Origin of the sequence: Bradyrhizobium cytisi (assembly GCF_008123515.1) — a bacterium.
Classification (GTDB): Bacteria; Pseudomonadota; Alphaproteobacteria; order Rhizobiales; family Xanthobacteraceae; genus Bradyrhizobium; species Bradyrhizobium cytisi.
In genome coordinates, this window is sequence record NZ_VSSR01000021.1 from 1 (window position 1) to 115,343 (window position 115,343).

Here is a 115,343-nt window from a genome sequence, read left to right on the forward strand (position 1 = left end):
TTGGGTTCCAGATGACTAGGGTGTGAGCTGGCATGACGTCCAGTCGGCTTCTGCTCGCCGCCAGTTGCCTGCTTTCCGCGTCAGCGCTCGAATTCGCAGGACAATGATCGAGGTCGTTTACTCATTTCATCGGCCCTTGCCACAATCTAGTGTCCCGAGTCACAAGTTCGCAATGTAGGCAGAAGGTTCGCGTCGCTGTACCAGAATGGGAGCTGCAGCAGCGAAAGAGTTTCTGATGGCGGTCCAGCAACTTGTGTCCTGATATCGAGCGATGACGAGCTTGCCGGACTGAAGTCGCTGCGGCGGAAGGCGACGCAGGAGCTGGCTCTAAGAGCCCGGATCGTGCTGACCTGCGCGGAAGGCAGTCAGAACAAGGAAGTGGCGGCCAAGCAGGCCTGGACCGGACGACGGTCGGTAAGTGGCGGCAACCGTTTGTGGAGCGTCGGGTGAACTGGCTGTATCACGAGCCGCGCTCCGGAGCGCCGCGCACGATTGACGATGCTCGTATCGAAGCCCTGATCGTGAGGACAGTGGAGAGGTGCCCTGAGAACGCCACCCGTTGGAATTCCCGCGACATGGCGAAGGCCAGCGGCCTCTCGTGGCGACAGTGGAGCGCATCTGGCGGGCCTTCGGACTCCAGCCGCATCGGATGGAGATGTTTCAAGCTTTTGACCAACCTAAGTTTCGTGGCCAAAGTGTGCGACGTCGTGGGCCTGTACGTCTTGCCGCCTGAGCACGCTATTGCTCCGCGTGTGGACGAGAAGTCTCCAAATCGAGGCGCTGGACCGCAGTTAGCCCATGCTGCCGATGCGTTTTGGCCGGCCGGCACGAAGAAGTCATGATACGCGAGGGACGGCACCACAAGTCGTTCATCGAGCCGGCACGAAACCAATCCGAAGAACCAGACCTCCGATGACCTCCTTGCTTCCATCGAGCGCTTCTGCCGCTACAATGCCCAGCAGCAGAATGCGACGCGGTGTTGCAAACTTCCGGTTCAGGACTCAAGGTGCGCTCGCTCCATCTCCGGGCTAGCATCGCAACCGTCGGGTCCGCTGCCCGAGCGGACAAATGTGATCTCTGGTGAACCCACGCCATGCCGAGATCGGCAGAGTCGCGGCGGTGGGCAGCCTGGAGAAGCTGTCCTTCGTGCCTGAGCTCGTCGTCGTCACCGCGCCGGCGCGCGAGGTCCCTGATATCATTGACCAGACTGGCCGTCGCAGCTCGGCCGGCGCCCTGATCGTCTCGGCGGGGCTTGGTCACGGACCGGGATCGCTTCAGGAAGCGGTCACTGCTGTCGCCCGCAAATACGGTATGCGGCTGATCGGCCCCAACTGCCTCGGCATCATGATGCCCGGCGCAAGCCTCGACGCGAGTTTCGCGGCGCACATGCCGGGGGCGGGAAACCTCGCGCTGATCTCCCAGTCGGGCGCGATCGCGGCCGGCATGGTGGATTGGGCCGCCCAACGCGGCGTCGGCTTCTCAGGCATCGTTACGATCGGCGATCAGATCGACGTCGACATCGCGGACCTGCTCGACCATTTCGCAATGGATCACAAGTCCCGCGCGATCGTGCTCTATATCGAAGCCATCAAGGACGCGCGGAAGTTCATGTCGGTGGCGCGCGCTGCGGCGCGCGTGAAACCCGTCGTCGTGGTGAAGTCCGGCCGCATGGCGCAGGGCGCGAAGGCCGCCGCCACGCATACGGACGCGCTTGCAGGCGCCGACGCGGTCTTCCGCCGTGCGGGACCGTCGTGCTCAAGCGCTCTGCGATGAGCTCATGCAGCTGCTCCTGCTCCTCGCTGACGGTTTCACGACCTCGTTCTACAATCTGCTCGAGGGGTCATGCGACTGTACAAGCTGCTTCCTGACGGCAGGCGTCAGATCGTGGGCTTTGCACTGCCCGGCGATTTCCTGGGGATGAATATTTCGGGCCGTCACAATTTCTCGGCCGACGCGATCGGCACGGTGGCCGTGTGCCAGTTCGCCAAGGCGCCGTTCGGTCGCTTCATCGAGGACCGGCCGCATCTGCTCAAGCGAATCAACGAGATGGCGATCCGTGAGTTGAGCCAGGCGCGCGCCCACATGGTCCTGCTCGGCCGTCGCTCGGCGGATGAAAAGGTCGCGGACGTTTCTACTCGGCTGGCGCGAGCGGCTGTTCTCACTCAAGGGGTCGTCGAACACGGTCCCACGTCCGATGAGCCGGCAGGACATTGCGGATTATCTCGGCCTGACCATCGAAACCGTCAGCCGCACCTTCACCAAGCTGGACGGCATGGAGCGATCGAGATCCTCCATGGCGGAATCAGCCTGCGCGATCCCGCACGGGTCGAGGCCCTGGCTGCGGCCTGAATTTTGCCCGGCATGCGGACACCGGCCCGGCCGATTCGCGCCTTTCGGAAGTGCCGCAGTTCCGCTGAGGCTTGCTGTCTCTGCAACTCTGCATAGTCTGAAACGCATCCGCGCACCCTCCGGGTGAGATTTCGCCGACGCGACCGGGGCATTTTAACTACACTTGCCTAAAGCCGTGCCTGTGCTTTCCGGTTGAAAAGCCCGGCAACACTGACTACGCAGGAACTCCAATGCCTCGCAGTCTTAGGAGTCCCGGCGTGCCTCAGGACAAGACCGGCGACCCCCGACAGTCGTCGGGCAACAAACTCTCAGTCCTGCGCAAGCACCCGATCTTCGCGGATCTGGAACCGGACGCGCTTGATCAGCTCTGCCGCTATGCCAAGCACACCACGGTCAAGCGTGGCTCGACCATCGCCGCCAAGGGCGACCCCGGCAACAATCTGTTCGCGGTGATCTCCGGAACAGTAAAGATTTCCTCCTCGTCGCCCGACGGCCGGAACGCCATTCTCAATCTGATCGGTCCCGGAGAAATCTTCGGCGAGATCGCCGTGCTCGATGGTGCACCGCGGTCGGCGGACGCGACCGCCAATACCAATTGCGAACTCTACATCATCGACCGCCGCGACTTTCTGCCGTTCGTGAAGAGTCAGCCGGCGCTCGCGATGAAATTCATCGAACTGCTCTGTGCGCGGCTGCGCTGGACCAGCCAGCAGGTCGAGCAGGTGATCTTGCAGAATCTGCCGGGCCGGTTGGCAAGCGCGCTGCTCGGCCTCACCGAGGAGCGCAAGTTCGACTCGGGCAGCGGCACACTCGCGATTACCCAGCAGGAGATCAGCGAGATGGTGGGGATGACGCGCGAGAGCATCAACAAGCAATTGCGCGCATGGTCCGGACGCAACTGGGTGCGCCTCGAGCATGGCGCCATCGTCGTGCTTGATACCGATGCGCTGCGCGCGCTCGCCGAGAGTGGCCTCGAGGGCGAGTGAGCTTCTCGCGGTGGGGCGCTCTGCCCACGTAGCGCTCCCTCGTGTCTGTATTCGGAAAAATTGAACTTTCTGCCGATTGTCCGCGGGGGCACCGCGTGGTTGATCGATGCAACTCCAGCATCGATCAATGCCGCATTTGGCTTGGACTCAGAATGCCGCCCGCCCTAGGGACGACGCTGGCGATATCGCGCCGGTGCGGCGCGTTCGTACAGGATGAGGCGATCGTCTCGCCCGAACCTCAAGCCGCAATCAATAGCGGTCGAGCACAATACCAGAGGAATGTCCATGGATACGATGAGCATCGCTACCGCGCATCCGGCATTGGCCGGTGACGCGGCCCGATTGCCGGGGAGCCGGCACTTGCCGCGCAGGTCCCCCGTAGGAGCGGGCGCGATGAGCGTCGCACTGTCCCGGGCAGACACTACCAACGAGCCAAATCCCCTCGACTCCGCTACGCAACCCTACGAAGGTGGTGCAGTTGCAGCGCTTGACTTCACACCCGAAGTGGAGCGACCCAAGGCGGCCCGCAGCACGTGCCCAACGACGACATAATCAACTCAGGAGGAAACCCCAGATGAAGACATTAATCGGTATCATCGCAGCCGCTGCATTGGCGGTGTCGGCGCCGCTCGCAACCGCACGCGATTTCCGCTCCGCCGACGTCCATCCGGCCGACTATCCGACCGTCGAAGCCGTCAAGTTCTTGGGCAAGCAGCTTGCGACAGCGAGCGGCGGCAAGCTTGGCGTGAAGGTATTTCCGAACGGAGCTCTGGGCTCCGAGAAGGACACCATCGAGCAGCTCAAGATCGGCGCGCTCGACATGATGCGGATCAACTCATCGCCGCTCAACAATTTCGTGCCTGAGACCGTCGCGCTGTGCCTGCCCTTCGTGTTCCGCGACACCCAGCATATGCGCAACGTTCTCGACGGGCCGATTGGCGACGAGATCCTGGCCGCCATGGAGCCGGCCGGCCTGATCGGCCTCGCCTATTACGACAGCGGCGCCCGTTCGATTTACACCGTCAAGGCACCGATCAAGTCGCTTGCAGACGTCAAGGGCCTGAAGATCCGCGTCCAGCAGTCCGATCTGTGGGTCGGCATGATCGAGAGCCTCGGCGCCAACCCGACGCCGATGCCGTATGGCGAGGTCTACACCGCCCTCAAGACCGGCCTGGTGGACGCTGCCGAGAACAACTGGCCTTCCTACGAATCCTCGCGCCACTTCGAGGCCGCCAAGTTCTACAACGTCACCGAGCACTCGCTGGCGCCCGAAGTCCTGGTGATGTCGAAGAAGGTCTGGGACACGCTCAGCAAGGAGGATCAGGCGATGATCCGCAAGGCGGCCAAGGAATCGGTGCCCGTCATGCGCAAGCTCTGGGACGAGCGTGAGCAGGCTTCGCGCAAAACCGTCGAGGCAGCCGGCGTTCAGGTCGTCACGATCGCGAACAAGCAGGAGTTCGTCGATGCGATGAAGCCGGTCTACGCCAAGTTCGCCGGTGACGACAAGCTGCAGAGCCTCGTCAAGCGCATTCAGGCCACGAAGTAGCACCACAGCGCATTCGGTCCGGCGTCGCCGCGAGGCGGCACCGGGCCCTTGCTAGGAGACGATGATGACAGACCCTCACGTTGCAAGCCACGAGCAGGAGGTAGAAGGGCGACCGTCCACCGGCTTGCTGTCGCGGATCAATGCCGTCATCGCCCGGCTCGGCATGTATCTGTCCGTGACCGGCCTGCTCGTCATCGTCACCATCGTGTTCTACCAGGTGTTCGGGCGTTACGTGCTCAATTCCAGCCCGACCTGGACGGAGAATCTCGCACTGGTGCTGATCCTCTACGTCACGCTGATCGGCGCCGCCGTCGGCGTACGCGATGCCGGACATATCGGCATGGACAGCTTGCTGGTGATGCTTCCGGATCATGTACGCGAGAAGATCGAGTTCGTGATCCACGTCCTGGTGGCGATCTTCGGCGTTGCGATGGTCTACAACGGCTGGATCCTCGGCGCGTCGGTCGGAACCGTGAAGATCCCCAATCTCGGCCTTCCCGAGGTCGTCCGTTACGTGCCACTGATCGCCTCCGGCGTTCTGATCGTCTCCTTCTCAATCGAGCACATCATTGCTCTCCTGCGTGGCGAAGAGGTCGTCCCCTCATGGAACTGATTATTCTCGGCGCCACCTTCTTCGGCTTCCTTGTCCTCGGCGTACCGGTCGCCTTCGCGATCGGGCTGTCGGCGATTTGCACCATCCTTTACGAAGGCCTGCCGGTCGCCGTCATCTTCCAGCAGATGATGTCGGGGATGAACATCTTCTCGTTCCTGGCCATTCCGTTCTTCGTGTTCAGCGGTGAGCTGATGCTGCATGGCGGCGTCGCCGACAAGATCGTGCAGCTCGCCAAGAATCTCGTCGGACACATCCGCGGCGGCCTCGGCATGTCGAACGTGGTCGCCTGTACGCTGTTCGGCGGCGTCTCCGGCTCGCCCGTGGCCGACGTATCGGCGATGGGCGCGGTGATGATCCCGATGATGAAAAAGGAAGGGTTCGACACCGACTACGCCGTCAATGTCACCACCCATGCCTCGCTGGTCGGAGCGCTGATGCCGACCAGCCACAACATGATCATCTATGCGCTCGCCGCCGGCGGCAAGGTCTCGATCGGCGCACTGATCGCCGCCGGCCTCCTGCCGGCGATGGTGCTGATGGTGTGCATGCTGGCCGCCGCCTACGCGGTGGCGGTGAAGCGCGGCTATCCGGCCGGCAAGTTCCCGGGCTGGGCCGAGGTGTTTCGCTCGTTCACAGCCGCGCTGCCCGGCCTTCTGATCGTCGGCATCATCCTGTCCGGCATCCTGTCCGGTGTCTTTACGGCAACTGAGTCCGCTGCCGTCGCGGTTACATATACGATCCTGCTGACGTTCTTCATCTACCGCACCATGACCTTGTCGAACTTCCTGCGCGCCGCAGCGAAGGCGGTGAAGACGACGGGCGTGGTGTTGCTGCTGATCGGCGTCTCCACCATGTTCCAGTATCTGATGGGCCTCTATGAGGTCGCCGACTTCGCTGGCGACCTCATGAGCAAGGTCTCGTCGCAGCCCTGGATGATCTTCCTGCTCATCAACGTCATCCTGTTCTTGCTCGGCACGTTCATGGACATGGCGGCGACCATCCTGATCTGCACCCCGATCTTCCTGCCGATCGCGATGAAGGCGGGCATGGACCCGGTGCAGTTCGGCATGCTGATGCTGATCAACTGCGCCCTCGGGCTGAACACCCCGCCGGTCGGCACGACGCAGTTTGTCGGTTGCGCCATTGGCGGCATCTCGGTCGGCGCGGTGATGCGCACCATCATGCCGTTCTACGCGGCCCTAATCGCGGCGCTGATGTTCGTGACCTATGTCCCGGCCTTCTCGCTGTGGCTGCCCCGTCTGCTGATGGGATATAAGGGATAGCAGTCGTGCGTTCGCCGGCATTGGCCGGCGAACCGCGCTTGCGATAGTTTGCGTCACAGCAACAGGGAGAATCTGTCCGTGACTGACTATCGCAAGCTCTTCGATCTGACCGGCAAGACGGCCGTGGTGCTCGGCGCCGCATCGGGCATCGGCAAATCGTCGGCCGAGGCGCTGGCCGGGCTTGGCGCCCGCGTTGTCTGCGCCGATCGCGCGCTTGACGCGGCAGAGGCGACGGCCGCGGGCATTCGCGACAAGGGCGGTTGGGCCGAAGCGGCCGCATGCGATGCTGCGAGCGCTGCCGACGTCAACGCGCTCGCCAAAACCGTGATGCAGAAGTTTTCGCGGCTCGACATCGCCGTGACCACGCCCGGGCTCAACATCCGCAAGACCATCCTCGACTACACCGAGGAGGATCTCGACCGCGTCCTGAACCTCAACGTCAAGGGAACGGTCTGGTTCTTCCAGGCCTTTGGCCGCATCATGGTCGAGCAAAAGGGCGGCAGCATCATCGCCTGCTCCTCGGTGCGTGCGGTGACCATTGAGCCGGGCCTCGGCGTCTATGGATCGACGAAGGCCGCGATTGGTCTGCTGGTGAAGGGCTTTGCCTCCGAGGTCGGCCGCTCCGGCGTTCGCGTCAACGCGATCGCGCCGAGCATCGCCGAGACCGCGCTGACCAGCCCGTTCAAGCAGCGTCCCGACATCTACAATCTCTACGCCGGCCACACCGTGTTCAACCGCTGGAGCAGCGCCGACGAGGTCGCGACGGCGGTGGCCTATCTCGCCTCGGACGCCGCGAGCTATGTCACCGGCAGCACGCTGTTCGTCGATGGCGGCTGGACCGGGGTCGACGGTCCGCCGACCGGTCTCACCCAGCTGCACACATAAGGTACACATCTAGCCGGCAAAGCCCACGCGCCGGCGCAGGTCCCTGTGATCTGCGCCAGTCAGCAGTGCGATCAGCGCGGCGGCTTCGTTCGGATGCGCCGCTTGCGCGGTCACGCCGGCGGTATACATCGTCACCAGCTCGCAGCCCGGCGGCAGCGAACCTGATAGTGCGATGCCCTCGGTTGCGATGATCTCGGTCGCCTGCGTGCATCCGATCGGCCGCGTCGCGGTGGACGCCGCCAGCTCGCGCATCGCTGTTGCGCCGTTCGGAAAGATCTTCAGCCGCGATGTGACCTCATAGGCGATGCCGAGCTGATCCAGCACTTTTGCGACGTGCTGGCCCGCGGTCGAGGCCTTGGTGTCGGGAACGTAGATGGCGTCCGCGGAGCGCAGGACCTCGCGCAGATCGGCCTCCGTGTTCACGGTTACCCTGGGATCGCGGCTGCGGACCGCCAGCGCGGTCTCGACCCGGCCGACATCGGCTATCGAGGAGGCGACGACAAGCTTCTCCGCGGCAAGTTTTGCCAGCAGAGCCTGCGTCAGGATCACGAGATCCGCCGGCGTGGCCGCGCGCAGCTTGTCCGCCATCACACCGACCGCGCCGAATTCGCCGTCGATACCGAAACCGGTCTGCAACTTGAAGGCCTCGCTGAGGCCGCGCACCAGGCCTTGCGCCGCGCCGCCGCTCAAAATGTTCACTGTGGTCACGATGCAAGCTCCATGGCTGCGATGATTTTGTCGCGTGTGATCGGCAGGTCGCGTATGCGCACGCCAAGGCAATCATGGACCGCATTCGCGATGGCCGCCGTCACAGGGCCGTGCGCAGCCTCGCCGGCCCCGACCGGCTCGATCTCCGGCCGCTGGATGATCTCCACATCGACCATTGGCACCTCGCTGAATGTCAGGATCGGATAGTCCGTCCACGAGGTCGATGTGATGCGCAACGGATCGAAGCGGACGCGCTCCTTCAGCACCCAGCTCGTCGCCTGGATCGCGCCGCCCTCGATCTGGTTGATGACGCCGTCCGGATTGATGGCTTCGCCGACATCGACCGCAAGCGTCAGCCGTCTCACGCGGATCTCGTCGGTGCCTTCGATCTCGGCGATCCCTGCACAATAGGCGCCGGTGTTCTTGTAGCGGGCAAAGCCGACGCCGTAGCCGATGCCGGATCGCCGCTCGGGCTTCCAGGCCGCGCGTCGCGCCGCTGCGCGGATCACCTCGCGTGCCCGCTCGTCGCGGAGATGCTGCAGGCGAAACGCGATCGGGTCTTCGCCGCGCAAGGCGGCGATCTCGTCGACCAGAGATTCGATCGCGAACACATTGCCCTGCGCGCCGAGGGTCCGCAGCGCCGAGGTGCGCACCGGCATGGTCAGGAGGCGATGGCTCGTGATCGTCCAGGCCGGGAAGTCATAGAGCGGAACGGAGTTGCGGTCTCCTCCGCCGCCATTGGCAGCGGGCGGATTCGTCGAGATCATGCGCGGATAGGGATTTGCGATCTCGCTTGCCGCCAGTAGCGCGGGCTGCGCCGCACGCCCGGGCCGCGCCGCGTGGCCGTTGCTCCAGATCGCATGGCGCCAGCCAATGATCTCGTTATCCGCATCGAGATCGGCCTCGATCTCGATGGCCATCGCGGCACCAAACGGCGCGTGTGACATTTCGTCATGACGAGACCATTGCACCCGCACCGGGCGGCCGTCGGCCGCCTTCGCCAGCAGCACGGCATCGAGCGCGACATCGTCAGCCGCGTTGTGCCCGTAGCAGCCTGCGCCTTCCATATGCTCGACGACGATGTTCTCAGTCGGCAGCTTAAGCACGATCGCGAGATCGGCGCGCAGCAGATAGACGCCCTGGCTGTGCGTCCAGACATGGACCCGGTCGCCATCCCATCGCGCCATTGCGCAGGACGGCGCGATCGAGGCATGTGCGATGTAGGGCCGCGTGTATTGCCGGCGGAGCGTGCGTGCAGCTTGTTCTGTCGCGGCGGCTACCCGGGTGTCGATGACCGTGGTCTCGACTGGCTGGCTTCTCAGGAAGTCAGCCAGATCGTCTTCGTCAGGAAGCGGCTCGCCGGCCGACCAGGTCGCATCCTTGCGCAGGGCCTTCAGCGCGGCTTCCGCCGCGACCTCACTGTCGGCCACGACGCCTGCAAAACTGCCGTCGCGGACGATGCCGATGAGACCGGAAACGCCGCGTGCGGCCGCTTCGTCGAGCGCGATCAGCCTCGCGCCCGAGATGTCCGGCCGCAGCACGCGTCCATGCACCAGCCCCGGCAACGCGCAGTCATGGATGAACCGCGGCCGCGCGAACACCTTGTCGGGAATGTCGACGCGCTGGATCGCATGCCCGGCGACCGCGCGCTTGGCGGCAGTCTTCGCCGAAGCGCCTGCGGTCGCATCGCGATCCAGCGAGACGTCGCCAGCCAGTTCCCAGTAGCTGGTCCTGATATTGCCGGGACCTGAGATCGTGCCGTCCTCGACACCGAGCAGCGCCGCATCGACGCCAAGACGTTCGGATGCTGCCGCGAGGAAGCGCTGGCGCACCTCAGAGCAGACGTGGCGCAGTGCGCGGCCGGACTGCTGAATCGACAGGCTGCCGGAAGTGACACCCTCATTCGGGCTCGCAGCCGTCGAGGCGCGGATCATGTCGATGCGGCCGATCTCGATGTCGAGCTCGTCCGCCGCGATCTGTGCCAGCGCCGTGACGATACCCTGGCCGATCTCGACCTTGCCGGGCGAGATCGCCACGCGGCCTTCGCCGGTGAACTTCACCCAGGACGACAGTCTAGGATTGGCTGCGAGGCTAAGCGGCAGTTTCGGGGCAGGGGGCGACGCACTCATGATGTTGCGATCTCCGATGCCGCCCGGAGCACGGCGCGGACCATGCGGTTGTGCGATCCACAGCGGCACAGATTGCGGTCGAGCGCCGCCCTGACCTCGGCTTCCGATGGCGATGGATTGCGCTTCAGCAGCGCCGCCGCGCTGATCAGGATCCCCGAGACGCAATAGCCGCATTGCATCGCCTGTTCGGCGATGAAGGCGCGTTGCAGCGGATGCGGTTGCTCGGCGGTGCCGAGGCCCTCCAGTGTGACGATTTCCTTGTCCGCCACCGACCACATCGGCATGTCGCAGGACGCCATCGCGCGGTTGTCGACCATCACGTAACAGGCGCCGCATTCACCGGCCCCGCAGCCGAAATGGGGACTGGTGGTGCCGAGCTGGCCGCGCAGCACGTCGAGCAGCGTTTGATCGGGATCGGCATCCACCGCCACCGTCGCGCCGTTGAGCTGGAATCGAATGGTGGGCATGATCGGCGCGGCCTCAGGATTTATCGAACTTCTTGACGATTTCGGCCCATTTCGCGATGTCGCCCTGGAGGAACTTGTCGAACTCCTCCGGCGTCATCGACATGGGCACGGCACCCTGCTCAGTCCAGAGTTTTACGATGTCGGGCCGCTTCACCATCGCGTTCACGGCCGAATTGAGCTTGTCGATGACAAGTTTTGGCGTGCCCACTGGCGCCATCAGGCCGAGCCAGATCGTCGCCTCGTAGCCGGGAACGCCGGCCTCGCCGGCAGTCGGCACATTGGGCAGCACCGCGGACCGCTGCTGGCCGGTGGTCGCGAGGGCGCGGACCTGGTTTTCTCCGATGTTCGGCGCCATCGCCGGCACCGCGTCGATCATCATCTGCACCTGGCCGCCGATCACGCCGCTGCGCGCCTCGCCGCTGTTGCGGTAGGGGACGTGGACGATTTCGATGCCGGCCATCGCTTTGAACAGCTCGCCGGCCATGTGATAGGGCGTGCCCTGGCCGGAAGAGGCGTAGTTCAATTTGCCCGGCTGCGCCTTGGCGAGCGCGATGAACTCCTGCAGCGTCTTCGCCGGAACTTGCGGGTTCACCACGATCACGAGTTCGGAATAGTTCACGGGCGCAATCGGTGCGAGGTCACGCATCAGATCGTATTTGCGCTGCTCCGGCGTCAGCAGCGATTCATTTGCGGTCTGGGTGTTGGACATCATCAACAGGGTGTAGCCGTCGGCCGCCGACTTCGCAGCCTCGACCGTGCCGATGACGCCGCCCGCACCGGTGCGGTTCTCGACCACGAAGGGCTGGCCAAAGCGCTCCTGGAGCGCGTTGCCGATCAGCCGCGCCGCGACGTCGGCCGGCCCGCCGGCGCCGAAGGGGACGACAATGCGGACTGCGCGCGCAGGATAGCCTTGCGCCAGGGACGGAGTTGCGGAGCATGCGGTGAGCAGGCCGGCGGCGAGCGCCAGCATCAATTGTCGAGCCGTCACGCCCACCTCCCTGAACTCGTTTTTGTTGGCCGGCACTGTAGCGACAGGGCGCGCGGGCTGTCGACGCCTCATAAAGTCGATCTCGGCCGGAATATCGGACCGTTTTCGGTGTGGCGGCGGGGCCTTTCGCGGTCGCGGGAGGAACACGCCACGCGCATGGCTTGAGCATTTTGCATGGGCGTTGCCGGATAAATGCCCTCGGCTGCCCGGTATTTTGGTGTTACGAAATTGGTCATGAACCAGCACGCCAAGATCGAGATCCGTCACTCCACCTGTCCGCACGATTGCCCGTCGGCCTGTGCGCTCGATATCGAGGTGGTCGAGGGTCGCAGCATCGGCCGCGTCCGCGGCTCGAAAAAGCAGACCTACACGGCTGGCGTGGTCTGCGCCAAGGTCGCGCGCTACGCCGAGCGCATCCATCACCCGGAGCGGGTGATGTTTCCGATGCGCCGGACGGGTGCGAAAGGCTCCGGCCAGTTTGCGCGGATTTCCTGGGACGAGGCGCTCGACGAGATCGCCGATCGCTTCAACCGGGCAGAGCGCGAGTTCGGCGCGGAGTCGATCTGGCCGTATTACTACGCCGGCACGATGGGGCTGGTGATGCGCGACGGCCTCAACCGTCTCACGCATGTGAAAAAATATTCGCGCTTCTACCAGACCATCTGCGCCAATGTCGGGCGCATCGGCTTTGCGATCGGCACCGGCAAGATCGCGGGCGTCGATCCGCGCGAGATGGCGCTGTCCGATCTCGTGGTGATCTGGGGCACCAATCCGGTCAACACGCAGGTCAACGTGATGACGCACGCTGCGCGTGCCCGGAAGGAGCGCGGCGCCAAAATCGCTGCGGTCGACGTCTACGACAACGAGACCATGAAGCAGGCCGATATCAAGATCCTGCTGCGGCCCGGCACCGACGGCGCGTTCGCCTGCGGCGTGATGCATGTTCTCTTCCGCGACGGTTATGCCGATCACGCCTACATGGACAAGTACACCGACTGCCCGGCTGAACTCGAGGCGCATCTGAAGTCGCGCACGCCGGAATGGGCCTCCGCAATCTCTGGCGTGCCGGTGGCGGAGATCGAGGCCTTCGCCAAGGCGGTCGGCGAGACCAAACGGACCTTCTTCCGTCTCGGCTACGGCTTCACCCGTTCGCGCAACGGCGCGACGCAGATGCATGCGGCCAACTGCATTCCCGCGGTGACCGGCGCCTGGCAGTACGAGGGCGGCGGCGCCTTCTTCAACAATTACGCGCTGTGGCACTTCAACGAAGCCGTCATTGAAGGCCATGACGAGATCGACAAGGCCACCCGCGCGCTCGACCAGTCGCAGATCGGCCGCATCCTTACCGGCGACGCCGAGGCTCTGCTCGGCAAGGGCCCGGTCAAGGCGATGCTGATCCAGAATACCAATCCGATGACAGTGGCTCCGGAGCAGGCGCGGGTAGCCCAAGGCTTTGCGCGCGAGGATCTGTTCGTCGCGGTGCACGAGCAGTTCATGACCGAGACGGCGCAAATGGCCGACATCGTGCTGCCGGCAACCATGTTCATGGAGCATGACGATCTTTATTACGGCGGCGGCCATCAGCACATCTCGGTCGGCCCGAAGCTGATCGATCCGCCCGGCGAATGCCGCTCGAACCACCAGGTGCTGCAGGCGCTGGCGCCGCGGCTTGGCGCAAAGCATCGCGGCTTCGAGATGACGCCGCGCGAATTGATCGACGCGACGCTGAAGCTCAGCGACCACGGCGACATCGCCGGCCTCGAAGCCGACATCTGGCGCGATCTGCAGCCGGACTTCCGCACCTCGCACTATCTCGATGGCTTTGCTCATCCCGACAAAAAATTCCATTTCAAGGCCGACTGGGCGCATCCGCCGTTCGGCCAGACCATGGGCGATTTCGACAAGATGCCGTCGCTGCCGGACCATTGGGCCGTGATCGAGCACACCGACCAGGCCCATCCGTTCCGGCTCGCGACCAGCCCGTCGCGCAGCTTCCTCAACACCACCTTCAACGAGACCCCGTCCTCGCAGGCGCGCGAGGGCAAGGCGAGCGTGATGATCCATCCGCTGGATGCGGCTGCACTCGACATCGCCGACGGCGATGCAGTGACGCTCGGCAACACCCGCGGCGAGACCACGCTGACTGCCGTGCTGTTCGAGGGCGTGCGGCGCGGCGTGCTGATTGCGGAATCTGTGCATCCGAACAAGAATCATATCGGTGGCCGGGGCATCAACATGCTGACCGGTGCGGACACGATTGCCCCGATCGGCGGCGCAGCGTTTCACGACAACAAGGTCTGGATCAGGAAAGCGGCCGCGGCCTGAGCTGCGCTCGCGCTTTGATCGCGCGCAGATTTGCGTCGAGGCGCTAAAGCGGCGCCGCATGGCAGTTTGCCCTTGCACCTCACGCCGAGGCTGCCGCAGATGGCTGCAAAACGGGAGCAAGGATATAGCGTCATGACCGACACCGCAGGCGTCATCACCGAGAAGCGCGGGCAGGCGCTCTGGATCACCATCAACCGGCCGGAAAAGCGCAACGCGCTGAACGGCGATGTCATCGCCGGCATCGCACGCGGCTATCGCGACGCGCATGACGACAAGGACGTTCGCGTCATCGTGTTGACCGGTGCGGGCGACAAGGCGTTCTGCGCCGGCGCCGATTTGCAGAATTCCGGTGCGGCTTTCGCGATGGATCATTCCAGGCCGAACGTCGATTATGCCGATCTGCTGCGGCTGTCGCAGAACGCCACCAAGCCCGCGATCGCGCGCGTCGGCGGCGTCTGCATGGCCGGAGGTATGGGCCTTCTTTGCATGACCGACATGGCGGTCGCGGCGGATCATGTCATCTTCGGCCTGCCTGAGGTGAAGGTCGGCGTGTTTCCGATGCAGGTGCTGAGCCTGTTGCAGGAGATCGCACCGCGACGCCTCGTCAACGAATGGGCGCTCACCGGCGAGCCGTTCGATGCGAAGGCGGCGCAAGCGGCTGGCCTGCTCAACTACGTCGTGCCCACGGCCGAGCTTGATGCCAAGATCGACTGGCTGATCGGCCGCATCGTCGATAAATCCCCGACCGCGATCCGCCGCGGCAAATACGCGATGCGCGCCATCGCCTCGATGTCGTTCGACGAGAGCATCGCCTACACCGAAAGCCAGATCGCACTGCTCGCGATGACCGAGGACGCCAAGGAGGGGCTGAAAGCATTCGGCGAGAAGAGGAAGCCGGTCTGGACGGGACGGTAGGCGTAGATGTTCGGTAGTTTGGAATATCAGAAATCCAAGAAAAATACCTCAATTTGTTGGTGCCGCGAACTGATCTTCTGAAGAAGCTGTTCTAGAGCGCTGGAGCCGGCGCTTTTGAGAGGCAGCGATCAGCTGCTTCTGTGTACGCTTTGCATACGTTGGCAATTGATGTCTGGAGCGATGACGGCCGGCGGTCCGTAACTCAGCGTCCGTGAGGTCGCTGTCAGCACCTTCCGTGAACCCGCCGTGGCGAAATGATGTAAATGAAAGCTCGTTTCGGAGCCCGGCTGTGACGATAATTTTCTTTACGACCGATCGGAGGTAGCGCAGATCTTTGCGGGGTGTAATCCACGGAAGTGCAATGCATGATCTTCGATGAGGATGGTCACGCCGAAAGGCCAATCCGGAAACGAATCTCTCTTTGATCGAATCGAGTTCCGCCATCAACTCGGGGAAAAGAGGCGCGCCCGTTTCGTCGAAGAGAGGCCACCAAGCTTCTTCTCCATTCTTCGGGTGTACAATCCTCACGCTGTCTGGTCGCTCCTCTGGCCGATACCCTCGGAGGCCTCGGCTGCTCGGCCGCCAGTCCAAGATCCCAATGACGCGCCAAGCGCCGTTCTCCCTGGCTGCCGCCGCAACGAAATCGCAATGAATTGGACGAAACGAGCGTGAACAAAACGGGTCGAAAAGGCCATCCAGATCAAGAAAAATCAACGACTTAGAAGTTGTTCACTGCGTTCGGGACGCAGGCATCCCTCAGTCAGATCGCAACTTGGACCGAATGTCGGTATCGGTGGTTGCGCCTCCTGGATTTGAGCTACAATGCGAGCTGGGTGTAGTTCCGAAGAGACACTGTGCTGTGCCGACGAAAGCGGGCATCGAAAATGCGCGTCTTCGATTTTGGGCGGCGGAGGTCGCTTTCACCTGACCGGCAGCCCAGGGCTTCGATATTCGTCTAAGCGTAGAGCTGCGGTCGTCCTGAGGCTCACGCACCGCCCTATGGATAAGATTGGATGAGGTATCGTAGCTTGGGCTGGTATGGGAAAGGCGGTTAGCGCTCCAGGGATTCGAACCCCGACGATCCAGCGGCACACTATCTCTTGGCATCTTAGAATGCGCAACGCTCCAGTAGCATGGACAAGGCTACCCCGCGTTCGCCTTCCACCCCGCCGCCTGGATGCCCGCCACGGCACACGCCTCGTCATTGTCCGACGTGTCGCCGGAGACGCCGACGGCGCCGAGAAGGGTCGTGCCGTCCATGATCAGCACGCCGCCGGGGACCGGCACCAACGCGCCTTTTGCAATCGTGTTCACGGCGTCGATGAAATAGGCCTGCTCCTGTGCCCGCTGGTACAAAGCGCGCGAACCCATGCCCATGGCGAGCGCGCCAAAGGCTTTGCCGTGGGCGATCTCGGCGCGCATCAGGCTGGTGCCGTCCTGCGCGGCTGCGAGCTTGAGCACGCCGCGGGCGTCGAGGACGGTGACGACGAGCGGCTTGAGCTTCAGCTCGGCCGCCTTCGCCAATGCGGCGTCGAGTATCTTGCGGGCGGTGTCGAGCGTGAGGTCAGCCATAACTGGGTTCCTTTGCAATAGGAGTGGAATTGGTCTCGGCGCGATCGAGGCTCATCGCCAGCACGCGGGCGACGTGAAGCGCCTCGCGCTGCGCGCCGTCGTGGATCTGGTGGCGGCAGGAGGTGCCGTCGGCGACGACCAGCGTGCTCTGGTCTGCGCGGCGCACCGCCGGCAGCAGCGACAGCTCGGCCATCTCGATCGAGGCATCATAGGTGTCCGCGCCGTAGCCGAAGGCGCCCGCCATGCCGCAGCAGCTCGACTCGATGGTCTCGACCTCAAGGCCGGGGACGAGCCGCAGCACCTGCTCGACCGGCTTGAAGGCGCCGAAGGATTTTTGATGGCAATGGCCGTGGACGACGGCCTTATCAGTGACGGTGCCGAGCGGCAGTTGCAGCCGGCCGGCTTCCGCCTCGCGCACCAGAAACTCCTCGAAGGTCAGCGCGTGGGCGCCGACAGCCTTGGCGTCATCGTCCTTGCGCAGCGAGGCGAGCTCGTCGCGGAGCGTCAGCAGGCAGCTCGGCTCGAGGCCTATGATCGGCACCCCGCGCGTGGCAAAGGGCGCGAAGGCGGCGACGAGACGATCGAGCTCGGACCCGGCTTCATCGACCAGCCCGGCGGACAGGAACGTGCGACCGCAGCAGAGCGGGCGGCTGCCGCTGGCGGGCTTCGGCATATGCACGCGATAGCCGCCAGCGGCGAGCACGCGCAACGCGGCCTCGAGATTTTCGCGCTCGTAGATGCGATTAAAAGTGTCGGCGAACAGAACGACTTCGCGGCCGGCCTCCGGACCGACGCTGTCGGCCGGCGCCACGAACACATCGCTACGGAAGGCGGGCAGGCGCGGCGCGCGCTGATGCCGGCGAAGCGCTCGAACAGCTTTCGCAGCAGCGGGCTTCGGTTGCGCAAGTTCGCCAGCGGCGCAAAGCGCGACGCGAGGCCGGCGTAGCGCGGGAGATAGCCGACCAGCCGATCGCGCAGCGTCAGACCGTGCGAGGCCGCGCGCGCGGCCAGCACCTCGATCTTCATCTTGGCCATGTCGACCCCGGTCGGACATTCGTGGCGGCAGGCCTTGCAGGAGACGCAGAGTTTCAGGGTCTCCATCATTTCGTCGGAGGACAACGCGTCGGGGCCAAGTTGGCCGGAGATCGCGAGCCGCACGGTGTTGGCACGGCCTCGCGTGACATCCTTCTCGTTGCGTGTGGCGCGATAGGACGGGCACATCACGCCGCCCTCGAGCTTGCGGCAGGCCCCGTTGTTGTTGCACATCTCGACCGCGCCCTGGAAGCCGCCGCCGGCGCCGGGATAGGCGGACCAGTCGAGCTTTGTCCTGATGTCCGCGACGCGATAGTCCGGCTTGAAGCGGAACAGCGAGCGGTCGTCCATCCTGGGCGCATCGACGATCTTGCCGGGATTGAGCGTACCGTCGGGATCGAAGCGGTGCTTCACCTCCCTGAAGTCGGCGACGAGGCGCTCGCCGAACATGGTCTCGTGGAATTCGGAGCGGACCAGGCCGTCGCCATGCTCGCCGGAATGCGAGCCCTTGTATTCGCGCACCAGCGCAAAAGCCTCTTCGGCGATGGCGCGCATCGCCCTGACGTCCTTCTCCAGCTTCAAATTTAACACGGGCCGCACATGCAGGCAGCCTTCGGAGGCGTGCGCGTACATCGTGCCGCTGGTGCCGTGCCGGGCAAACACCTCGTTCAGCTGCGCCGTGTAGTCGGCGAGATGCGGCAGCGGCACGGCACAGTCCTCGACGAAGGAGACCGGCTTGCCCTCCTGCTTCATCGACATCATGACGTTGAGGCCGGCGGCGCGGAAATCGGCGATGCCGCTCTGCAGGGCGGGCTCGGTGATCTCGACCACGCCGCCCCATTTGCGCGTGTCCTTATTCCAGCCGAAGCCGAGATCGCCCATCAGCTCGCCGAGCTGCTTGAGGCGCAATAGATTGTCGGCCTGGTCCTCCTCGGCGAACTCGACCACCAGTACGGCGTCCGGATCGCCCTTGATCGCCGCATTGATGATCGGCTTGAACATCGCGATGTCGCGGCCGAGCGCGATCATGGTGCGGTCGACCAACTCAACCGCGATCGGCTTCAGCTTGACCAGGTGCTGGGCCGCGTCCATCGCCGCGTAAAAACTGCCGAAATGGCAGACGCCCAGCGCCTTGTTGCGGATGACAGGCCACAGCTTCAACTCGACCTTGGTGGTGAAGGCGAGCGTGCCTTCGGAGCCGACCAGGAGATGCGCCATGTTGTTGCGCGCATTGCGCGGGATGAGCGCATCGAGATTGTAGCCGCCGACGCGGCGCTGAACTTTTGGGAAGCGCGCCGCGATCTCGTCGGCCTCGCGCGAGCCCAGATCGAGCATGTCGCGGAACAGGGCGCGCATGCTGCCGCTGGCGTCGAGATCGGAGAGATCGCGCGAGACCTCGCCGAAGCGGCTCAGCGTGCCGTCGGCGAGCGAGGCCTCCAGCGACAGCGTGTTGTCGCGCATGGTACCGTAGCGAAGCGAGCGGCCGCCGCAGGAATTGTTGCCGGCCATGCCGCCGATGGTGGCGCGGGACGCCGTCGAGACGTCGACCGGAAACCACAGGCCATGCTTTTTGAGCTGCCGGTTGAGGTCGTCGAGCACGATGCCGGGCTCGACCACGCAGGTCCGGCCCTCGACGTCGAGCGACAGGATGCGGTTGAGGTGTTTTGAGAGATCGACGACGAGGCCATCGTTGACGGTCTGGCCGCATTGCGAGGTGCCGCCACCGCGCGGGGTGACCTTCACGCCCTCGTCGCGGGCGATCGCCAGGGCCCGCAGCGCCTCGTCCATGGTCTTGGGGACCACGACGCCGGACGGCACGATCTGATAGAACGAGGCGTCAGTAGCGTAGCGGCCGCGGCTGAAGCGATCGAACAGGACGTCGCCGGTCATGTCCGCGCGCAGGCGCCGTTCGAGCGAGGAGGCGTTGGTCATCCCTGGTCCCGGATTGATCCTACAAGGCCCCGGCCCCGTCGGATTATTCATTCTTGTTTCTGACCGATTATATTATGAATTCAAAATGAGCAAGCCGGCTACCCCTTAGGGTGCCGCCGGTGCGTCGTCTTCGGATTCGGCCAGGTGCTCGATCGCGGCCGTCCGCTTGTTGCGCAGGTGCTGGAACAGGATGTCGCTGAGCTCGCTCGCGGCGCGGCGGCGCAGTGCGTCCAGGATCGCCTCGTGCTCGCGCATCGCCTCCGCCCAGCGCTGCCGCTTGCGGGCGAAATTGGCGGAGTAACGGACCCGGCGGATTCGTCCGGCAAAGTTGGCGTAGGCGGTCTTCAGCGTCTCGTTGCGCGCGGCCGCGACGATGCTCTCGTGGATGCGCTGGTTGGCCTGGAAATAGCCGTGCATGTCGCGATGCAGATAGTGGCCGTACATCTCGTAATGCAGCTGCTCGATCGCGCTGATCTCTTCGTCCGTAATGGCCTCGCAGGCGAGGCGCCCGGCGAGGCTCTCCAGTCCCGCCATGACGTCGAACAGCTCTTCCAGGTCGCGCTGGCTGAGCTGGCGGATGCGGGCGCCGCGATTGGGTAGCAGCTCGATCAGGCCCTCGGCCGCGAGCACCTTTAATGCCTCGCGCAGGGGCGTGCGGGAGATGCCGAACATCTCGCAGAGCTGGCGCTCGGGAACGCGGGCACCGTCGGGAATGTTGCCTTCCACGACGTAGTCGCGCAGCCGCAGCAGGATCTCGCCATGGAGCGAGGCCTCGTGACGGTTTTCTTGGCGGTCGCCGCCATTTGTGGCGGGCGGGGTGATCGGAACCCCGGTGTCGGGAATCGTGGATTTCATTTGCAGCACAGTAGTTTGCCCGTTGGGTCGCGTCGACGGCCGCAATCGAATACCAAATTTCGATTGAAATGACAAAAAATGAATGCAAAATGGCCAACAGAGCCGGCCAGAATCCGCCGCCAGGGAGGTTTTCATGCATCAGGGACGCCATTTCCTTCAAATTCCGGGCCCGAGCCCGGTCCCCGAGCGCGTTCTTCGCGCCATGGACATGCCTGTCATCGACCACCGGAGCGCGGAATTCGGCGAGCTCGGCCGCACCGTGCTCGAAGGCAGCCAAAAGATTTTCCAAACCGCGGGCCCCGTCGTGATCTTCCCTTCCTCGGGGACCGGCGCCTGGGAGGCCGCGATCGTCAACACGCTGTCGCCGGGCGACAAGGTGCTGATGGTCGAGACCGGCCATTTCGCCACGCTGTGGCGGCAGATGGCGGGCCGCTTCGGCATCGAGGTCGATTTCGTGCCCGGCGACTGGCGCCGCGGCGCCGATCCGGCCGTGATCGAAGCCAAACTCACCGAGGACAAGGCGCGCGCGATCAAGGCAGTGATGGTCGTACACAACGAGACCTCGACCGGTGCGACCAGCCGCATCGCCGAGATCCGTGCCGCGATCGACCGCACGGGCCATCCGGCGCTGCTCATGGTCGACACCATCTCCTCGCTCGGCTCGGTCGACTACCGCCACGACGAGTGGAAGGTCGATGTCAGCGTCAGCTGCTCGCAGAAGGGGTTCATGCTGCCGCCCGGCCTTGGCTTCAACGCGATCTCGGAGAAGGCCCGTGCGGCTGCGAAGACCAACAAGATGCCGCGCTCCTATTTCGACTGGGAGGAGATGCTCAAGCCGAACGCCAACGGCTTCTTCCCCTACACGCCCGCGACCAACCTGCTTTACGGCCTGCGCGAGGCGATCGCGATGCTGCTCGAAGAGGGGCTCGACAACGTGTTCGCGCGTCATCAGCGGCTCGCCGCCGCAACGCGCGCCGCCGTCAATCATTGGGGGCTCGAAGTGCTGTGCCAGGAGCCAGCCGAATTCTCGCCGGTGCTGACCGCGGTGCTGATGCCGCCCGGCCATGACGCCGACCAGCTCCGCAAGATCGTGCTCGAGAGTTACAACATGTCGCTCGGCTCGGGCCTGTCGAAGGTTGCCGGAAAGGTCTTCCGCATCGGTCATCTCGGTGAATGCAATGCGCTGACGCTGCTCGGCGCGCTCACCGGCGTGGAGATGGGCCTGTCGGTTGCCGGCGTGCCGCACCGCTCCGGCGGCGTCGACGTCGCGATGAAGCTCCTGGAGCAGCGCCCGCAGGGCAATGCATCGCCGCATCTGAAAGTGGTCGGCACCTAATTGCGCAGGGACACGCAAAGCCAATCATAAAAAGCGATCAGGAGGGGTGGAGATGGGAATTCGGTTCAAGGCCACGCACGTCGTGCTGGCGATGCTCTGCGCGATGTATTTCATCACCTATGTCGACCGGGTGAACATCGGCACCGCGGCGAGCGAGATCCAGAAGGAGCTCGCTCTCTCCAATACGCAGCTCGGCCTGGTCTTCTCCGCCTTCGCCTATCCTTATCTCTTGTTTCAAGTGATCGGCGGCTGGGTCGGTGACCGTTTCGGGCCGCGCAAGACGCTGTTCTGGTGCGGCATGATCTGGGCGGTTGCCACCATCTCGACCGGCTTCGTCAACGGACTTGCCGCACTGTTCGTCGCGCGCTTCGCGCTCGGCTTCGGCGAGGGCGCGACGTTCCCGACCGCGACGCGCGCGATGCAGTACTGGACACCGGCAAACCGCCGTGGATTTGCGCAAGGCCTGACCCATTCCTTCGCCCGGCTCGGCAATGCCGTGACGCCGCCGGTGGTGGCGCTCCTGATCCTGTGGCTGACCTGGCGCGGCGCGTTCGTCGTGCTCGGCTTCGTCAGCCTCGTCTGGGGCGTGATCTGGGTCTGGTACTTCCGCAACGAGCCGAAAGACCACGCTGCCATCACGGAAGCAGAGCTCGCCGCACTGCCGCCGCGCCCGACCGGCGAGCGTCCGCGCGTGCCCTGGGGCCCGCTGTTGGGGCGGATGTGGCCGGTGACGCTGACCTATTTCTGCTACGGCTGGTGCCTGTGGCTCTATCTCAACTGGCTGCCGCTGTTCTTCAAGAACAACTACAATCTCGACATCAAGAACTCGGCGTTGTTCGCCTCCGGCGTCTTCTTCGCCGGTGTGATCGGCGACAGCGTCGGCGGCGTGATCTCGGACAAGATCCTCGACCGCACCGGCAATGTCCGGCTGGCGCGGCTCAGCGTCACCGTCACGGGATTTGCGGGGGCGCTGCTCTCGCTGTTCCCCATCCTGTTCGTCCACGACATCACGATCGTGGCGCTGTGCCTGTCGGCCGGCTTCTTCTGCGCCGAGCTCGTGATCGGCCCGATGTGGTCGATCCCGATGGACATTGCCCCAAAATATTCGGGGACCGCGTCGGGACTCATGAACACCGGCTCAGCCTTTGCAGCCATCGTCCCCCGCTGGTCGCCGGCTTCGTGATCGATGCGACCGGAAACTGGTACCTGCCGTTCCTGATGTCGATGGGGCTGCTGCTGCTCGGCGGCCTCTCGGCCTTCCTGATGCACCCGGAACGCCCGTTTACTGAGGCCGAGGGGCGCCTGCCGTCCGGCAAGGTGGTGGCCGCGGAGTAGGAGCGGCGGAGGGTCCCCGGTTACGCATGGGAGTCGCCCTTTGGAGAGGGGACAAGCCGGTCAAATGGTGCTATTCGGCGGCCATCAAAACAAGGCTAGACCGGGAAGGACGCCTATGACCGTGCATACTGGAAGGCATTTTCTCCAGATTCCAGGACCGACCAACGTGCCCGACCGCGTGCTGCGGGCGATGGACATGCCGACGCTGGACCATCGCGGTGCGGAGTTTGCCGAGCTTGGTTTTGCCGCGCTTGCGGCGATGCAGCGCGTGTTCCGCACCAAGCAGCCCGTGATCATCTTCCCCTCGTCCGGCACCGGCGCCTGGGAAGCGGCGATGGTGAACGTGCTCGCGCCCAGCGACAAGGTTTTGATGTGCGAGACCGGCCAGTTCGCCGTGTTGTGGCGCGGCATCGCCGACAAGTTCAAGCTCGACGTCGACTTCATCCCGAGCGACTGGCGCCGCGGCGCCGACCTCGCCGAGATCGAGAAGCGCCTCGTCGCCGACAAGCAGCACGCGATCAAGGCGGTCTGCGTCGTCCACAACGAGACCTCGACCGGCTGCGTGACGCCGCCGCTCGAAGTGCGCAAGCTGCTCGACCGCACAAAACATCCGGCGCTGCTGATGGTCGACACCATCTCCGGCCTCGGCTCGATGGAATACGAGCACGATGCCTGGGGCATCGACGTCTCGGTCGCCGGCTCGCAGAAGGGCCTGATGCTGCCGCCCGGTCTCGGCTTCAACGCCGTCTCGGAGAAGGCGCTCAACGTCGCCAAAGCCAATCCCGGCATGCGCTCCTATTGGGACTGGCAGGAAGTGATCTCCTTCAATAAGCTCGGCACCTTCCCCTACACGCCTGCGACCAATCTGCTCTATGGCCTGCGCGAAGCGGTCAAGATGCTGGAAGAGGAGGGGCTGGAGAACGTCTGGTCCCGCCACAAGCGTCACAGCGCGGCGACGCGCGCGGCGGCCAAGGTCTGGGGTCTCGAGACGCAGTGCGCCGATCCCGCCGCGCATTCGCCGGCGCTGACCGGCGTGCGCGTGCCTGACGGCCACGACGCTGACGCCTTCCGCAAGGTGGTGCTGGAAAACTTCGACATGTCGCTCGGCACCGGCCTGAACAAGGTCAAGGGCAAGGTGTTCCGCATCGGCCATATCGGCCATTTCAACGATCTGATGCTGATGGGCACGCTCGCCGGCGTCGAGATGGGCCTGGATCTTGCAAAGATTCCGCACCGGAGCGGCGGCGTGCTGGCGGCCATGGACGTCCTGAAGGGACGCGACGCGGTGCCGATGGCCAAAGCTCAGGTGGCCTGAACTAACTTGGAAAGTGAGCGCGCGATGAACGCACCGACGACTGCTAACGAAGACCTGCTCTACTCCGTCACGGACGGCATCGCGCGGATCACCTTCAACCGCCCGCAGGCGCGCAACGCCATGACCTTCGCCATGTATGACCGCATGGCGGAGATCTGCCAGGAGATCAAGGCCGACCGCTCGATCAAGGCGCTGATCCTCACCGGCGCCGGCGACAAGGCGTTTGCCTCCGGCACGGACATCTCGCAATTCCGCGCGTTCAAGACGGCGCAGGATGCGCTCGACTACGAGGCGCGGATCGACCGCGTGCTCGGGACGCTCGAGCAGTGCCGCGTGCCCGTGATCGCGGCCATTGCGGGGGCCTGCACCGGTGGCGGCGCCGGCATCGCCGCCTGCTGCGATCTCCGGATCGGCACCGAGACGACGCGCATGGGTTTCCCGATCGCGCGCACGCTCGGCAACTGCCTGTCGATGTCCAATATCAGCCGCGTCGTTTCGCTGGTGGGTCCCGCACGCACCAAGGATCTGATCTTCAGGGCGCGGCTGGTCGAGGCGCAGGAAGCGCTGTCGCTCGGGCTGCTCACCGAAATCGTCCCTGATGTCGAGACGCTGCAGCGCCGCGCCGACGAGACCGCAAAGCTCGTCGCGAGCCACGCTCCGCTGACCCTCGAAACGACCAAGGAAGCGGTGCGCCGCATCCGCCCCACGCTGTCGCGCGAACAGGGCGAGGACCTGATCCTCAAGGCCTATATGAGCGAAGATTTCCGCGAAGGCATGGACGCCTTCCTCAACAAGCGCACGCCGAACTGGAAGGGCAAGTAGGGGCAAGTAGCGCGCGCTTCGTCAGCCGAAAGTCATATGCGGCCGAATGTCCGCCTGCTTGAACTCGCGATCTTTAGTCCGCACAATGCATCGATAGATTTCCCGGCGTCACAAAGCCAATAAGAACCAGGGGACGAAACTCGTGCGAATTCCAGTGAAAGCCGTCGGAGCTGCGACGGCCTTGTTGTTGAGCGCGCCAGCCTTTGCCGGCTGGGAGCCCACCAAGCCGGTCGAGATCGTCGTGGCCGCGGGCGCGGGCGGCGCCTCCGACCAGATGGCGCGGATGATGCAGGCCGCGATCCAGAAGAACGATCTGATGAAGCAGCCGATGGTGGTCTCGCTCAAGGGCGGCGCGTCGGGTGCGGAAGCGCTGATGTACATGAAGTCCAGCGAGGGCGATCCGAACAAGGTGCTGATCGCCTATTCGCTGATCTACATGCTGCCGCTGTCGGCCAAGATCCCGTTCAACTGGCGCGAGCTGACCCCGGTCTCGGTGATCGCGCTCGACCAGTTCGTGCTGTGGGACAACAGCGCCGGCCCGAAGACGGTGAAGGAATTCGTCGACGCCGCGAAGGCGGCCGCCGTACCGTTCAAGATGGGCGGCACCGGCTCCAAGCGCGAGGATCACGTGCTGACCGTTTTCCTCGAGCAGAAGACCGGTGCGAAATTCTCCTACCTGCCCTACAAGTCCGGCGGCGAGGCCGCGACCCAGCTCGTCGGCAACCACACCGAATCCAACGTCAATAACCCTAGCGAAAATCTCGAAGTCTGGCGCGCCGGCCAGGTGCGACCGCTCTGCGTGTTCGACAAGGAGCGCATCGCCTACACCAGCAAGGTGACCGACACGCAGTCCTGGGCCGACATCCCGACCTGCAAGGAGGAGGGCATCGACGTCCAGTATCTGATGCTGCGCGCGATGTTCCTGCCCGGCAAGGTCACGCCGGAGCAGCAGGCGTTCTATGTCGAGCTGTTCCACAAGGTGACGCAGACCGTCGAATACAAGGACTACATGGAAAAGCAGGCATTGAAGCCGATCTTCCTCACCGGCAAGGACATGATGCAATTCCTCGAGGAGGACGACGCCACCAACAAGTCACTGATGATGGAAGCCGGATTCGTCGCGAAGTAACTTTCCCTTTTCTCCCTCTTCCCGTTCTTGCGGAGAGAGCGAGAATTGACCGCACTCCGTCCTTAAGAGAGCATGTCCCAAACCGATCTTGAAATCGTCGTCGACGATCCGACCGCGCCTGAGGAAAACTCGCCTTCCGTCACGAGCTCGGGCACGGTCGAAATTATCGTCTGCCTGCTGCTGCTCGCGCTGGCCGCAATCCTCGGCTACGACAATTGGCGGACCGGGGCATCCTGGGATTCGACCGGGCCTGAGCCCGGCTATTTCCCGTTCTATCTCTGCCTCGTCCTCGGCGGCGGCAGCCTCTATGGCCTGATCGCCGCGCTCCTCGCGCGCCGCGGGGCCGCCGAAACCTTCGTCACGCGCGCGCAGGCGCGCCGGGTGATGGCGGTGTTCGTGCCGACGCTGCTGTTCTGCCTGGTAACGCAGTTCCTCGGTCTCTACGTCGCGAGCTTCCTGCTGATCGCGGGCTTTATGCGGGCGATCGGCAAGATCGCGCTGTGGAAGTCGCTGGTCACCGCCTTCCTGTTCACGGCGATCATGTTCGTCACCTTCGACATCGCCTTCGACGTCATCATGCCGAAGGGCCCGCTCGAAGCGGCCTTCGGCTACTAGGCGGACCCGCGATGGAAGCTTTCGGTCTCCTGCTCCACGGCTTCGCCGTCCTGCTCACGTGGAAGACGCTCGTGCTGATGATGGTCGGGCTCGTGCTCGGCATCTTCGTCGGCGTGCTGCCGGGCCTCGGCGGCCCCAACGGCGTTGCGATCCTGCTGCCGCTCACCTTCACGATGGATCCGACCTCGGCGATCGTGATGCTGTCCTGCATCTACTGGGGCGCGCTGTTCGGCGGCGCGATCACCTCGATCCTGTTCAACATCCCTGGTGAAGCCTGGTCGGTCGCCACCACCTTCGACGGCTATCCGATGGCGCAGCAGGGCAGGGCGGCGGAGGCGCTGACCGCGGCGTTCACGTCGTCCTTCATCGGCTCGCTGGTCGCGGTGCTGCTCATCACCTTCCTCGCGCCGATGATCTCATCCTTTGCGCTGAAGTTCGGCCCGCCCGAGTTCTTCGCAGTGTATCTCTTGACCTTCTGCTCCTTCGTCGGCCTCGGGCGCGAGGCCAAGCACAAGACGCTCATCTCGATGTCGCTCGGGCTGTTGCTCGCAGGCATAGGCATGGACACGGTGTCGGGCCAGCTGCGCATGACCTTCGGCTCGTCCGAGCTCTTGCGCGGCATCAACTTTCTCGTGGCCGTCATCGGCCTGTTCGGCATCAGCGAGATCCTGCTGACGATGGAGGAGCGGTTGGCGCTGCGTGGCCACGCGGCCAGCATTTCGCTGCGCGTGGTGCTGAGCGTGTGGAAGGACCTGCCGAAATACTGGGTGACGCTGTTGCGCTCCTCCTTCATCGGTTGCTGGCTCGGCATCACCCCGGGCGGCGCGATTGCGGCGTCCTTCATGGGCTATAATCTCGCCAAGCGTTTCTCCAAGGATCCCGAGAGCTTTGGCAAGGGCCGCATCGAGGGCGTGTTCGCGCCGGAGACGGCAGCGCATGCCTCCGGCACCTCGGCGCTGCTGCCGATGCTGGCGCTTGGCATTCCCGGGTCCGGCACCGCTGCGATCCTGCTCGGCGGGTTGATGGTGTGGGGGCTCAATCCCGGACCGCTGCTGTTCGTCGAGCACAAGGATTTCGTCTGGGGCCTGATCGCCTCGATGTATCTCGGCAATGTCGTCGGTCTCGTGCTGGTTCTGACCACGGTGCCGATCTTCGCCTCGATCCTACGTGTGCCGTTCGCGGCGGTGGCGCCGATGATCGTGGCGTCCTGCGCGATCGGCGCCTATGCGATCCAGAATGCGATGTTCGACATCTGGCTGATGCTCGGCTTCGGTGTCGTCGGCTACGTCTTCAAGAAGATCGGCATTCCCTTGGCGCCGTTCACACTGGCACTCGTGCTCGGTAGCCGCGCCGAGGACGCCTTCCGCCTGTCGATGATCGGCTCGGGCGGCGAGCTCAAAGTGTTTTGGTCGAACGGATTGGTCGGCTCGATCACGACGCTGGCGATCGTGTTGCTGTTCTGGCCGGCGATCGATGGGCTGCTCGCCCGCATCGGATGGATGCAGCGGAGCAGGACGATATCGCGCTAGGCCTGCGGGACAATGTTCTTTGATATCAATTATATATCGTTCGACTTGAATGGCGCCGTCGCGGGCGGCCAGGCCGCTACAACTGGCAGAGTTCGCACTGGGTGTTCGATATCGCGCCGATCACCGCGTTGACTGACCATCAGCAAAAATCGATGCAGAATTCCGGCGCGGATTTTTGCAGTATAATTATACCCCTTCTTCGATTGACCCACGGTGAAATCTGCCCGCGGGGCAACGCAAGGAATTGTGTGTGGCGGGGCCGAATGTGGCCCCTACGACCGCGGCGTTTCAATGCCCATCGTAGGGCGTCGGGTCGTCGTGCATTTCCCTGATCATGGTTTGCCAGTCGGATGCACGGAATCCGGTTCGCTTGGCGAAGTTGCTGCCGTCAAGCCTGCGATCGCAGAAAAACTTTTCGTCGCGCTCGAGGGCCACGCCGAGCCCGTATTGAGCGTTCACGATCTGCAAAAGCTCGTATTTGCTGATCGGCTCCGAGGCAACATGCCAGACGCCATCGACGTCCGGATGCTCTGTAATCAATTTGCCGACCAGATCCGACATGGCGTTGGTCGTAAGACCGGTATAGCGAGCGCCGGCGAATCCCTTCGCGTGCCCGCCGCGTTGCGACAGGAACCATTCGATCAGACTGGAGCGTCCGCGCAGTTCCCTGCCGACGATGGACGACCGAATGGTCAGGCAGTCTGGCCCCGAAACTTCGCCCAGCAGCTTGCTGCGTCCGTACAGATCCTCGGCATCGGTAGGCGAGTTTTCCGCGAATGGACCCTTCCGGCCAGCGAACACGCAATCGGTGCTGAACTGGATCAGGCGGGCGCCTCGCTTCCTGCAAAGTGCTGCGGCTCTGTGCGGAAGCATCGCGTTGGTCGCGATCGATGTAATGGCGTCCTTGGCCAGATCAATCTGCTTGATGACGCCGACCGCATTGATCACGACATCAGGATTTGCCGCCTCGATCGCGGCCTGGAGCGCCGTGTCCTGCAGAACATCTACATTCGGCTGGATCTGGTGTGCGCCAGCCAGGGCCAATCGGGCCGCGGGCGTATCGGGAATCGAAGACGAACGGATCGTTCCGGAAACCTGCAAGCCCTGCGCCGCCAGCCTGTGGACAAGCTTGTGCCCAAGCATACCCGTCGCCCCGAGCACGAGCACGTGCGGGGCGCGGCGAGCCGTGCGTGGATCAGGCGGCAATTCCGACGACATTCTTCATTTCCACTCACGATTGACGTGGCCGAATATCTCAGCGGATGGCATCTATCTCACCGGTCTGTCAAGAAAATCCGGACTTCATGGCAAACGCAGGCAGGATTTTTCATGACCAATCACACCAGGTTTTCACCTCCTCATCCGCAACGGGCAGCTTCCGAGACACCAGTTCCCGCCGATTGCGCGCAGGCTCCGCGAGGGGCCCGCGCCTTTTTGCGGGTTGGCCGCGCAGACGCCTACACCACCTTGGCCTGTCTTAGCTTCGCGATTTCCTCGGCATTGAAGCCGAACTCGGTGAGCACCTCGTCAGTCTGCTCGCCGAATTCCGGCGGCCGCGCCGCCATCTTGCTCGGCGTGCGCGACAGCGTGACGGGCTGGCCGACCAGGCGGATCTGGCGGTCTTCTTCGTTCGGCACGTTCTGGGCGATGCCGAGATGCCTGACCTGGGCGTCCTCGAACACCTGGTCGATGGCGTAGATCGGCCCGCAGGGCACACCGGCCTCGTTGAATTCGCGTACCCAGGTCTCGGTCGACTTCGTCAATGTGCGCTTCTCGATCTCGGCGTTGAGCGCATCGCGGTTCTTGGAACGGGCGGGGGCCGTCGCATAATCGGGATGGCTGTAGAGTTCCGGCGCGCCGATCGCCTGCGCACAGCGCTCCCAGATCCGCCCGCCCGTCGTGGCGATGTTGATGTAGCCGTCCGTGGTCTTGAACACGCCGGTCGGGATGCTGGTCGGATGGTTGTTGCCGGCCTGCCTGGCAACTTCCTTCTCCATCAGCCAGCGCGCGGCTTGGAAGTCCAGCATAAAGATCTGGGCCTGGAGCAGCGACGTCTGCACCCACTGGCCCGTGCCGGAAACCTCGCGCTCGAGCAGCGCGGTGAGGATGCCCATGGCGCAGAACAGGCCGGCGGTGAGGTCGGCAACGGGAATGCCGACCCGCATCGGGCCTTCGCCCGGCGCGCCGGTGATCGACATCAGCCCGCCCATGCCCTGCGCGATCTGATCGAAGCCCGGCCGCTTGTGATAGGGGCCGTCCTGGCCGAAGCCGGAAATGCTGCCATAGACGATGCGCGGGTTGATCTCGCGCAGGCTCTCGTAATCGATGCCGAGCTTCTTCTTCACGTCGGGCCGGAAATTCTCGACCACGACGTCGGCCTTGGCGGCGAGACGCGTGAACACGGCGAGGCCGCGCTCGTCCTTCAGGTTCAGCGTCACCGCCCGCTTGTTGCGGTGCAAATTCTGGAAGTCGGCCCCTTGCCTCGGCCCGCCCGGCTGCTCGCCGCCGGCATCCTCGGTGAGCGCGTCGATCTTGATGACATTGGCGCCCCAGTCCGCCAGCTGTCGCACGCAGGTGGGGCCGGACCGCACGCGGGTCAGATCGAGCACGGTGAAACGCGACAGAGCCTGGGAGGCATGCGGGACTGGCATTTTCGGGAGTCTCCGGGGAGGGGCTGGCGGTACTGCAATCTTTTGATCGAGCAAATCTAGCAGAAGTTCAATGGCGTCCCCGCGGGAGACGCTGGCAAGGCTGCCCCGGCGCACAGCAATGAGGGTTTCCGCCGGGAACCCGCAACTCACGGCAGCTGTCCTCGATTTGGTGCATGGCACATGATAAATAAATTGTTTGCTCCGTCGGTCGCCTTTACCGGTTCCGTTGAAACCGGAATTTAACGCCGCCGGGGCAATCCTTTAGGCTCCAGGCACGATATTGTCGCTGTCGAGCGTGGCGATTCGTATCTGGCCAGGCTTTCGCGCCGCCTCTGAGGGCCACGAACCGAAGTCGAGATGAGACGATGAGAAGGGCATCTACCCAGGACAATCTGCTTTCCGACGATCCCTTCTACACGGTTGTCGGCAACAGCATTCAGGGGAGCTACATCCCCGCCGATGCGGGAGGCTCGACATCGGGCAACTCCACATCCGGCCCGGTCATGTCGGTCACCGCGGGTGGCATCACCATCAACCTGATCCTCGATGCGGCGGCACAGGCGGCGCCAGCCAGCTTCAAGAACGGCCTACAGCAGGCAGTTGCGATCCTGGCTGCCAATATCACCGACAAGATCACCGTCAACATCAACATTGACTATAGCGGCACGGGCGGCGGCGCCGCAGCCGGCCCCGACAGCGGCTATTATGAAACCTACGCGTGGACCCGCTCGGAGTTGATCAACAACGCGAGCGTCGGCGACACCACGTTCAACAAGTTGCCGACCGGCTCGACGATTCAGGGACAGTCGAACGTCGCGATCTGGAACGCGCAGCTCAAGCTCTGGGGCGTCATTGGCGCCAACGACACCACGACCGACGATGCCAGCGCGAACTTTTCCACCGACATCAATTCCAACCTGCTGGTGGGCGTTGCGCTGCACGAGCTGACCCACGCAATGGGCCGCGTGCCCTATGGTTCGGCGCCCGACGTCTTCGACTTCTATCGGTTCACGAGCCCCGGCGCACGTCTGTTCCAGGGCAGCGCGACCGCGCCTGCGGCATATTTCTCGCTGGACGGCGGCGTTACCAAGATCGCCGATTACGGCCAGAACTCCGACCCGAGCGACTTCCTCAACAGTGGCGTGCAGGGGCCCAACGATCCCTTCAACGAATACTACACCAGCACCACCATTCAGGGCTTGACGACGATCGACCTGAAGCAACTCGACGCGCTCGGATTTCATCTCGCGATCGACTCGCCGACGACGATCGAGGCGTATGGCTCGACGAGCCTGCTGCAGGCCGGCAGCAATTACTTTATGAACCCGGTCGCCGGTGGGGCTGGGCCTGAACTTAAATACAGCGGCTCGGGGGTGGTTGTTGGACAGTTCGGCGGCTATACGCCGATCGGCGTAGAAGCTGTCACGAACGGCTATGAGGTCGCTTGGAAGAACACTTCGACGGGCCAATATTCGGTCTGGAGCACGGACACGAGCGGCAACTACACCGGCAATTTCTACATGCCGGGTCCGGGCAACTCTGCTGCGTTCGAAACGCTGGAAACCAGCTTCCACCAGGATCTGAACGGTGATGGCATAATCGGGCTTGCCAGATCGGCGATGATCTCCTCGACCGAAGCGATTGGAACGACCGCGTTAGACCTTGTGGGAGGTAACTACTCCCTCGATCCGGTCGCCGGCGGCACAGGGCCAACAGTCAAATATCAGGGGGCCCCTGTTACGATAGGTCAGTTCGGCGCCTATGTGCCGCTTGGCGCCGAGCAGATTTCGAACGGCTACGAGGTCGCGTGGAAGAATGCGACCACCGGCCAATATTCGGTCTGGTCCACCGACAGCAATGGCAACTATACCGGCAATCTCTATATGCCCGGTCCGGGCAATGCGACGGCATTCGAGGCGCTGGAAACCAGCTTCCATCAGGACCTGAACGGCGATGGGACCATTGGAGTCCGTTCGTCTGTGATCGAAGCGATCGGTGCAACCGCGCTGGTCTCTTCGGCGAACAATTACCTTCTCAATCCCGTCGGCGGAGGCACTGGACCGGCACTGAAATATCAGGGCGCCGTGGTGAACGCCGGCCAGTTCGGCAGTTATGTTCCGATCGGCGCTGAGGCGGTTTCGAACGGCTACGAGGTGGCATGGAAAAACGCGGCCACGGGCCAGTATTCGGTCTGGAGTACAGATAGCGACGGCAACTACACGGGCAATTTCTACATGCCTGGGCCGGGTAATACCAACGCGTTCCAAAGTCTGGAGATCAGCTTCCAGCAGGACTTGAACGGCGATGGGACGATCGGCACTCCCCGCCTTTCGAACACCGTGGCGGCCGTTGCCCGCGATGGTTTTACTTTCGCGGTTGACGCCAGTGGGCCATCGAGCCCAGGTACCGTCGGCGCCTCGCAACTACAAATCCGGACGACTGATGCGGGGGACGTGATCGGCCAATTGGAAGCCGGCACTGGATCGGGTCTCGGCGAACCCATCGTCGGTGACGGTGGACACCACTTCACGTTCCATCAAGATCTGCTTGGCGCCTTTATCCTGTACCACTGAAGCGCCTGATGTTGCGTCGGCGCGCTGGCTCCGACCGACGGCTAGTCTCCCACGAAACGGATTGGACGCGGCGGATTGCTTCGGAGTAGGATGCCGACGCAAATTCCGCGGTGCCGACGCCGCTGTGGTCGGGCGTGGTAGCATCGATGATCAGGTGCTTCACGATTGAGATGTGCGGCAAATCGCGATGGGAAATTTCACTGGGAGTTGTCGTGCAGAAGCAGCCTATTGTCGTGTTCGGAACGGGTGAAATCGCCGAGTTGGCGGATTTCTATTTTACGCATGATTCGAACTACGAGGTCGCCGCATTCACGGTCGATGCTGCCTTCGTGAAGCAGCTTGAGTTTCGCGGGCGGCCGGTCGTCGCCTTTGAGGATATTGCCGAAAGGTTCCCGCCGGAGCGTTTTGACTGCTTTGTGGCCGTCAGCTACGCCAAGATCAACGCGGTACGGACCGAGAAGGTCGCAGCCGCGCGGGCAAAGGGCTATCGACTCGCGAGCTACCTGAGCAGCAATGCGACCGTCTTCCCCGGCTTCGAGCTCAAGGAAAACTGCTTCATCCTCGAAGACAACACGATCCAGCCGTTCGCGACGGTTGGTGCCAACGTGACCTTGTGGAGCGGCAACCATATCGGTCATCATTCGACGATCGAGGATGACGTGTTCATCGCTTCGCACATCGTGGTGTCCGGTGGCGTGCGGATCGGGCAGGGGAGTTTCGTGGGCGTCAACGTGACGATCCGCGATCATGTCACGATCGGCAACAAATGTGTCCTCGGCGCCGGCGCTCTGGTGCTGGAGAGTCAGCCGGACTTCTCGGTCGTTGCGCCGCGCGGATCCGAGCGCTCGCCGGTGCCGAGCAATCGCCTTAGAAACCTCTGAGATACGCGATGTCGTGGCGGCGCCTCGGTCTGGTCCATGCTTCGAGAGGAATGCTGCCTTGGGCGCGTAGCCATGCGGCGCTGCCTACGCCGGTCCATCTGGCGGGCGACACCTTTCGCTTCTTCTTCAGTTCACGGGATGCGGACAAGCGCTCGCATGTCGGATGGGCGGATGTAGAGATATGCGAGACACCTCGTGTCCACGAGGTGGCGCAAATGCCCGTCCTTGCACCGGGACCCGACGGCGCGTTCGACGATAGCGGGGTTGGCATCGGGAGCGTAGTTGTGACGGAAGACGGGGTTTCGCTCTACTATATGGGCTGGAATCTCGGAATTCGCTCACCTTGGCGAAATGCCATCGGGCTTGCACGGTCCTCATCGCCGAACGGCACATTCACGCGGTACTCGCCCGGTCCAATTCTGGACCGCTCGCCGGAAGATCCTTACACGCTGTCCTATCCTCATGTGCTGCTGTTCGGTCCCGATGACTGGCGGATGTGGTACGGTTCAAATGTCGCGCCTGCAGTCGGCAATGCCGACATGCAGCACGTGATCAAGCAGGCTCGATCGGCCGATGGGATCGACTGGACAAGGGACGGCAAGACGGTGATTGGGTTCGCCAACGAAGCCGAGTACGCGCTGGCGCGTCCGAGCGTGGCGAAGATCGGTGACAATCTCCTGATGTGCTTCGCTTGCCGCGGTGCGACCTACCGCATCGGCGCCGCCATATCCCGCGACGGCGGATTGAGTTGGAAGCGGTACGATGCCGAGATGGGACTTGGTGTTTCGGAGGGCGGATGGGATAGCGAGATGACCTGCTACCCCGCACTGTTCTGGCACAAGGCGCGCCTATGGCTGGCCCACAACGGCAATGGATACGGGGCGACCGGCTTTGGCCTGGCGGTATGGGAAGGTTCGTTGCCCCTCTGAGAATGTCAGGACTTTTGCGGGCGTGCGGCGAGGTACTCGGCGACAGATTCGGGCTGACGCACGTCGTAGCCGAGCAATCGGCGCAGCTTGCTGTCGCTGGTGAAATCATCTCCCAGCGCGCGCGGCAGGTCAATCTGCTGGCGGATCAACGGAATGGTGTAAACGTGATTGACGGCGCGCCGCGGTCTCACCGTCGTGTTGACGCCACCGCTATGGAATACCATGCAGTCGAGCACGATAAACGAGCCCGCAGGCGCGGCGACAGGCAGGGCTTGCGTGCTCACGAAATGATCCGACGGAAAGGCTTCCTGACGGTGCGAGGCCGGCAGCACCATCGTAGCCCCATTTTCCAACGTGAACGCGTCGAGGCAGAACAGCGCATTGATGGCCAGCGGGCGCGAAGCAACGAAATGCTGATACGGCAGATCCCTGTGCCATGCCCCCTGGTTGTATGGCTTTCCGTTCGGCGGATTGATGATGCCGTTCTGCTGGTTGAGCACCGCGTAACCGGAGATCAGGCGGCTGCATATCTCTAGGACTCTGGCGTTGGTTGCGAGTTCGAGAAAGACTGGATCGCGGGCCAGAGGCAACCTGATCGTGTTGTGCTCGTCGATCGATCTCAGCACATCGGCGCCGTGACGGATGGTATAATCCTTCTGCATCCGGTCAAAAGCATCGGCCAGCGCTGCCAACTGTTCGGGGCCATAGCTGCCATCGATCACGCCATATCCCAACTGGCGAATGGACTCGCACGTCCGCTCGACCTCGGTGGTCGATTGAGCTTGCTCGAGGACGCCGTAGCGCCTGGGGGCTTCGTCTTGGGAAGTATTCATCTGGGGATCAATTCGTTCCAGGTGACAGGGTGAAAGCCATCGCGTTTCAGACGCTTGGCGACAGCTTGCTGAACGTGAGGCGTGGTCGCGATCAGCGCGGTCCCGCCGGGATTCTGAACTGCATCCCGATAGGATGCAACAGGCCGCCCAAGATTCCAGGCCTCGGTCGGATCGTCGAGCACGAGCGAGGCGACCCGCGCCCAGGTTTGCGGCGCATAAGCCCGCAGCAGGGCCGCCGTCTGGCCGGCACCGAAGCTCAGCAGGTCCACAGCGGATCGCGACCTTTCGAGGAGAAACTGGTCTAGCATTCGCCAGCTCTCCAGATAGGACCGCCGCTCGGAACGAAGCCGTGCTGGATCGGTGTCATCCGCTGGAGGCGTGTCGCGATCATCGGTCTGCCCAGTGAAGACCAACATTTGGAAATCGCCGATGTTGCTCGGTGCCGACATCTGCCTTTCCGCTTGCAGCCCCGCGCGTCTGCCGCAGATCCGAAGACCCTCTCGCGTCAGGCTGTAGAGATGGTCGAAGAACAGCAACTCCACGTTCGGCGAATGTCCCTCCGGACATATGATGACGATGCGTCCGTTCGGGGCAAGATGATCACGGAGCGACCGAAGGAAGGCGCTCGGGTCGATTGTATGTTCGATAACATTGACTGCGACTATTAGATCGAAGGGACCGGCGCCGGAGGGGACATCATCGACAAAGCCGCGAACAAGCCTGATGCTCTGCTGTGATCCGGCCGTCGCCGGCAAGGCAGGATCCAAGCCGCAGGCATGCGCATCGGGCCAGATTCGTAGGAGCTCGGACAGCAGAGCTCCCGAGCCGCAGCCGATTTCTAGAACGGCCTTCGCTGGATTGAATTCAGTGCGGATCCAGTCGCCGTACGCCCGCGCCCGGGCGGCATCCGACTTCGGAGCAGTCGAGGCGAGCGTGTAGCCATCATCGTAAATGGCGCGAATGTCGGCTTCTGCCGTACTCGACGCGTGGAAAGTCGAGCCGCAGGTCAGGCAAGACATTTTGGCGAGTGCGCGGGGTATCACCCTTCCGTCGCTCAGCATCGATCGGCTCGGATGCGGGAGCGTTAGTGCGACAGCGCCGCCCGCGCAAAGCGGGCAGTCTGTCGATGAGGATGCGTCGATCAAGGCTTCACCTCCGGATGCCGCACCAGAACGGTGAATTCGTACAGTCCATAGTCCTGCAAGAGCGCGACAGACCGGCCATACCGTGAAAGGCAGTAGCCGAGCATCTCCGTCGGGTCGGCATAGTACAGGTTCGGTCTTCGCCGGTCAGGATCGCTCGACAGGCTCAGGACGTTGAAGCCAAACCCTTTGCGCCCGGCGTGGGCGAGCACGTCCAGAGTTTCGCAAATATAGCCTAGCCATACGTCGTCCCCGACCTCCCCCCGGACGTTGAATATCCCGCTGGCGATGGCGAAGTCGGCCGTTGCTTCCGGAGAAGCGCCGACATGCCAGCACCGGTCATCGCCGTCTCCGTGAAGCTTGCGAGCCGTCTCGATCATGCTGGGCGCGACATCATACCCACTGAAATGTCCGCGATGGCCCACGCTTCTGAGAAATCCTAGAAAATCTCCAAAACCGCAGCCGAGATCGATGACCGATCCGTCTAGTTCGTGCTCGATCAGCCGGAGAAACTGGCGGTGGCGAATCTGATGCGATTCGGCTCCGTTCCAATCGACGCCGCGCGACGTCGCGCCGTGCGCCTTGAGCCTTGCGGCATAGTACGCGGCGACCTCGGACAGGATTCGTTCTTGTCTCGCGTCTGTCACTCCGAGCCTTTGGCATCAAGGACGGAAACGGGCTGCATTCGCTTCCCGGCAGGCGGGTCGGATGAGCGGTGGACGGAGCGCACGATGGTGTAGGGCCTGCGCTTGGTTTCGGCCAGGATGCTAGCCATGTAGATACCCAAAATGCCGAGGATCAGTGTGATGAGTCCTCCGAGAAACCACAGAGAAATGATCTGCGAGGTAAATCCACTCACCCCGATTCCATTCGTGAGGTAACGCAACAGAAAGTAGATCACAACGCCTATCGAGGTGATGAAGATCGACAGCCCAGTATAAAAAACAAGATACAGCAGCCGGGTTGACGAGGTCGTCAGGTGCTTCACCGCAAGATCGATCCGCCGCCAGATCGAGTAGGTCGACGGCGAGCTCGAGAGCTTTGCGACGATCATCGGGATCTGGCGAAAACCGGTGATCTCCCAGAGATCGGACATGACGAATTCCCGGTCGCGATGGCGGACCAACGCCTTGACATAGGCGGCGGTCATCAATCGCGAGGTCACGAGGTTACGAGGCAGCGGGCGGTCGCCAAGCGCATCGACCAGTGCGAAAAACACCGCGCCTCCAGTGCGCTCCAGAAAACCGCCGCGTCGCGTCTGCTGTATACCGTACACGACGTCGCAATCGTCCCGGCGAAAACGTTCGTAGAACGAGGCAAGATCTTCCGGCTGCTCCTCGAGGTCGCTGTCGATCAGGAATACGAGCTCGCCCGAAGCGTGGGCTAGGCCAGTCATCATCGCCTTGTAGTGTCCGAAGTTGCGGGAAAGGTCGACGATGACGACGCGTGGGTCCGATCTCTGCACCTGCAATGCAATCTCCAGGCTATCGTCCGGGGACCCGTCATTCACCATGATCAGTTCGACGTCTTCGGTGATCTTGCGCGCCGTCTCAATCGCGCGCCGATGGAATTCCTTGACATAGGAGGCGGACCGATAGAGCGTGGTGACAATCGAGATCTTCATTTCCAGAGCTCCCGCTCAGGGAAATCCGTTGGACGCGAGCGATTCCTGCCCCCCCGGCGTTTCACCGCAGTAATTGCCATTTGCAACCCGGGCCGAGGCAGTCCGGTTGCGCGGAACGACGGTGTTGCGTCGCTGTATCCAGTCAACTCTGCAGTCTGCATCAGCTTCTCTATGGGAACCGCGACGGTTAGTAAACACCGTGGACTTGCAACACCTTACGGGCATGCGGAGTGACCGCGAGCCCTACCTTTCATACGGCAAGTGTGCCGGGGGCGCAAACGCGCCGTGATCGGAATCAACCCGAGGGTGGTGTGCGAAAAAAGTGCACGAGCATTGAACCGCTGTCGCATTTTGGGGACATAGCAGCAGGGTGCGGTGCCGTCATTCGGCGAAGACCTGCGACCTCGGCTTGATCTACTCCCGAAATTTTGTTGTTTGCTTAACCTTCCACCCCCATCGACCCGTCGGGCTGCAATCTGTGGAGCGATTGTCATGCCTGTTCCTTTCCCGAAAATGCCGAACTACACAATCCCGGGGGGCAGCTCCGGATTCGACGAATACTGCATTCATTTCAGCAGGCTGGAAGGAAGTTCCGGTCAACAAGGAGGGTTCATTATGCGCCGTTTAGCCTTTCTCGCATTCGCCATCGGTCTATTTCTACCATTGCTTGCGTCGGCTCCGGCCCATGCCCAGGCGTCACGCACTTGGGTGTCTGGCGTGGGCGACGACGCCAATCCTTGTAGCCGTACCGCTCCGTGCAAGACGTTCGCAGGCGCGATCTCCAAGACCGCAGCCTTCGGAGAGATCAATTGCCTCGATCCGGGCGGATTCGGCGCACTGACGATTACCAAGTCGATCACGCTGAACTGCAGCTCCACCATCGGATCGGTGCTGGTCGCAGGCACGAACGGCATCGTCATCAATGCGGCTACGACCGACAAGGTCACCCTCCGCAGCATCCAGGTTCAAGGTCTCGCGGGCACGGCTTCCCCCGGTCTCAACGGCGTCAGGATCCTCTCCGCGGCATCGGTCTCGATCGAGAATTGCGTGATCACCCAGTTCTCGCAAGCCGGCATCAGCGACGCGCGAACCGCGGGCAATACCCAGCTCTACATTCGCAATACCATCGTCAGCAACAATACCGGCAGCGGAATAGCTCTCGGCGCGACCGGCCCGAACAAGGCCATCGTTGATGGCACCGAGTCAGTTGGAAACCTATTCGGCATCGCGGCGGGTAGTGGCAACAGTGCGATGGTCACGCGCTCGGTATTTTCCGGCAACACCAATGGCGTGGAGGCGGACGCCGGCGGCGCGGTCAATGTCGACAGCAGTTCGATCACTGGCAACGGCACCGGTGTGCAGTCCGCCAGCAACATCCGTCTGTCGAACTCCGACGTGTCGTTCAACGCGACGGGATTCAGCGGTGTGTCCATCACCTACGGCAACAATCGGATGCAGGGGAATACGGCCCTTGGAACGTCGCCTTCGGCGGCCGGCGGCGCTGTCAGCAATCTCGGCGAGCAATAGACGCTGTGCCCGTCGATTGACCGTCAATGCGGTGAATCGCGGCGCCTGATGACAAATCCCGGGACCTGGTCCCGGGAGTTTTATTCACCGCAGGTCGGCGTCAGGCCGTGACCTCACGGCGAGCAAACAGAGGTGCTTCGGGACCGGTGTGGAATAACAAGTCGAGCACGCTGACGGCGTGCTCGAATCCGCCGTGAAGCTGCGGATATTGCGGATAGCCGTCGTAGCGCATCCACTCCGCGGTGACCCCGCCCGCGACGAGAAGCGGTTCGTCGAGATAGGCGCGTGCGGAAGGGCCGCTGAGATAGGAATTGGCGCCCGCGGCCTGCGCGATCGCGAGAAGCCGCGCAGTCTTTGCGCCGTCTGCCGGATAGGCGGTATCCCTGACGATCCGAGTCCTCAGGCTGAGCAGTCCTGCGATCTCACGCGTGAACAGCTCGTTGATGTCGGTTAGACGCCTCTCCTTGTCGGCCCTCTCGTACCAAGCTTGCACGCGGGGTGCCAGAGCGTCAAAGAACGGTGCGTGACGGTACGCAAGTTCCAGCGCCCGCCAGTGCTTTTCTGCCCAGGGCTTCTCGATCAAGACCTCGTCGATCGGCTGACTAAAGCGCCCCTTGGTGATGACGGGGATCGTGAGCCACTCGATGCCATTGGCGGTCTTGATCCGGTTCCGATTGTGCCAGTGACGCTTCACGAATTGCATACGATCGTAGATGACGTACTCGTCGCACTGCCCGATCAGGTCGAAAAAACCCTTCCACGGAATGTAGCAGGACTGGATGATCGAGATGCGCACTTTCGGTATCCTGTCAGAAGTCACGTTGTCAAACGTTCAAGAATGCGTCGGTTGGCTTCGCCGCTCGCACCGGTTCGGACGGCGAGGCCTCCCGAGCCAGCACCCCTCACGTCGGCTGCCGGCAGGGCCCGGTACACCTATTGAGCCGAACTTGCACAGCTTGCATTCTTTATCGTCCACAGTGGAGTTCGCGTTGCAACCGACGTCTTGAGCGGCGCCCCGTAGTGCTCCACACAATAGGTGTTTAGAAGAGATTCCTCGTAAGCGTTGGCGATCAGGGGAATGCCGGCCTGAGAGCGCAATCGTATGAGAAACCCTTGACCTCTCGCCTCGTCTGCGGTGGGTACGGAGTAGGGCGCGAGGGTCAGTACGCCCAGCCCGTAGATCCGGGTGGAATGAACGTCCCGCTCACGTGTAAACAAGGGAAACACCAATTCATAGGGCAGCGAGGCGCCCCAAACGAATATTGATTCCGGCGAGACAAATCTGTTTTGACGGGCCTGCGCGACGGCTCTATCGCTTGCCATGGCCTCGCCAACCAGATTCCAGGTATTGACGAGAGCGCCGGCGAGCAGCGTGACGAACAGGATGAGGCGTCTCCATCGCGGCACTCGAATATCCATCGTAACCGCGGCGATGGTTAGAAGAGCCAAGAGCGGGAGGCAGACGCGAACCGGGGGGCTGCGTCCGGCCGCCGTAAAGGCAAGAAAGGCTGCGAGGCAGATGAACCAGGCGACAAACAGGCGCGGTTGCAGCAAGATCATCAGCAGCGCGGCCCCGAGCAGCGTCAATGTTAGCAGCTGGGGCCCGAGCAGCAAGGAAAGGTCAGAAACGCTGGATGTGAGGTTCTTCTCAAGGGCCGTCCGCGGCGGGATCTCCCTCATGAGTGCCCACAGTAACTCCGGATTGGAGAGATGCGGGTCGACGAAGAACCAGCGGCTCACCAGCACAATGTCGTTTGGGGACAGGCCATGACGTTGCATCAGGTCCGGTCGCTCCAGAATGAACTTGGCAGCACCGAAATCGGTGAGCGGGGCCCGCGCGAGGTTCTGTTGGCGGAATGTCTGCCATTCAGGCGACGAGTATGCACGGACGTTGGCGACGGTCGCGGCGAGCATGCAAATCGCAAGCCCCGCTGCCGCAATGCGTGCGGCGCGGGACGCGGCCAGTTTCCGCCACGGCACCAGAGGCAGGGCCACGGCGACCACCAGAGCCAGCTCCTGGTCGCGGACGAGATAGGCGAGGAACGCCAGACAGCAGGCGAGCACGAGATCGAAAGCCGATCTGTGGCGATCATAGGCCAGCAGCCCTAGCACCCCCGCGATAGCCAGCAGTCCAGCTGTCTCCGTGAATTGCGGGAACAGGATCGGACGCGTGAAAGCGACCGTCAGGATCAAACCGGCGACGATCGGCCTGACGCTGACGCGGAGCAGGAAATAGACGACTGCGGATCCTGCCAACGTCAACGCCAGCAACGTTGCGATGGAATAGCCGAGTATATCATCGATCGAGGGAAGACTACGGACGATGAGACCCCACACTACATTAGAAAAGAGCAGGAGATCGGAGCCGTAGTCGACACTCCCGTAGCCGTGCGCAATCATCGACATCCCGACGTCGTCGTTGGTATCCCATTTCGGATCGAAGGTTGCGCAGAGCAGGACCACCCAGGCGATCGAGATCGCGGCAGCCATGAGCAGATGGCGGACCAACCGCGCGTCGCCATGTCGGCGCGCTGCCGCCGGCATCAATTGGCTGGTCGAAATGTTCGTATCCATTGATCGGATCGGAGCAATTTCCGCTGTCTCGGCCGCCCATCACGACCGATTGGCAGATCGCCGGTTCGTGCCGATGGATATCCGGGTCATAGTAGAATGAACAATCGTTGGCAATGCTGACTGGCGCGGATGACTCGAGCGAAGGCATGGATTCCGTTAAGGGACCAGAATAGTCTGCCGGGCGTTACCGACGAGAAGGCTGGATGATGAGCATGATTAGTCCCGATCAGAGCGGGCGCGGCCGCGTTCTGAGGCTTCGAGGTTCGCTTTTGGCGTTTGGCGTCGCTGGGCTGATGGTCGTATGCGTCGCTGGCGCAAAGGCCCAATCCCTCGGTCAGGGCATCTCGGCGTTCCATCGCCAGGACTATGTGACGGCTGTACGCGTCTTCATTCCGCTGGCTGAGCGCGGCAACGTGGCGGCGCAGTCCTATCTCGGCTTCCTGTTCGAGACCGGCCGCGGCGTGCCGCAGAACTACACGGAAGCTGCGATGTGGTACCGGCGGGCAGCGGAGCAGGGCGACAGCCGCGCGCAATACTCGCTGGGGCTGCTCTACGATCGCGGCCAGGGCGTGCCGCAGGACATCGTCGAAGCCTCCAAATGGCTGAACCTGTCGACCGCCGCGTCGCCGCCGCGGATGCGCGAGTCCCGGGCCCGGATCCGCGACGCCGTCACCACCAAGATGACGCGCGGGGAGATCGCCCAAGCCCGCCTGCGGGCGCTGCAATGGGCGCCGAGCCGCGAACCGTGACGCCGGGCGCCTGGGGTTCCACGACCCCTCCGACCAAAAAGTCGAAAACAACCCCATGCATAGTAGGCGATGGCAGCCGGCGGGATGTCCCGCGCCTGCGCCACGATGAGGATTCACCCTGAGAGCGCGTCAGGCTTTAGTTAGCCGAGCCAGCCGCCGAGCCAGTTCAGATACCAGGTCTCGCCCAGCCAGCCGATCCAGATGGACGGCGCCAGGAACAGGCCGAACGGGAGGAAGGCGGTCCCGCGCAGCGGTTTCCTGTGCAATGCAGCATTGGCGACATAGACACCGATCGCAAGGAGCGCCGCGAGCTCGATCACCGCAGCCACCGTTGCGAGGTCGAGCCAGGCCCCGCTGATGGCGGCGAGCTTGACGTCGCCGAGCCCGAGCCCGTCGCGGCCGCGCCAGTACCGGTAGGCCAGCATCAGCAGCAGCAGCGGAAGCGCCACGGCCAAGGCGCGCGCGACCGGCCAGAGCAGCGCCTCGGCACCGACATCGGGCACGAAGGCGGCAGCGCGGAGCAGGGCGAGCGCGAAGGCGGCCCCGGTCAGCTCGTTCGGGATCAGATAATGGCGGGCATCGTTCGCCGCGATGGCGAGCATGAGAGCGGCCAGGAACGCGCCATAGAGGCCTTCCGCGGCGGGGGCAGTGACGAGGCTTGCGAACACGGCGACGAGCAGCGCGAGGCTGACGACGAGCGGAGCGCGTATCCCGTCATGCGCATCTTCCCCGGTCACGCCGTCAGCGCGCGGCCTTGGGCGGGCTGACGGTGACCACGGGATTGCTGGTCCCGACCAGGCGGCTGTTCATTTTGCTGCGCATCTCCTCGGCGATGACATGCGCATCGACGCCGTCCTTGATGACGGTCGGGCGGATGAACAGGATCAGCTCGGTGCGGGCGCGCGCAGTGGTCTGGTGCGAGAAGGCGTCGCCCATGCCGGGAATGGAATCCAGGATCGGCAGGCCCTGGCGTTGCTTGTTTTCGGTCTCGCTGATCAGGCCGGCGAGCAGCACGGTCTGTCCGCTCGTCACCGCGATCGAGCTCTTGACACGGCGCTGCGAGATCGTCGGCGTCAGCGAGTTGGCACTGCCGGCGGCCACGCTCGAGATTTCCTGCTCGATATCGAGCACGACATTGCCGTTGGCATTGGCACGCGGCAGCACGCGCAGGATGATGCCCGTGTTCTTGTAGTCGATGGTGTTGACCACGGTGTTGTTGGCGGTCAGCACCGTTGCGGTGCCGGTCGAGAACGGCACCTGGTCGCCGACCTGCAACGTCGCCGGCTGGTTGTCGAGCACCACCAGCGACGGGTTCGACAACACCTTGACATTGGTGACGCCGTGCAGCGCGTCGAGAATGACACGCGGCGAGTTTTCCGAGCCGATCAGGAAGTTGAAGCCCGGCAAGACACGTCCGAGCAGCGCGCCGGACGCGGCGTTGACGGCGTTGGACGCCGCTTCGACGGCACCGCTGCCAACAGTCGCGGCATTGCTGACGCCGGAGATGGTGTTGGAGATCGAACCTTTCTGGCTCGCCAGGAAGAACTGCACGCCGTAATTCAACTGGTCGTTCAGCGTCACCTCGGCGATCGTCGCCTCGATCGCGATCTGGCGCTGCGGCCGGTCGATCTGGCGTATCGTCTGCTCGACGACGCGCTGTGCGTCCTGGTTGGCATAGACGAGAACGGCATTGTTGGTGACGTCGGCGGTGATCCGCACGTTCTGCAGGATGCCGTTGATGCCGGACTTCGCACCGTTGCCGTTGCCCGACAATCCACCGGCGCTGTTGTCCAGCGCAGGTGTTGCGGCCGCGGCAGGCGCGGGGCGGGCGCCGAATGATGATCCCGGAGCTCCGGTGACCGGGGTCGCGGCGCCGGACGCAGCCGTCGGCAGTGCGCTCAGTGAGGCGACAGGATTAGTTGAGGTCGACGTCGCGATGCCCACACCGGGCGCGACCTGGCTCGACCCGCTGTCGAGCGTCGAGCTGCTCGTCGCGCTCTGGTTGAACAGCATGTCGTTCAGCATCGCCACGACCAGCTTGGAATTGCCGTAGCGCAAAGGATAGGATTTCAGGTTCACGCCGTCGGTATCGGAACGGTCGAGTCGCGCAATCCAGGTCTGCGCGCGCTTCAGATATTCCGGCTTCTGGCTCACCACGAGGATCGAGTTGAGCCGTGCGATCGGCTGGAGCTTGATGACGTTCTGGCCCATGCCGCCTTCGCCGGAATCCATGATCTTCTCGATCTCGGCGATGACAGGCTCGGGCGAGGAATTGCGCACAGGGAAGATGCCGACCGATTGTCCACGCATCCAGTCGGCGTCGAATGACAGAATTGTGTCGACCGCAGTCGCCCGGTCCGTTCCGCTGCCGCTGACGATCAGGGTGTTGCGGGAATTGTCGGGGCGCATGGTCGAGGCTTTCACGCCGAAAGCATCGAGCAGCTTGAAGATGTTCTGTGCCGACGTATAGCGCAGCGGCACAACGGTGATGCCCTGGCCGGCTTCGGTGCTTGCCGAGCGGTCGATGCCGCCGGGCCCGGCCTCCGGCGCCGGTAGCAGGCGATAACCGGTGCGGTCGCGCACCAGCGCCACGCCGGACATGCGCAGCGCATTCTCCAGCACATAGACCGCATCCGCCTTGGGCACCGGACGCACCGAGGCGAGCGTCACGGTTCCCTGCACGCGGGGATCGATGGTGTAGCCAACGTTGAGTACGTCACCGAGGATGACCTTTGCGACGGTCGCCACTGGGGCGTTCTCGAAATTGAGATCGTAACCACTGCCGCCGCCATCGTCGCGCTCGACAAGCCCGCCGCCCTGCGGCGATGCACTATCGCTGAGATAGATCGCAGGTTTGGACGATTTCGCCTGACCGATGCCGCTTGCCCCTGCATCCGCAGGTTGCCGCGGCTGGAGATCGAGGGCGCGGATCTTGTCGACAAGATCCTGGGCGCGCGGATCCTTGGGGTCCGCTTCGACGGATTGGTCGGCTGTGACGATGCAGGCGGTGAGCAGGAACGCGGACGACAAAAGGACAAGCGTACCAGTCAACGCTGAGCGCAGGCGCAAAAGCGGCTGGACCACTTCAAACAAGATACGCCTACCAACGCTGCGAGAATAAAGCATCCGATCCCCCTTGGCTCGGACGCGCAATAATTTGCCGCACGATTATGTTTTTGCTAAGAAATAAGTCAAGGGCAAAGGACCTTCCGTGCTCCGCCAAAGCTGTTGTATTCAAGTAACAAGGTCAACGCCGTGAATGCGATGCGCGACCGTTCTGCCGATAGCTTCAGGCAGCACCTCCTGGAAAAATATTCGCTGCCGCCGCGAGCGCATGCCCGTGTGGAACGGTCGGCCAATCCGGCACTGACGCGTCCGCTGCGCGAATTTTGGGAGGCTACTGATCTGTCGGCGGCGGAATTCGCCGACGAGCTGTCCGATTATTTTGCTCTGCCGCGGATGAGCCTTCCACAACTGCTCACGACCACGCCCCGCCTCGAAGGTTTTTCGCGGCGATTCCTGCGAGAATCCACCATCTTTCCCTTTGGCGCGCCGGATGGTGGATTTCGCCTGGCTGTTGCCGATCCCTCCGACACGGCGGCCGTTCGTGCCGCCGAAATCGTGTTCGGAACGCCGGTCGATGTCGTGGTAGCGTCATATGAGGACATTACGACAGTCCTAGACCAACGAGCCGATGCCGACGATGCAAATGCAGACCAAAGCACTGGCCGCGCGGCGCAGTCCGACGACGACATCGAGAGCCTGCGCGATCTCGCCAGCGGTGCGCCGGTGGTGCGCGCGCTCAACGATCTCCTGGAGCGCGCGGTCGATCTGCGTGCCAGCGACATCCACGTCGAGCCGTTCCGCGCTGGTCTCGTAGTGCGCATGCGCGTCGACGGCTTGTTGCGCGCGCTACCGTCGCCGCACGGCATCCCGCCGCAGGCGCTGATCTCGCGCATCAAGATCCTCGCCAGCCTCAATATCGCTGAGCGGCGATTGCCGCAGGACGGCGCGGCGCGTGTCCGCGTCGGACGCAGCGAGCTCGACGTCCGTGTTGCCACCATGCCAACGCAGCATGGCGAGAGCGCCGTCATCCGCCTGTTGCCACGAGACCGCGGCCTGCTGGAGATGAGCAAGCTCGGGCTCGGCGCGCGCGACGAGAACGTGATGACCCGGCTGCTCGCGATGCCGCATGGCATGATCGTGATCACCGGGCCGACAGGCAGCGGCAAGACCACCACGCTTGCGACCATGCTGTCGATCCTCAACGAGCCGACCCGCAAGATCCTCACCATCGAGGATCCCGTCGAGTACGAGATCCCTGGCATCAACCAGTCCCAGGTCAAGCCGTCGATCGGCCTGACCTTCGCATCCGCCATGCGCGCCTTCGTGCGTCAGGACCCCGACGTGATCATGGTCGGCGAAGTCCGCGACGCGGAGACCGCGCATATCGCGATCCACGCCGCGCTCACCGGCCATCTCGTGCTGACGACGCTGCACACCGAGACAGCGGCTGCGGCCGTGCCGCGCCTGATCGATCTCGGCATCGAGGGTTTCCTGCTCAAGTCGACGCTGCGCGCGGTGGTCGCGCAGCGGCTGGTTCGAATGCTGTGCGACCGTTGCAAGGTGCCGCACGCGCTGACCGAGGCCGATCTCGCCAAGGACCCGCGCTTTGCCGTGATCGGCTTCAAGTGCGGCGAGGTCGTGCACGAGGCCGGCGGCTGCGAACGCTGCGGCGGCACCGGCTATCGCGGCCGTAACGGCGTGTTCGAAATCCTGGAAATGTCCGACGAGGTCCGTACGCTGATCGGGCCGCAGACTGACTCCCACTCCATCGACGCCGCCGCGATGCGGAGCGGCATGACGACGATGCTCGAGGATGCTGTCGCCAAATGCCGAGCCGGGTTGACGACGGTGCCTGAGGTCTTCCGCGTCACGACGGTGCGGTAGAACCATGCCGAACTATCGCTATCGCGCGCTCAATGCCAATGGCGAACTGGTCTCCGGGGCCATCGCCGCGCCTGCGCCTGGCGACGTGGCGCAGCGGATCGAGCGGCTCGGCCTGGTGCTGGTCGACAATGTCACGCCGGAAGAGGGCGGCGCGACGCGTGGCGCGCTCAGCCTCTTTAACAGGCCGAAGGCCGAGGACGTCACCATCTTCACCCGCGACCTCGCGCTGCTGCTGCGCGCCGGCGCCCGCATCAATGACGGGCTGGAGCTGCTCGCCGCCGATCCGGATTTCGGACGGCTGAGGTCCGTCGTCGCCGACATCCGCGCGCACGTCGTCTCCGGCGAGAGCTTTGGCGAGGCGCTGGCGCGACATGAGGGGCTGTTTCCACCGATGTACATCGCGCTGGTGCGGGTCGGCGAAGCATCGGGATCGTTGGACCAAGTGCTGGAGGTACTGGCCGGCGAACGCGCGCGCGGCGAGGCGCTGAAGCGGCGCCTGACGGATGCGATCCGCTATCCCATCTTCGTGCTCGGCGCGGCTGGCTGCGTGCTGCTGTTCTTCCTCACTTTCGTGCTGCCGCAATTTGCCAGCGTCTTGCAGGATTTCGGCGCCAAGGTCGATCCGATCGTCGGCGTGTTTCTGAACATCTCGACGTTTTTGCGCGGCAATTCAGAGGCGGTGCTGGCCGGGCTTGCTGCCACGATCCTCGCCGCTTGGTTGCTGTTGCGTCAGGAGCGCGTCCGCAGCGGCATGACCAATGCGATCACGCGGCTGCCGGCGATCCGCAACGTGATGCGCTCGTACCGCACGGCGCTGTTCTGCCGCAATCTCGGCTTGCTGCTCGGTAGCGGCGTCAACCTCACCACTACGCTGCGCATCCTGATCGACATGATGGCAACGACGGGCCCGTCCGCGGTCTGGAGCGATGCTGCCGACCGAGTCCGCCATGGCTCAAAGCTCTCCGACGCGCTCGCCGAAACGGACGCGCTGCCGACGATGGCGGTGCGCATGCTGAGGCTCGGCGACGAGACGGGGCAGTTGCCGATGCTGTCCGGCCGGGTCGCCGAGTTTTATGAGGTGAAGCTGCAGCGTACGCTCGACCGCGCGGTCGGCATTGCGGGGCCTGCGGCGATCATCGCGATCTCGCTCGTTGTCGGCGGCCTGATCACATCGGTGATGACGGCGCTGATGTCGGTGAGCCAGATTGTCGGCTAGACGGATGTAATGGGAGGGGCATGAAGTGACCAGATATCCATCGTCAAGGCGACGCCTGCGGCACGCCCCCTGCGGAGAGGCCGGCTTCACCCTGGTCGAGATGCTCGTCGTCATCACCATCATCGGCATGATCATGGCGCTGGTCGGCCCGCGGGTGCTGAACTATCTCAGCGAGTCCAAGGCCAAGGCGGCGAAAATCCAGATCGAGAGCTTCTCCAGCGCGCTCGACCTCTACTATCTCGATCTCGGCCGCTACCCGACGTCGAATGAGGGCCTCACCGGGCTGACGCGCAGCAACAACCAGACCGGCTGGAACGGGCCTTACTTGCGCGGCGGCGTGGTGCCTAACGATCCCTGGGGCCACCTCTATGTCTATCGGTCGCCGGGCGCCAGCGGTCCCTATGACATCATCTCGCTCGGATCAGACGGTCAGGAAGGCGGCAGTGGAACGGCAGCCGACATTGTCAGCGGTGCACGCTGAGCCAGTTCGCGATGTGCAAGCCTTCGATGCAGAAGGCTTCGCGCTGATCGAGATCCTGTGCGTGCTCGCGATCATCGGACTGCTTGCGGCGATCATTCTGCCGGCGATCCCACGCTCGACGACGCGGGCGAAGCTCGAGAGTTACGCGGTCGAGACCGCGGCTTTGCTGAAATCCGATCGCAACAGCGCGCTGCGCCGTCAGGTCAGGGTCGCAACCCAGGTCGATGCGGAGGCGCGCGCGATCCGCTCCGGTGTCACTGGGCAGACCATCCGCCTGCCGCGCGACGTGGTCATGGAGGCGACGCTGGCTTCGCGCTGCGCCGATCGCGCCACGGGGCGGTCGATCGATTTCTTTCCGTCGGGCATGTCGTGCGGCGGGACGATCGCGCTGGCGCGGCCCGGCATGGGTTATGAGGTGCGCGTCAACTGGCTGACCGGAGGCGTCGAGATTGTCCCGCAGAAGCTGCTCTGACGGCGCCGCCGGCTTCACGTTGATCGAGGCACTGGTCGCGCTCGCGATCATCGCCATCGTGCTCGGAACCATCGGCTCGGTCATATCAGTCACGACCAAGGGCACGCGCTCGATCGACCAGCACCTGGCGCTGGCCAGCACGGCCGAGACCTTGCTTGCGGATTTGCCGGCGCGTGGACTGCTGAAACTCGGCCGGCAGAGCGGGCAGCTCGCCGGCAGCCGCTGGCGCGTCGATATTGCGCCGATGAATGTTGCCGGCGGCAATCCCGCCACCGATCGCTTCGTGCCGCTCGCAGTCAGTTTGCGGCTCCAGCGCGCCGACGGTAGCGCGATCCAGGTTACGACGGTGAAGCTGGTGCCGAGGTCGACGCAATGATCCGCGCCAAGAAACGCGTCATGAAACGTGTCAGGAAACGCCTGCACCGCGCGTGCGCTTCCGAGGCGGGCTTCACTCTGCTCGAAGTGCTGCTGGCGACGCTGCTGATGACCGTGATCCTGGCCGCGCTCGCGACGGTGACAGCACAGTGGCTGCCGAACTGGAATCGCGGTATTGCGCGGGTGCAGCGCGCGGAGCGTCTCGCCACCGGGCTCGACCGCATCGTCGCCGATCTCTCCGTCGCGGAGCAGATGACCGTGAACGGCGACGCCAGGGTGCCGCTGTTCGACGGTGCCGAATTATCGGTGACCTTCCTGCGCACCGCGCTCGGCCCGAGTGCGCGCCCGGGCCTGGAATTCATCCGCCTGATCGAGAAGGCCGACGCGCGGGGGTTGGCATTGGTGCGTGAGCGGGCGCCGTTTCAGCCGATGCCGACCGACGGACGGATCCGTTTCGTCGACCAGGTGGTGCTGATCCGCGCGCCGTTCCGCGTCAGTTTTGCCTATGCCGGGCCCGATAGGCAGTGGCAGCCGACCTGGCAGGGGCAGTCGCAACTGCCGGATCGCATCCGCATCACGGTGCGCGACGGCGCCACTGGTCAGGTGCTGGCGGTCTCGGCCGCCGTGCTGCCGCATATTACGGCGCCGGCCGAATGCGCGCGGGCCAAGAATCCGACGACCTGTGTGGCGGGCACAAGGCCGCAACAGGCGGAGAAAAAAGAGGAGCAGCAGTTGTGAGCACCGCGGCGCATGATCGGGGCGCGCTTCGCCAGGAAATACTTGTCGATGACCGCGGCTTCATCGTCATCGCGGTGCTCTGGATGCTGGCTGCGCTCGCCACGCTCGCGCTGATCTATCTGACCTATGTCACCAACACCGCGGTCACGGTCGCCGTTAACACCGACCGCTTGCAGGCCGATGCATTGATGAATGCGGGCCTCGAGCTCGCGGCCTACCGGCTGACCGCGCAAGGCGAGGCAACGCGCCCGACCAGCGGCACCTTCAACGCCCGCGTCGGGGCGGGCCGGGTGGCCGTGACGTTCCGCTCGGAGGCCGCGCGCATCGATCTCAACATGGCGCCGAAAGCCGTCCTCGCAGGCCTGATGACGGGGCTCGGCGTCTCTGCGTCGGACGCGCCCGACTACGCCGACCGGATCCTGGCGTGGCGGTCGTCGACGGAGACCGGCCAGGACAATCCGGAGGATTCCTACTACCGCACGCTCGGCGCGCCCTACCTGCCGCGCCACGCGCCGTTTCCGCACAGCGACGAGCTGTGGTTGGTGCGCGGCATCCCGTCAGCGGTGATCGAGCGCGTGCTGCCCTTCGTCACCGTGTTCAGCAACATGCGCACCGTGAACGTGCTGGATGCCGCGCCGCAGGTGGTGGCGGCGCTGCCGACTATGACGCCGGAGACCCTGCAACGCCTGCTGCGCGACCGTGCCGATCCCAACCTAGACCCGCGGTCCCTGATTGGGCTCGCCGGCAGCGCCAGCGCGACGATCGAGGGCTCGAAGGCCTACCGCGTGACGGTTGCCGCCGAGGCGCCATCGCACCGGCAGAGCTCGGCCGAGATTGTCATCCTGCTTCTCGAAAGCGGCGATGAGCCTTATCGTGTATTGTCGTGGCACAATGCCTTCGACGGCTCCGCCGGAAAGCCTCTGTGAGATGAGCTCGCTCAGTTCTATCCGTACCATTGTCGACGCCTGGACGGGCACGGTGGCCGGTGCCATCGTCGCTGGACTGGAGCGGATGGTGTCGCCGCGCCTGGTGCGGCTGATCGAGGATGAGAGCGGCACCTTCGCGCTGGAGGCTGCGAAGCTGGAGAACGCGGCGAAGGAGATCGCGTTCGAGGACGGCAAGTTTGCGTCCGCCAATCTGGCGCAGATCGTCCGCGGCAGCCGCGTCGAGATCGTGCTGCGGCCGGCGCGCTTCCTGTTCCGTCCGCTGGAGCTGCCGGCGCGCGCGGCCGATTTCCTCGACGGCATCGTGCGCGCGCAGATCGATCGGCTGACGCCGTGGAGCGCGGGCGACGCCGTGTTCGGTTGCAGCGCGCCGGTGGCGCAGGGCAGCGAGGGCATCACCACGATGATCGCGGCCGCACCGCGCCGGCTGGCGATGGGCTATGTCGAGGCGGTGTCCGGATTTCATCCGTCCGCGATCGCGGTTCTGACCGAGCCGGCCGAGGGCGGGCGCATCAAGGTGTTCGAGCAGAAGTCGCGCGGCGCGATCGACCCGGTGCGGTTGAGCCGGACGCTGCAGGCGGTGCTGGCCATCGCCGCGATCGCCGCCGTACTCGGTTCGATCTTCGCGGGCTATCTGGCCGACAGTTTGAGCGCGCAGGAGAGCGAGCTCGAGCGACAGATCACCCAGCGCCGCGCCGCGATCCGCGGTGCCGACGGCGGCGAGCGATCGCCGCTGGCGCTGCTGGAGCGGCGCAAGTACGACACGCCGGCGAGCGTGATCGTGCTGGAATCGCTGAGCCGTCTGCTGCCGGACCACACCTACGTCACCGAAATGCATCTGGCCGGCAACAAGCTCCAGATTGCCGGCATCACCCGCGATGCGCCCTCGCTGATCCCGCTGATCGAGCAGTCCCAGCATTTCACCCGCGCGACCTTCTACGCCCCGACCACGCGCAGCTCCACCGATCCCGGCGAGCGCTTTCACATCGAGGCGCAGATCGAGCCGAGGAATGCGCCATGAAAAACGGCATGAAAAGCGGCATGAGCAGCGGCGGGATGGCAAGCGGAAACGCGGTCGCGCGGTGGCTCGCCGCCTCGCCGCTGATCGCGGTCACGCTCTATGTCGCGGTGACGGCCGGGCTGTTGCTGACGGCGGGCCTGTCGATCGCCGACGTCATCGCCCACCGCCAAGCCCTGGCGCAGACCTCCGACCTGCTCGACCAGCTGCGCGGCCGCAAGGGCGCCGCCAAGAATGCCGCGGCGATCTCGGCCGAACATCCCGGCACGCCGTTCCTGGAGGGACCGACGGTGACGGTCGCCGGCGCCAACCTGCTGCAGCGGGTTGCGGCCGCGGTCGCCAATGTCGGCGGCTCGGTGCAGTCCTCTCAGGTCGACGTCTCGGGCGCGCAACTGAAGGACGGCTTTGTCGGCCTCGTCGTCAGCTGTGAGCTGGAGCAGCCCGCGCTGCAGAAGGTGCTGTACGATCTCGAGGCCGGCATGCCGTTCCTGTTCGTCGATCAACTCGACGTCCAGGTGCCCCAAGCCACGGCCCTGAACGAGGCCAGCACCGGCCGCGTCAGGATGATTTTGGGTGTTTCCGGCCAGTGGCAGGCAGGGAAGTAGGACGCCGGCTCACCAGCTGTACTTGAGCACGCCCTTGCCGGAATAGCTGGTGACGTTGCCGGAGAACTCGCCGTCGAAGGTGCCGGCGATCGAGAAGCCGCTCAGCCATTTCATTTCCGCGCTGGCGCTGACAAGGGCGGAATCGGCGTCGACCCTGGTGCCGTTCACGACGAAGCTTGCGCCCGGCAAGGTCTGGAACAGCGCGGTGACGGCGCGGCTCGGATTGTAGTCGTGCGCCCAGGCGGCGCGGCCGCGCAGGGTCAGCACGCCGTTCTGCATCGCGTAAGATTTGTCGGTGCGCAGACCGAGCTCGGAGCGGGTGTCGGTCAGCGACTGCGCGGCATAGTTCAGCGCGAACAGCCCACCGCCATTGAGGCTGACTTCGGAATAGTTCGGCAGGCTGAAATTCGTCACCTGCGCGGCTGCGTAGGGCGTGATGCCGATCAGCGGTGTCGTGAAGCGATAGCCGCCCTCGAAGCGGGCCGAGAAGGTGTCGGCCTTGAACCGACCCTGGAGCTGGTCGGCGCCGGCCAGCGCTACGGTGCGAGTGGTGGTGACGTCGTGCCAGCCATAGGCCAGCGCGGCGGCGATATAGGCCGGGCCGAAATTGTGCCGGCCATAGACGCCGGCCTGGAACAGATCCGCGGAGCCTGCGCCCATCGCGTTGGCAAGCGCGTAGTTCAGCCCGCCGCCGCCGAGCGAGAAGCCAACGAGCGTGTCCAGCGAAATCCGGTAGTCGGCGCCAGCCGCGCCGCCCCAGACCCGCGCGGTGAGGTCCTGCGAGCCGACCGCGGCATTGCCGCCGACCTGCGCCGAGCCGCCATAGCCGGCCGCCCAGACGCTCCAGCGATTGATCGGCTGCGACGACAGCAGCGGCGCCTTGGTCGCCATCGCAAAGGCCTCGCGCTCGCGCGCGGTGGCCGGGCGCATCGACGCGTAGGCGGCCGCATCATCGCTGTCGGCGAACTGCGCGACGCTGCCGGCCTTCGTGAAGCCGCTCGAGCGTCCGACGACAGTCGGATCGAGCATCAGGTTGAGGAACTGGCCGTCGGCGTTGATCGCGGACTGGATGATGCCGGTGCCGAGCTCGCCCGAGGCGGTGGTCAGGCCCGCAGGCGTCAGCGCGGCGAAGGCGGCGGGAATGCCGCCGGTCGAATTGAAGAAATTGGTCAGCGTGTTGGCGACGTTCTGCTGGTTGACGGTAAGGCTGCCGCCGCTCGGGGTGAAGTTGACGCCGATATTGAGGAAGACGTTGTTGTTGTCGTAGCTCAGCGTCGCGTTGATCGACGGCATGTTGGAGACGACGGCCGAATTGAAGGCTGAGCCGCCGAAACCACTGGCCGCGGTCAGGATCGTGTACTGCTTCTTGACGGTGCCGGAGCCGAAGATCGCGCTCACCGTCGCGCCGCCGAGCGTGGCTGCGCTCGTGACATTAGCGAGGCTGGACGTGGTGGAGGAGACCTGCACCATATAGGTCGAGGCCGCCGTGAAGCTCAGCGATCCGTTGATCGTCAGCGTCCCGGTCGGGCTCGCCGCGCTGCCCGGCGCAAGCGTGCCGCCGTTGGCCGCGACGCTGCCGACGCTGCCGGCGCCCGCGAGCGTGCCGCCGGCATTGACGGTGGACGCGCTGACGATCGAGCCGTCGACGACAAGCTTGCCGCCGTTCACGATGGTCGCGCCGGTATAGGTATCGGCGCCGGAGAGCGTCTCAGTGCCGCCAGCCATGGTGAGGCCGCCACCGGCGCCGCCATCGCCGATGACACCGGCGAAAGTGCCGTTGCCGTTGGTGATGGTCAGCGTGTTGGCGCCGAGATTGACGTTGCCGGATCCCGACAGCGACTTGATCGAGGTGCCGCCGCTCAGGCCCGTGATGTCGAAGAAGCCGTTGGCGATGACGTTGCTCGAGGTCGCGATGCTGCCGTTGCCGCCGAAATTGATGAGATCCAGCTCGCCGCCGCTCGCTATCGTCGTGGTGCCGGTATAGGTGTTCGTGCCGTAAAGCTGTTGCGTGGCGCCGTTGGCGATTGCAAGGTTGCCGCCGGTGCCGCCGGCGATGCCGCCATCCTGGATCACGCCACCGAAGAAGCTGCCGTTGGTGATCGTCAGCGTCTTCGATCCCAGCGCGACGATGCCCTCACGCGCCAGCGAGAAGAGCCCTGCAACCGATGTGCCGGACGTGGTCTGGGAAATATCGAGCGTTGCTCCTACATTGGCGAAGCCGACGAACGCGGAGCTCGCGATCGATCCGCTACCCTTTAGCGCCAGCGTCGCGCCCGCGTCGATCTGGGTGGCGTTCGTATAGGTGTTCACGCCCGACAGCGTCTGAATTCCGTTGGAGACGTCGATTCCGCCAGTGCCTTGAATGACGCCCGCGAACTCGGTCGAGGCGTTGACGAGGACGAGCGCCTTGCTGCCGAGGTTCACGATGCCGCTGGAATTGCCGGCCAGCGTCGAGACGGCGGCAAAACTAAGGGAGACCGCGGAGATGTCGAGCGTCGCGTTCACGGTCACGAGGCTGGAGCTCTGGATGCTAGTAGAGCCGGACAGCGCCAGCGTTCCGGCCGAGACCGTCGTCGCGCCCGTGTAGGTGTTGACGCCGGTCAGCGTCAGCGTGCCGGTGCCGACCTTGGTCAGTCCGCCGCCGCTGCCGGAGATCACGCCGTCGACCTGGGTCGAGGTGTTGAGGCTGCCGGTGGTAAGCGTGTTGGTGCCGAGCACGTAATTGCCCGCGCCTTCGATCGACCCGGACGTCATGCCGCCACTGGTCAGGCCCGAGATATCGACGGTGCCGCCGGCGTTGGTGATGAAGCGAGCGCTGCCGCCGCTCGACGTGCCCGTGAAATTCGTGGTTGCGGCGTTGTTGGTGGTGATCGTGGCATTGCCGGCGGTGGCGGAGCCGTCGAAGGTCGCGGTGCCGTCGTTGGTGATGGTCGAGCCGGCGGCGGTGGTGTTGTTGTGGAAGTTCAGCGACGCTCCCGCGGCGTTGCTGATCGTCGCGGTGCCGGCCGAGGCGCTGGTGAAGAAATCGATCTGGCCGTTGAGGTTGTTGGTGATGAAGGCGCCGCCGGCCGAGCTGAAATCCTCGAACGTGACGAAGCTGTTGTTGGTGAGGGTTACGTTTCCGGCCGTGCTGTTCTGGATGAAGTTGACGGTGCCGCCGGCATCGTTCGTGATGGCCACCGGCCCGGCGCCCCCGTTCGCGGTGCTGCTATTCTGAAAGACCAGATTGTTGCCGGAGGTGACCTCGAAAGTCTGCGTGTTGCCCGAATTGTTGATGATACCCGCTGCGTTGATGATGAACGGGTTGAACAGCGTGAATGCGTAGGCTTGCGCGGTGTTCGTGAACTGGAGCGTGCCGATGGTGACGATGCCGTTGAAGTTGTCGATCGAGGTGGCGCCGGTGCTGGTGAACGTCGCGGTCCCGTCCGGCACGCTCGGGGGGAACGACCAGTTGGCTGGATCCGTCCAGTCGCTGCTGACGCCGCTCCAGGTGGCGTCCACGGCGTGCGCGGCGACGACGCCGAGCGCCGTGGTCGCGAGCAGGGTCGCCAGCGAGTGCCGGACGATGGCGCGCAGCCGGCGATCCATCCTTCCGCGCGCTATGATCGATCCTGCCATCGGCCTTCACAAACCGCCAAAATAAATCAACGCAATCGAGCCAGCGCTAACAGCGTGCCCCGGCGCCATGATCTCATGGCGTCGCAACCGGCCGCAATGAACGGCCATCAATTTGCATGGAGTTCCCGGCCGTTTCGTTTGCAATTTCAGTGATCGTGGCCATTGGGCAACAATTTCATGCATCGCAACATGCCAGACGGCGCAGCCGTTCCAGCCAAGTCTAGGCAGGTCTAAAGGGATGGCGGCGGGTTGATCGTGAGGCCTATCAGAACTAGTTTGCTGCCTCTGGCTCGCCGCGCGCTGGCCGATCGCAGGGGAGTTCGATGTCGGGGTGGCTGAGATCGGTCGGATTGGCTGCATTGTGCGCGGTCTTCGGCATCACTGAAAGCGTAGCGGCGACCTCGTCGCGCATGGACATCCTGCCTGACGATGCCGCCAGCAGTCCTGCCGAGAGCGTCGATGTCGGTGCGGTCAGACCGATTGCCCGGCCCTCGCCGGCCACGAGCAAGCCTGCGCCTCGCGGAAATCCGCTCTGGTCGGTGCCGCTGTCGGCGCTGACGGGGACCCAGGAGCGCCCGATTTTTTCGGCGACGCGGCGGCCGCCGCCGCGCGCGGTTGCAGCCGCTCGGGCCGAAGAGGCCCAAACGCCGCCGCCGAGGCCGGTCGAGGCGCCACCGCCGCTAATGCTGGTCGGGGCCGTGGTGGGCGAGGGTGATGCGATCGCGATCCTCGTCAACCGCACTGACCAGAAGATCATTCGGATGCGGCAGGGCGAATCGCTGGACGGCTGGTCGCTGGCCTCGGTCCAGCCGCGCGAGGTGACACTCAAGCAGGGCGATCGCAGCGAGGTGCTGGCGCTGCAGCGGCCTGACGGATCGTCCGCACCGGCAGGGCCGCCCGCAACGGCCGGTGCGCCTGCGGACAGCGGCGGCAAGCTGACGATGCCGACGACGGCCAGCACTTCGTTCGCGCCCTTCGTGCCGCGCGCGATGCCAAAGAACGGCGAGGCGGACGGGCTCTGAGCGCTACCGTCCGAGAATCGTTCCGAGCGTGTGGCAAATTCGCTGTTGATGCTGCTCCTGCAGGCCAACCCAGAACGGCAGCCTGATCAGGCGTTCGGACAAATCGGTGGTGCGCGACAGATCACCGTGCGCGCGTCCGTACTGCATCCCGGCGGGCGCTGAATGCAACGGGACGTAATGGAAGACCGCCTGGATTTCTGCTTGCCGCAACTTTCCGAGCACGGCGCTGCGGTCGGCGCCTTGCGGCAGCAGCACGTAATAGAGATGGCCATTGTGTCGGCAGTGAGCGGGCGTAATCGGGCGCCGCAGCAAGCCCCGCTGCTCGAGCGGAGCCAGCATGGCGTGGTATCTGTCCCAGATCGCGAGCCGCTCGCGGGTGATATACTCGGCCTGTTCCAGCTGGGCCCACAGGAAAGCCGCGGTGATATCGCTCGGCAGATAGGAGGAGCCGATATCCTGCCAAGTGTACTTGTCGACCTCGCCGCGGAAGAAGCGGCCGCGATCGGTGCCTTTCTCGCGCATGATTTCGGCGCGCAGCGCAAACTCAGGATCGTTCACCAGCAGGCAGCCGCCTTCGCCCGACATGATGTTCTTGGTTTCGTGGAAGCTGAAGCTGCCGAGATCGCCGATGGCGCCGAGCGGCGAGCCTTTGTAGCTCGCCATGATCCCCTGGGCCGCGTCCTCGACGATCCGCAGATTGTGACGCCGCGCGATCGCGACGATCGCGTCCATCTCGCAGCCGACGCCGGCATAATGCACCGGCGCAATCGCGCGCGTGCGCGGGGTGATCGCGGCCTCAATCTGCCGTTCGTCGAGGTTGAGGGTGTCTTCGCGGATATCGACGAAGACTGGGACCGCGCCGCGCAGCACGAACGCGTTCGCGGTCGAGACAAAGGTGAACGAGGGCATGATTACCTCGTCGCCGCTCTTGAGGTCGAGCAGCATCGCGGCAAGGTCGAGGGCCGAGGTGCAGGAGTGCGTCAGCAACGCCCGCACACATCCGGTTCCCTGCTCGATCCATTGATGGCAAAGCTTGGTGAAGCGACCATCGCCGGACACGTGACGGCTGTCCAGCGCATTCTGGATGTAGCCGTGCTCTTGCCCGGTCGCGTAGGGCCGATTGAACGAGATGAACTCTGATGCCATTGCCTAAGCCGTTTAACCTCCTTAAGACCAGCCCTAAACGCTCTGGTTCGAATCCACATTGACGTTTCCCGTTACGGAAATCAACGGATGATCGTGTGCAGTCCGGTGGAAAGGCGCAATCCCATCGCGGGCACTCGCGACGGATCGCGGCGCGTTTTCGCAGGGAAGGATGCGGCTTGACCGACACGCAAGTTGATGCGCCAGGCAGGATGGGCGGCCCCAAAAGTAAAGAGGGCAGCGGCCGCCTTCACCGGCTCATTCATGGCTGGTCGGCAAACCTGGTGCAGATGCTTCTAGCGCTGACGCAGCAATTGCTCCTCATTCCCGCATTCCTGCAATTCTGGAGCAGCGACATGCTCGCGGCCTGGCTTGCCCTCTTTGCGGCCGGGAACGTCGTCATCGTCGCGGATGGCGGCTTGCAGCTTCGCTCCATCAACCGCTTTCTCGCCTTCAAATCCTGCGTCGATTGCGATGGGCGCACGGCGAACTTCTACGCGCGCATGATGCGGATCTACCTGCGGATCGTGGTGGTGCTCGGTGCGTTGCTGATCGTCGGCACCGAGCTGTTTCCGCCCGCCGCAGTTCTCGGATTTCGGGGGCTGCCGACCTTCGACACGGCAATGCTCGCGATCACCGTCGGCACGCTGCTCGCGCTGCCGGCCAATCTGGTTTCCGGCCTCTATCGCGTGCATGGCAAATACGGCCGGGCCGTGTGGTCGCAAAATGTGGCGCTGGCGCTCGGGCAGGTCGGGCAGCTCGTCGCGGTCGCCTGGTTCGGCAGCCTGCTCGCGGTCGCGATTGCCTATGTCTCGACGCAGATCCTGTTTGCGCTGTTCCTGATTGCCTATGACGCGCCACGCCAGTTGCCGTTCCTGCGGCGTGGCCGTGACCGCTCCACTGCGTCCCTGTCCTGGCGCTGGCGCAGCGGGCAGTTCGGTCTTGGTTTTCCTTTCTTCATCGCCAACCTCACCGAGCTTGCACTCGCCAACGTCCCGATGCTGCTGGTCAGTGCGATGGTCACCGATCGCGTGGCCGTAGCGCAATGGGGCCTGGTCCGCGTGATCTCGAGCTTCTTGAGAGGCCTCTGCATCCTGATAACGCTGCCGATCGGCGCCGAGCTCGGTCACGACCATGCGATTGGCGACAAGGTGCGGCTGCGCAGGCTCTATGCAAAGGGCTCGCTGCTCGTGACCGCGATGGCCAGCCTGATCGTCGCAGGGCTGTTGCCCTTCTGGCCGGATTTCTTCGCCCTGTGGACGCATGGTAGCATTCCGAACGACGCTACGCTCGCCATCACGCTGCTGCTCGGTTCTGCCGTCGTTGCGCCCTCGCTGATGGCGTTCGTCTTTGCCAATCACAGCAATCGCGGCGATCTCCTGGTTCGCACAAAGGGGCTGCAGCTGATCGCATTTCTGATCCTGTCGGCGTTGCTCATTCCCAGGCTGGGACCCCTCGGCGCGGCAATCGCGATCGTGGCGAGTGATCTCCTGACCCAGTTCGGAATCCTGACGCTCGTCATCATGCGCCAGACGCTCGCCCATCCGCTTCGTTACATGCTGGTGCTGATCGCGATCATGGTGACGATCATGCTCGGTGGATCGGGGCTAGGCTTGGCGATCCGCGCCGTGGTGCCGGGAACGGGGATGCTCCACTTCCTGGTGGAATGCACGATCTGGCTCGTCGTCGTGAGTGTCGCGGCGAGCTCGTTGCTCATCGGGCGCGTGCGCCTGCGCGTATTGGCGGCGGTGCCGACTTGAAGCAGGGGTAATTTGATCCGTCAGTAGATTTGAGGGTAACGGCGATATCGCAGCCGCATCAGGTGCCGGGCAAGCTGCTGATGCCCTTCGTCGATCCGTTCCGCGCAAGAGGCAAGCCGTTGCTTGCCTGCGACGGCGAGCCGGGTGCGCTCTTCGGCCGACCCGACCTTCACGATGGCTTTCGCGAGCGAGGCCGGATCGTCATAGTCGAACAGGATGGCTGCGTCGCCGGCTTGCGCCTGGAAGGCTTCCGGATAGATCACCGGGGTGCCAACCGCCCACGCCTCGAGTGGAGGCAGATTGGTGGGGCCGAAATAGGTGGCCATCACCAGCGCACTTGCGCCGCGATAGAGCGCGCCAAGCTCCGCGGAGGGGACGAAGCCGAGAATGTGCACGCAATCGCCCAGACCGTGCTGTGCCACCAGCTCTTCGAACGCGGCGCGCGCGCCGCGATCGGAGCCGCACAGCACGAGCCGGTGCCTCTCGCCCCGATCCCAGAGCAGGCGCATCGCAAGCAGGACGGTTGCATGGTTCTTGTGCGACCAGAATTGCGCCGGATAGAACAGGTAGCCGGGCTCGATGCCGTACTTCATCAGGATTGAGGTGTCCGCGGCTTGATCGGGCGCGCCTGTTCGCGACACGTAGAACGACGGTGAGAACGGGATGCAGACGGCGTGGTCGCGCTCCATGGCGTAGCGCCGGCACAGCATGTCGACCAGTTCGTCGGCGTTGGTGACGACCACTGCGGCTTTGGTGGCGGCGCTGCGCCACACGATGTCGCGGCGCTCGAACTGGGCGAATTCCCGCACCTCGTCAAATTCAGGGCTGTCGCGGAAGCAGCCGTCGAAGATCGTGATGATGAACGGAAGCTTGTAGAGCACCAGGTTCCAGTTCGACGTGGTGGTGAAATAGACGATGTCGATACCGGCCCTGATCAGCTTCTTCTCGAATGGCGCGCAGACCCGCATGGTATATTGCAGCAGGTCGAACGCACCGGAATATTTGAGGAACAGGAACAGGCGGTCGAGCCAGCCAAGCTTCAGATACACGCTGTTGACGCCGAGATCGGCGAGGATCGCAACATTTTCGGGCAGGGTCGTGAACATGGTGACGTCGATATCGGCGGTCCTGGCCCAGTCGCGCATCCACATGATGTCGGTGAGTGACTGCTGGAAGCCGCCACCGACGTCGAGCGGTAGCTCGAGAAAAATCCCGACGTGGTAGCGCTTCACGACTGCGCGGCCTTTCTCGCGATGGAATAGGCGGCCCAGTTCTTCGTGTTCGGCACAGCGTCGGACAGCCAGGCATGGCTGCCGGCCGGCTCGAACCCGCATTGCCTGAGTGCGGCTTCGACCTCGAAGGGGAACCAGTAGCGCATGTGGTGCGCTTCATCGACGCGGTGGATCGTGGCGCGATCCGTGTCCTCGCAGAACAGGGTGTAGTTCACCGTGACGGTCGCCGCCTGTTCGTCGTGATCGGATTGCGCAATCCGGGTCAGGCGCAGCGGTTTTTGCTCGATCACCTTGACCCGCGTCTCGACGCCTTGCGCCAGCACGGCGCCGCCATACCAATAGTCGAAAAAGAAGATGCCGCCCGGCTTCAGCGCTGCATGCGCCGTGCGAAACATCGCCGCCAGGGCATCGAGGCTGGTCTGATAGCTCGCAACATGGAACAGCGACACCACCGTGTCGTAGTCGCGTTCCGGGCCGGTCGCGCAGACATCGCCCTGCCGGAACGGAATCGAAAGCCCGGCCTGCGCGGCGCGCGCCTTGGCGCTCGCGATCATCTCATGGCTGAGATCGATGCCGGCGACGTTCCAGCCCTGGCGCGAGAAGGCCAGCGCGTGCAGGCCGGTGCCGCAGCCGAGATCGAGCAGCTTTCCGGAAGAGACGCCGTGGTCGCGCAAGCGTGCCTCGACGAACGATGTCTCGGCCGCGTAGTCCTTGTCCTGATAAAGCAGGTCGTACCAGGGCGCGTAGTCGGCGAACACCGTCACGCCAAAATCTCCTTGAGCGCTTGTGCGGAGCGCGCGATCTCGTCGTCGGTCAAGGCAAGTCCGCTCGGCAGGTAGAAACCGCGACGGGCAATGCATTCCGCGTCCGGATGGGATTCATCGCGCATCAGGCCCATCCGGCGCAGCACCGGCTGCTCGTGCATGCACCAGAAGAACGGCCGCGTGCCGATGCCTTTTTCGCCGAGGCGGCGCATCGCCTCCTTGGCGTCGAACGGCACGCTGTCGTCCAGCACGACGCCGTAGACCCAGTAGATATTGTCGGCATAGTTGGTGCGGGCGACCGGGCGACGAATGCGGTCGACACCGGCGAGATGCTCGTCATAGAGCCGGCCGATCCGGCGCTTGAGCTCGACCGTGCGCGGCAGGCGCTCGACCTGGGCGACGCCGAGCGCGGCCTGCAAATTGGTCATGCGCGCGTTCCAGCCGAACTCCTCATGGACGAAACGCTGCTGCGGCTGGAAGCAGAGATTGCGATAGCCTCGCAGCCGGTCGGCGAGCGCGTCGTCGTCGGCGAGGATCATGCCGCCTTCGCCGGTGGTGACATGCTTGTTGGGATAGAAGCTGAAGGTCGAGACGTCACCGAAGCTTCCGCAGGGCGCGCCACGATAGGTCTGACCGTGCATCTCGGCAGCGTCCTCGATCACCCTCAGATCATGCTTGCGCGCAAGCGCCATGATCGGTTCGAGGTCGACCGGCAGGCCGTAGATGTGCACCAGCATGATCGCGCGCGCGCGCGGCGTGATCGCGGCCTCCACGCCCTCGACCGTCATGTTCCACGTTGCGGCATCGCAGTCGACCCCGACCGGGACAAGGCCGGCGCGCACGACGGCTGCAGCGCAGCTGATGATCGTGAAGGTCGGGATGATGACTTCGGAGCCTTGCTCGAGGCCGAGCGCATGAACGGCGATGTCGAGCGCAACCGAGCCGTTGGTCACCGCGACGCCGTGGCGCCGTCCGGCGGCCTCCGCCATCGCCTGCTCGAAGCGCTTGATGAACGGTCCTTCCGACGAGATCCAGCCGGTGCGGATGCATTCGGCGAGATAGTCGGCCTCGTTGCCGTCGAGCAACGGCGTGTTGACGGGAACGAACGGCGCGGTCACAGCCCCGGACCTTTGACCCGGATTTCCGACTGGGCAACTTCGGCGAATCTCGTCTTGTCGTTCTCGCCGGAATAGGGGCCCTGCTTGATCTCGAACATCTCGACCGGCTCGAGCACGTGGAAGCCGTGGGCGCCGCTGCACAACAGGATGATGTCGCCGGCACCGAGCACGCGGCTTTCCAGATAGTTTTCTTCGACCGTGTAGAAATCGACCTGGAGCTTGCCCTTCTGAATCAGGAGGACTTCCTGGGTGTAGTGCACCTCCCGCGTCACCTTGTTGTGGCGGTGTGGCTCGATGCTCTTGCCCTTCGGATGATTCATATAAGCGAGCTGCTGCGACAGTTCCGGCGACGAAAAGAAGTGGATACCCGGCTCGCGGAACGAGGCGCGCACGATGATCGCATAGAGCTGGTCGCCGAATCGAACATGTTCGACGTGTTCCATCTGAGCCTCGACAAAAAACGCTGTAATTGTAGTGACATAGCGTCACGCAAGAGCACTTTGGCCATTTTGGCCCACACCGTCAAGGGCGCGTCGGCGGCTCCTATTTGCGGTCGGCGAGCTGCAAGATCGTGCTCACGCGTTGGCGGAACGTGTGGGTCGAAAGCGTGCGGGCCTGTCCGGCCGCAGCGATCGCCAAACGCGCGGGCTCATCGTTGAGATAGCGATCGATCAGCGCGATACAGTCATCGGCCGAACGCCAGACGGCGACCTCGCGGCCGGGCTCGAACAGCGTGTGAAGATTGTCCTTGAAGTCCGTGAGCAGGAAGGCGCCGATACCGGTTGCTTCGAACAGGCGCGCATTGCCGGCTTCGGGTCCGGCCATGTCGATATGCGAGTTGAGCGTCACCCGCGAGGCTCGCAGCGCCTGATACATGTCCACGCCCCACACCTCGCCCTGGTAACAGCGGTGAAGCGGTGACGAGGCGGGCAGCGTATGCAGGCCGCTGCCGAACAGTTTCAGATCGTAGCGCCGCGCGACAGCTTCCAGCTGCGCCACGCGCTGCTGGTGATCGGCCGATACGGCGCCCACGAATGAGACGTCGATGCTGCGCGCTGGTGCAGGCGGAAGAACGTCGAGGATCGCGGGCTCGAATCCCAGATGGATGACCTCCGAGCGGGCGCCTTGTTGACGAAAGAAATCGACCACCGCAGCGATTTGCGAGATCAGCAGATCGTAGACCGACCAGTCCTCGCCGCGCGAGGGCACGATTCCAACCTGGCCGACCATGATGGGGCGGCAGATCTGCTTGATCCGGCGGACCAGGCGCGTGTCGACATGGAACAGGTCCTGGTTGAGGATCAGGTCCGGCTTGAAGTCCTCGATCTGCGCCAGCAGGATCTGTTCGGACTGCGCGTCAAGGCGCGGGCTCAAACCGATTCTGCGGGCGAGCGGCCTCAACACCGGCTTGAATGGTGCAACGGCGCGTTGCAGCCATCCCGGGATGGCATCGCTCACGGCGGCGCCCGGCGGCTGCGATGGGGTCACGCCGATGCCATGTTCGCGCGCCCATGCCGTCTGCATCCAGCCGTTGTTGACGTGGATGTTGGCGGCCGTGTGCCCGAGGGCTTCGAAATTGCGCGAGTAGAAGTCGGCCACGCCGAACAGGCTGGCGCTGCGCGCTGCCATCTGCGCGTCGTAGCTCGAATTCTCGAGACCCGGATGGCGCCGGTACAGCCAGGCGAGAAAGCGCTGATAATCGGCGTTGAGGATGAGGACGCGCACGGGCCTAGCGTTTCCCGCTCGCGGTGTTGCGATTGCTGATGTTCCGACGGTGCCTCATGTCAGGGTCGAATAGCCCATCCGATGGGCGCACACAATGTCCGTGGGCGATCTTCTACCGCTCGTCCGCGATCACCTTGCCGTCGTTCGGTAGCGCGCCGGGGCTGACCAGCTCGACTGCGCCGCCGAGCTTGGTCACGGCCCGCAGGCTGGCCGCGATCTCCTCGCGCAGTGCATCGCCCGATGTGCCTGCCTCGGCCTTCAGCGTCATCGCATCGGCCTCGCCCTGGCGGGTGACGACAAGGCGCAGCCGTCCGAGCGCGGGATGGCGCTTGCCGATCTCGGCGACCTGCTCGGGGCGGACGAACATGCCCTTGACCTTGGTGGTCTGGTCGGCGCGGCCCATCCAGCCGTTGATGCGCATATTGGTGCGACCGCAATTACTTGAGCCCGGCAATGCCGCGGTGAGGTCGCCGAGCGCAAGCCGGATCCAGGGATGGTGGGGATCGAGCGAGGTCACCACGATCTCGCCGACGTCGCCGGGGGAGACGGGATCGCCGGTGCCGGGCTTGACGATCTCCATGATCAGGTCCTCGTTCACGACCATGCCCTCGCGCGCCTCGGTCTCGAACGCGATGAGGCCGAGATCGGCGGTGCCGAAGGCCTGGTAGGCGTCGATGCCGCGCGCCTTGATCTCGGCCTGCAGCGAGGGCGGGAAGGCGGCGCCCGAAACCAGCGCGCGCTTGATCGAGGAGACATCGCGGCTCGCCGTTGCCGCGGCATCGAGCAGGATCTTGAGGAAATCGGGGGTGCCGCTGTAGCCGACAGGACGATAGGCCTCGATCAGCTCGAACTGCTGCTCGGTATTGCCGGGGCCGGCAGGGATCACCGCACAGCCCAGCGCGCGAGCCGAGGCGTCGAAGATGAAGCCGCCGGGGGTGAGGTGGTAGCTGAAGGTGTTGAGCACGACGTCGCCCGGTCGAAACCCTGCGGCAAACAGCGCCCGCGCTCCGCGCCAGGGGTCGGCCTGGGTGCCCTCCGGCTCGAAGATGGGGCCCGGGGAGGTGAAGAGGCGGGCAAACGACCCCGGGGTCGCCGCCACGAAGCCACCGAAGGGCTGGGAGGCCTTGTGCAGGGCGGGCAGTTCCGACTTGCGCAGCAGGGGAAGGTCCGCCAGCGCCGTCCTGGACGTTACCGAGGCAGGATCGATGCCCTTCAGCCGCTCAGCATAGGCGGGCGCGCTCATCGCGCTGCGCAGGACGCCCGGCAGGCGGGCGAGCAGCTCGGCCTCGCGCACCGCTGGCTCGCGCGTCTCGAGGGCGTCGTAATGGGCGGTCATGGCAGGTCTTTCCGGGTTGGCATCCGTTGCACGCCGCCGCTGGCATGGGTATCAGACGGCCATTGGCGGGGCGTGGAGAGGACGCAATGGCGGACGAGAGCATCATTCCGGCGGAAGAGGCGGCCGACGTCGTCGTGCGCCTGAAGCGCCGCATGATCGAGGACGCGATCCCGCTGTGGTCGACGGTCGGCTGGGACCGCCAAGCGGGCGGTTTCATCGACCGGCTGCATCGCGACGGCACGGCGGATGCCTCGGCGCCTCGCCGGGTGTTCGTGCAGGCCCGCCAGATCTGGTGCTACGCCAAGGCGGCGCAGATGGGCTGGTACCCCGAAGGGCGCGCCATCGCGCTGAAGGGGCTGGAGCATCTGCTCAGCAAAGCGAAGGCGCCCGACGGCCGGCCTGGCTATGTGCATCGGCTGGCGCCGGACGGTTCTGTGCTGGACGCGCGGCGCGATGCCTACGACCACGCCTTCATCCTGTTTGCGCTGGCGGCCGTTTATGCGCTCGACAAGGACGCGCAAATTCGCGCCGAGATCGACGCGCTGCTCGCCTTCCTCGACGGCCATCTGCGCTCGCCGCATGGCGGCGTGCACGAAAGCCTGCCGGTGTCGCTGCCGCGCCGGCAGAACCCGCACATGCATCTGTTCGAGGCGATGATCGCCTGCTTTGATGCGACCCACGATCTGTCGTTCCAGAATCGCGCCGGCGAATTCTTCGCGCTGTTCCTCGCCAATCTCTACGACAAGCAGAAGCGCGCGCTCGGAGAATATTTCGAGGAGGACTGGTCGAAGATCGAGCCGGTCAGCGTCGAGGCCGGCCACCAGGCCGAATGGGTCTGGCTGTTGAAGGGGTTTGAACGCATCACGGGCTGCCCGACCGGACAACGGCGCGCAGAGCTGCTCGCGACCGCGCTGCGCTATCGCGATACGGCCACCGGCTGCCTCGTCGACGAGGGCGACGACACCGGCAACATCCGTCGCTCGACGCGTCGGCTGTGGCCGCAGACCGAGATGGCGAAAGCGTGGATTGCGCAGGCCGAGTCCGGCGAGGCGGGCGCGGCGGACGAGGCGCGCGTGGCGCTGGTGCGGCTCGAACGGCATTATCTCAGCCATCCCGTGCGGGGCGGCTGGTACGACCAGTTCGACAGCGACGGCAAATCGCTGATCGACACCATTCCTGCGTCGTCGTTCTATCATGTTCTCTGCGCAGTCACTGAAGCGGAGCAGGTTTTGGGCTAAAGCTCTTTTGTTTTGACGCGTTTTCTTCACGCGAACCGGCTCCCACTTCGCTCGAAAACGCTATAGCCATCGCTTGCGCCGCTTGAAGCTCTTCAGGTTCTTGAAGCTCTTGCGCTGGTCGCCGGCGCCGCCGAGATAGAACTCCTTGACGTCCTCGTTGTCGCGCAGCTCGTCGGCAGTGCCGTCGAGCACGACCTTGCCCTGCTCCATGATGTAGCCATGGCTTGCCACCGACAGCGCGGCGCGCGCATTCTGCTCCACCAGCAGGATGGTGACGCCGAGGTCGCGGTTGATCTTCTGGATAATGGCGAACACCTCTTTCACCAGCAGCGGCGACAGGCCCATCGACGGCTCGTCCATCAGGATCATCTTCGGGCGCGCCATCAGCGCGCGGCCGATCGCGAGCATCTGCTGCTCGCCGCCGGAGAGATAGCCGGCCAGTCCCGTGCGCTCCTTCAGGCGCGGGAAATAATTGAAGACCATGTCGAGGTCGGCATCGACCTCGCGATCCCTGCGGGTGAAGGCGCCGAGCCTGAGGTTTTCCAGCGACGTCATGTCGGCGACGATGCGTCGGCCCTCCATGACCTGGAAGATGCCGCGGCGGACGATCTTGTCGGGATCGATGCCGGCGATGGGCTTACCCTCGAACAGGATCTCGCCGCGCGTGACCTCGCCGTCCTCGGTCTTGAGCAGCCCCGAGATCGCCTTCAGCGTGGTCGACTTGCCGGCACCATTGGCCCCAAGCAGCGCCACGATCGCACCCTTGGGCACGTCGAGGCTGAGGCCGCGCAGCACCAGGATGACGTCGTCATAGACGACCTCGATGTTGCGCACGGCGAGGAGGGGCGGTGCGGGGACTGCGGTTGGCTTGGTGCGAGATGCTTCGAGAGTGTCGCTCATGCGTCATCATTCTCCGCGGTCGTCGCCCGGCTTGACCGGGCGACCCAGTATTCCAGAGACGCCAGAGATTCACCGAGAAGCTGCGGCGTACTGGATCCCCCGCTCCAGTGCGCGTTGCGCACAAGGCGGGAGATGACGGTTGCGTGTGGGGAAACGGCGAGGCTCACCAGCCCAGCAGTTCCGGCTTGCGTGGCAGCTCGACGGTCTTGACCTTCTCGAGCTTGATCGTGCCCTTGGCCATGACGTCGTTGAGATCGCCGTCGGTCGCGCCCGAGATCTTGGTGCGATAGAGCTCGACCTTCAACGTTCCGCGATGGTCCTTGTCGGTCCAGGTCGAGGGCGCGCAGACGCCTTCCATGCCTGATGGCACCCAATCCTTTTTCTGGTAGAAGCCCTTGGCGACGTTGTCGCCGGTTGCGCCGCCGTTCTTGGCGGCCCAGTCGAGCGCCTCCTTCATGTAGAGCGCCGAGCAGACCGCCGCGACGTAGTGCACGGGGCGATAGACCTTGCCGGTAGGGTCGGACATCTTCGATATCTCCATCACCGTCTTCATGCCGGGCGCATCGCCGCCCCAACTCACCGCGGTGCGCAGCGGGAAGATCACGCCGTTGGCGGCGTCGCCTGCGGTCTTGGCAGCGTTCTCGTCCATGCCCCAGACATTGCCGAGGAACTGCACCTCGGCGCCCGCGGTCTTGCAGGCCTTCATCACCGAGATGTTGGAGGCCGCGGTGTTGCCGAGATAGGCATAGTGGGCGCCCGAGGATTTCAGGCTCAGGCACTGCGCGCTGTAGTCACCCGGCGTAAGCGCGAACACCAGCGGGGGGAGCACCTCGAAGCCGAGCTCCTGCGCCATGGCTTCGCCGGCGGCCTTCGGCGCGTTCGGGTAAGGGTGGTTGGCACCCATGTGCACGAATTTCGGCTTGCCGGGCTTGCCCTTGGCCTTCCAGTCCTCAGCCGCCCAGATCAGCATCGCGCGCAGCGAGTCCGAATAGCTCGGGCCGTAGAAGAAATTGTAGGGCGCGGGCTTGGCCTTGCCGCTGGTGCCTTCGGGATCGGTCAGGGCCGCGGCATAGGAGCCCGACATGTCGGGGATCTTGTCCTGGGCGAGGAAGCCGGTCAGTGCTTCAGTATCCGCAGTGCCCCAGCCCATGATCGCGGCAACCTTCGAGTCCGGTGCCGACCACTTCTTGTAGAGCGCGATCGCGCGCGGCACCTGGTAGCCGTAATCGTTGGTGTCGACGCTGACCTGCTTGCCGCCGATGCCGCCGTTCTTGTTGATCCAGGCAAAAGTGTCGGCGACGGCCTGCCCGTAGGGCGTGCCGACGTCGGAGGTGCCGCCGGAATAATCGGCGAGATGCCCGATCGCGATCTGCGCTTGCGCGCTCGCGGAGAATGCCGCGATCACAAGAGCGAGCGATGCGGTGCTCAAAAGGGCCTTCATTGTCATGGGTCGGTTCCTCCGGTTTATTGTTTCAGTGAAGTTTCCGCGCTCAGTGCGAGAACGGGTAGAGTTTCCAGTACGCCTTGATCTGCCGCCAGCGATGCGCGAGCCCGTCCGGCTCGAACATCAGGAACGCGATGATGATGACCCCGATCGCGATCTCGCGCAGGAAGGTGATGTTGTTGTTGAGCGACAACGCCTTGTCGATCGCGCCGCCCTTGACCGACAGACTGATGAACTCCATGGACTCCGGCAGCAGCACCACGAAGGCCGTGCCCATCAGCGTGCCCATGATCGAGCCGGTGCCGCCGATGATGATCATGGCGAGGAACAGGATCGAGCGCTCGATGCCGAAACCTTCCTGCGACACCACGAGCTGGTAATGCGCGTAGAGCGCGCCGGCGATGCCGGCGAAGAAGGCGGCGAGCCCGAACGACAGCGTGCGGTATTTGGTGAGGTTGATGCCCATGATCTCCGCGGAGAGATAATGGTCGCGGATCGCGACCAGCGCGCGGCCGTCGCGCGTGCGCATCAGATTGGTGACGAGAATATAGCTCGCCAGCACATAGGCCAGCACGACATAGAAATATTGCCGGTCGCCGCGCAGCGTATAGCCGAAGATCGAGAACGGCTCGGCGCTCGCCGGCACGGAGCCGCCGGAAAACCAATCGGCGCGAGAGAAGAAGTCGAGCAGGATATATTGGGCCGCCAGCGTCGCGATGACGAGGTAAAGACCCTTCAGCCGCGCCGCCGGAATGCCGAAGATCAGCCCGACCAAAGCGGTGACGACACCCGCGAGCGGAATCGCGAAGAACACCGGGATCGGCGCGTTGTTGGAGATGTAGGCAGAGGTGAAGGCACCGAGCAGGAAGAAGGCGGCGTGCCCGATCGAGATCTGGCCGGTGAAGCCGACCAGGATGTTGAGCCCCAGCGCCGCAATCGAGAAGATGCCGATCTGGATCAGGATGCTGAGCCAGTAGCCGCCGAGGAATTGCGGCACGAGGCACAACGCCAGCACGCCGGCGATCGCGAAGTTGCGGCTGGTCGTGGTCGGGAAGATCGTGGTGTCAGCCGCGTAAGAGGTGCGGAAATCACCAGCAGGGATGAGGGCAGGGCCGGCCATGGATCAGATCCGCTCGATGTCGTGGGTGCCGAACAGGCCGTAAGGCTTGATCATCAGCACGATGATGAGGACGTAAAACGGCGCGATCTCGTAGAGATTGCCCCAGTGCAGATACTCGCTGTCGACATATTGTGCGATGTTTTCCAGGAGCCCGATGATGATGCCGCCGAGCACCGCGCCGCCGACGGAATCGAGCCCGCCGAGGATCGCCGCCGGGAACACCTTGATGCCGTAGCCGGCAAGACCCGAGGACACGCCGTTCACCACGGCGACGACGACGCCGGCGACCGCGGAAACGGTGGCCGAGATGGCCCAGGCCATCGCAAACACGCTTTTGACGGAAATGCCGAGCGACTGCGCCACTTGCTGGTTGAAGGCGGTGGCGCGCATCGCAAGGCCGTACTTCGAGGCGCGGAAGAACCAGGCCATGCCGATCATCATCGCCACCGACACGACCAGGCTCATGACATAGACGGTCTGGATCTGGAGGCCGAACAGGCCGACCGACTGGCTCTCGAACACGCGCGGGAACGGCTGCGGGTTGACGCCGAACATCCATTTCAGCGTCGCCTGCAGCACGGTGGAGAGGCCGATCGTCACCATGATCACGGAGATGATGGGCTCGCCGATCATCGGCCGCAGGATCAGGACCTGGATCGCGATGCCGAACACGAACATGAACACCAGCGTCATCGGCATGCCGATCCAGAACGGCACCTGGTATTTCGCGAGCAGGGTCCAGCACACCCAGGCGCCGACCAGCAGCAATTCCCCTTGCGCGAAATTGACGACTTGCGTCGCCTTGTAGATCAGCACGAACGACATCGCGACCACGCCGTAGAGCGTGCCGACCACGAGACCGTTGACCAGGAGCTGGATGAGGAAGGCTGTGTTCATGTGGTGCTATCCTTCGCCTCTCCCGGCCTGCGCAGGAAGGGGTGGATCGATTGCCGGCCCTGGATCGGAAGCAAGTTCACTCTGCAGCCTCCGCCATGGGACCGTGTCCGCCGAGATCCACGACCCGCAATGTGGTTCGCACGCGCTGGGTGGTACCGTCCTGGAAGCGGATCACGGTATCGACGGGGATGTCGGCGGAGCCGCGGTAGATGGCGTCGATAATGCCTTCGTATTTCTCATTGATGACGCTGCGGCGTACCTTTCGGGTGCGGGTGAGCTCGCCATCGTCAGCGTCGAGCTCCTTGTAAAGAAGCAGGAAGCGCGAGATGCGTTGCGCCGGGGGCAGCGTCGCGTTGACGGTCTCGACTTCCTTTTGCAGCAGCGCATAGACTTCGGGGCGCGAGGCGAGGTCGCTGTAGGTCGTGAACGAGAGCCGGTTCTTCTCCGCCCATTTCGAGATGATGGAGTAGCGGATGCAGATCATCGCCGCGAGCGCATCGCGACCGGCGCCGAGCACCACGGCCTCCGCGATGTAAGGCGAGAACTTCAGCTTGTTCTCGATGAATTGCGGCGAGAAGCGTTCGCCGCGCGATGTCTCGGCGAGATCCTTGATGCGGTCGATGACGACAAGCTGGCGGTTCGCGTTGAAATAGCCGGCATCACCCGACAGCATCCAGCCGTCGCGGATGTCGGCGACGCTCGCTTCCGGGTTCTTGTAGTAGCCGAGAAACATGTTGGGGTGGCGCACCACGATCTCGCCGACGCCATGGATATCGGCATTGTCGATGCGGATCTCGACGCTGTCCGCCATCGGCACGCCCGTCGTGTCGGGGTCGACCTTGCCCGCGGGATGCAGCGTGTAGGCCCCCAGCAGCTCGGTCTGGCCATAGAGCGTGCGCAGCGGCACGCCCATAGCCTGGAAGAACTTGAAAGTATCAGGGCCGAGCGCTGCGCCGCCGGTGGCGGCCGAACGCAGCCGCGTGAAGCCGAGCCGGTCGCGCAGGGCGCGGAACAGGATGGCGTCGGCAACGCCCGAGCGCTTGCCCTGTTCGAGCGCGGCGAGACCCGATTTCATGCCGATATCGAACAGGTGCTGCTTGAATGGCGTCGCATCCATCACCTTGGCGCGGACGTCGGCGGCGATCGATTCCCAGACGCGCGGCGCAAACAGCACGAATGTCGGCGCGATCTCGCGCAGGTCGTTCATCATCGTATCCGGCTCTTCGACGAAGTTGATCTTCATTCGGCAGAGCAGGCCTTTGCCGAGCACGTAGACCTGCTCCATGATCCACGGCAACGGGAGCACCGAGACGTATTCGTCGTCCGGGCTCTTCGGGTCGAAGGCGAGATAGGTCGCGCAATGGCCGAGCACGCGGCCGGCTGCGAGCATCGCGAGCTTCGGATGCGACGTGGTACCCGACGTGGTGCAGAGGATGGCGACATCTTCGCCCTTGGTGGCGTCGACGAGCTTGTCGTAAAGCTCCGGCTCGCGGGTCGCGCGGGCACGCCCGAGCTCGGCGAACTTCTCCGCCGACATCAGCCGCGGATCGTCGTATTTCCGCATCCCGCGCGGATCGGAATAGATGATGTGCTTAAGTCGCGGCACGCGCTCGGCGAGCGCCAGCAGCTTGTCGACCTGCTCCTCGTCCTCGGCAAAGACGAGCTGGGCCTCGCCGTAATTGAGCAGATACGAAGCCTCCTCGTCCAGCACGTCGCGATAGAGCCCGAGGCTCAATCCGCCGATCGCGTGGGTGGCCACTTCCGCCGCAACCCAGTCCGGCCGGTTGTCGCCTATGATTCCGATGACGTCGCCCCGGCCAAGGCTCAGTTCGATCAGCCCGAGCGCGAAATCGCGCACGCGGGTCTGGTAATCGCTCCAGGTGAAGGGGCGCCAGAGGCCGAGATCCTTTTCGCGCAGCGCGATCTCGTCGCCGTGCTCTTTTGCATTAAGCCGGAGCATCTTTGGATAGGTGTCGGCCTGGGCGACGCGGCCTGCATAATCCATCATGCCGCGCTCTCCTGGGCCGGCGGCGCATCGTCGGGATCGACCAGCAACTCGTCCTCCTCGCCGAGATAGGCGCGCCTGACGTGGGGATCGGCGAGCACGGCGGCAGGATCGCCCTCGGCGATCTTACGGCCGAAATCCAGCACCATGACGCGGTGGGAGATGTCCATCACCACGCCCATGTCGTGCTCGATCATCACCACCGTCATCCCGAACTCCTCGTTGAGATCGACGATGTAGCGGGCCATGTCCTCCTTCTCCTCGAAGTTCATGCCGGCCATCGGCTCATCAAGGAGGATGAGGCGCGGCTCCAGTGCCATGGCACGCGCAAGCTCGACGCGCTTGCGCAGGCCGTAGGGGAGAGTGCCGGCCGGCGCCTTTCGCACCGATTGGAGGTCGAGGAAGTCGATGATCTCTTCAACCTTGCGGCGGTGCTCAAGCTCTTCCTTGCGCGCGCCGGTGAGCCAGTACAGCGAGCCCGTGAGGAAATTGTTGTTCAGGAGGTGATGGCGGCCGACCATGACGTTGTCGAGCACGCTCATGTGGTGGAACAGGGCGAGATTCTGGAAGGTGCGGCCGATTCCGAGCGTGGGACGCGCATTCGGCGTCAGGCCGCTGATGTCGCGGCCGTGGTAGAACAGCTGGCCTTCAGTCGGCTTGTAGCGGCCGGAAATACAGTTCACGATCGAAGTCTTGCCAGCACCGTTGGGGCCGATAATCGAGAACAACTCGCCCTCGTTGATGGCGAAACTGACGTCGGTCAGCGCGCGAACGCCGCCGAACCGCAAGGACACGCCGCGCACTTCGAGACTGGTAGCCACCAAAAAAATCCCTCCCGGTGATGGCGCGTTCAGCGGCGCTCTTCGTTCGTTCCTCTCGGGCGATCCTAGTACGGTCGTGCCGGTGAGGCCATGCAGCACATGGTTCCGACCGGAGCCGTGCCACTTTCGTACCCGTTTGGGATCAAAAGCCGCATCACCCGAGGTGGCCCTCAATAGGGGAAAGCGCTATTTTGAAATGTCTCCGGCCTGACAATTCTGCGACAAAGTTTTTGGGGCTGCAGCGGCTTGCATCTTTCGTCGGATGGTGGCCGGAACAATTGTGTTGCAGTGCAGCAGAAGGATGGGGTGACGAAACGGTGCGGCTGGCCCCTCGATCATGATTTCAGAGGATCAACTCAAGCGCGTCGCCGCCTGGTCGCGCGAACTCACGCTGGCGGAGATCGAGGTGGCGCGCGCCGGGATTACGGAGCGGTCCTACGGCACCGGCGAGACCGTGTTCATGCGCGGCGACAAGTTTGGTTATTGGGCCGGCATGGTGAGCGGCCTGGCCCGCATGGGCGGCGTTTCGCGCGACGGCAGGGAGACGAGCCTTGCGGGGCTCACGGCAGGCGCCTGGTTCGGCGAAGGCAGCGTGCTGAAGAACGAGCTGCGCCGCTACGACGTGGTCGCTTTGCGCGACAGCCGCGTTGCGTTGATGGAGCGCTCCGCCTTCATGTGGCTGTTCGAGAACAGCGTCGGCTTCAATCGCTTCCTGGTGCGCCAGCTCAACGAGCGGCTCGGACAGTTCATCGGCATGCTCGAGGTCAACCGCACGCTCGATGCCACCTCGCGCCTCGCGCGCAGCATAGCCTCGCTGTTCAATCCGATTCTCTATCCGGAATCGACCGCGCATCTGGAGATCACCCAGGAGGAGATCGGCGCACTGTCCGGCATGTCGCGCCAGAACGCCAACCGAGCGCTGAACCGGCTGGAGAAGGAGGGCCTGCTGCGGCTGGAATATGGCGGTGTCACCATTCTGGATATCGATCGGCTGCGCGGGTATGGGGACTAGACGACCGATTCCGTGAACTTGGCAGTAATGGAACGAGATGTTTGTTTGTGGATTCCTCGTTTGCAATTGACTGAACGAGGAGTTTTATCATGGCAGGATGGCGGCAAGCGGTCGAGTTGGCGATGACCGACGAAGAGATTGAAACGTTGACGGCTCTTTCGCGATCGAGGAGCGAACCGGCGCGCCAGGTGTCGCGGGCCGCGATGCTGCTTGCCTACCGCGAGACCCCGTCATTCTTTGCGGTGGGACAGAGACTTGGCGCCCATCATCAGACGGTCCAGCGCTGCGTCGAGCGGGCGGTGGCCGATGGTGCGCTGGCGGCGCTCGACGAGCGCCCTCGACCGGGCCAGGAGCCGGTGATCACGCCGGCGGCAAAGACCTGGCTGGTGTCTCTGGCGTGCGACAAGGCCAGGGAGCATGGCTATCCACACGAGGTGTGGACGACGCGGCTTTTGGCCCGCCATGCCCGCGAGCACGGACCTGAGGCTGGACATGAATGTCTCGCCCGCCCGGTAGCGATCGCCTCCTACGACGAGAAGCCGGGAATCCAGGCCATCGCGACGACGGCGCCGGATCTGCCGCCAGTGCCGGGCGGGCATGCGGCCTTCGCGCGCGATCATGAGTACAAACGCCACGGCACGCTCAGCCCGTTGGCGGGCATTGACCTGCTCACCGGGAAGGTCCACGCACTCGTCAAAGACCGCCACCGCAGCCGAGAGTTCGTAGAATTCCTCAAGCTCCGCGATGCCGCCTATCCGGCCAGGACCGCGATCAAGTTGATCCTCGATAGTCATTCCGCGCACATATCGAGAGAAACCAGAGCCCGGCTCGATACACGACCGGCAGGCCGCTTCCAGTTTACCTTCACGCCCAAGCACGGCTCCTGGCTCAACCTCATCGAGGGCTTCTTCTCCAAGTTCGCCCGCTCCGTCCTGCGTCACATCCGCGTCAGATCAAAGCACGAACTCAAACAGCGCATCATCGCCGGAATCGATGACGTCAATCGCCATCCCGTCGTCCATACCTGGTCCTACAAACTCGCCGACGCCGCATGATATGATTCGAACCAAGAAAACGCTGACCTAGACAGCGAAAAGCCGCCCGAAGGCGGCTTTACAGGCCGGAACAGATACTGGATTGGTTACTCTGCTGCTCGAAGCAGCCCTGGCTCCGCCGAGGGTTGTGGGGCTCGTTTCGGCAACTAAAATCTGAGGAACGCCATGGAATCACAACGCCGGGTAATCGCTGCATGGCGCCGTCATTGACACTTTCGCAGGCCCTCAAAGCGATCATTGTGGTGCTCGCGATCTATTTCCCTGTCGCGATCCATCTTCACTACAGTTACATTCCCCAGCCTGATCTGCCGAAGTCCGCACAGTTGTCCGGCCCCTTCCAAAGGGTCAACGAGACCGCCTGGCACGCTGACCTGCCGCCAAAGCTTGATGCAATCGCCGACGTCAACTGGGGCCCGTCAAGATCTACCCTTGTCGTTTTAGAGAATGGTCATCCGCTCGGGCCACCGCACGCGCGGTGGCACGCGACCAACGGCAGTTATTGGCATTGGCGGGGTGAAGGCCTCGTCTTTTCCGCCAGCGACAACAGCGATCCAAACTCGAACGGCCGAACCTACTCGGTGACATGGAAGTGAGCGCACCATCAAGATGCTGCTGCCGCATGATGATGCTCTCTGTCATCGTGCTCCTCCCCCTCATACTGATTTTCTGGACATGCAGATGCCTTCGCGCCGCCACTAGTCGCCTCCGAAAGTGTTAGCTGCGGCCGTACCGGTAATGTGGGCGGCGGCGCCGACGCTCCAATAATTGGGGCCGAGCTGGAATGTCATCGAGGCGTTGGAAACAGGAGTCTAGGGCGTGGCGGCGCGGTCCGTCAGCCCACATTGGCCGGAGCGTGCGCCGGCCACAGATCCTCGCGCCAGAGCACCGCGATCGCGGACATCGCGATGATGCCCGCGACCGCATAGACCGAGCCCATGGCGGAATAGCCAATCAGGTCGATCAGGCTACCCGCCGCAAGCAAGCCGATCGGTAGGCCGTAGATCACCATCATCCGCACGCCCATGACGCGGCCGCGCAGATGGGCGCTCGCCGTCCGCATCAGGATCACGGCCGCTGAGATCATCGACATGCTCTGGGCAATGCCGGCGAGCACGAGGCAGGCCATGGCGACCGGCATAGTCCTGATCTCGACGAACATCAACAGCATCGCGTACCAGGCCAGCGTCGCGCCGATCAAAAGCCGGGCGATGCGGACCCCACTGACGAGGCTCAGCGTGATGGAGCCCGTCAGCGAGCCCACGCGGCAAAGCTCGCCGAGAGATAGCCGACACCGGTCTGGTCGGTGTGGAAGATGTCGCGCGCAACAAAAGGCAGCAATCCGTTGGTGATCGGAAAGGCCGTGAGGTTGGCCAGGAAGGCGACGCACAGCGCCGCGCGCATTCCAGGGCCGTTCCAAGCGTAGACGATGCCTTCCTTCAGGTCACCCAGCAATCGCGAGACCGCATCGCTGCTTGCAGGGAGATCCGTCGTCGTGACCGACTTTTCCGGCCGGCTCATGCAGAACATCAGAATTGCTGCGATGAGATAGAAGCTCGCGATCGCGGCGTAGACGAGGCCGATGCCGAGAAGGGCGAACAAGCCCGCGCCGGTCAACGCGCCGGCAATGCGCGCGCTATCCTGGGTCGTGCGCGCGAGGCTGATGGCGCCGACAAGTTGCTCGGCCGGCATGATGTCGGCAAGGAGTGCCCCGCGCACGCCGAGATCGGATGGGCGGATCAGGCCCATGATCGCGACGATGATCATGACGTTGAACGGTGCGAGCTGGCGGGTCAGCGCCAACACCATGATGGTCGAGGCGAGCAAGGTGTAGGTGAGGCGCAGCGCGACCAGGAGGTCGCGATGACCGACGCGGTCGCCGACCATCCCGAGTACGGGCGCAACCAGCGTCCCGACATATTGCAGCGAGGCCATGACGGTCAGCAGCAACACCGAGCCGGTCTCGACCATGATGTACCAGCCGAGCACCAGCGTCTCGACCTCGAACGCCCATGAGGTGAGAAAGTCGGACGGCCACTGGAAGCGGTAGTTGCGAATGCGGAATGGTGCGAGCGCCGAACGCCGCGCGGTTGTGCTCACAGCGCGATGACTCGTGTCACGGCGATTCCCTTGCGCTTGTTGTTTCTTCTTGCTGTTCGGCAACGTAGCGCCGACGATCCGCGTGTCAATCGCAGCCGCCGCGGGCCGCCCCTGCGCCGGGCTCTTACCTCACTGCTGTCTCGGCTTCCGCTCCGCGAGCGCCGCGGCCATCGCCGAGATCAGTGGACGCATGAAATAGGCGTCGTCCGCAGGCGAGATGTCGGTGCGCAGGCCGTGCGCGGCGAGCTCACCTGAGACTGCCGGTCCCACCGAAGCGATCAACGTGCGTTCGAATCCTGCGCGCAACTTCGCCTCGCCGCCATGGGTCTTGGCGGCCTCGATCAGGCGCCGGACCTGGCCGAGATTGGTCAACGCGATGGCGTCGATCCGTCCCTCCGCCATGTCGTCGATGGCGGTGACGAAATTGGCGTCCGCCGCTTTGGAATCGTAGACGTAGGGCAAGACGGTATCGACCTCGGCACCTTGCGCGGCCAACGCACCGGTCAGCGTGCTGTGATCCTTGTCCGGATAAAGCTGAAGCCCGAGGCGGCGTCCCCTGAGGTCGAGCTTGCCGAGCATCTCGATCACGCCCTCGGTGGTCGGCTTCTCCGTGGTCTGCTGCGGCTCAAGGCCGTTCTCGCGTAGCGCCTTGCCAGGCTTCGGGCCTCGCGTGAATTTTCGCGACTTGGCCAGCGCCGCGACAAAGGCCTGGTCGATGCCGCGCGCGCGAGCGAGCTTCATCATCCGCCGCAGGCCTTCGCCGGTCATCAGCACGAGATCGTTAAACGGCTTGTCGATGGCGCGGCGGATCCAGGCCTCGACCGGGGCGGCGTCCGGCGCGTCGTGGATGGTGAACATCGGGCATTGCACGACCTCGGCGCCTTGCTCGGCCAGCAGCTTTGAGAACTGCGCTTCCTCGCGTGTCTCCAGGATCAGGATGCGGGTGCCGGTCAAGCGGTCGGCCATGGGCGTGCTCCGGTCGGTCAAAATCGCAATCGTCCGTTCATCCTGACTCCGTTGCCGGGATTGGCGCAAGGGGCGCGTCGGTGCTAGAGCAGGGCGCAAATCGCGGGTCGTTCCGCAACCCTATTGCCCAAACCTTCATCAAGAGCCATGCCCGACCATCAGTATGTCCTGACCCTGTCCTGCCCGGATCGCCCCGGCATCGTCTCGGCGGTGTCGACGTTTCTCGCCCATAACGGGCAGAACATTCTCGACGCCCAGCAGTTCGACGACGTCGAGACCAAGAAGTTCTTCATGCGGGTGGTTTTCACCGCGGCGGACCTCGCCGTGGAGCTCGCCGCGCTCCAGACCGGCTTTGCCGCGATCGCGGAACGCTTCGGCATGGAGTGGCGGATGCGCGACCGTGCGGCGCATCTGAAGGTCATGCTGCTGGTGTCAAAATCCGACCACTGCCTGGTCGACATCCTCTATCGCTGGCGCACCGGCGAATTGCCGATGACCTTGGCTGCGATCGTCTCCAACCACCCGCGCGAGGTTTATGCCGGGCTCGATTTCGGCGGGATCCCGTTCCATTATCTGCCGGTCACCAAGGAGACCAAGAGCGAGCAGGAGGCGCAGATCCTCGATCTCGTCGCCGAGACCGGGACCGATCTCGTGGTGCTCGCCCGCTACATGCAGATCCTGTCGGATGACCTGTCGGCCAAGCTCTCCGGCCGCTGCATCAACATCCATCACTCGTTCCTGCCGGGCTTCAAGGGCGCAAAGCCCTATCACCAGGCGCATGAGCGCGGTGTGAAGCTGATCGGCGCCACCGCCCATTACGTCACGCGCGACCTCGACGAAGGCCCTATCATTGATCAGGACGTCGAGCGCATCAGCCACCGCGACACGCCGGAAGATCTCGTCCGCAAGGGCCGCGACATCGAGCGCCGCGTGCTGGCACGGGCGATCCGGTATCATCTCGACTATCGCGTCATCCTCAACGGTCGCAAGACTGTCGTGTTCGTGGACTAACAGTCTGCTGAAGAACCCCCTCGCCACGGAGGGAGCTTGATGATTCACTTTATCATATCGAATCGGCGGAGGCGATCATGCGCGGCAGGTTTACGGATCAGGGCGGCCTGTTTTCGTACATCGCACCGGATAAGCGTGTGCCAGTGAACCATCCCCTGCGGAAGGTTCGGGAACTTGTCCGGGATGTTTTGAGCGATTTGAACCGCAGCCTTGGGAGACTGTACGCCAGCGAGGGACGTCCTTCGATCCCTCCGGAGCAATTGCTGAGCGCCTTGCTGCTGCAGTGTTCTACGGCATCCGCTCGGAACGCCAGTTGATGGAGCAGCTGGACTACAATCTTTTGTATCGCTGGTTCGTGGGGCTGTCGCCGGACGATCCGGTCTGGGACCCGACCACCTTCACCAAGAACCGGGAGCGGCTGCAGAACGGCGATGGACGAGCATTTTTCGGTGGACGGAACGCTGATCGAAGCCTGCTTCACAGAAGAGCTTTCGTCACAACGACGGCAGCGGTGGCGATGATGACGGCGCCAACTTTCACGGTCAGAAGCGCAAGAACGACACCCATACCAGCACCAGCGACCCGGACAGCAGGCTTTATCGCAAGGCGGCCGGACGGGAGGCCAGGCTTTGTTATATGGGCCACGCCACCATGGAGAACCGGCATGGGCTGGCGGTGGCCGGCAGGGTTACGCATGCCAATGGCACCGCCGAACGCCGGGCTTCGGAGACCATTCTGAAGGCGAGGCGCAAAGCCGCGGGCCGCCGCATCACGGTCGGTGAGGACAAGGCGTACGATACCGCCGATCATGTCGCCAACCTTCGCGCCATCGGCCTCACGCCGCATGTAACACAGAACCGGGCCGTCACCAAAGCCGGCAAGACCCGCAACAGCGCCATCGACGAACGAACCACGTGGCATCCGGGATATGGCATGTCGCAATCGCGCGGGGCGATGTTCGAGTGCATCTTCGGATGGTGCAAGCAGCACGGCACCATGCGCAAGACCAAACATCGCGGCATCGTTCGCGTCGCCGCCGACTTCCTGCTCAATCTGATCGCCTATAACCTGATCCGAATCCCCAAATTGCTGGCCGCTCAGCCACCCCGCGTCAGAGGCCACCAACACAAGGCTAGAAAATTACATCCAGCTCCGCCGCGTCGCCCTAAACCGAACCGGCACGAATACAGAAACTCTCCAATTCAAGGTTTTTCAGCAGACTGCTAAAGCGGAATGGCTTAGACTGAATCAACCGGCCACGGCCTCGTTCGCCTCTCCCGCTTACGGGAGGTCGGCATAGGTGGCCCTCGGCCGCCGTTCTTCAAGAACGCCGATGCTTCGCATCGGCTATGGCGCCCGCAAGCGGGTTCGCCTTCAGCTCGACGGCTGCACGCCGCTTTGGCTGAACATCGCGCGCGGTGTCACGTACCAGAGCAGGAAGAGTAGCGCGGCCCCATGCGTCAGAAGCGCGGTCGATAGAGGAACGTTGAGCAAGACCTGCGGCAGGATTGCGCTGGAAATCAAGACAAAGCTGGGCGGCAGATCCGCAGACAGGCGATTGCCAAAAGCGAAGACCAGGCCGCATGCAAACGCCGCGATCGGTGCAAACAGGGGGCCGACAGAGGCGACCCCTTCGGTCGCAAAAAGCGACGCATTCAAATATCCGAGTTCATAGACCCGGTTCATCACGATCGACAGCGGCTCGTTGTAGGCGCATGGAACGAACGACTTCAGGAATCCGATCTGACAGAAATAAGTCAGCTCGTGCCTGGAGAAATAATCATTGTAGATATCGAGAGCGTTCGACGGGACGGTCATCATCCGGAAGTTGACTGTGTAAAAGAGGGTTGGCAGCACCACGAAAATGGAGGTCAGGAGCCCTGCTAGCATCGGCAGCAACAGGGAAAGAATGACTACCGTCCTGGATCCGAAATATCTGGTGAGAAAGGCAACAAAGACCAGCCAGACCGGCGTGAAAATAGCGAACTTGGTCAACGTAACCGGATAAAACAGCAGAGAGAGAACCAACGCCGCGCCCGCGCGCCAAATGTTTTTTCGCGCAACGAAACAGGCAAAAGCGAAGGGCAGCAAGGTGGTGGAGGTGATCCCGATCGCGTACCTAAGTCCGGTGGGGAAATCGAGCTTGTCACGGTAGCTGTAAATATCCCCTATGGCCACAATTCTGAAATTGTAAACTGCGCCCGCTGTGATCGTCAGCAAAGACAACAGCAGGATGAGGGTCAGCAAGTGCTCGAACATTCTGGCGGGCAGTTCGTAGGCTCTGCCAACGGGTGAGACGATCAGTGCGGCGGGGACAAGGAACGCCGCAGCCGAAAATGCCGCAGACCATCCAGCCAATCGGTGATCGTAGTTGAAGTCGCTGAAGCAGTTTAGCCAGAGATAGCCGAGGATCATCGAACAAAGATAGAATCCGACCAGATACCCGAAACTGAAACGAGCTACCATGAAGATCATTCCGACCAAGGCGAAGGCCGCGACCACCGCGGCTGCCATCGGCACGCGGGCCGGGTCGTAGAAGATATGGAACGCAGCAGCGCTAAAATAGTGGGGGCTGAAAGTTGTGACGGCCCTCAAAGAGAAGCAGGCGGTGAGAATGTACAGGCAGATCAAGACGCCGATTCCGCCTGGAGATTCGACGAGACCGGCCATTGCCCGCCATCTATCCTTTAAAGTCATTCACCGGGATTCCTTAGGGATCAAACGATCTCGATACGGGCGAGGGGAGCGCCTGGCAACCGGGGCGAAGGCGGCATCGCTTGCGGGCCGCCATGCCCTGCATCTTCGGGGACGCCATGGCGCCGTGAATGCTCTCGATCACCTTGCGGGTCAGAATGCAGCACGTTCCGAACGGGTTTTCGCCCAGGCCGGAAAATCTTCGAGCCGCCAGACGCCGATGATCCTGCTGACGCTGACGGAGTCATCCGCAATCTCCATGACCGGTGGCCCGAAATTGTATGGAGATATCTGCAGATTGAGAATGCGGAAGTCTCCACTGTCGATGTCGGAGTTGTACCCGGTCGCTCGTTCTGTCGTCGTCAGAAAGAACCTGCTTCCTGATTTGTAGACGTTTCTGATCAGGCTCATGCTATCCGCAAAGCTCAGGTGGAAAAGCACCTCCCGGCACAGCACCGCATCCGCAGCCGGAATAGCTTCGGTGATGGCGTCCAGGCAAATGAAATTCCGCTGCGGCGTGGAAAACTCCTTCTGGTTGTGCGCAATGACGGATGGAACGATATCGATGCCGGTGTATGAGCAAGGCAGCTCTATCTTCTTCATCCAGGTGAAGTCTCCGCAGCCGATGTCCAGCAGCGACGTTATGCCGAGCTCGGATATGACTTTTGGAAGAGTCGCAATGACGTTCTGTGCCGAGCGCTCGCTTGATCCGGCTCCCGAAGAGGGCTGGCCCTCATTCATCTTCCAGAGATCGTTCTGATAGATTGCAGCGAAGCGATCCCGCACGGGAGCGCGTTTGTCGATGGTGAATCTGTTTCCCCTCGCCTGGCGCAGCCAGCCGATGACTTCCGCCAGGCCAAGACGATGAAGTGTTCCTCGCAAGAATTCGCGCGCCGTGACCCTAAGCGACATTTACAACTCCAGCCGGGATGTCGGGAATAGAAGAGCCAACAGTACTTGAAAGCCGGTCGCTGTAGAAGGGGAGGCGACGCTGGTTTCCGGGGACCGCGAGGCGAATTCAGCGACGTCCGTGTCGAAGCGCGGATGCTCCGGGACTAGGCCGTGAGGCCTGCGGCGGAGAGCGGCTCGCTCACTTGTCGATGTCCGAATTGATGTATAAACGATCCGCTTCAGCCGCGAATTTGCGCTCGTGTTGCCGCCGAACCGTTCCGGGGGTCGGACCCAGATCGACCCGATTGTGAGTCTCCTTATAATGTCGAGAAAATTCGTGACGATGCCTGACCGCCCCGACTGGGTCCTTGGGGTCGGTTTCGCCCTGTTGGGCGCGGTGCTGGGCGCCGCCGTGCTTCACCAATCGACCATGTTGTACTTGTATCAGGCGTTCATGCCGGAGATGGTCTATTCGGCTTGTGGTTACGGCTTCGTGCGTTCCCCGGTCACTCCCGCGTCGATGGTCGATTTCCTGTTCGGGCGCAGTGCTGTGTTCGACTGCGCGACGATCGGGATCGCTCCGGAAGAGCCGGCCGGCATTTTCTTTCGTTCCCAACTTTATCTGGGTTGGGCGGTCTCTGCCTTGTGGCGCGTGACGTCGATTCGCTACTCGAACCTTTGGCCGCTGGTCTCGACGCTGGTGGGTGCCTATGCGTGTGGTTGCTTCGTTCTGGTTCGTCTCTTTTTCGCGAGATGGCCGGCTGCGGTAGGGGCAATTATCCTGGCTCTGTCGCCGGTCATGCTGTCGATGGTTCCGTATTTTCGGGACTTCTCCAAGGCGCCATTCTTCATCTGGGCTCTCGTGTTTCTGATTTTGACCATTCGCGCCGAGTCGCCGCGCATGGCTTTGTTGTGGGCGGCGCTTTCCGGCGTGGCGGTAGGCTTGGGGGTCGGCTTTCGCTCCGACGTTTTCATCCTGTTGCCAATCGGAATGATCGGATTGGTGGTCGGTTCGGGATCGAAGAGATGGAAAGTCGGTATCGCAACGATCGCCGTTTTCGTCGCGTCAGCCTTGGTATCCGCCGCGCCGCTGTTGGGGGTCGGAAAGGCCGGAGCATCCGGCACGTTGCTGATGCAGGGCCTGTCCGATCCGTTCCAGAGTTATCTGGATTTGGGGCCTGTGCCGTATTCGCTTGGAGCGCGTTATTCGGACGAGATCGTGCTGTCGTCCGTGGCCGCAGACTTGCGTCCAACTGATCCGGGTTGGGATGAAAGGGAAGGCCAACTTGGCCACACGGTTTCTCAGGCTGCGACACGATCCGGTTCTTACGTGCTCAGTTGGCTTCCATATTTCGTCGGGGACGTGACGACGCAAGCGCTGAAATCCGCCGCCTGGGTGATCGTATTTCCGGAACTCGTGGCGCCTGGGCGTGTCAATCTGGATCCAGGTGTTCCGGTGCGCGCGGCGCCGTGGATCGCGCGCTTGCTCAATCGGCTCTACGATCGACTGGCGAACTCATGGGTTGCGATCATATGTGCGGCAGGATTTGTCGCGTTCTTCTGGCGAGAGGCGGCAGTCAGGCCGCGTGAAGCGTTCGCTCTGTTTCTGATGTTCGGCGCGCTTTTGACATATCCAGTCGTGCAGTTTTCGGTTCGGCACGTCTTTCAGCTCGAGTTCATCTGGATACTGGCAGTTCTCTCGTTTTTCAGTGTTCCCTTTGAATGGTCACGGCTGCGTGGCGTCTTGCCTCGCTTCTTGATCGTTGCCGCGGTCGCGTCACTCGGACTGATTTCGGCATACGCTGGCATGACGATGTATCAGGATCGCGCCCTGCGACATCAATTGGAAGCGTTGCTGGCTGAGCCGAGAGAGCCAATTGCGCTCGTCGCAAAACCATCCACAAGCGAGACGACGATCTTTGGTGTGCCGCTGCCCGACAGATATCGCGCACTTGTCGAAAGCGTCCCGGACAGTATGACCCCCAAGCTTGGGGAACAAGGCCTGCAATGGGATGTGCGCGCTGCCGCAGACCGTATCCTGCTGACTTTCGGCGGAGAAAGCTGTCAGCAGGGCAGGGCGACGGTTTCCCTTCAGTATGCGAAGCGCGAAGGCATATGGCAGCCTCTCGATCACAGCATCTCGGTGGACCTTCCGCGGGACCGGGCTTCGTTCAGCACGGTGCTGGTGCCGGCGTTCTATCGTCCGACGCAATATTTGTCGGATATCCAGGTTCCGGCCGAATACTCGGCCTGTCTTGTCAAGGCCGAGAGATTGATCGGGCCAACAAAACTTCCGATTCTCCTAGATGCCGCGCTTGCCCCGGGATGGCAGAACCGGCCGTTGCATCGTGCCTTTGGGGGATTCTCCACATTCGGGACCAAATGACAGGTCGGATCCGCTCAAACCAAGCCTTTGGCTGCCAATTTTACCCCCGTATCAGCCTGATATGAGGGCAATCGGCGGTTGCGGAAGCGCGGGGGGTTCTGTAGCAGTTTTCGGAGCGAGCTGGACCGCAACTGTTCGCAGCTCCGCCAACTTTGATAGATCGCTTAGGAACGTCAATGTTCGAAGACAAATGCTTGCTTATCACGGGTGGCACCGGGTCTTTTGGCAACGCAGTGTTGCGTCGCTTTCTCTCGTCGGAAATCCGCGAAATTCGCATTTTCAGCCGTGACGAGAAGAAACAGGACGATCAGCGCAAATTTTACAATTCCGACAAGCTCAAGTTCTATCTTGGCGATGTCCGTGATTACTCGAGTCTTCTCGGCCCGATGCGCGGCGCTGATTTCGTGTTCCATGCCGCCGCGCTGAAGCAGGTGCCATCCTGCGAGTTCCATCCCATGGAGGCGGTCAAGACCAATGTCGTGGGAACCGAAAATGTGCTCGAGGCGGCGATTGCCTCCCATGTCAAGCGTATTGTCTGCCTCTCGACCGACAAGGCCGTGTACCCGATTAATGCGATGGGAATATCCAAAGCCCTGATGGAAAAGGTCATGGTCGCCAAGTCGCGCAATCTCGATGCGCGATCGACAGTGATTTGCGGAACGCGCTACGGGAACGTCATGGCCTCGCGCGGCTCGGTCATTCCGTTGTTCGTCGATCAAATCCTCGCCGGCAAGCCTATCACCATCACCGATCCGAACATGACGCGCTTCATGATGTCGCTGGGCGACGCAGTGGATCTCGTGCTCTATGCGTTCGAACATGGCGACAACGGCGACATCTTTGTCCAGAAAGCCCCGGCCGCGACGATCGAAGTTCTTGCCAAGGCGATGGTGAAGGTTCTTGGCCGTCCCGATCATCCGATCCAGATCATCGGCACTCGTCACGGGGAAAAGCTGTACGAAACGCTGCTCTCCAGGGAGGAGCGTGCCAGCGCGCAGGATCTCGATCTCTATTTCCGTGTTCCGCCTGATCTGCGCGACCTGAACTACACAAAATTCTACGAAGAGGGCGAGACACAGATCTCGATCAGCGAGGACTACAATTCTCACAATACCGAACGCCTCGATGTCGCCGGCATGATCAAGTTGCTCAATAGCCTTGATTACATCCGCACCGTCGTTGCAGGCCGCATACCCGTCAACGAAGGATGACGAAGCGGTGTGGTAGATCCGACGGAGCCGGGCGCGCCCTTGCTGCTCGGAACCGGTGGCCGGTCAACAGGTCGAGACAGATGAGATATAGGGTATCGGGTTCATGATCACCGGCAAGCTGAAGGTACTTACCGTCATCGGCACCAGACCCGAGATCATCAGGCTGTCGCGCGTCATAGCCAAGCTCGATCAATTTTGCGATCATACGCTGGTTCATACCGGACAGAATTACGATTACGAGCTGAATCAGATCTTCTTCGATGATCTTGGTATCCGAAAGCCGGACGTCTTTCTTGGGGCTGCGGGCGCGACGGCGGCCGAGACGATCGGCAACGTCATCATCGCGACGGACCGGGTCTTGGCCGAACGAGGGCCGGAGGCTCTGCTTATCCTCGGCGACACGAACAGCAGCCTCGCGGTGATCGCGGCCAAGCGTCGCAGGATTCCGATCTTTCACATGGAGGCCGGCAACCGCAGCTTCGACGACCGCGTTCCCGAAGAGATCAATCGACGAATCGTCGACCACACCGCGGATATCAATCTCACCTATTCGACCATCGCCCGCGACTACCTGCTCCGCGAGGGATTGGCGCCCGACCGCGTCATCAAGACCGGAAGCCCGATGTTCGAGGTGCTGGAGCACTACCGTCCGCAGATCGATGCTTCTGGCGTACGGGCGCGGCTCGGGCTGGAGGCCGGCCGCTATTTCGTCGTCAGCGCGCACCGGGAGGAGAACGTCGATTCAGAGACGAATTTCGCCAAGCTCCGGGAGATGCTCAATGCTGTCGCCGCGCAGTTCAACCTGCCGGTCATCGTCTCGACCCATCCGCGCACCCAGAAGCGCATCGACGCGAGGGGCATGTCGTTCCGGCCGGAAGTCCAACTGCTGAAGCCGCTTGGCTTCAGCGATTATGTCAATCTGCAGATCGGAGCCCGCGCCGTACTTTCAGACAGCGGCACCATCACCGAGGAGGCGTCGATTCTTGATCTCCCGGCGTTGAATATTCGAGAGGCGCACGAGCGTCCCGAAGGCATGGAGGAGGGAGCCGTGATGATGGTCGGCCTGGACGTCGACCGCGTCATGCAGGGGATTGCGATTCTCGATGCACGAGAGCGCGGCACCGATCGAGCCCTGCAGATCGTCTCCGACTATGCGACACCTAATGTGTCCGACAAGGTCGTTCGCATCATTCATAGCTATGCCGATTACGTCAAAAGGGTTGTCTGGAGAATGGATCGTTAGAAGACATAGCGCCGGACGCCGCCGGTCGTCCGTACCGTAAGATAGCCTGGATTGGTGCTCCTTGAAGTTGCTTGTCGTCAGCCAGTACTTTTGGCCGGAAAATTTCAAGATCAACGATCTCGTGGAAGATCTCGTGGCTCGAGGTCACGAGGTCACGATCCTGACCGGGACGCCCAGCTATCCCAATCGCAGCGGATTCGGTGGCTTCTACGCTGCGCCCAAACAGTACGAGCGGTACAAGGGCGCGCGGATCGTGCGCGTTCCTCTGCTGGCGCGATCTGCCGGGCCCGGGCTTTTGCTGAACTATCTGAGCTTCGTTGTGACTGCGACTATTCTTGGTCCTATCATGCTCCGATCGACGCCGTTCGATTGCATCTTTGTCTTCGAGCCGTCTCCGGTCACGGTCGGCATTCCGGCGATGCTGGTGCGTCGGCTGCGCCGGGTGCCATTGGCGTTCTGGGTGCAGGACCTGTGGCCTGAAACGCTCTTCGCCATCGGCGCGGTGACGTCGCCCCGATTGCTGGCGCTGATCGGTCGGTTGGTCCGGCTCATCTACAATCGCTGCGATTTGATCCTGGCGCAGTCGCGCAGCTTTGTTCCGCGGATCGCCGGCAATTGCGATCATCCGGAACGCATCGTCTATTTTCCGAACTGGGCCGAACTGATCTATGAGGCGCGCGATCAGGCCGCCGCGCCCGAGGTTCCGCCGGCGCATGGCAAATTCACGGTGATGTTCGCCGGCAACATCGGCGATGCGCAAGACTTTCCTGCGATTCTCGATGCCGCTGAGCATTTGCGCGGCCGTCCGGATTTCCGCTGGGTCCTCGTTGGCGACGGCCGCGTGTCCGATTGGGTCGCTTCCGAAATCAATCGTCGTGGCCTCGGTGACGTGTTTTTGATGCTTGGACGGTTTGCAGTCGAGCGGATGCCGTCATTTTTTCGCTGTGCCGATGCGTTGCTCGTCTCACTGAAGCCGGACCCGGTGTTGTCCTCAACCATTCCTGCAAAGCTGCAGACCTACCTCGCCGCTGGTATCCCGGTTCTCGCCATGATGGACGGCGAGGGTGCGGCGCTGATCCGGCAGTCAGGAGCCGGTCTCGTCTGCTCCGCTGGCGATGCGAAAGGACTCGCCCATGCAGCCGTGCAGCTTGCGAGTTTGACGCCGGATGAGAGACGCGCGATGGGAGCGCGCGGACGCGATCTTGCAACTGCCGAATTCGATCGCAAGAAGCAGATCGACAAGCTCGTCGGCTGGTTGTCCGAATTGCGTTACTCGGGTGACGGGAAGCGGGAGAGACATTGATAGGAGCGACTTCGGCCATCGAAGACCCGGGACCCGTTACGATGTGATCTCACTGCGGCCGAACGATGGTATACCGCCTGCCGTTTGTGTTTGGGGTGGTGGCGTCGCTGGACGAGAAAATGATTCCGAGTCCTCGCCAATGCAAAAATCGTCCGAGACCATTCTTGCTGATATCATCGTGCGAGCTGTGCGCAGGCCCGAGCGGCTTGTTGTTTTCGTAGATCACGATCGGAGACCTGGCTCGATCGTCGGCGGAATCTGCGAGTTTCATCAAGCGATGCGATGTATTCCGTTGATGCCCGATATGCCCGCCCGTGGCCGTCAAACTTTGCGAACGGCGCGAGCACGAAGCTCCGGATCACTGGCGGATCCGGCTGCGGGATGTAGGAATATTCCTGGTAGATCGCCACCGGAAAATACATGCCAGCAGCCCAATCCCACCGTCAGTGCGGTAATGTGTTTCGCAAGCTTTTCGGCGTGTGAGACAACAGCCGACCGACGCGCAAGGGATTTATCAGCCTTGCATTCGCAGTGAGTCCGAAAAAGTTCCGAACGAGAAGGACATTTACGAGCGCTTGCGTGGTCGAACTTGCGGCATATACGGTCGCGACGCCCAAAATCCCGAATTTGAACATGGCCCAAGCAGCCAGCGGCACCGTCACGCTCGCGATGATCAACGTAATGACCATTGCGGCTTTCTGCCTGCCCAGCAGAATGAGCGCGTAACCGGCAACGCCGCCGGCTGAAAACATGACTTGGCCAAGACCTAGGATGAGCGCGGCGCGGAAGGCCCGCGAATACGCCTCTCCCCAGATGATCAATATCAAGCTTCGTCCGAAGCCCGCAAACAACACAAATCCAACAAGTGCCGCGAAGGTCGCGCCGGTGGCCGAGAGCGTTAACAACCATTGCAAATACAAGCGGCGGTGACGTGCCCAGTTGGTCACGATATGGGGCAGGATTGTGAGCGATACGATCGTGAGCGGGACCGCAAACATGCTTCCTATTCTCAGAGCCAATCCGTAGCATGCGACGTCTGCAGGGTGACCCCCTAGCCCCACGACCCAAATGTCAAGCTGGGAGGCGGCAACGAAACTCATGGTGGTTACGAGATTTGGCCAGCTTTCTGCGAGAATGTCTGACGGGGGCGCCGGCGTGACCGGTACTCGTTGCCAAGGACGCATCATTCGCCCCAATTGCACCAGTCCGAGTACGATCCCGGCCATGGCCGCGAGCACGCTGGCGGCCAGAAGGTTCGAGATCGATAGGGGGATTTTGAAAGCGAGCGCAAATACGAGATAGGCGCTGACGATCAGCCCTTGAAGGGCGGGCAGGAACGAAGCGGCTACCATGCCGTAGAGTGCGCGGTGGATTTCTGCCAGCACGCCAAGCACAGCGCCGGCCGCAATCATCGGAATTATGAGCGGAACGAGACTCCAGATCTGTGGGCTCAGTGCGTTGGCAGCAGTGCCGAAAGCGAACGCACAAATTCCAACCAGGCATCCGACAGCCAGGCCGGAGATGACGGACATCTTGATCGTTTCGATGGCGACGATCCGAGCTCGTCCCGTGTCTCCAACCGCCGTCGCGTGTGAGACGATCCCGGGGATCGTGACGGGCAGCCCCAGTTGAGCGAGGACAACGCTCACATTGACAATGGCTTGGACGAAAAAGAACAGGCCGACCTCGTGCAAACTCAGACCGAGCGGAAGCAGCAGCCCAATCCCGACGCCGGTCACGAGTTGGAAGACTTTGCCGGCCATGGCCGTACTACCGGATCGGCCCGCATTTCCGCCGCTCGAAGATCCGTCGGTCGGGCGCTTGCGTAAGAAGGTCACGGCCGCATCTCTATGATCCGTTGCCCATGCTGTCGACGTCTTAACCTGACTGGGCACGAAGGCCGGCTAAAACTGATCCTTGGAGGGGTGATCAAAAGCGCCAGGGGCTGAGGGCGATGTTCTCATGAACTTCAGCTTGAAAAAACCGGCAATGAAAGTCAGGGATAGAACCAGGAAGCCGAAAAGCGTGTCGGCTGACTGCAACAGTTGATTGTTGGCCGGAAAATAAAACACCATCGTGTTCAGCAGATAGAACATGGATAGAGCAATGACGGACCCTGTCATCAGAAGACAGCGCCATACCAGGCCATAGAGGGCACCAATCATCAGAACGACGATCAGCGAACCGGATACGCCGAAGTCCGAGATGAACCATGTGAACGCGGAATGCCAGGTTGTCCAGAGACTCCAATCGTATTTCTGTTCGATTACCGGAAGAAGTGTATGGAAGTACCAGCTGTCGCCAAGGAGGAACTTGGCCTTCCTCAAGACAACCAGGGAGTTGGTAAGCCCCCACCCCAGTCCATAGTCGGTTTCTGCCAGCGCGAGGGAAAGTCCATAGTAACCGACGCCGAGGTATCGCGTGACTGTCTCATAGCCCGGGAACAGCGTCGGCGGAAGGATTGCATAGATCGCGCCGGATCTCTGCGCGTCAAGATTCAGTGGCGTGAAGTGGCCTACGTTGGAGGCTGGATCGCGGAACGAGATGAAGAAAACGAAGATCCACAAGAACAATGCGGTGCCAACGACCGCGGAGGAGATCAAGATCCAGATTGTGCGGCGTGAGGTCAGTCCTGAAAAGAAGTAGTATAACCCAAAGGTTAGCGGCAGCAGCACCGACAATTGGAATAGACCGCGATTGACGCCAATATGAGTGTAGATCAGCAGAAAAGTAAGACAGGCGAAGATGTATGCAATCCGGTAGGGCCACCCTAGCCGACGCCAATGCTGGATTGCTCCGGTCAACGCAACAAAGAAGAACGGGCTGAGCAGGGCGAACGCGTACTCGAAATATGTCCACCATCCACGCGTGAAATTCCTCGCAACGAAGATATCGTAGTTGTAGTTCGCGCGCGACAGTTGAAGCGAAACCGGCGGTAGGACCGAGTCGGTTCGCGCCACCGACAAGATGAGCACACTGAGAACCATGAGCAGAATCGCGACTTTGATCGTCGCAGTTTCGCGATGACTTGCGATAGGCGATCGCCATGGCGGGGACACGAAGGCTCCACCGATCGCCCCAATGAAGAACAGGACGATGGCCGCCGTGAGGTAGAGGTAGAGGTATTCCGGCTGTTGCACTGGCCAGGGCCACGGGCCGAAACGAAAGGCCAGCACGGTCAGTGCAAGATAGATCGTCATGGCCACTGGAGCGCCGGTCAGCCGAAGGGCGCTGAGACGCTCGGGAGTCTTAAGAACCATGTGCGCAGAGCTCTGTGACGATTAGAATCATGACGGCATCAGCTGCGGCGTCGAAAGCGTCCAACAAGGCGCGCGATCGGTTGCTTTAGCTGAGGGGGGATCACCGCGCGAACGAGTCTCGACATCGATTTCAGGTTGAGGCTTGCAGGGTCGTATCTGTGGGCGGTCATGATTGACCGGGCAAATCGGGTCAGGTGACCGTTGCGCAGATGTCCGCGAGCGGCGACGAGGTTGGCGTTGGCTACCGCGAGGTTCTTGCTTGCCCGCAGCGAACTCGGACAAAACGGGCCATCGAAGAACTTGTCGGCAACGTAGATGAACTCATCGACCAACTTGTCCGACACGATTCCGCTGATTGAAAGGGATCCGGAATGGACCCTATAGAGCGCCAGCACTTCCGGATTGAAATCAATGCGGCCAAGACATCCCACCCGCATCCAGAATTCGCGATCTGGTCCGAGCCTGCAGCGAGGGTCCCATCCCCCGACCGCGTCATATACGCTCCGACGAAAAATGGCGCCTGGGCCAATGTAGCACTCCTGTTCGATCACGAGTTCTGCCAGAGAAAATGGCCGCCCCCCGTGCTCCCTGACAATCCTGCCGTTCTGATCGATCAGATTCGTGTTTGGGAACGTTGCTACCGCCTCAGGTTCTGCTTCGAGATGCTTGACCAGGGTAGCGACCGCGTCCGGTAGCAGGATGTCGTCGTCGCTCAGGTAACCGAGATATGTTCCGGCCGATGCGCCCCAGCCCGCCGTCAACGCTGCGACTTGTCCGGCGTTCGATTGCCGCAAGACCTTGACTCTCGGCGGAAGCGTCGCGAGATACTCTTCGGTCGAGTCGGTCGAGCCATCGTCGACGACGATGAATTCGATGTTGCGATAACTTTGATTAAGTACCGAGTTCACGGTCTCCGGCAGATATTTGGAGCGGTTGTAGGTGGGCGTCACCAAGCTTATCAGTGGCAGTTCCGTCAACATATATCTCCAACTTTATCCCTGCCACGCCCGAGAGTTGCCGGTGATCCGTGATTACTACAGGCTGGCCATCCGGCGCAATTCCCAGTAAATCAATCAAATCCATCTTGCGGCCCGGAATCTCGATTGCCTTCCTTTTGGAAGGGATGCTCCGCGCCTGACGTTGCCAAATATCGATATTGTCGCGACAGTGTCGTTCACTTCCAGCGTGCGAAACCAGATCATGATGAAAGTCTTGGCATTTAACAGGCACTATCTGCCAGGATTCAAAGCGGGCGGTCCGATCAGGTCGCTGGCGAACATGGCGGAAGCGCTCGGCGACGAAATCAGATTCTTCATCGGGACACTTGATCGCGACCTGGGCGACGCCGAACCCTATCCGGAGCTTGATGCGAATGCCTGGATCAAAATGGGCAAGGCCGAGGTTCGATATTTTGAGCCCGAAAACATCTCCATCCGGGCCATCCGCGCCTTGATTGAAGAGGTTCGGCCTGACTGCATTTACCTCAACAGCTTTTTCGATCCGGTTTTTAGCTTGCGCGTCCTGATCGCTCGGCGAGCAGGTCTTATTCCACGCATACCGTTGCTTCTTGCTCCGCGTGGAGAGTTCTCGCCTGGAGCCCTGACGCTAAAGAGCCTGAGGAAATCAGCTTATATCAAGGGCGCCTCAATGTCTCGGTTGACCCGGGACGTCATGTGGCATGCTTCGACGGAAATCGAGGCTGACGATATTTCCCGAGCGATGTCGATCGGCTCGTCTTCGATCGCAATCGGATCTGATCTGGCCACCGCGCCGCCGGCAAACGTCGTTTCAGCGTGGGAGCCACGTGAGAGCGGTAGTCCATTTCGTCTTTGTTTCCTGTCGCGCATATCGCCCAAGAAGAACCTGACCGGCGCGTTGCGGGCAGTCAGCCTCGCAAAGGCAAGAGTCGTTTTCGATATCTACGGGCCAAAAGAGGACGAGACCTATTGGGAGGAATGCCAGAAGCTCATCGACGGGCTGCCGCCGCATGTCAGCGTCGCCTATCGCGGTGAAGTTGCGCATCAGGATATCGCATCGGTCTTTGCTTGCTATGACCTGTTCTTGTTTCCGACTTTGGGCGAGAACTACGGGCACGTCATTTTCGAGGCAATGAGCGTAGGGCTCCCCGTGCTCACCAGCGATCAGACCCCGTGGAACGATCTGTGTGAAGCGGGCGCAGGATGGGCGATCGCGCCAGATCCCGGCTCCGTCGCGGCTTGCATCGATGAGGCGTCGCGTTGGACGTTGGCCGAACAGTCCGCAGCGAGAGCAGCTTGCATGCGATACGCTGAACTTATCTTGCAGGATTCGCAAAGCATCGAGCAGAATCGTCAGTTGCTTTTTGCCGCCGCGGGGATTGCCCTCCGGTGATCGACCTCCATGCCAGATCTCCCGTGAATTCCGCCGTGGTGGGTCGCGCCGCAGGGGCGTTCCATCCTGCAAAATTAGTGGGAAACAGGCTGGCCGGGAGGACCGCCGGGCGGGGAGGGGGTCCTCGTCCGGTGATCGTCGCTCCAGGGCGAGCAAGGCCGATGTTCGGATCCGTTGACAGCTATCTTGGGTGTTCGGGCCAGGCTGGCTGTCAGGTTCGTGTCGATGGAACATATCTCGGGGGGTCTGAGTGTCGACCGTGATTCTCGGCTCAAACGCTCGGCCGACGATGCTTCGAGGCAGGACTGCAGACGGGCTCGTCAATGCCGTTGAGCCGCGACCAATCCAGTCAACTTCTCGTCGGAATGGTGCGGAAACTTGGTCGTCTCGGACCTTTACCGTGGGTTGCATATCCGCTTTAAGACATTCGGCAAAAGCCGTGAGCGGGGCGGGACATTAGGATGCCATTTCGAATACTGGTCACCGGTTCTTCAGGCTTCATTGGCGGAGCGATTTGTTCCGCCTTGACGTCCGCCGGACATCACGTCAGGGCGGCTTCGCGCCAGCCGGGTGGGGCGGGGAACATTGCGGAATGGGTAAAATTGCCCGATCTCGAAACCCAGGTGAACTGGCATCCGCTCCTCGAGGGCATAGACATCGTCGTGCATTTGGCCGCAATCGCCCACCGCAGCCGCGTCGATAGCGGCAACTACACGCGAGCTAATCGGGTTGCGACAAAAGGCCTGGCAGAGGCCTGCCGGCATCACGCGATCAAACGTTTGATTTTCATGTCGTCCATCGGTGCTCAGGCGGGCTCGGCGGCAGATGGCGTAGTGACCGAAAAAGACAAGGCGTGCCCGGTCACGGCTTACGATCGAGCAAAGCTTGAGGCGGAAGAGGAAATCAGACGCGCTGGCGTGCCATTTACGATTCTCAGGCCCGTGATCGTCTACGGGCCTGGAGCCAAGGCCAATATCGCCTTGATCGTACGCATTGCGGCGCTACCCATTCCGCTACCGTTTGGGGCGTTCCGTAATCGACGCTCTCTTCTATCAATCGGGAATCTGTCGGAAGCAGTCTTGTTCTGTCTCAACGGATCCGCCACGCTGAACCAGACCTTCATCGTGTCCGATCCGGAATCCATCACTATCGCCGAGATCTTTGCCACGCTACGAGACGGAATGGGACGTCCGCCTGGACTTGTTTCGATACCGCCGCAGGCACTCAAGGCCTTGGTGATTGCAACGGGACGCCGGTCGCTTTGGGACCGGATCGGACGGGAGCTCGTTGCAAGCTCGGCGAGCTTGCAGAAGGCTGGATGGTGTCCTCGAGTTGGGACTAAAGCGGGCCTCCGTGCCATCGTCGAGCCGCGGTCGGGATCGTTGGAGTGATTGATCAATGAAGCGGGCGTTCGATTTCACAGCCTGCGCGCTGTTTCTTTTGATTTGCTGGCCGGTCCTCCTCGCCATCGCCATCGCCATTCGGCTCCAGAGTCCGGGTGCAGCGATCTTTGCGCAGGTTCGCGTCGGAAGAGGCGGGCATCCATTTACTTGTTACAAGTTTCGGACGATGCATACGGGAACCGCGAATGTTCCAACCCATCAGGTCGAGGCGTCGTCAGTCACCGCGCTCGGGGAGTATCTTCGACGTTTCAAGGTCGATGAAATCCCACAGCTTTTTAATGTGCTAACCGGCGATATGAGTCTTGTCGGACCTCGGCCGTGCTTGCCATCCCAAGCGGCCCTGGTTGAGGCGCGCAGGCGATTAGGAGTCTTGGCGGTCCTGCCTGGTATCACGGGCCTTGCGCAAAGCCGGGGTATCGATATGTCTGACCCCAAGCGTCTGGCTGAAGTGGATGCCGAATATATCCGCAGGCAGAGCTTTGCCGGAGATCTGAAGCTGATTTGGTCGACCCTTCGCGGGCACGGCGTGGGAGTCGATCGGGTTGTTCGGGACGAGACCTCTGGCTAGCAACCCAGGCAGCCGGACCCTGCGTTCAAGTGACGATCAAGACGGCTTCTTGACGGGCGGTTGATCAAACAACGGGTGGAAGGTCCGGGGCGCCCAACCGAAGTCCCGTGACGCAGGTTTCGAATCGAAAATCATGTCTTTCGTCATGCGAGTGCCCATCGCCACGTTCGCACCTGGAAAGAGTGGTTTCGCGAAAACGAAGGCGACCTTCCAGATGGAAGCGGGAATCGAAATGGTTCGTTGGGGTACCCCCATTCCTTCGAAAATCCGACCGATCATTTCACGATAGGTCAGCGTCTCTCCGCCCGGGAGAGAATAGAACTTGTTCGCAGCGGATGCGCTTGATGCCGCTGCAATGGCTCCGCTGGCGAGGTCGTCGGCATGCACCGGCTGTCGGAGGCCCGAGCCGCCGCCGACCAACGGCATGAAGCCAAATCGCCGGATGAGGCGCGAGAGCGGCGTAATGTTTGTGTCGCGACCAGGATCGTAGATCAATGTCGGACGCAAGATCGTCCATTCAACATCGTTGCGCTTGCAAGCCAGCACGATCTTCTCTTCAGCTTCGGCCAGCCTTCCCAACAGCTCTCGCTCTTCGGCGACCTCGCTGTCATGCTTGGTCATGACACTGGTGGAACTGAATACGACGATCCGCTTCAGCGAAGGATTGAAGATATAGGGAAGCGCGTCCGCCAACAGAATGGCATCGGCGGTACAGTAGAGGGTCGTGAATGCCGGGAAGTTCAGGGCTTCAGGCTTTGCCAGGTCACCGCAAAACCAATCGACATTTGCAGCGCTCTTTCGTGATCTGGAGAGGGCGAGCGGTCGTTGTCCGCCCTCCAGCAGCAGCCGAAGAATATGGCCGCCGACCAGCCCTGTGGCGCCAATGACCAGGCATCTTTTTTCGTCCGCCGAACTCATTCCGTAAATCATTCTTGAGCGATCCAGATTCACACGCCCAAAGGGCAGCGTCCAGTGGCGCGCTTCGGGACTTGACGCACGCCGTGTTGCTTCAACGTCGTCAGGCCGTCAATCCGTGCGCGATGGAGTCCGGCCACGAACTCCTCCTTCTTCCGCTTTGCAGCGGCTCAAGCTCGGGTTCGCCGGCGCTGCTCTAGCGAACCCCGTCCTTGGTCGCTCCGGTCGGTTGCTCGGCCTGTCCCGCCTTCTCGCGTTCGGCAGCCGGAATCTGGCGCAAGCGTTGGCGCTGCTTCATCCATGCGTCGTATTCCGGCGTGCCTGGTCGCGGTGGGGCGTCCGCAGGCAGGCCGCCGGCCCATTGCGGGACATAGTCGCCCATGCCCGCCGTGAGCTTCTCGTTGACGGTGCCGCAGCCGGACAGGCCCGCGGCAAGCCCGACGAGAAGCAGGAGAGAACGGAAACGCATGGACATCGTACGGCGCCGGGTTCGGAGCTTGGGGTGGTGAGACGCCGGGTAAACCAGCGGGTCAGGAAGGTAGCCTTCAACAAGATAAAATTGGCTTATTCGAGGTAGGTATCCAAATACCGGATGCGCACCTCGTTTGCCAATGTTCAAATTCTGCAAATGAAAGACGAAATTCTCCATCCACCTGCCGGGTCGCATTTCTAGACTGCGGCTATCGGCTCGCGACAATCTGACTTGTCCGGCGAGGGGGCTTTTTCGTTGACATGTCCATTTTATTTGTACAATCGTACAAATTGATATAGCTAGGATCGAGGTGGTCGTGTTACCCCGGCGTAACCGCGACATCGCGCTTCACGCTTGGTCATTGGCACGCGCCGCTTGCGCCGCATGGTCGCCAAACGTCCGATTGACAATGAGGGCGCGGAAGACGCCTTGTGACGCGCGACATCGCCCGTGCGTGGGTTAAGGTGAGGCAAGGACCGGGCACTCGGTCCGACGCACAAGAGGCCAGGAATGAAGGGGAGGGACATCTGATGTTCGAACGCAAATACTTTTCTCGGGTGGCCGCGCTTGCTGCCGTCGCCGGCCTTGCGGCCCTCGCACCGGCCAAGGCGGAAGACACCGTCAAGGTCGGCCTGATCCTGCCGATGACCGGCGGGCAGGCCTCGACCGGCAAGCAGATCGAGAACGCGATCAGGCTCTACATGCAGCAGAAGGGCGACACCGTCGCCGGCAAGAAGATCGAGATCATCCTCAAGGACGATGCGGCGATCCCGGACAAGACCAAGACCGCCGCGCAGGAGCTGATCGTCAACGACAAGGTCAATTTCATCGGCGGCTTCGGCGTGACGCCGGCAGCGCTCGCGGCCGCGCCGCTGGCGACGCAGGCCAAGATTCCGGAAGTCGTGATGGCGGCCGGCACCTCGATCATCACCGAGCGCTCGCCCTATATCGTGCGCACCAGTTTCACGCTGGCGCAGTCCTCGACCATCATCGGCGACTGGGCGGTGAAGAACGGCATCAAGAAGGTGGCGACGCTGACCTCGGACTACGCGCCGGGCAATGACGCGCTCAACTTCTTCAAGGAGCACTTCACGGCCGGCGGCGGCGAGGTGGTCGAAGAGGTCAAGACGCCGCTCGCCAACCCCGATTTCGCGCCGTTCCTGCAGCGCATGAAGGATGCCAAGCCCGACGCGATCTTCGTGTTCGTGCCGGCGGGCCAGGGCGGCAACTTCATGAAGCAATATGCCGAGCGCGGCCTCGACAAGGCCGGCATCAAGGTGATCGGACCGGGCGACGTCACCGACGACGACCTGCTCAACAATATGGGCGACGCCGTGCTCGGGACCGTGACCGCGCACATCTACTCGGCCGCGCATCCCTCGCCGATGAACAAGGACTTCGTCGCCGCCTACAAGAAGGCGTTCGGCACGCGTCCCGGCTTCATGGCGGTGAGCGGCTATGACGGCATCCACCTGATCTACGAGGCGCTGAAGAAGACCAATGGCGACACCGACGGCACCAAGCTGGTCGAAGCCATGAAGGGTCAGAAGTGGGAGAGCCCGCGCGGCCCGATCTCGATCGATCCGGAGACGCGCGACATCATCCAGAACGTCTACATCCGCAAGGTCGAGAAGGTCGACGGCGAGCTCTACAACGTCGAGTTCGCGACCTTCGAGGCCGTCAAGGATCTCGGCAAGACCAAGAAGTGACCCGCGAAAGCGGGTCATCCCCGAGCGCGCTTAGCGCGCATCGGGGATCCAGAAGTTGTTGAAGCAAGATTCCGGGTTCAGGGCATTCGTGCTGCCCCGGAATGACGAACGTCTACCAGGATCGCTCGACGCTCGATGACCTCAATCCTCACCAACCTGTTCGATGGCGTTGCCTACGGCATGCTGCTGTTCGTGCTCGCCTGCGGGCTCGCGGTCACGCTCGGCCTGATGAACTTCGTCAACCTCGCCCATGGCGCCTTCGCCATGGCCGGCGGCTATGTCTGCATGGTGCTGGTCAACAGGATGGGCTGGCCGTTCTTCGCGGCGCTGCCGCTCGCCTTCGTCTCGGCTGCCGCGATCGGAATTGCGCTCGAGCGTACGCTCTATCGCCATCTCTATGCACGCAGCCATCTCGACCAGGTGCTGTTCACCATTGGTCTCACGTTCATGTCGGTCGCGGCCGTCGACTACATCCAGGGCTCGTCGCGGGTCTTCATCAACCTGCCGGCCGCGCTGCAGGGCCAGTTCGACGTATTCGGCGTCGGCATCGGCCGCTACCGGCTGATGATCATCGTGATCTGCGGCCTGCTCACCATTGGTCTGCAGATGGTGCTGGCCAGGACCCGCTTCGGCAGCCGCCTTCGTGCCGCCGTCGATGATCCCCGCGCCGCGAGCGGCCTCGGCATCAACGTGCCGCAGGTGTTCGCCTTCACCTTTGCTTTTGGATGCGGGCTCGCAGGTCTCGGTGGTGCGCTGAGCGCCGAGATCCTCGGCCTCGATCCGTATTTCCCGCTGAAGTTCATGATCTACTTCCTGATCGTGGTCACCGTCGGCGGCTCGTCCTCGATCACCGGACCGTTTTTGGCCTCGCTCCTGCTCGGCATCGGCGACGTCGCCGGCAAATATTACGTGCCGAAGATGGGACCATTTGTGATCTACACCATGATGATCGTGATCCTGATCTGGCGCCCGAACGGACTGTTCGGCCGCACGGCTGCGCGTTGAGTTTGCCGATGAACGCTTCTTCCGACGTCGGTTATCACGCCCAACGGCGGGCGCGCTGGCACTATGGCCAGGCCGCCTTCTGGCTCGTCGTGCTCGCTTGCGGCTTTCTGTTCCCCACGCGCTATCTGATCATGACCGACATCCTGCGGCTGGCGCTGTTTGCGATGTCGCTCGATCTCGTCCTTGGCTATGCAGGAATCGTCTCGCTCGGTCACGCCGCCTTCTTCGGCGTCGGGGCCTATGCCGCCGGCTTGCTGGCGCTGCACGGCATCATCAACGAGCCGGTGCTGGCGCTGATTGCCGCAGGCCTCGCCGCGATGGTGCTCGGCTTCGCCACCAGTTTCCTGGTGATCCGCGGCGTCGACCTGACCCGGCTGATGGTGACGCTCGGCATCGCGCTGCTGCTGGAGGCGCTCGCCGAGCGCTTCTCCAACATCACCGGCGGCACTGACGGCCTGCAAGGAATCGAGATGCAGCCGATCTTCGGTGAGATCCCGTTCGACATGTTCGGCAAGGCCGGCTTCTTCTATTCACTAGCCGTGCTGTTCGCGCTGTTCCTTCTCGCCCGCCGCATCGTGCATTCGCCGTTCGGCCTGTCGCTGCGTGCGATCAAGAACAATCCGCTCCGCGCCGCGGCCATTGGCATCCCCGTCAACCGCCGCCTGATCGCGATCTATACGCTCGCGGCGTTCTATGCAGGCATCGCCGGCGCCCTGTTCACGCAGACCACCGCGATCGCTTCCCTCGACGTCTTCGCCTTCGAGCGCTCCGCCGACCTGATGCTTGTGCTCGTCATCGGCGGCACCGGCTATCTCTATGGCGGGCTGATCGGCGCGGTGATCTTCCGCATGCTCCAGGAAGTGTTCTCCACGATCACCCCGCAATATTGGCAGTTCTGGATCGGCCTCGTGCTGGTCGTGATCGTGCTGGTCGGCCGCCAGCGCCTGCATCGCTGGGTGCTTTATGTGCCGAACCTGATCATCAAGCAGGTCGCCGGACGCAAGGCCGTCGTCGCTGTACCGGAGAGCGACGCATGACCATCGCGCTCGAAACCCGGAATCTCGAAAAGACGTTTGGCGGCCTGCGCGTCACCCGCGACCTGTCGCTGAAGATCGAGCAGGGCGCCCGCCATGCGCTGATCGGTCCGAACGGCGCCGGCAAGACCACTGTCATCAACCAGCTCACCGGCGTGCTCAAGCCTAACTCCGGCCGCATCCTGCTCGAAGGCCAGGACATCACCGATCTCCCGGTGCACAAGCGCGTGCTGCGCGGCCTGTCGCGCACCTTCCAGATCAACCAGCTCTATCCTGATCTCACCCCGCTCGAGACCATCGGCCTTGCCGTCTCCGAGCGCCTCGGCCATGGCGGCGACTGGTGGCGGCGGATGGGCACGCGCAACGACGTCAATGACGAGATCGCCGATCTCCTGACGCGTTTCCATCTGCTCGATGTCATGAACGAAGAGACCGTGACGCTGCCCTACGGCAAGCAGCGCCTGCTCGAGATCGCGGTCGCGATCGCCGCCAAGCCGCGCGTGCTGCTGCTGGACGAGCCCGCCGCCGGCGTGCCGGAGAGCGAGCGCCACGACATTCTCGCCGTTGTAGGCAGTCTGCCGCGCGACGTCACCGTGCTGCTGATCGAGCACGACATGGACCTTGTGTTCTCCTTTGCCGATCGCATCTCGGTGCTGGTCTCCGGTGCGCTGCTGACTGAAGGTGCGCCCGACCAGGTCGCGCGTGATCCGCAGGTGAAGGCGGTCTATCTCGGCGAGGAGGCGGTCAATGTCTGACCTGCTCGCAATCGATTCACTTCGCGCCGGCTATGGCGAGGCGGTGGTGCTGCCCAACATGTCCCTGTGCCTTGCCGAGGGACAGGTGCTGGCGCTGCTCGGGCGTAACGGCACCGGCAAGACCACGCTGATCAACTCTATCGTCGGCGTCACCCGCCGTTTCTCCGGCAACGTCACCCTTGGCGGCACCGACGTCACGACCATGCGGCCGGACCAGCGGGCGCGCGCCGGCATTGGCTGGGTGCCGCAGGAGCGCAACATCTTCCGCTCGCTGACGGTGGAGGAGAACATGACCGCGGTGGCGCAGCCCGGTCCCTGGACCGTCGCGAAGGTCTACGAGATGTTCCCGCGGCTGAAGGAGCGGCGGGGCAACTTCGGCAACCAGCTCTCCGGCGGCGAGCAGCAGATGCTGGCGATCGGCCGTGCGCTGACCCTCAACCCAAAAGTCCTGCTGCTGGACGAGCCAACCGAGGGTCTGGCCCCCATCATCGTCGAGGAGCTTCTGAAGGCGATCGGGACCATCACCCGGGCCGGCGGCATCTGCTCGATCATTGTCGAGCAGAACGCCCAAAAGATTCTGGGGCTCGCCGGCCGTGTTGTGATATTGGAGCGCGGAACGATCGTCCACGACGCCCCGAGCGCCGCGCTGAAGGCCGACCCGTCGGTCCTCGAGCGCCATCTCGGTGTCGCCGGGGCGGCGGCCCACTAAAAAATCCTCGGGAGTTCAAGAATGCAGCGAACCAAAGCCCCCTTCCGCGCCGACGAGGTCGGCAGCCTCCTGCGTCCCGCCAAGATCAAGGAAGCCCGCGCGAAGCTCGAGAAGGGCGAGATTTCGCCCGACGATCTGCGCAAGATCGAGGACATGGAGATCGAGAAGGTCGTGCACAAGCAGGCCTCGGTCGGCCTGAAGCTCGCGACCGACGGCGAATTCCGCCGCTCCTGGTGGCATTTCGATTTCCTGGCCAAGCTCACGGGCTGCGAAATGTTTCATCCGGACACGGGCATCCAGTTCGCAGGCGTCGAGACGCGGCATGACGCGGTCCGCGTGATCGGCAAGCTCGATTTTCCCGACGACCATCCGATGCTGGACCACTTCCGCTTCCTGAAGAAGTCCGCCGACCAGGCCCACGTCACCGCCAAGATGACGATCCCCTCGCCAGCCGTGCTTCACTTCCGTGGCGGCCGCAAGGCGATCTCCAAGGACGTCTATCCGGATCTCGACGCTTTCTACGAGGACCTCGGCAAGACCTACCGCAAGGCCGTCAAGGCGTTCTACGACGCCGGCTGCCGCTATCTCCAGTTCGACGACACCGTCTGGGCCTATCTCTGCTCGCAGGACGAGTTGCAGAAGGCGCGCGAGCGCGGCGACAATCCGGAAGGCCTCCAGCAGATCTACGCACGCATCATCAATTACGCGCTGGCCGAGAAGCCCGCCGACATGGTGGTGACCACGCATGTCTGCCGGGGCAATTTCCGCTCGACCTGGATTTCTTCGGGCGGTTACGAGCCGGTGGCCGAGACCATGCTGGCCGGCACCAATTACGACGGCTACTTCCTGGAATACGACAGCGACCGCGCCGGCGGCTTCGAGCCGCTGCGCTTCCTGCCCAAGGGCAACAAGGTCGTCGTGGTCGGCGTCATCACGTCGAAGTTCGGCGAGCTCGAGAAGAAGGACGATATCAAGCGTCGTCTGGAAGAAGCCTCCAAGTTCGCCCCGCTGGAGCAGCTCGCGCTGTCGCCGCAGTGCGGCTTTGCCTCGACGGAAGAGGGCAACATCCTCTCCGAGGAGGAGCAGTGGGCCAAGCTTAGCCTTGCTGTGGAGATCGCGAAGGAAGTGTGGGGCCAGTAAGTCTCCACACCGCGCTGTCATTCCCCGCGAAGGCGGGGAATCCAGCACGCCGCGGCTTCTCGATGAACCACGGACCTCTCGGAATACTGGATCGCCGGTCAAGCCGGGCGATGACCACTGAGGGCGGAGAGTACTTCGCGTCACTAGGCAACGAACCCGCTGCCCTCACTTCTCCGCCAGATAGACCTCGCCCAGCAGCGACGAGTTCGACCACGGCACCTGCTTGTTTTTCGTCCCCGAGACCACCTCGGCCCGCACCCGCGTCAGCATCTGCTGCACTTCCAGCCCCGGCGTGCCGATGTGGCGGGACAGCGCCGCGGAAAATGGCGAATTGGCACCTTCACCGTCGAGCGCCACCTGGCCCGGTGCGGTCGCGAACGCGATCAGCGTGCCGGCCCCTAACGTCGCGCCGGACCCGAGGCTCGACGAAGCTGCGAGGCCTGGCGTCCCCTCGATGCCGCGACTGCTGCCTGCGGCTGCGACCTGCTGCGCCATCGGATTGTTGCGGCAGGCATCGAAGATCAGGATGTTGGTACGAACCTGGTCGTCGAGGCCAGCCATGATCGTGTCCATGTCGATCATCGCCTCGGTCATGCTCACACCGGGCTTGAGCTCGACGTCAACGGGAATGAGGTAGTTGCGACCGTCGACCTGCACGCCGTGACCGGCATAATAGACCAAGGCCACCTGCGCCCGCGCCGCCTCGCGCAGGAAGTCGCGTGTCACCTTCTGCATCGCGGCGCGGTTGAGATCGACGCCCTCCGATACAATGAAGCCGATGTCACGCAGGCTCTTGGCGACGGCGCGCGCGCATCGTTGGGCGGATTGGGCAGTGCCTTCACATGCGCGTAGGCGCCATTGCCGATAACGAGCGCCATGCGCTTGCCTGGCGTTGCGGGAACAGGCGAGGGCGCAGGCGCGGCGTTACCCTGCTGCTGCGTGGGCGTGGTCTGCTGTTGTCCTGACGGGGCGGGCGCATCGCGCGGGATCGGCACGGCTGGGTCCGTCACCAGCGACAGCCGCACTTTTGCGGTGGCCTGATTGGCCTTGCTGCCGGCGTCCGAGGCCACGATCGCGAGCGTTGCGTTGTAGTCGTTTTTCGCACGCGCGTAGTCGCCCTTGGCCTCATAGGCCAGCGCGCGATGGGTGTAGGCGGAGATCAGCACGCTGTTCGGCGGTGTCATGATGTTGACCGGCGGCTTCTCCTTCGCGAGCCGGATCGCCTCGCTGCCGTCGGCAATCGCGCGATCGAGATCGTTCTTCGCGCGCCAGATCGCGGTGCGGTTGATCAGCGGCTGCGGCAGCGTCGGATCGAGCCGGATTGCCTGGTTGATGTCGGAGAGCGCGCCGTCGAGATCGCCCAGCGCCCCCTTCGCGATGCCGCGGTTCTGGAACGAGAACGCCGATCTCGGATCGGCCTTGATCGACATGTCGTAATCGGCGATCGCCTTGGCGTAGTCGCCCTTGCCGCGCCAGGCATTGCCGCGGTTGTGGAACATGATGCCATCAGGCGGCCCGAGCTTCAGTGCGTCGTCGAAATCCGCGATCGCGATGTCGTAGTCGCCCTTGTCGTAATAGGCCGAGCCTCGCAAGCTGTAGACCGCCTGGCTCGGCCGCAGCCGGATCGCTTCGGTGGTGTCGGCAATGACACGGGCGTAGTCGCCCTTCTTGTTCCAGCCCACCGCGCGCCAGAAATAGACGGTCGCGAGCTGCTCGCCCTTGAAAACCTTCAGCGCGATGATCTTGCTGCAGGCGTCGACCATCTGGTCCGCCGGCGTGGCCTCGGTGGTGCAGAGCGGTCCGAGCTGGCTGCGCGCCTGGGCGGAGCAAGGCGCCGACCACAGGGGCGCCAAGAGAAGGGAGAGCGCGACGAGCAGGCGGCGCATGGAGCCTCGGATGCTGACGATATACCAGAAGGAGGACGTGACCCTTTTGTCGGTCCCAGGGGATCGTCGGTTCAGATCCTGCGGTTGCGGGGGCAGGCTTACTTCTTCGGTTGGCGGGTGCGGACCTCGATGAAGCCGCCGGCCATTTGAACTTCGAACCGTGACAGGAAGCTCATGCCGAGCAGGCCATCGATGCCGGCGCCGTAGCTCTTGTCATCCGTCGTCTGGATCGCCACGGGCACGTTGATCGCTTCCAGCTTGCCGAGCGCAACCTTGTCGGCTCGGGATAGTTTCGCTTTGCTCTGGCCGTTGGCCGTTATGAGCGTGATCTCACTGGTGCCGGCGTCGGGGATCTTGGCGCGGCTGGCAAAAGTGGACTTCACGGACACGTAGCTCGCGCCGGTATCGAGGACGAACAGTCCGGAGACGCCGTTGATCGCAGCCTTCACCGTGACGACGTCCTTCCCCCCGCGTAGGGGGAAGCTTTCTTTGCGTAATCCTGTCGAAGCGACGCAGTTGCCCTGGCTTTCGTAGTCGGCGATGATCTTCCGGGTCTGGCTGGTATCGCGGGTGGCCGGATCGAGCGCAACCCATAGACTGATCGGCGCTGTTGCCTCGCAGAACTGTTTGAGAGCCGCATAGGCGCCTGCCATGCGCAGGAAGACACGGCTCGAGATCGATTTCTTGTCCGTGCCATAGAGCTCGATGGCATCGGAATAGTCGGCCAGCGCACGGTGGTAGTCTTGCAGGCCATCAAGCGCGACGCCGCGCAAGTAGTGTGCGTCGCGATTGGTCGGTGCGCGCCGCATGAACTCGTCGGCGACCTCCGCGGCTCTGGGATAGTCCGTGAGCTTGAGATAGATGTTGATCGAGCGGTGCAGCGCGGTGATCGGCGCGCCACAATTCATGACGAACTTGTAGAGCCCGTCAGCGGCCTGTCGCCGGTAGCCGAGCTTGTCCAGCATGAGCGCGAGATCACTGATGCTTTTCTGGTCACACGGCTCGCGCTTCAACTCTTCCAGGCGCAGCCAGACAAATGGGTCGCGCGCGGCTGCGACGGGCAGGACGCCGATCCTCTCATAGACTGACGCGAATAATTCGTCGGGATTCTCGTCCAGATAACCTGCGCGTGCGCCGCCCGATAATGCCGCCAGCAGACAGGCGGCGAGCCAAAACAACCTGAACATACCGTGCCCCGAACACCCCGTTCGCAATGTATACCGGTAAGTGTAGGCGCGGCCAAACGCACGATGGGAGTGCCCCCAAGGATCTGGTTGGCCTGCCAATGAGGGGGGAGCAATTCCAGAGGGTATTCCCTGAGTGGGCAGAATTTGCTAGGAGGCGGGTCCCAACTTTTCTGCCCACCGTTGTCCCACTCATGAAAAACGACGAAATCCTGAGCCAAATCACCGAGTTCTGCCGCAAGGCGGACATGGCGGAATCGACGTTTGGCCGGCGTGCGGTGAACGATGGGAAGCTCGTGCAGCGGCTGCGCGAGGGCAAGCGCATCACCATCGACACGCTGGAACGGATCCAGGCCTATATCGCCGCGTCCACGACGGGTGGCCTGCCGCCGCCGCGGGGGCTCCAGGTGCCCCCGGAAAAGCGCGATCCGCGCGGCAATTTCCGCTTCTTCGAGAACCGGCAAAAGTATCTGCTGTTCGTCCACACCTGCAGCGAGAAGCGGGTGGTTGCGGAGCGTGTCGCGCTGGAGCTCGCCAGCATCCATCCTCGGCCGCCCGCCCTCCGCATCTTCGATGCCGGTGTCGGTGATGGCACGGTGCTGGCGCGAGTGCTGCGCGCCACGCACCAGCGCTACCCGCACATGCCGTTCTATGTGGCCGGCAAGGAGCTCAGTCTCGAGGATCTGCGCCTGACGCTGGAGAAGGTGCCGGACCGCATTTTCGAGCATCCGGCGTCGGTTTTCGTCTTCACCAACATGTTCTACTCGGAGGCGCCCTGGCTCACGCCGGCGTCGCCTGCGGCAGCGGCGGCCACCGTCTGGCACGAGGTTCCGCTGCGGGGCGCCTCATCAGGCGAGTTCGAGCAGCAGATCGCCGAGCTTCGGCCGTTCCTGGAGCAGAACTGGCGTGCCGCGATCAGCCCGCGCACGGCGATGCCGCTGTATGAGCGGCCGGTCGTGCTGGTGCTCTACCGCGAGGACCAGCGGTTTCTGCTGGATTCGACGATCCCGCGACCGGGCCAGACTGAGGCCAATTTCGACCTCGTGATCGCATCCCAGCCATACCGCGCGCTGTCCTCGGTCAATTTCCGGGCCAAGCGGATCATTGCACCGCTGGCGCGGGCGCTGCGGCCGGGCGGCCGCCTGATCGGTATCCACTCCCACGGTCACGATCCCGGCATGGAAATGATCCAGGCGATCTGGCCCGGAGAAAATCCTTTCTCGGTGAGCCGTCATGAGCTATTGCGCGCCGTTAAGTACGAGCTTGGGTCGTTGGGCCGCGACTTAAATTTTAATGCTTACGCGGACAACCGTTCGATCTTCAGGTATGATATGGAAGCGCTGCCCAACGAGGTGACTGGTACCATCGGAACCTCGACGGCCTTTGCAGCGTGGAATGCGGCGGTGTATGTCGCTCAGATTGAGGACGACCGGTTGACAGATATGACTCAAAACGGCCGCACTCTGGATGCCGCCAGGGATGTGCTGCGAAAGTACAACGGGCTCTGGTTTCTCGACGAATCCTACGTCATCTCGCGCCGGCGTGATTGACATAATCCAAGGGTAAACATCGCAAACTCCGCCTGAAGCGGCGGAACAAGGGGTTACTGATGCGCGCGTCCTATCTTTTCACCAGCGAGTCCGTGTCCGAGGGCCATCCGGACAAGGTCTGTGACCGGATTTCCGATGAAATCGTCGACCTGTTCTACCGGGAAGGGCCCAAGGCCGGCATCGATCCGTGGGCTATCCGCGCGGCCTGCGAGACGCTGGCCACCACCAACAAGGTCGTGATCGCCGGTGAGACCCGCGGTCCGAAGTCCGTCACCAACGAGCAGATCGAGAGCGTCGTGCGCGACGCGATCAAGGACATCGGTTACGAGCAGGACGGCTTCCACTGGCAGAAGGCGGACATCGAGATCCTGCTGCACCCGCAGTCGGCCGACATCGCGCAGGGCGTCGACGCGTTGCAGCCGGGCGAAGTCAAGGAAGAGGGCGCTGGCGACCAGGGCATCATGTTCGGTTATGCCACCAATGAGACGCCCGACCTGATGCCCGCGCCGATCTTCTACGCCCACAAGATCCTGCGTCTCATCTCCGAAGCCCGTCATTCCGGCAGGGAGAAGGTGCTGGGCCCGGATTCCAAGAGCCAGGTCACCGTGCAGTACGAGAACGGCAAGCCGGTCGGCGTGCGCGAGATCGTGGTGTCGCACCAGCATCTGGTCGAGGACATCTCGTCGAAGCAGATCCGCGACATCGTCGAGCCCTATGTGCGCGAGGCGCTGCCGAAGGACTGGATCACGCCGAAGACGATCTGGCACATCAACCCCACCGGCAAGTTCTACATCGGCGGTCCCGATGGTGACTCCGGCCTGACCGGCCGCAAGATCATCGTCGACACCTATGGTGGCGCGGCCCCGCATGGCGGCGGCGCGTTCTCCGGCAAGGATCCGACCAAGGTCGACCGCTCCGCGGCTTACGCGGCCCGCTACGTCGCCAAGAACATCGTCGCGGCCGGCCTTGCCGATCGCTGCACGCTGCAGCTCGCCTACGCGATCGGCGTGGCGCGTCCGCTGTCGATCTACATCGATACCCACGGCACCGGTAAGGTGTCGGAGGACCAGCTCGAGAAGGCCGCCGCCAAGGCGATGGACCTGACCCCGCGCGGCATCCGCAGCCATCTCGATCTCAACCGCCCGATCTACGCGCGCACCTCGGCCTATGGCCATTTCGGCCGCACGCCGGACAACGAGGGCGGCTTCTCCTGGGAGAAGACCGATCTCGTCGAGGCGCTCAAGCGCGCGGTCTAGTTCACTTGCGTCATTCCGGGGCGCCGCGACAGCGGCGAACCCGGAATCTCGAACCTCCGGATTCCGGGTTCGCTCGTTTCACGAGCGCCCCGGAATGACGAGCCCAACAAACAGGAACCCCCTATGAACGCGAAGCCCGGCTTCACCGATTACATCGTCAAGGACATCTCGCTCGCCGAGTTCGGCCGCAAGGAACTCTCGCTGGCCGAGACCGAGATGCCCGGCCTGATGGCCACCCGCGAAGAGTACGGCCCGAAGCAGCCGCTGAAGGGCGCGCGGATCGCCGGCTCCCTGCACATGACGATCCAGACCGGCGTGCTGATCGAGACGCTGGCAGCCCTCGGCGCCGACATTCGCTGGGTCTCCTGCAACATCTATTCGACGCAGGACCACGCTGCGGCTGCGATCGCAGCCGCCGGCATTCCAGTGTTCGCGGTCAAGGGCGAGACGCTGACCGAATACTGGGACTACACCGCAAAACTGTTCGACTGGCACGGCGGCGGTCACCCGAACATGATCCTCGACGACGGCGGCGACGCCACCATGTATGTCCATCTCGGCCTGCGCGCCGAGAACGGCGACACCGCGTTCCTGGACAAGCCGGCTTCGGAGGAAGAGGAAGTCTTCTTCGCGCTTTTGAAGAAGCAGCTTAAGGAAAAGCCGAAGGGCTACTTCGCCGAGATCGCCAAGAGCATCAAGGGCGTCTCCGAAGAGACCACCACGGGCGTGCATCGTCTCTATGACATGCAGAAGGCCGGCACGTTGCTTTGGCCCGCCATCAACGTCAACGACAGCGTCACCAAGTCGAAGTTCGACAATCTCTATGGCTGTCGTGAATCGCTGGTCGACGGCATCCGCCGCGGCACCGACGTGATGATGTCGGGCAAGGTCGCGATGGTCGCGGGCTTCGGCGACGTGGGCAAGGGTTCGGCGGCTTCGCTGCGCCAGGCCGGCTGCCGCGTGATGGTGTCGGAAGTCGATCCGATCTGCGCGCTGCAGGCGTCGATGGAGGGTTATGAAGTCACCACCATGGAAGACGCCGCGCCCCGCGCCGACATCTTCGTCACCGCGACCGGCAACAAGGACATCATCACCATCGAGCACATGCGCGCGATGAAGGATCGCGCCATCGTCTGCAACATCGGTCACTTCGACAACGAGATCCAG

The 115,343-nt window shown here is 63.0% G+C and carries 89 protein-coding genes and 7 pseudogenes (1 of these 96 running past the window's edge); 54 read left to right on the forward strand and 42 right to left on the reverse strand.

Translation table 11 applies throughout. The features are described from left to right. Positions 1 to 1,077 precede the first annotated feature (1,077 nt). From FXB38_RS12615 to FXB38_RS12650, 7 genes and pseudogenes are all read left to right on the forward strand, one after another. Positions 1,078 to 1,770: pseudogene (locus FXB38_RS12615) on the forward strand (CoA-binding protein); the annotation flags it as partial. 31 nt (positions 1,771 to 1,801) lie between these two features. After that, a pseudogene (locus FXB38_RS44835) lies at positions 1,802 to 2,349 on the forward strand (helix-turn-helix domain-containing protein); the annotation flags it as partial. A gap of 257 nt (positions 2,350 to 2,606) precedes the next feature. Continuing rightward, the gene (locus FXB38_RS12625; protein ID WP_148751183.1) at positions 2,607 to 3,335 is read left to right on the forward strand and encodes a Crp/Fnr family transcriptional regulator; all 729 of its coding nucleotides are present in this window, start codon (positions 2,607 to 2,609) and stop codon (positions 3,333 to 3,335) included. 574 nt (positions 3,336 to 3,909) lie between these two features. Beyond that, positions 3,910 to 4,881 (forward strand): TRAP transporter substrate-binding protein, encoded by a 972-nt coding sequence (locus tag FXB38_RS12635; protein ID WP_148751185.1) that lies wholly within the window; start codon positions 3,910 to 3,912, stop codon positions 4,879 to 4,881. Positions 4,882 to 4,945: 64 nt separating this feature from the next. Continuing rightward, on the forward strand, positions 4,946 to 5,494 hold the full coding sequence (locus tag FXB38_RS12640; RefSeq protein ID WP_148751186.1) for a TRAP transporter small permease: 549 nt from the start codon (positions 4,946 to 4,948) through the stop codon (positions 5,492 to 5,494). Beyond that, on the forward strand, positions 5,485 to 6,777 hold the full coding sequence (locus tag FXB38_RS12645) for a TRAP transporter large permease (RefSeq protein WP_148751187.1): 1,293 nt from the start codon (positions 5,485 to 5,487) through the stop codon (positions 6,775 to 6,777). Before FXB38_RS12640 ends, FXB38_RS12645 begins: the two co-directional genes overlap by 10 nt. A 78-nt stretch (positions 6,778 to 6,855) precedes the next feature. Further along, a complete protein-coding gene (locus FXB38_RS12650) occupies positions 6,856 to 7,662 on the forward strand; it encodes an SDR family NAD(P)-dependent oxidoreductase (protein WP_148751188.1) in 807 nt (268 codons plus the stop codon). 9 nt (positions 7,663 to 7,671) lie between these two features. On the opposite strand, the gene FXB38_RS12655 is transcribed toward FXB38_RS12650, so the two are convergent. Genes FXB38_RS12655 through FXB38_RS12670 form a run of 4 tightly spaced genes read right to left on the reverse strand, consistent with a single transcriptional unit; the run spans position 7,672 to position 11,936 of the window. Further along, positions 7,672 to 8,370, reverse strand: a complete 699-nt coding sequence (locus tag FXB38_RS12655) for a molybdate ABC transporter substrate-binding protein (RefSeq protein ID WP_148751189.1) — start codon at positions 8,368 to 8,370, stop codon at positions 7,672 to 7,674. Beyond that, on the reverse strand, positions 8,367 to 10,499 hold the full coding sequence (locus FXB38_RS12660) for a xanthine dehydrogenase family protein molybdopterin-binding subunit (RefSeq protein WP_148751190.1): 2,133 nt from the start codon (positions 10,497 to 10,499) through the stop codon (positions 8,367 to 8,369). The genes FXB38_RS12655 and FXB38_RS12660 overlap by 4 nt, the downstream gene beginning before the upstream one ends. Beyond that, the gene (locus FXB38_RS12665; protein WP_148751191.1) at positions 10,496 to 10,966 is read right to left on the reverse strand and encodes a (2Fe-2S)-binding protein; all 471 of its coding nucleotides are present in this window, start codon (positions 10,964 to 10,966) and stop codon (positions 10,496 to 10,498) included. Before FXB38_RS12665 ends, FXB38_RS12660 begins: the two co-directional genes overlap by 4 nt. 13 nt (positions 10,967 to 10,979) lie before the next feature. After that, the gene (locus FXB38_RS12670; RefSeq protein ID WP_187434877.1) at positions 10,980 to 11,936 is read right to left on the reverse strand and encodes a tripartite tricarboxylate transporter substrate binding protein; all 957 of its coding nucleotides are present in this window, start codon (positions 11,934 to 11,936) and stop codon (positions 10,980 to 10,982) included. Positions 11,937 to 12,188: 252 nt separating this feature from the next. Between FXB38_RS12670 and FXB38_RS12675 the strand changes: the two genes are divergently transcribed. Both FXB38_RS12675 and FXB38_RS12680 read left to right on the forward strand, forming a co-directional pair. Next, positions 12,189 to 14,279 carry a molybdopterin oxidoreductase family protein gene (locus tag FXB38_RS12675; RefSeq protein WP_148751192.1) on the forward strand — a complete coding sequence of 697 codons (2,091 nt, stop codon included), beginning with the start codon at positions 12,189 to 12,191 and terminating at the stop codon, positions 14,277 to 14,279. 132 nt (positions 14,280 to 14,411) lie between these two features. Further along, on the forward strand, positions 14,412 to 15,194 hold the full coding sequence (locus FXB38_RS12680; protein ID WP_148751193.1) for an enoyl-CoA hydratase/isomerase family protein: 783 nt from the start codon (positions 14,412 to 14,414) through the stop codon (positions 15,192 to 15,194). 1,143 nt (positions 15,195 to 16,337) lie between these two features. On the opposite strand, the gene FXB38_RS12685 is transcribed toward FXB38_RS12680, so the two are convergent. The 3 genes and pseudogenes from FXB38_RS12685 to FXB38_RS12695 form a co-directional block, all read right to left on the reverse strand. Next, complete coding sequence (locus FXB38_RS12685; protein ID WP_148751194.1) at positions 16,338 to 16,766, reverse strand: GlcG/HbpS family heme-binding protein; 429 nt, start codon at positions 16,764 to 16,766, stop codon at positions 16,338 to 16,340. Continuing rightward, a pseudogene (locus tag FXB38_RS12690) lies at positions 16,759 to 19,730 on the reverse strand (FAD-binding and (Fe-S)-binding domain-containing protein). The gene FXB38_RS12685 and the pseudogene FXB38_RS12690 overlap by 8 nt, the downstream one beginning before the upstream one ends. A 105-nt stretch (positions 19,731 to 19,835) precedes the next feature. Next, positions 19,836 to 20,585 (reverse strand): GntR family transcriptional regulator, encoded by a 750-nt coding sequence (locus FXB38_RS12695; RefSeq protein WP_187434837.1) that lies wholly within the window; start codon positions 20,583 to 20,585, stop codon positions 19,836 to 19,838. A 133-nt stretch (positions 20,586 to 20,718) separates the two neighbouring features. Here FXB38_RS12695 and FXB38_RS12700 point away from each other — a divergent pair, with 133 nt between their 5' ends. The 7 genes and pseudogenes from FXB38_RS12700 (at position 20,719) to FXB38_RS12730 (ending at position 28,666) form a co-directional block, all read left to right on the forward strand. Continuing rightward, entirely contained in the window at positions 20,719 to 21,921 is a 1,203-nt protein-coding gene (locus FXB38_RS12700; RefSeq protein WP_354083169.1) for a pyridoxal-phosphate-dependent aminotransferase family protein, read from the forward strand. Positions 21,922 to 21,973: 52 nt separating this feature from the next. Further along, a pseudogene (locus tag FXB38_RS12705) lies at positions 21,974 to 23,256 on the forward strand (MFS transporter). A 115-nt stretch (positions 23,257 to 23,371) separates the two neighbouring features. Next, complete coding sequence (locus FXB38_RS12710; RefSeq protein ID WP_148751197.1) at positions 23,372 to 24,571, forward strand: pyridoxal-phosphate-dependent aminotransferase family protein; 1,200 nt, start codon at positions 23,372 to 23,374, stop codon at positions 24,569 to 24,571. A gap of 24 nt (positions 24,572 to 24,595) precedes the next feature. Next, positions 24,596 to 25,393 carry an enoyl-CoA hydratase/isomerase family protein gene (locus tag FXB38_RS12715; protein ID WP_148751198.1) on the forward strand — a complete coding sequence of 266 codons (798 nt, stop codon included), beginning with the start codon at positions 24,596 to 24,598 and terminating at the stop codon, positions 25,391 to 25,393. Positions 25,394 to 25,547: 154 nt separating this feature from the next. Beyond that, positions 25,548 to 26,522: a Bug family tripartite tricarboxylate transporter substrate binding protein gene (locus tag FXB38_RS12720; RefSeq protein ID WP_430640170.1), complete on the forward strand. Its 975-nt coding sequence runs from the start codon at positions 25,548 to 25,550 to the stop codon at positions 26,520 to 26,522. A 72-nt stretch (positions 26,523 to 26,594) separates the two neighbouring features. Continuing rightward, on the forward strand, positions 26,595 to 27,137 hold the full coding sequence (locus FXB38_RS12725; RefSeq protein ID WP_148751200.1) for a tripartite tricarboxylate transporter TctB family protein: 543 nt from the start codon (positions 26,595 to 26,597) through the stop codon (positions 27,135 to 27,137). A gap of 11 nt (positions 27,138 to 27,148) precedes the next feature. Further along, positions 27,149 to 28,666 carry a tripartite tricarboxylate transporter permease gene (locus tag FXB38_RS12730; RefSeq protein ID WP_148751201.1) on the forward strand — a complete coding sequence of 506 codons (1,518 nt, stop codon included), beginning with the start codon at positions 27,149 to 27,151 and terminating at the stop codon, positions 28,664 to 28,666. A 288-nt stretch (positions 28,667 to 28,954) separates the two neighbouring features. Here FXB38_RS12730 and FXB38_RS12735 read toward each other — a convergent pair whose 3' ends face one another. Both FXB38_RS12735 and FXB38_RS12740 read right to left on the reverse strand, forming a co-directional pair. After that, a complete protein-coding gene (locus tag FXB38_RS12735) occupies positions 28,955 to 29,884 on the reverse strand; it encodes a dTDP-4-dehydrorhamnose reductase family protein (protein ID WP_148751202.1) in 930 nt (309 codons plus the stop codon). A 239-nt stretch (positions 29,885 to 30,123) separates the two neighbouring features. Beyond that, a complete protein-coding gene (locus FXB38_RS12740) occupies positions 30,124 to 31,317 on the reverse strand; it encodes a CaiB/BaiF CoA transferase family protein (RefSeq protein WP_148751203.1) in 1,194 nt (397 codons plus the stop codon). Between the two features lie 503 nt (positions 31,318 to 31,820). Here FXB38_RS12740 and FXB38_RS12745 point away from each other — a divergent pair. From FXB38_RS12745 to FXB38_RS12755, 3 genes are all read left to right on the forward strand, one after another. Further along, the gene (locus FXB38_RS12745) at positions 31,821 to 33,890 is read left to right on the forward strand and encodes an NF038122 family metalloprotease (RefSeq protein ID WP_246229847.1); all 2,070 of its coding nucleotides are present in this window, start codon (positions 31,821 to 31,823) and stop codon (positions 33,888 to 33,890) included. Between the two features lie 110 nt (positions 33,891 to 34,000). Continuing rightward, positions 34,001 to 34,771 (forward strand): acetyltransferase, encoded by a 771-nt coding sequence (locus FXB38_RS12750; protein WP_246229849.1) that lies wholly within the window; start codon positions 34,001 to 34,003, stop codon positions 34,769 to 34,771. A 50-nt stretch (positions 34,772 to 34,821) separates the two neighbouring features. Next, positions 34,822 to 35,700 (forward strand): glycoside hydrolase family protein, encoded by an 879-nt coding sequence (locus FXB38_RS12755; RefSeq protein WP_148751205.1) that lies wholly within the window; start codon positions 34,822 to 34,824, stop codon positions 35,698 to 35,700. 5 nt (positions 35,701 to 35,705) lie between these two features. Here the strand turns inward: FXB38_RS12755 and FXB38_RS12760 are convergent, their stop codons facing one another. The 4 genes from FXB38_RS12760 to FXB38_RS12775 all read right to left on the reverse strand — a co-directional run bounded on the left by FXB38_RS12760 (position 35,706) and on the right by FXB38_RS12775 (position 39,299). Beyond that, positions 35,706 to 36,533 carry a phytanoyl-CoA dioxygenase family protein gene (locus FXB38_RS12760; RefSeq protein ID WP_148751206.1) on the reverse strand — a complete coding sequence of 276 codons (828 nt, stop codon included), beginning with the start codon at positions 36,531 to 36,533 and terminating at the stop codon, positions 35,706 to 35,708. Beyond that, positions 36,530 to 37,594 (reverse strand): class I SAM-dependent methyltransferase, encoded by a 1,065-nt coding sequence (locus FXB38_RS12765; RefSeq protein WP_148751207.1) that lies wholly within the window; start codon positions 37,592 to 37,594, stop codon positions 36,530 to 36,532. The genes FXB38_RS12760 and FXB38_RS12765 overlap by 4 nt, the downstream gene beginning before the upstream one ends. An 80-nt stretch (positions 37,595 to 37,674) precedes the next feature. Beyond that, positions 37,675 to 38,322, reverse strand: a complete 648-nt coding sequence (locus FXB38_RS12770) for a class I SAM-dependent methyltransferase (RefSeq protein WP_148751208.1) — start codon at positions 38,320 to 38,322, stop codon at positions 37,675 to 37,677. Next, on the reverse strand, positions 38,319 to 39,299 hold the full coding sequence (locus FXB38_RS12775) for a glycosyltransferase family 2 protein (protein ID WP_148751209.1): 981 nt from the start codon (positions 39,297 to 39,299) through the stop codon (positions 38,319 to 38,321). Before FXB38_RS12775 ends, FXB38_RS12770 begins: the two co-directional genes overlap by 4 nt. 492 nt (positions 39,300 to 39,791) lie before the next feature. On the opposite strand from FXB38_RS12775, the gene FXB38_RS12780 reads away from it, so the two are divergent. Further along, a complete protein-coding gene (locus FXB38_RS12780; RefSeq protein ID WP_246229850.1) occupies positions 39,792 to 40,826 on the forward strand; it encodes a right-handed parallel beta-helix repeat-containing protein in 1,035 nt (344 codons plus the stop codon). A gap of 100 nt (positions 40,827 to 40,926) precedes the next feature. Here FXB38_RS12780 and FXB38_RS12785 read toward each other — a convergent pair whose 3' ends face one another. Further along, positions 40,927 to 41,622 carry a WbqC family protein gene (locus FXB38_RS12785; RefSeq protein WP_148751210.1) on the reverse strand — a complete coding sequence of 232 codons (696 nt, stop codon included), beginning with the start codon at positions 41,620 to 41,622 and terminating at the stop codon, positions 40,927 to 40,929. A gap of 137 nt (positions 41,623 to 41,759) precedes the next feature. Beyond that, the gene (locus tag FXB38_RS12790; protein ID WP_148751211.1) at positions 41,760 to 43,400 is read right to left on the reverse strand and encodes a hypothetical protein; all 1,641 of its coding nucleotides are present in this window, start codon (positions 43,398 to 43,400) and stop codon (positions 41,760 to 41,762) included. 212 nt (positions 43,401 to 43,612) lie between these two features. Between FXB38_RS12790 and FXB38_RS12795 the strand changes: the two genes are divergently transcribed. Continuing rightward, a complete protein-coding gene (locus FXB38_RS12795; RefSeq protein WP_187434838.1) occupies positions 43,613 to 44,149 on the forward strand; it encodes a tetratricopeptide repeat protein in 537 nt (178 codons plus the stop codon). 140 nt (positions 44,150 to 44,289) lie between these two features. Here FXB38_RS12795 and FXB38_RS12800 read toward each other — a convergent pair whose 3' ends face one another. Both FXB38_RS12800 and gspD read right to left on the reverse strand, forming a co-directional pair. After that, complete coding sequence (locus FXB38_RS12800) at positions 44,290 to 44,886, reverse strand: prepilin peptidase (protein WP_148751213.1); 597 nt, start codon at positions 44,884 to 44,886, stop codon at positions 44,290 to 44,292. Positions 44,887 to 44,890: 4 nt separating this feature from the next. After that, positions 44,891 to 47,275 (reverse strand): type II secretion system secretin GspD, encoded by a 2,385-nt coding sequence (gspD, locus tag FXB38_RS12805; protein WP_148751214.1) that lies wholly within the window; start codon positions 47,273 to 47,275, stop codon positions 44,891 to 44,893. A gap of 138 nt (positions 47,276 to 47,413) precedes the next feature. On the opposite strand from gspD, the gene FXB38_RS12810 reads away from it, so the two are divergent. Genes FXB38_RS12810 through gspM form a run of 9 tightly spaced genes read left to right on the forward strand, consistent with a single transcriptional unit; the run spans position 47,414 to position 54,948 of the window. Beyond that, a complete protein-coding gene (locus FXB38_RS12810) occupies positions 47,414 to 49,099 on the forward strand; it encodes a GspE/PulE family protein (protein ID WP_430640171.1) in 1,686 nt (561 codons plus the stop codon). 4 nt (positions 49,100 to 49,103) lie between these two features. Then, positions 49,104 to 50,315 (forward strand): type II secretion system F family protein, encoded by a 1,212-nt coding sequence (locus tag FXB38_RS12815; RefSeq protein WP_148751216.1) that lies wholly within the window; start codon positions 49,104 to 49,106, stop codon positions 50,313 to 50,315. Positions 50,316 to 50,340: 25 nt separating this feature from the next. Next, complete coding sequence (gspG, locus tag FXB38_RS12820) at positions 50,341 to 50,796, forward strand: type II secretion system major pseudopilin GspG (protein WP_148751217.1); 456 nt, start codon at positions 50,341 to 50,343, stop codon at positions 50,794 to 50,796. Further along, positions 50,759 to 51,268, forward strand: coding sequence for a prepilin-type N-terminal cleavage/methylation domain-containing protein (locus tag FXB38_RS12825; protein WP_148751218.1), 510 nt, complete (start codon positions 50,759 to 50,761; stop codon positions 51,266 to 51,268). Before gspG ends, FXB38_RS12825 begins: the two co-directional genes overlap by 38 nt. After that, the gene (locus FXB38_RS12830; protein ID WP_148751219.1) at positions 51,246 to 51,644 is read left to right on the forward strand and encodes a type IV pilus modification PilV family protein; all 399 of its coding nucleotides are present in this window, start codon (positions 51,246 to 51,248) and stop codon (positions 51,642 to 51,644) included. Before FXB38_RS12825 ends, FXB38_RS12830 begins: the two co-directional genes overlap by 23 nt. After that, positions 51,641 to 52,381, forward strand: coding sequence for a general secretion pathway protein GspJ (locus tag FXB38_RS12835; protein WP_246229852.1), 741 nt, complete (start codon positions 51,641 to 51,643; stop codon positions 52,379 to 52,381). The genes FXB38_RS12830 and FXB38_RS12835 overlap by 4 nt, the downstream gene beginning before the upstream one ends. Continuing rightward, positions 52,378 to 53,307, forward strand: coding sequence for a type II secretion system minor pseudopilin (locus FXB38_RS12840; RefSeq protein ID WP_246229854.1), 930 nt, complete (start codon positions 52,378 to 52,380; stop codon positions 53,305 to 53,307). Before FXB38_RS12835 ends, FXB38_RS12840 begins: the two co-directional genes overlap by 4 nt. Position 53,308: 1 nt before the next feature. Continuing rightward, the gene (locus tag FXB38_RS12845; RefSeq protein ID WP_148751220.1) at positions 53,309 to 54,346 is read left to right on the forward strand and encodes a PilN domain-containing protein; all 1,038 of its coding nucleotides are present in this window, start codon (positions 53,309 to 53,311) and stop codon (positions 54,344 to 54,346) included. After that, positions 54,343 to 54,948 carry a type II secretion system protein GspM gene (gene gspM / locus FXB38_RS12850; RefSeq protein WP_246229856.1) on the forward strand — a complete coding sequence of 202 codons (606 nt, stop codon included), beginning with the start codon at positions 54,343 to 54,345 and terminating at the stop codon, positions 54,946 to 54,948. Before FXB38_RS12845 ends, gspM begins: the two co-directional genes overlap by 4 nt. A 9-nt stretch (positions 54,949 to 54,957) precedes the next feature. Here the strand turns inward: gspM and FXB38_RS12855 are convergent, their stop codons facing one another. Then, on the reverse strand, positions 54,958 to 58,536 hold the full coding sequence (locus FXB38_RS12855) for an autotransporter domain-containing protein (RefSeq protein ID WP_246229858.1): 3,579 nt from the start codon (positions 58,534 to 58,536) through the stop codon (positions 54,958 to 54,960). A 353-nt stretch (positions 58,537 to 58,889) separates the two neighbouring features. Here FXB38_RS12855 and FXB38_RS12860 point away from each other — a divergent pair, with 353 nt between their 5' ends. After that, a complete protein-coding gene (locus FXB38_RS12860) occupies positions 58,890 to 59,588 on the forward strand; it encodes a hypothetical protein (protein WP_148751222.1) in 699 nt (232 codons plus the stop codon). A gap of 3 nt (positions 59,589 to 59,591) precedes the next feature. On the opposite strand, the gene rffA is transcribed toward FXB38_RS12860, so the two are convergent. Continuing rightward, complete coding sequence (gene rffA / locus FXB38_RS12865) at positions 59,592 to 60,734, reverse strand: dTDP-4-amino-4,6-dideoxygalactose transaminase (RefSeq protein WP_148751223.1); 1,143 nt, start codon at positions 60,732 to 60,734, stop codon at positions 59,592 to 59,594. A gap of 281 nt (positions 60,735 to 61,015) precedes the next feature. Between rffA and FXB38_RS12870 the strand changes: the two genes are divergently transcribed. Then, on the forward strand, positions 61,016 to 62,491 hold the full coding sequence (locus tag FXB38_RS12870) for an MATE family efflux transporter (RefSeq protein ID WP_148751224.1): 1,476 nt from the start codon (positions 61,016 to 61,018) through the stop codon (positions 62,489 to 62,491). 20 nt (positions 62,492 to 62,511) lie between these two features. Here FXB38_RS12870 and FXB38_RS12875 read toward each other — a convergent pair whose 3' ends face one another. The 6 genes from FXB38_RS12875 to FXB38_RS12900 all read right to left on the reverse strand — a co-directional run bounded on the left by FXB38_RS12875 (position 62,512) and on the right by FXB38_RS12900 (position 68,666). Then, positions 62,512 to 63,723: a glycosyltransferase gene (locus FXB38_RS12875; RefSeq protein WP_148751225.1), complete on the reverse strand. Its 1,212-nt coding sequence runs from the start codon at positions 63,721 to 63,723 to the stop codon at positions 62,512 to 62,514. Beyond that, positions 63,720 to 64,487, reverse strand: a complete 768-nt coding sequence (locus tag FXB38_RS12880) for a class I SAM-dependent DNA methyltransferase (RefSeq protein ID WP_148751226.1) — start codon at positions 64,485 to 64,487, stop codon at positions 63,720 to 63,722. The genes FXB38_RS12875 and FXB38_RS12880 overlap by 4 nt, the downstream gene beginning before the upstream one ends. Continuing rightward, positions 64,484 to 65,605, reverse strand: a complete 1,122-nt coding sequence (locus tag FXB38_RS12885; protein WP_148751227.1) for a DegT/DnrJ/EryC1/StrS family aminotransferase — start codon at positions 65,603 to 65,605, stop codon at positions 64,484 to 64,486. Before FXB38_RS12885 ends, FXB38_RS12880 begins: the two co-directional genes overlap by 4 nt. Continuing rightward, positions 65,602 to 66,048 carry a cupin domain-containing protein gene (locus FXB38_RS12890; RefSeq protein WP_148751228.1) on the reverse strand — a complete coding sequence of 149 codons (447 nt, stop codon included), beginning with the start codon at positions 66,046 to 66,048 and terminating at the stop codon, positions 65,602 to 65,604. Before FXB38_RS12890 ends, FXB38_RS12885 begins: the two co-directional genes overlap by 4 nt. Positions 66,049 to 66,148: 100 nt before the next feature. Beyond that, a complete protein-coding gene (locus tag FXB38_RS12895; protein WP_148751229.1) occupies positions 66,149 to 67,330 on the reverse strand; it encodes a CgeB family protein in 1,182 nt (393 codons plus the stop codon). 112 nt (positions 67,331 to 67,442) lie between these two features. After that, a complete protein-coding gene (locus tag FXB38_RS12900) occupies positions 67,443 to 68,666 on the reverse strand; it encodes a phenylacetate--CoA ligase family protein (protein WP_148751230.1) in 1,224 nt (407 codons plus the stop codon). A gap of 86 nt (positions 68,667 to 68,752) precedes the next feature. Between FXB38_RS12900 and FXB38_RS12905 the strand changes: the two genes are divergently transcribed. Beyond that, entirely contained in the window at positions 68,753 to 69,904 is a 1,152-nt protein-coding gene (locus tag FXB38_RS12905) for an AGE family epimerase/isomerase (protein WP_187434839.1), read from the forward strand. Positions 69,905 to 69,964: 60 nt separating this feature from the next. On the opposite strand, the gene FXB38_RS12910 is transcribed toward FXB38_RS12905, so the two are convergent. The 6 genes from FXB38_RS12910 to FXB38_RS12935 all read right to left on the reverse strand — a co-directional run bounded on the left by FXB38_RS12910 (position 69,965) and on the right by FXB38_RS12935 (position 77,091). Further along, the gene (locus tag FXB38_RS12910) at positions 69,965 to 70,804 is read right to left on the reverse strand and encodes an ABC transporter ATP-binding protein (RefSeq protein ID WP_148751232.1); all 840 of its coding nucleotides are present in this window, start codon (positions 70,802 to 70,804) and stop codon (positions 69,965 to 69,967) included. 163 nt (positions 70,805 to 70,967) lie between these two features. Beyond that, complete coding sequence (locus tag FXB38_RS12915) at positions 70,968 to 72,251, reverse strand: ABC transporter substrate-binding protein (protein WP_148751233.1); 1,284 nt, start codon at positions 72,249 to 72,251, stop codon at positions 70,968 to 70,970. 43 nt (positions 72,252 to 72,294) lie between these two features. Next, a complete protein-coding gene (locus tag FXB38_RS12920) occupies positions 72,295 to 73,368 on the reverse strand; it encodes a branched-chain amino acid ABC transporter permease (RefSeq protein WP_148751234.1) in 1,074 nt (357 codons plus the stop codon). A 3-nt stretch (positions 73,369 to 73,371) separates the two neighbouring features. Beyond that, complete coding sequence (locus tag FXB38_RS12925) at positions 73,372 to 74,265, reverse strand: branched-chain amino acid ABC transporter permease (protein WP_148751235.1); 894 nt, start codon at positions 74,263 to 74,265, stop codon at positions 73,372 to 73,374. A gap of 76 nt (positions 74,266 to 74,341) precedes the next feature. After that, on the reverse strand, positions 74,342 to 76,273 hold the full coding sequence (locus tag FXB38_RS12930) for a long-chain fatty acid--CoA ligase (RefSeq protein ID WP_148751236.1): 1,932 nt from the start codon (positions 76,271 to 76,273) through the stop codon (positions 74,342 to 74,344). Next, positions 76,270 to 77,091: an ABC transporter ATP-binding protein gene (locus FXB38_RS12935; RefSeq protein WP_148751237.1), complete on the reverse strand. Its 822-nt coding sequence runs from the start codon at positions 77,089 to 77,091 to the stop codon at positions 76,270 to 76,272. Before FXB38_RS12935 ends, FXB38_RS12930 begins: the two co-directional genes overlap by 4 nt. Before the next feature lie 337 nt (positions 77,092 to 77,428). On the opposite strand from FXB38_RS12935, the gene FXB38_RS12940 reads away from it, so the two are divergent. From FXB38_RS12940 to FXB38_RS12950, 3 genes are all read left to right on the forward strand, one after another. Next, on the forward strand, positions 77,429 to 78,103 hold the full coding sequence (locus FXB38_RS12940; RefSeq protein ID WP_148751238.1) for a Crp/Fnr family transcriptional regulator: 675 nt from the start codon (positions 77,429 to 77,431) through the stop codon (positions 78,101 to 78,103). An 89-nt stretch (positions 78,104 to 78,192) separates the two neighbouring features. Next, positions 78,193 to 79,158, forward strand: coding sequence for an IS630 family transposase (locus tag FXB38_RS12945; RefSeq protein WP_148751239.1), 966 nt, complete (start codon positions 78,193 to 78,195; stop codon positions 79,156 to 79,158). Between the two features lie 194 nt (positions 79,159 to 79,352). Beyond that, a complete protein-coding gene (locus tag FXB38_RS12950; protein WP_148751240.1) occupies positions 79,353 to 79,751 on the forward strand; it encodes a hypothetical protein in 399 nt (132 codons plus the stop codon). Positions 79,752 to 79,990: 239 nt separating this feature from the next. Here the strand turns inward: FXB38_RS12950 and FXB38_RS12955 are convergent. Together FXB38_RS12955 and FXB38_RS12960 are read right to left on the reverse strand one after the other, a co-directional pair. Further along, a pseudogene (locus FXB38_RS12955) lies at positions 79,991 to 81,255 on the reverse strand (MFS transporter). A gap of 129 nt (positions 81,256 to 81,384) precedes the next feature. After that, on the reverse strand, positions 81,385 to 82,221 hold the full coding sequence (locus FXB38_RS12960; RefSeq protein ID WP_148751241.1) for a uroporphyrinogen-III synthase: 837 nt from the start codon (positions 82,219 to 82,221) through the stop codon (positions 81,385 to 81,387). A gap of 147 nt (positions 82,222 to 82,368) precedes the next feature. Between FXB38_RS12960 and purU the strand changes: the two genes are divergently transcribed. Together purU and FXB38_RS12970 are read left to right on the forward strand one after the other, a co-directional pair. After that, on the forward strand, positions 82,369 to 83,232 hold the full coding sequence (purU, locus tag FXB38_RS12965; RefSeq protein ID WP_148751242.1) for a formyltetrahydrofolate deformylase: 864 nt from the start codon (positions 82,369 to 82,371) through the stop codon (positions 83,230 to 83,232). Between the two features lie 77 nt (positions 83,233 to 83,309). Beyond that, positions 83,310 to 84,330 (forward strand): annotated as a pseudogene (locus FXB38_RS12970) (transposase); the annotation flags it as partial. A 276-nt stretch (positions 84,331 to 84,606) separates the two neighbouring features. Here FXB38_RS12970 and FXB38_RS12975 read toward each other — a convergent pair. Next, entirely contained in the window at positions 84,607 to 85,902 is a 1,296-nt protein-coding gene (locus tag FXB38_RS12975; protein ID WP_148751243.1) for a hypothetical protein, read from the reverse strand. A gap of 177 nt (positions 85,903 to 86,079) precedes the next feature. Then, positions 86,080 to 86,838, reverse strand: coding sequence for a class I SAM-dependent methyltransferase (locus FXB38_RS12980; RefSeq protein WP_148751244.1), 759 nt, complete (start codon positions 86,836 to 86,838; stop codon positions 86,080 to 86,082). Positions 86,839 to 87,154: 316 nt separating this feature from the next. On the opposite strand from FXB38_RS12980, the gene FXB38_RS12985 reads away from it, so the two are divergent. From FXB38_RS12985 to FXB38_RS13000, 4 genes are all read left to right on the forward strand, one after another. Further along, positions 87,155 to 89,203 (forward strand): glycosyltransferase family 39 protein, encoded by a 2,049-nt coding sequence (locus FXB38_RS12985; RefSeq protein WP_148751245.1) that lies wholly within the window; start codon positions 87,155 to 87,157, stop codon positions 89,201 to 89,203. Positions 89,204 to 89,379: 176 nt separating this feature from the next. Next, a complete protein-coding gene (locus FXB38_RS12990) occupies positions 89,380 to 90,414 on the forward strand; it encodes a polysaccharide biosynthesis protein (RefSeq protein ID WP_148751246.1) in 1,035 nt (344 codons plus the stop codon). 103 nt (positions 90,415 to 90,517) lie between these two features. Then, complete coding sequence (gene wecB, locus FXB38_RS12995; protein ID WP_148751247.1) at positions 90,518 to 91,657, forward strand: non-hydrolyzing UDP-N-acetylglucosamine 2-epimerase; 1,140 nt, start codon at positions 90,518 to 90,520, stop codon at positions 91,655 to 91,657. A 61-nt stretch (positions 91,658 to 91,718) separates the two neighbouring features. After that, on the forward strand, positions 91,719 to 92,960 hold the full coding sequence (locus tag FXB38_RS13000; protein ID WP_148751248.1) for a glycosyltransferase family 4 protein: 1,242 nt from the start codon (positions 91,719 to 91,721) through the stop codon (positions 92,958 to 92,960). 443 nt (positions 92,961 to 93,403) lie between these two features. Here the strand turns inward: FXB38_RS13000 and FXB38_RS13005 are convergent, their stop codons facing one another. The 3 genes from FXB38_RS13005 to FXB38_RS13015 form a co-directional block, all read right to left on the reverse strand. After that, a complete protein-coding gene (locus FXB38_RS13005) occupies positions 93,404 to 94,723 on the reverse strand; it encodes a lipopolysaccharide biosynthesis protein (RefSeq protein ID WP_148751249.1) in 1,320 nt (439 codons plus the stop codon). Between the two features lie 141 nt (positions 94,724 to 94,864). Then, complete coding sequence (locus FXB38_RS13010; RefSeq protein WP_148751250.1) at positions 94,865 to 96,220, reverse strand: hypothetical protein; 1,356 nt, start codon at positions 96,218 to 96,220, stop codon at positions 94,865 to 94,867. A gap of 38 nt (positions 96,221 to 96,258) precedes the next feature. Continuing rightward, the gene (locus tag FXB38_RS13015; protein WP_148751251.1) at positions 96,259 to 97,200 is read right to left on the reverse strand and encodes a glycosyltransferase; all 942 of its coding nucleotides are present in this window, start codon (positions 97,198 to 97,200) and stop codon (positions 96,259 to 96,261) included. A 220-nt stretch (positions 97,201 to 97,420) separates the two neighbouring features. On the opposite strand from FXB38_RS13015, the gene FXB38_RS13020 reads away from it, so the two are divergent. From FXB38_RS13020 to FXB38_RS13030, 3 genes are all read left to right on the forward strand, one after another. After that, positions 97,421 to 98,590 (forward strand): glycosyltransferase, encoded by a 1,170-nt coding sequence (locus tag FXB38_RS13020; protein WP_148751252.1) that lies wholly within the window; start codon positions 97,421 to 97,423, stop codon positions 98,588 to 98,590. A 461-nt stretch (positions 98,591 to 99,051) separates the two neighbouring features. Then, positions 99,052 to 99,981 (forward strand): NAD-dependent epimerase/dehydratase family protein, encoded by a 930-nt coding sequence (locus FXB38_RS13025; protein ID WP_148751253.1) that lies wholly within the window; start codon positions 99,052 to 99,054, stop codon positions 99,979 to 99,981. Positions 99,982 to 99,988: 7 nt separating this feature from the next. Next, positions 99,989 to 100,561, forward strand: a complete 573-nt coding sequence (locus tag FXB38_RS13030) for a sugar transferase (protein WP_148751254.1) — start codon at positions 99,989 to 99,991, stop codon at positions 100,559 to 100,561. A gap of 36 nt (positions 100,562 to 100,597) precedes the next feature. Here FXB38_RS13030 and FXB38_RS13035 read toward each other — a convergent pair whose 3' ends face one another. Continuing rightward, positions 100,598 to 101,491, reverse strand: a complete 894-nt coding sequence (locus FXB38_RS13035; RefSeq protein ID WP_246229860.1) for an NAD-dependent epimerase/dehydratase family protein — start codon at positions 101,489 to 101,491, stop codon at positions 100,598 to 100,600. 181 nt (positions 101,492 to 101,672) lie between these two features. Next, complete coding sequence (locus FXB38_RS13040) at positions 101,673 to 101,951, reverse strand: hypothetical protein (protein ID WP_148751255.1); 279 nt, start codon at positions 101,949 to 101,951, stop codon at positions 101,673 to 101,675. Between the two features lie 527 nt (positions 101,952 to 102,478). Between FXB38_RS13040 and FXB38_RS13045 the strand changes: the two genes are divergently transcribed. From FXB38_RS13045 to FXB38_RS13070, 6 genes are all read left to right on the forward strand, one after another. Further along, entirely contained in the window at positions 102,479 to 103,657 is a 1,179-nt protein-coding gene (locus FXB38_RS13045) for an ABC transporter substrate-binding protein (RefSeq protein ID WP_148751256.1), read from the forward strand. A gap of 135 nt (positions 103,658 to 103,792) precedes the next feature. Continuing rightward, positions 103,793 to 104,662: a branched-chain amino acid ABC transporter permease gene (locus FXB38_RS13050; protein ID WP_148751257.1), complete on the forward strand. Its 870-nt coding sequence runs from the start codon at positions 103,793 to 103,795 to the stop codon at positions 104,660 to 104,662. Positions 104,663 to 104,670: 8 nt separating this feature from the next. Continuing rightward, entirely contained in the window at positions 104,671 to 105,699 is a 1,029-nt protein-coding gene (locus tag FXB38_RS13055; RefSeq protein WP_148751258.1) for a branched-chain amino acid ABC transporter permease, read from the forward strand. After that, positions 105,696 to 106,451 (forward strand): ABC transporter ATP-binding protein, encoded by a 756-nt coding sequence (locus FXB38_RS13060; protein WP_148751259.1) that lies wholly within the window; start codon positions 105,696 to 105,698, stop codon positions 106,449 to 106,451. Before FXB38_RS13055 ends, FXB38_RS13060 begins: the two co-directional genes overlap by 4 nt. Continuing rightward, a complete protein-coding gene (locus tag FXB38_RS13065) occupies positions 106,444 to 107,160 on the forward strand; it encodes an ABC transporter ATP-binding protein (protein ID WP_148751260.1) in 717 nt (238 codons plus the stop codon). Before FXB38_RS13060 ends, FXB38_RS13065 begins: the two co-directional genes overlap by 8 nt. Positions 107,161 to 107,181: 21 nt before the next feature. Further along, positions 107,182 to 108,300, forward strand: a complete 1,119-nt coding sequence (locus FXB38_RS13070) for a cobalamin-independent methionine synthase II family protein (RefSeq protein WP_148751261.1) — start codon at positions 107,182 to 107,184, stop codon at positions 108,298 to 108,300. Between the two features lie 165 nt (positions 108,301 to 108,465). Here FXB38_RS13070 and FXB38_RS13075 read toward each other — a convergent pair. Together FXB38_RS13075 and FXB38_RS13080 are read right to left on the reverse strand one after the other, a co-directional pair. Continuing rightward, positions 108,466 to 110,186, reverse strand: a pseudogene (locus tag FXB38_RS13075) (caspase family protein). 98 nt (positions 110,187 to 110,284) lie between these two features. Then, complete coding sequence (locus tag FXB38_RS13080; RefSeq protein ID WP_148751262.1) at positions 110,285 to 111,373, reverse strand: aspartyl protease family protein; 1,089 nt, start codon at positions 111,371 to 111,373, stop codon at positions 110,285 to 110,287. Between the two features lie 191 nt (positions 111,374 to 111,564). Here FXB38_RS13080 and FXB38_RS13085 point away from each other — a divergent pair, with 191 nt between their 5' ends. From FXB38_RS13085 to ahcY, 3 genes are all read left to right on the forward strand, one after another. Beyond that, a complete protein-coding gene (locus tag FXB38_RS13085; RefSeq protein WP_148751560.1) occupies positions 111,565 to 112,920 on the forward strand; it encodes a hypothetical protein in 1,356 nt (451 codons plus the stop codon). Positions 112,921 to 112,979: 59 nt separating this feature from the next. After that, on the forward strand, positions 112,980 to 114,176 hold the full coding sequence (gene metK / locus FXB38_RS13090; protein WP_148751263.1) for a methionine adenosyltransferase: 1,197 nt from the start codon (positions 112,980 to 112,982) through the stop codon (positions 114,174 to 114,176). Positions 114,177 to 114,299: 123 nt separating this feature from the next. Further along, positions 114,300 to 115,343: the 5' portion of an adenosylhomocysteinase gene (gene ahcY / locus FXB38_RS13095; protein ID WP_148751264.1), read on the forward strand. The gene runs 378 nt beyond the window's last position; 1,044 of the gene's 1,422 nt are visible here — the first part of the coding sequence; the start codon lies at positions 114,300 to 114,302; its stop codon lies off the right edge, out of view.

Coding starts and splice junctions, on each gene's coding strand:
- FXB38_RS12950 (WP_148751240.1), top strand. CDS start 79,353: ATGGCGCCGTCATTGACACTTTCGCAGGCCCTCAAAGCGATCATTGTG.
- FXB38_RS13005 (WP_148751249.1), bottom strand. CDS start 94,723: ATGGCCGGCAAAGTCTTCCAACTCGTGACCGGCGTCGGGATTGGGCTG.
- FXB38_RS12940 (WP_148751238.1), top strand. CDS start 77,429: ATGATTTCAGAGGATCAACTCAAGCGCGTCGCCGCCTGGTCGCGCGAA.
- metK (WP_148751263.1), top strand. CDS start 112,980: ATGCGCGCGTCCTATCTTTTCACCAGCGAGTCCGTGTCCGAGGGCCAT.
- FXB38_RS12960 (WP_148751241.1), bottom strand. CDS start 82,221: ATGGCCGACCGCTTGACCGGCACCCGCATCCTGATCCTGGAGACACGC.
- FXB38_RS12925 (WP_148751235.1), bottom strand. CDS start 74,265: ATGAACACAGCCTTCCTCATCCAGCTCCTGGTCAACGGTCTCGTGGTC.
- FXB38_RS12775 (WP_148751209.1), bottom strand. CDS start 39,299: ATGAAGATCTCGATTGTCACCACGCTCTATCGGTCCGCCTCCTATGTC.
- FXB38_RS12685 (WP_148751194.1), bottom strand. CDS start 16,766: ATGGCTGACCTCACGCTCGACACCGCCCGCAAGATACTCGACGCCGCA.
- FXB38_RS13055 (WP_148751258.1), top strand. CDS start 104,671: ATGAACGCTTCTTCCGACGTCGGTTATCACGCCCAACGGCGGGCGCGC.
- FXB38_RS13025 (WP_148751253.1), top strand. CDS start 99,052: ATGCCATTTCGAATACTGGTCACCGGTTCTTCAGGCTTCATTGGCGGA.
- FXB38_RS12910 (WP_148751232.1), bottom strand. CDS start 70,804: ATGAGCGACACTCTCGAAGCATCTCGCACCAAGCCAACCGCAGTCCCC.
- FXB38_RS12990 (WP_148751246.1), top strand. CDS start 89,380: ATGTTCGAAGACAAATGCTTGCTTATCACGGGTGGCACCGGGTCTTTT.
- FXB38_RS13030 (WP_148751254.1), top strand. CDS start 99,989: ATGAAGCGGGCGTTCGATTTCACAGCCTGCGCGCTGTTTCTTTTGATT.
- FXB38_RS12790 (WP_148751211.1), bottom strand. CDS start 43,400: ATGGATACGAACATTTCGACCAGCCAATTGATGCCGGCGGCAGCGCGC.
- FXB38_RS12710 (WP_148751197.1), top strand. CDS start 23,372: ATGACCGTGCATACTGGAAGGCATTTTCTCCAGATTCCAGGACCGACC.
- rffA (WP_148751223.1), bottom strand. CDS start 60,734: ATGGCATCAGAGTTCATCTCGTTCAATCGGCCCTACGCGACCGGGCAA.
- FXB38_RS12745 (WP_246229847.1), top strand. CDS start 31,821: ATGTCGGTCACCGCGGGTGGCATCACCATCAACCTGATCCTCGATGCG.
- FXB38_RS12815 (WP_148751216.1), top strand. CDS start 49,104: ATGCCGAACTATCGCTATCGCGCGCTCAATGCCAATGGCGAACTGGTC.
- FXB38_RS12860 (WP_148751222.1), top strand. CDS start 58,890: ATGTCGGGGTGGCTGAGATCGGTCGGATTGGCTGCATTGTGCGCGGTC.
- gspM (WP_246229856.1), top strand. CDS start 54,343: ATGAAAAACGGCATGAAAAGCGGCATGAGCAGCGGCGGGATGGCAAGC.
- FXB38_RS13085 (WP_148751560.1), top strand. CDS start 111,565: ATGAAAAACGACGAAATCCTGAGCCAAATCACCGAGTTCTGCCGCAAG.
- FXB38_RS12675 (WP_148751192.1), top strand. CDS start 12,189: ATGAACCAGCACGCCAAGATCGAGATCCGTCACTCCACCTGTCCGCAC.
- FXB38_RS12640 (WP_148751186.1), top strand. CDS start 4,946: ATGACAGACCCTCACGTTGCAAGCCACGAGCAGGAGGTAGAAGGGCGA.
- FXB38_RS12760 (WP_148751206.1), bottom strand. CDS start 36,533: ATGAATACTTCCCAAGACGAAGCCCCCAGGCGCTACGGCGTCCTCGAG.
- FXB38_RS12680 (WP_148751193.1), top strand. CDS start 14,412: ATGACCGACACCGCAGGCGTCATCACCGAGAAGCGCGGGCAGGCGCTC.
- FXB38_RS12920 (WP_148751234.1), bottom strand. CDS start 73,368: ATGGCCGGCCCTGCCCTCATCCCTGCTGGTGATTTCCGCACCTCTTAC.
- FXB38_RS13050 (WP_148751257.1), top strand. CDS start 103,793: ATGACCTCAATCCTCACCAACCTGTTCGATGGCGTTGCCTACGGCATG.
- FXB38_RS12765 (WP_148751207.1), bottom strand. CDS start 37,594: ATGCTGAGCGACGGAAGGGTGATACCCCGCGCACTCGCCAAAATGTCT.
- FXB38_RS12855 (WP_246229858.1), bottom strand. CDS start 58,536: ATGGATCGCCGGCTGCGCGCCATCGTCCGGCACTCGCTGGCGACCCTG.
- FXB38_RS12795 (WP_187434838.1), top strand. CDS start 43,613: ATGATTAGTCCCGATCAGAGCGGGCGCGGCCGCGTTCTGAGGCTTCGA.
- FXB38_RS13035 (WP_246229860.1), bottom strand. CDS start 101,491: ATGATTTACGGAATGAGTTCGGCGGACGAAAAAAGATGCCTGGTCATT.
- FXB38_RS13070 (WP_148751261.1), top strand. CDS start 107,182: ATGCAGCGAACCAAAGCCCCCTTCCGCGCCGACGAGGTCGGCAGCCTC.
- FXB38_RS13040 (WP_148751255.1), bottom strand. CDS start 101,951: ATGTCCATGCGTTTCCGTTCTCTCCTGCTTCTCGTCGGGCTTGCCGCG.
- FXB38_RS12930 (WP_148751236.1), bottom strand. CDS start 76,273: ATGATGGATTATGCAGGCCGCGTCGCCCAGGCCGACACCTATCCAAAG.
- FXB38_RS12695 (WP_187434837.1), bottom strand. CDS start 20,585: ATGAAATCCACGATTCCCGACACCGGGGTTCCGATCACCCCGCCCGCC.
- FXB38_RS13060 (WP_148751259.1), top strand. CDS start 105,696: ATGACCATCGCGCTCGAAACCCGGAATCTCGAAAAGACGTTTGGCGGC.
- FXB38_RS12735 (WP_148751202.1), bottom strand. CDS start 29,884: ATGTCGTCGGAATTGCCGCCTGATCCACGCACGGCTCGCCGCGCCCCG.
- FXB38_RS12810 (WP_430640171.1), top strand. CDS start 47,414: ATGCGCGACCGTTCTGCCGATAGCTTCAGGCAGCACCTCCTGGAAAAA.
- purU (WP_148751242.1), top strand. CDS start 82,369: ATGCCCGACCATCAGTATGTCCTGACCCTGTCCTGCCCGGATCGCCCC.
- FXB38_RS12835 (WP_246229852.1), top strand. CDS start 51,641: ATGATCCGCGCCAAGAAACGCGTCATGAAACGTGTCAGGAAACGCCTG.
- FXB38_RS12660 (WP_148751190.1), bottom strand. CDS start 10,499: ATGAGTGCGTCGCCCCCTGCCCCGAAACTGCCGCTTAGCCTCGCAGCC.
- FXB38_RS12945 (WP_148751239.1), top strand. CDS start 78,193: ATGGCAGGATGGCGGCAAGCGGTCGAGTTGGCGATGACCGACGAAGAG.
- FXB38_RS12670 (WP_187434877.1), bottom strand. CDS start 11,936: ATGCTGGCGCTCGCCGCCGGCCTGCTCACCGCATGCTCCGCAACTCCG.
- FXB38_RS13010 (WP_148751250.1), bottom strand. CDS start 96,220: ATGGTTCTTAAGACTCCCGAGCGTCTCAGCGCCCTTCGGCTGACCGGC.
- FXB38_RS12755 (WP_148751205.1), top strand. CDS start 34,822: ATGCTGCCTTGGGCGCGTAGCCATGCGGCGCTGCCTACGCCGGTCCAT.
- FXB38_RS12665 (WP_148751191.1), bottom strand. CDS start 10,966: ATGCCCACCATTCGATTCCAGCTCAACGGCGCGACGGTGGCGGTGGAT.
- FXB38_RS12645 (WP_148751187.1), top strand. CDS start 5,485: ATGGAACTGATTATTCTCGGCGCCACCTTCTTCGGCTTCCTTGTCCTC.
- FXB38_RS12890 (WP_148751228.1), bottom strand. CDS start 66,048: ATGGAACACGTCGAACATGTTCGATTCGGCGACCAGCTCTATGCGATC.
- FXB38_RS12730 (WP_148751201.1), top strand. CDS start 27,149: ATGGAAGCTTTCGGTCTCCTGCTCCACGGCTTCGCCGTCCTGCTCACG.
- FXB38_RS12915 (WP_148751233.1), bottom strand. CDS start 72,251: ATGACAATGAAGGCCCTTTTGAGCACCGCATCGCTCGCTCTTGTGATC.
- FXB38_RS13020 (WP_148751252.1), top strand. CDS start 97,421: ATGATGAAAGTCTTGGCATTTAACAGGCACTATCTGCCAGGATTCAAA.
- FXB38_RS12975 (WP_148751243.1), bottom strand. CDS start 85,902: ATGGCCGGTCTCGTCGAATCTCCAGGCGGAATCGGCGTCTTGATCTGC.
- FXB38_RS12740 (WP_148751203.1), bottom strand. CDS start 31,317: ATGCCAGTCCCGCATGCCTCCCAGGCTCTGTCGCGTTTCACCGTGCTC.
- FXB38_RS12700 (WP_354083169.1), top strand. CDS start 20,719: ATGCATCAGGGACGCCATTTCCTTCAAATTCCGGGCCCGAGCCCGGTC.
- FXB38_RS12725 (WP_148751200.1), top strand. CDS start 26,595: ATGTCCCAAACCGATCTTGAAATCGTCGTCGACGATCCGACCGCGCCT.
- FXB38_RS12780 (WP_246229850.1), top strand. CDS start 39,792: ATGCCTGTTCCTTTCCCGAAAATGCCGAACTACACAATCCCGGGGGGC.
- FXB38_RS12845 (WP_148751220.1), top strand. CDS start 53,309: ATGAGCTCGCTCAGTTCTATCCGTACCATTGTCGACGCCTGGACGGGC.
- wecB (WP_148751247.1), top strand. CDS start 90,518: ATGATCACCGGCAAGCTGAAGGTACTTACCGTCATCGGCACCAGACCC.
- FXB38_RS12715 (WP_148751198.1), top strand. CDS start 24,596: ATGAACGCACCGACGACTGCTAACGAAGACCTGCTCTACTCCGTCACG.
- gspD (WP_148751214.1), bottom strand. CDS start 47,275: ATGCTTTATTCTCGCAGCGTTGGTAGGCGTATCTTGTTTGAAGTGGTC.
- FXB38_RS12900 (WP_148751230.1), bottom strand. CDS start 68,666: ATGACCGCCCATTACGACGCCCTCGAGACGCGCGAGCCAGCGGTGCGC.
- FXB38_RS12980 (WP_148751244.1), bottom strand. CDS start 86,838: ATGTCGCTTAGGGTCACGGCGCGCGAATTCTTGCGAGGAACACTTCAT.
- FXB38_RS13065 (WP_148751260.1), top strand. CDS start 106,444: ATGTCTGACCTGCTCGCAATCGATTCACTTCGCGCCGGCTATGGCGAG.
- FXB38_RS12905 (WP_187434839.1), top strand. CDS start 68,753: ATGGCGGACGAGAGCATCATTCCGGCGGAAGAGGCGGCCGACGTCGTC.
- FXB38_RS13015 (WP_148751251.1), bottom strand. CDS start 97,200: ATGTTGACGGAACTGCCACTGATAAGCTTGGTGACGCCCACCTACAAC.
- FXB38_RS13045 (WP_148751256.1), top strand. CDS start 102,479: ATGTTCGAACGCAAATACTTTTCTCGGGTGGCCGCGCTTGCTGCCGTC.
- FXB38_RS13080 (WP_148751262.1), bottom strand. CDS start 111,373: ATGTTCAGGTTGTTTTGGCTCGCCGCCTGTCTGCTGGCGGCATTATCG.
- FXB38_RS12635 (WP_148751185.1), top strand. CDS start 3,910: ATGAAGACATTAATCGGTATCATCGCAGCCGCTGCATTGGCGGTGTCG.